We start from the raw sequence: 115,343 nt of genomic DNA on the forward strand, positions 1-115,343 counted from the left end.
AAGGCCTGGTGATCTACGGCTGTGTGCGCGACGTCGACGTGCTGGTGCAGACCGATGTGGGTGTGCAGGCCCTGGCCAGCCATCCTATGAAAACCGACAAACGCGGTATTGGCGACCTCAACGTCGCGGTGACCTTTGCCGGGGTGACCTTCCGCCCGGGCGAGTATGTGTACGCCGACAACAATGGCGTAATCGTCTCGCCAAGCCCGCTGAAGATGCCCGAGTGACGCGCGGCGCGCGCTGATGGAGCTTTGATGTTCGAGGAAGACAACGCGCAGTGGGGGCTGGTGCATGCCCTGGTGCTCGATGGCAAAGGCGGCGCGCGTTCGATAGCCCGTACCGAGCTGGACGATTTGCAGTTGCAGCCGCTGGAGAGCCTGTGGCTGCATTGGGATCGTAGCCATCCGCAGACCCGCACTTGGCTGCTGCACGACAGTGGCCTGAGCGAGTTCGCCTGCGACCTGCTGCTGGAAGAGAACACCCGCCCGCGCCTGCTGCAGCTGGCCAACGAGCAGATGCTGCTGTTCTTGCGCGGGGTCAACCTCAACCCGGGTGCCGAGCCTGAGGACATGGTTTCTGTGCGCATTTTCGCCGAAGCGCGGCGGGTCATCTCGCTGCGCCTGCGGCCGCTGCGCGCCAGCGACGAGGTGCTTCAGCAGTTGGACGAGGGCAGGGGGCCGAAATCGGCGTCCGAGCTGTTGCTGCTGATGGGCGAGTTGCTCACCGAGAAGGTCCAGGCGCTGGTCAGCGACCTGTCCGAGGCGGTCGATCTCGAAGAAGAGAAGGTGGAAGCCGACGAACGGTATGCGCCTGAGCAAGGCAGCCTGCAGCAGATCCGTCGACGCGCCGCCGGCCTGCGCCGTTTCCTTGCACCGCAGCGGGATATCTACGCGCAGTTGTCGCGTAACAAGTGCAGCTGGTTCGCCGACCCCGACAGCGACTACTGGAACGAGCTCAACAACAGCCTGATCCGTTATCTCGAAGAGCTGGAACTGGCCCGCGAGCGCGCTGCCCTGGTGCTGGAAAGCGAAGATCGGCGCCGCAGCGAGCGGATGAACCGGACCATGTACCGCTTCGGCATCATTACCTGCATCTTCCTGCCCATGAGCTTCGTCACCGGTTTGCTGGGCATCAATGTCGGCGGCATACCGGGCTCGAACAGCCCTTATGGTTTCCTGTTCGCCAGCCTGATCGTGCTGGGCCTGGCGGTGGGGCAGTGGCTGTTGTTCCGCAAGCTGCGGTGGGTCTAGATGGCGTGCGGCCTGTTCTGTTCTCATCCTGAAACATTCGTCCCACATCCCTGTGTGACCCATCGCTCGCAGCTCTCGTCTTTGACTGACACTGCGCGAGGTGCCCATGCACGATCCGTTTGAAGAATCCCTGCGCGACCTGCTCAAGGCGTCACCCTCCGGCCAGGAGCGCGACGACGCCGCCTGCCTGGGTCGCGTGCTCAAGACTGCCAACCGCCAGGTCGGCGTGGGCGATCTGTTCAGCCTGCTGGGCCGCTGGAGCCAGGCACTGATGATCGCTGTCAACAATGGCTCGGCGCATGTCGCGCCAGTGCGTCGCAATGCCACCCGCAACCCTGCCTCCGGCAGAAACGTAGATAAGGCCGATTGAATATGGAACTCGATCTCTGGACCCAGAGTCTGGTCACCGCCATGACTGCCCTTTGGACCAAGGTGGCGAACTTCATCCCCAACCTGTTCGGGGCGCTGGTGGTAGTGCTGCTTGGTTTCGTCGTGGCGAAGCTGCTCGACACACTGCTGTCCAAGCTGCTGGCCAAGCTTGGCCTGGATCGCTTGATGAGCGGTACCGGGCTGACCAAGATCCTTGCCCGGGCGGGGATCCAGGTGCCGATTTCGACGCTGGTCGGCAAGATCGTCTACTGGTTCGTGCTGTTGATTTTCCTGGTCTCTGCCGCGGAATCCCTGGGCCTGGAGCGGGTCTCGGCAACGTTGGACATGCTCGCCCTGTACCTGCCGAAGGTGTTTGGTGCGGCGCTGGTGCTGCTGGCCGGCGTGCTGCTGGCACAACTGGTCAACGGCCTGGTGCGCGGGGCTGCCGAAGGCATTGGCCTGGAGTACGCCGCCGGTGTCGGGCGGATTGCCCAGGGCCTGGTGATCATCATCAGCATCTCGGTGGCGATCAGCCAGTTGGAGGTCAAGACCGACCTGCTGAACCATGTGATCGTCATCGGTTTGATAACCGTTGGTCTGGCAATTGCGTTGGCAATGGGCCTCGGCAGCCGTGAAATCGCCGGGCAGATTCTTGCTGGAATCTACGTGCGCGAACTCTATCAGGTCGGCCAGCAGGTGCGGATTGGAGAGGTCGAAGGGCATATCGAAGAGATCGGCACGGTCAAGACCACGCTGCTGACCGATGATGGCGAACTGGTGTCGCTGTCGAATCGCGAGTTGCTCGAGCAGCGCGTAAATAGCCGCTAACCGCACAAAAGCTGTTAATGTATGCCGCCGCGAAAATCGGCCCTTGGGGCTGAGCGGCGACATTGACCCGACTGTCGGCCAGATCCGCATTGAATAAAGTTCATTTGCCGCCCATGCGCTATGACCCCCGGGAGCTCACCGACGAGGAGTTGGTGGCGCGTTCGCATGAGGAGCTGTTTCACGTTACCCGCGCCTATGAGGAGCTCATGAGGCGCTACCAGCGCACGCTGTTCAATGTGTGTGCGCGGTATCTGGGGAACGACCGGGATGCTGACGATGTCTGTCAGGAGGTGATGCTCAAGGTGTTGTACGGGCTGAAGAACTTCGAGGGTAAATCCAAGTTCAAGACCTGGCTCTACAGCATCACCTACAACGAATGCATCACTCAGTACCGCAAGGAGCGCCGCAAGCGCAGGTTGATGGATGCCTTGAGCCTGGACCCTGTCGAAGAGGCGTCCGAGGACAAGGCTCCGAAACCGGAAGAGAAAGGCGGGCTGGATAAATGGCTGGTGCATGTGAACCCGATCGACCGAGAAATCCTGGTGCTGCGATTTGTCGCAGAGCTGGAATTCCAGGAGATCGCCGACATCATGCACATGGGCCTGAGCGCCACGAAAATGCGCTACAAGCGTGCGCTCGACAAGCTTAGAGAGAAATTTGCTGGGCTCACTGAAACTTAGTGGCGTTCAAATATCTCTAACCAACCGGCGAGTTCTGCTAGACTTGCCGTCGAGTTGTCCCCCGGATGTTGGTGGGACTGCTTAACTATCACCAGATGGGGATTTAACGGATGAAATTGAAAAACACCTTGGGCTTGGCCATTGGTTCGCTTGTAGCCGCCACTTCGTTTGGCGCTCTGGCACAAGGTCAAGGCGCCGTTGAGGTTGAAGGCTTCTACAAGAAAGAATTCTTCGACAGCCAGCGCGACTTCAAGAACGACGGCAACCTGTTCGGCGGTTCGGTTGGTTACTTCCTGACCGACGACGTAGAACTGCGTCTGGGCTACGACGAAGTCCACAACGCTCGTGGCGAAGACGGCAAGAACATCAAGGGCTCGAACACCGCCCTGGACGCTCTGTACCACTTCAACAACCCGTACGACGCCATCCGTCCATACGTTTCGGCCGGTTTCTCCCACCAGTCGCTCGGCCAGACCGGCCGTGGTGGTCGTAACCAGTCCACCTTCGCCAACGTTGGCGCTGGCGCCAAGTGGTACATCACTGACATGTTCTACGCCCGTGCCGGCGTTGAAGCTCAGTACAACATCGACCAGGGCGACACCGAGTGGGCCCCGAGCGTTGGTATCGGCCTGAACTTCGGCGGTAGCCCGAAGCACGCCGAAGCCGCTCCAGCTCCAGTTGCTGAAGTCTGCTCCGACAGCGACAACGACGGCGTTTGCGACAACGTCGACAAGTGCCCTGACACCCCAGCCAACGTTACCGTTGACGCTGATGGCTGCCCGGCTGTTGCCGAAGTCGTTCGCGTTGAGCTGGACGTCAAGTTCGACTTCGACAAGTCGGTCGTCAAGCCTAACAGCTACGGCGACATCAAGAACCTGGCTGACTTCATGAAGCAGTACCCACAGACCACCACCACCGTGGAAGGTCACACTGACTCCGTCGGCCCAGACGCTTACAACCAGAAGCTGTCCGAGCGTCGTGCTGGCGCTGTCAAGCAGGTCCTGACCCAGCAGTACGGCATCGAATCGAGCCGTGTTGACTCGGTTGGCTACGGTGAGACCCGTCCGGTCGCCGACAACGCCACCGAAGCTGGCCGCGCCGTTAACCGTCGCGTAGAAGCTCAGGTAGAAGCCCAGGCCAAGTAATTGGTTTGAAGCTTCACGAAAAACCCGGCCTCGGCCGGGTTTTTCTTTGCCTGGGATTTATGTTCCTGCTAAGTGCAACCTTTGTAGGAGCGGCCTTGTGCCGCTAAAGGGCCGCAGAGCGGCCCCGGCAATTGATGCATCACGTTGAGATCCTGGGGCCGCTCTGCGGCCCTTTCGCGGCACAAGGCCGCTCCTACAACCTCACCGATCACCAGAATTGCCGGGCTGCGCAAGCCAAAGGCCAATGCGTCCTCCTCCAGCGCCGACAGGTGGCTACGGCACTCGCGCTGCTGCGGCAATGACGCATTCTCGATCATCGCCACCGGCGTGCCGGGCGCCATCCCGCCTTGCAGCAGGCCACGACGAATCTGCTCCAGCCGCGCCACGCCCATATACAGCACCAGGGTCGTGCCGCCCTGGGCCAGTGCTTGCCAGTTCAGTTCGCTGTCGTCCTGGGTGTGCGCGGTCAACAGCGTCACGCCACGGCTGACGCCGCGCAGCGTCAGCGGAATGTCGCATTGGGTGGCCCCGGCCAGCCCGGCGGTGATGCCGTTGACCACCTCCACTTCGATGCCGTGGCCGCGCAGCCACAGCGCTTCTTCGCCGGCGCGGCCGAAGATGCACGGGTCGCCGCCCTTGAGTCGCACCACGCAGCGCCCCTGGCGGGCATGGCGCAGCATCAGGCGCTGGATGAAGGCCTGTGGGGTGGAGCGGCAACCGCCGCGCTTGCCCACGGCAATCACCCGGGCCTGCGGGCAGTGCGCCAATATGGCCGGGTTGACCAGGTCGTCGATCATCACCACCTGGGCCTGGCCCAGCGCGCGCACAGCCTTGAGGGTGAGCAGTTCGGGGTCGCCAGGGCCGGCGCCAACCAACCAGACTTTCGCATTCATCGGGTGTTCCTCATCGACAGGTGCCATTCAACCCTTGAGCAGGGCGAACAGCAGGATCAGGTTTAACAGCAGGGACAGCAGTGCCAGGCTGCGCCAGACCTTCAGTGGCTCACGCTCCAACAGCGGGCGCGGGCGGTCGGGCAGCACCTGGCGGTCGCCGCGTTCGAGCAGCAACAACCATTGCTCGGCGGTCTCGAAGCGTTGCGCAGGGTCAGCGGCCAGCCCCTGCTCCAGGTTGCGTTGCAACCAATCGGGCAGGTCGGGGCGGTAGCGGCCGGGGTTGACCGGTACGGTGAAGCGCGGGCGTTGGAATGCCTCGACTTCGCCATAGGGGTAGTGGCCCGTCAGCAGGTAGTAGAGCGTCACGCCCACGGCGTAGAGGTCCTGGCGCGGGCTCGGCGGTTGGCCATCGAACGCCTCTGGGGCGATGTAGGACGGAGTGCCAGGCAGGCTGTGCGGCTGGTCCTCGCAAAGGCCCGGGCAGTACGCCAGGCCGAAGTCCAGCAGGCGTAGCTGGCCGTCACTGCCCAGGTGCAGGTTCTCAGGCTTGATATCGCGGTGCAGCAGGTTGCGCCGGTGCAGCACACCGACGGCCTGCAGCAACTGGCGCGCCATCTCCAGCCATTGGGGCAGGGGCAGCGGGCCGTGCTCTGCGAGTACTGCGGCCAGTGTGGTGCCTGGGTATTCGCGCATCAGGTAATACAGATGCTGGCGCTGGCCCGCCGGGTGCACCTCGGGGAAGTGGCGGCCGGCGACCCGTCGCAGGAACCATTCCTCCAGCAGCAGGGCCTGGGCGGCCCCCGCTTCATGATCACGGGTTTGCGGCAGGGTCTTGAGCAGCCAGGCCTGGCCAAGTGCGTCATGTACTCGGTACAGCAATGATTGCCGACTCTGTGCCAGCACCCCCTCGACCCGCCAACCATCGATCATCTGCCCGTCACGCAACGGGCCGGGCAAGGGCCACTGCTGCAATTGCGCCAGGGTGTCGCCAAGATTGGCGGCACCCAGCTCGTCGATACTGATCAGCAGTGCGCTGGCATTGTCCTGGCTGCCGCTGTGGTGGGCGGTGGCCACCAGGGTGTCGACGGCGTCCTGCAGGTCGGGGTGTTCGCGCAGGATGGCCTGGATCCGCTGGTCGCCCAGGCTGGCCCAGACACCATCGCTGAGCAGCAGGAAGCGTTCGCCGTGGTGCAACTCGCCGTCCAGATAGTCGACCAGCAGGTGCTGGTCCAGCCCCAATGCGCGCTTGAGTACGTGCTGCATGCCGGGCTGGTCCCAGACATGGTCCTCGCTCAGGCAGTGCAACTGGCCGTCGTGCCAGCGGTAGACGCGGCAGTCGCCGACGTGGGCGAGGGTGAAGCGTCGCCCGCGCAGTACCAGGGCGCTGAGCGTGGTCAGCAGCGGCTGGCCGTTGCCCTGGGCGCGCAGCCAGCGGTTCTGGGCCAGCAACAGCCGGTCCAGGGCCTGGGCCACGCCCCAGGTGGCAGGCGTGGCGTAGTAATCCAGGGCCAGGGCCTGCAGGCTGGCGCGTGCCGCCAGGCCGCCGTCGGCGCACTGGCTGACACCGTCGGCGAGGGCGAACAGATAGCCTTTGCTGGCGGCCAGTTCCGGTGCCGGCGTGACCAGGCGCAAAGCGTCCTGGTTCTCTGCGCGGGGCCCGGTGGCCGAGGCCTGGGCGAAGCTCAGTTGCAGGTTCATGGCGGCCACTCAGACCCGCGCCGCAGTGACTGCCGCCGAGCCCCAGGTGGTGCGCCAGCGCTGCTTGACGCCGTGCAGGCCGAACCAGGCGAGCAGGCCCAGGCTGGCGAACAGCCACAGGCCCATCTGGTAGTCGCCGGTGTGTTGCTTGACGGTGCCCAGGCCTGCGGCCAGCAGGAAACCACCGATACCGCCGGCCATGCCGATCAGCCCGGTCATCACCCCGATCTCCTGGCGAAAGCGCTGCGGCACCAGCTGGAACACCGCGCCATTGCCGGCGCCCAACCCGAGCATGGCGCTGACGAACAGGGCCAGTGCCGCCGCGGCGCTGGGCAGGTTGAAGCCGACTGCGGCTATGCACACCGCCGCCACGCTGTACATGCCCAGCAGGGTGCGGATGCCACCGAAGCGGTCGGCCAGGGCGCCGCCCAGCGGGCGCATCAGGCTGCCGGCGAACACGCAGGCCGCGGTGTAGTAACCGGCAGTCACCGGGTTCAGGCCGTACTGGTCGTTGAAGTAGCCGGGCAGGGTGCTGGCCAGGCCGATGAAGCCGCCGAAGGTGACGCTGTAGAAGAACATGAACCACCAGCTGTCGCGGTCACCCAGCGCTTTGAGGTAATCGGCCATGGCCTTGGGTTTTGGCCGTTCGGGGGCGTTGCGGGCCAGCAGCGCGAACAGCACCAGGGTCAGCAACAGCGGCAGCAGGGCGAAACCGAACACGTTGTTCCAGCCGTAGGCCGCCGCCAGCACCGGTGCCAGCAGCGCGGCGAACACGGTGCCGGAGTTGCCGGCACCGGCGATGCCCATGGCCTTGCCCTGGTGCTGGGGTGGGTACCACTGCGACGCCAGGGGCAGCGAAACGGCGAACGAGGCGCCGGCAACGCCGAGGAACACGCCCAGCAGCAGCACCTGCTCGAAGCTGTGCACGCCCAGGTGCCAGGCGCAGGCCAGGGCGACGATCACCACCACCTGGCCGATCAGGCCGGCGGTCTTGGGCGACAGGCGATCGACCAGCAGGCCCATGGCGAAGCGCAGCAGCGCACCGGCAAGGATTGGCGTGGCGACCATCAGGCCGCGTTGCTGGGCGCTCAGTTGCAGGTCGGTGGCGATCTGCACCGCCATGGGGCCGAGCAGGTACCAGACCATGAAGCTCAGGTCGAAATACAGGAAGGCGGCGAACAGGGTGGGCACATGCCCGGATTTCCAGAAGCTCGTATTCATCGAACACCTCGTTCGGCGTGCAACACAGGGGCGGAAACGAAAAAGACGCCGCTGCCCGGTCCACTGGCGTGGAGGGGGAGCGACGTCTTTGTCGAGGTATGGGGGCAACCGCCGTTGGCTACCTGGGTTTGACTGAGCAAGAGGCGGGCCAAGGTTGTGGGAGCAGGCAGCGAAAGCTGTAGGAGCGGCCTTGTGTCGCGAACGGGGCGCGCAGCGGCCCCAGCGATTTGTGCAAGAACCCCTGAATTCTGGGGGCGCTACGCACCCCCTTCGCGACACAAGGCCGCTCCTACAGTTGAAACATGGGGGTTCAGCCCAGCATCTCCGACATGGCGATGATCTGTTCGGCCACCTGGATCAGCTTCTGCTGGCGGCTCATGGCCTGGCGCCGCATCAGGGTGTAGGCCTGCTCTTCGTTGCAGTCTTTCATCTTCATCAGCAAGCCCTTGGCCTGCTCGATGCGCTTGCGCTCGGCCAACTGCAGGTCGCGGGCCAGCAGCTGGGCCTTGAGCGCCTGGTCGCTTTCGAAGCGGGCCATGGCCACGTCGAGGATCGGCTGCAGGCGCGCGGCATGGATGCCTTCGACGATGTAGGCGCTGACCCCGGCCTGGATCGCCTGGCGCATCACCCCTGGGTCGTGTTCGTCAGTGAACAGCACGATGGGGCGGGGCCGGTCGCGGCTGACCAGCACCACCTGCTCCATCACATCACGGCCCGGTGACTCGGTATCGATCAGTACCACGTCTGGGTGCACCGTTTCGACGCAGGCCGGCAGGTCGATGGTCAGGCCAGGGGCTTCGATCACATCGAAGCCGGCCTCGACCAATGCGGCCTTGAGGCGGCCGACTTTCTTTTCGGTATCGTCGATCAGCAGGATGCGCAGCATGGTCGGTTCCTCACAGGCCGACGCGGGCGTCGGGCGCCGCGTCCAGGGCGTGCAGCCTGAAGCTGCGCGCGTAGCCGTACGGATCGCTGCCGTCCCAGCGGCTGCCGTCGATCAGCTGGCTGCTGCGCATCGGCAGGTCGGCGCAGGGCACGCCCAGTGCGTCGGCGGCCTCACGGTACAGCGCCAGTTGCTGGACCTGACGGGCCACTGCGAGGTAGTCCGGGTCATCGCGCAGGATGCCCCAGCGGCGGAACTGGGTCATGAACCACATGCCGTCGGACAGGTAGGGCAGGTTGGCCCGGCCCTGGTCGAACAGGCGCAGGGCATGGCGGTCTTGCCAGCGGTTGCCCAGGCCGTCCTGGTAATCGCCCAGCAGGCGTGACTCGATGCTGCTGGCCGGGGTGTCCAGGTAGGCGCTGCCACTGAGCAACTGAGCGGCGCCACGACGGTTCTCGGCGCTGCTTTCGATGAAGCGGCTGGCGGCGAGGATCGCCTTGACCAGGGCGCGAGCGCTGTTTGGGTATTGCTCGGCGAAACTGCGCGCGCAGGCGAGGACCTTTTCCGGGTGGTCCGGCCAGATCGACTGGCTGGTGGCGAGGGTGAAGCCCTGGCCCTGGGCGATGGCCTCGGCTGACCACGGCTCGCCGACGCAAAAGCCATCGATGCGCCCGGCCTGCAAGTGGGCGACCATCTGTGCCGGCGGCACCACCACGCTGTTGACGTCATGCAAGGGGTGGATGCCCTGGCTGGCCAGCCAGTAATACAGCCACATGGCGTGGGTGCCGGTGGGGAAGGTCTGGGCGAAGGTCAGGCGCGCACCGCCCTGGTGCGCCAGCCGCGCCAATGCCTCGGGGTTGGTCACGCCCTTGCGCTGCAAGGCAGCGGACAGGTTGATGGCCTGGGCGTTCTGGTTCAGGCCCATGAGCACCGCCATGTCGCTGGCCGGCCCGCCGCCCACGCCCAACTGCACGGCGTAGGCCAGGCCGTACAGGCAGTGCGCAGCGTCCAGTTCGCCACTGACCAGCCTGTCGCGCAGCCCGGCCCAGGAGGCTTGGCGCTGCAGGTTGAGGGTAAGGCCCTGTTGCTGGGCGAAGCCCTGGGTGGCAGCGACCACCACCGAAGCGCAATCACTCAGGGCCATGAAACCGATGTTCAGGCTGGGCTTTTCCGGTGCGTCGCTGCCGTTGACCCAGGCCAGTGGCGATGTCGGGGGAGCTGTATTCACGTGGATCCTCGGGCGTTCTGCGGGGGCTGCATGGGGTTGTTGAAGCAACCCATGTGCCATGGCCCTGTCGCCCCGGCGATGCGCTGGCTATAATCGCACCCCTCACACACCGCGAGTCCGCCCGCCCATGTATACCCTGGCCCGCCAGCTGCTGTTCAAGCTCTCCCCGGAAACCTCCCACGACCTGTCGCTGGACCTGATCGGTGCTGGTGGCCGCCTTGGCCTCAACGGCCTGCTGTGCAAGCAGCCGGCAGCGTTGCCGGTGAGCGTCATGGGCTTGAACTTCGCCAACCCGGTGGGCCTGGCCGCTGGCCTGGACAAGAATGGCGCGGCCATCGACGGTTTCGCCCAGCTGGGCTTCGGTTTCGTCGAGATCGGCACCATCACCCCGCGCCCGCAGCCGGGCAACCCCAAGCCACGCCTGTTCCGCCTGCCGGAAGCCACCGCGATCATCAACCGCATGGGCTTCAACAACATGGGTGTCGACCACCTGCTGGCGCGGGTGCGGGCCGCACGCTACACCGGCGTGCTGGGTATCAATATCGGCAAGAACTTCGACACCCCGGTCGAACGGGCCCAGGATGACTACCTGATCTGCCTGGAGAAGGTCTACAACGACGCCAGCTACATCACCGTCAACGTCAGCTCACCAAACACCCCGGGCCTGCGCTCGCTGCAGTTCGGTGATTCGCTCAAGCAGTTGCTCGATGCCCTGGCCGAGCGCCGTGAGCAGTTGGCGGTGAGCAACGGCAAGCGCGTGCCACTGGCGATCAAGATCGCCCCGGACATGAGCGATGAAGAAACCGCGCTGGTGGCTGCCGCGCTGATGGAGTCGGGGATGGACGCGGTGATCGCCACCAACACCACCCTGGGCCGTGAGGGTGTCGAAGGGCTGCCGTTCGGTGGCGAGGCGGGCGGCCTGTCGGGCGCGCCGGTGCTGGAAAAGAGCACCCACACAGTGAAAGTGCTGGCGGGTGAGCTGGGTGGCAAGCTGCCGATCATCGCCGCCGGTGGCATCACCGAAGGCCGTCACGCGGCTGAGAAGATCGCCGCCGGTGCAAGCCTGGTGCAGATTTACTCGGGCTTCATCTACAAGGGCCCGGCGCTGATCCGCGAGGCGGTGGATGCCATCGCGGCCATGCCTCGGCAATAAGCGACCATGAAAAAGGGGCCCCGCATGGGGCCCCCTGGGCCGTAGCCCGCCGCCCGGATGGGGCGCGCATGGTAACTCGAATTCAGTGTCCTCGATCAGCCAACGGCGTGATTTTCGTTGAGTCTATGGATGCCAGCGGTGCCGGTCATGCCGTCCCAGTTATCGCCGCGTCCTTCGCGCCAGCCGTTGATCCAGGCTTGGCGTACGGAAGGTAGAGTAAATGGGCAAAGTTCGCGGGATTTGCCGGTGACCCCATACTGGTAGCCACGTGAAAATGCTCTTTCCAACGGATCACGCTTAAGTCTTCTCATAGGGTGTTGCCCTCACTTGTTGACTGTAATGTCCCGTCGGCCTCTACGAGGCCGGGCAGAATCGTTCTGCCGGTGTGCGCCCGCTGCCGGCGTGGCGGGCTGAAGGTGTCGCCCCGTTGCGAGGCGACCTGAGATCAGTTCTAACGAATGCGAGTCACAGTGTGAATGATCGTTTTGTCATAAGGACGTAACCTTTCCGAGGGTGAAAGGATAAGTAAATAAATGCGACTCAACCTTGTTTGCCGTTGGGCCCGCTATGATCAGGGTTTAGTCAGCTTTGACGTCAATTGGCCAGCGTGTCTGGTCGATGGCTTGTAATAATTGGTAATGCGACGAAGGGTCACATCTGGGCCCGCAGTGCGCGAATTTTCATACTGCTCGACGATCAAAGCCTTTTTCGCCACCCGGCGAGGGCAGGTTGCGTCGGGCGGCCAGGCCTGGCGAGACCGCTCGCGGGCCACCTGGGCGCCTGCTGAAAGGGCGTGCGGGAAAACCTCGGCAGGCCGATGCGTCGGCTGCCATCTACTTAGCCAAAGGCTCTGGATTACCCATGTCGGACCGTATCGAACTTTATCTCACCTGCCCCAAGGGCCTCGAAGGCCTGCTCGTCGAAGAGGCCCGGGAGCTGGGCCTGACCGAGGTGCGTGAGCACACCTCGGCCATCCGCGGCGAGGCCGACATGGAAACCGCCTACCGCCTGTGCCTCTGGTCGCGTCTGGCCAACCGCGTGCTGCTGGTGCTCAAGCGCTTCCCGATGAAGAACGCCGATGACCTCTATGACGGGGTCAACGCGGTGGATTGGGCCGACCACCTGGCTGCCGATGGCACCCTGGCGGTGGAGTTCAGCGGCCATGGCTCGGGCATCGACAACACCCACTTCGGCGCGCTGAAGGTCAAGGATGCGATCGTCGACAAGCTGCGCAACCGTGAAGGCTTGCGCCCGTCGGTGGAAAAAATCGACCCGGATGTGCGCGTGCACCTGCGCCTGGACCGTGGCGAGGCGATCCTCTCCCTCGACCTGTCCGGCCACAGCCTGCACCAGCGCGGCTACCGCCTGCAGCAAGGCGCGGCGCCGCTCAAGGAAAACCTGGCGGCGGCGGTGTTGATCCGCGCCGGCTGGCCGCGCATTGCCGCCCAGGGCGGCGCCCTGGCCGACCCGATGTGCGGCGTGGGTACCTTCCTGGTCGAGGCGGCCATGATCGCCGCCGACATGGCCCCTAACCTCAAGCGCGAGCGCTGGGGTTTCAGCGCCTGGCTCGGCCATGTGCCGGCGCTGTGGCGCAAGCTGCACGAAGAGGCCCAGGCCCGTGCCCAGGCCGGCCTGGCCAAGCCGCCGCTGTGGATTCGCGGCTACGAAGCCGACCCGCGGTTGATCCAGCCGGGGCGCAACAACGTCGAGCGCGCAGGCCTGGGTGACTGGGTGAAGATCTACCAGGGCGAGGTGGCCAGTTTCGAGCCGCGCCCGGACCAGAACCAGAAAGGCCTGGTGATCAGCAACCCGCCCTATGGCGAGCGCCTGGGTGATGAAGCCAGCCTGCTGTACCTCTACCAGAACCTTGGCGAGCGCCTGCGCCAGGCCTGCATGGGCTGGGAAGCGGCGGTGTTCACCGGCGCGCCGGAGCTGGGCAAGCGCATGGGTATCCGTAGCCACAAGCAATACGCGTTCTGGAACGGCGCCTTGCCTTGCAAACTGCTGCTGTTCAAGTTGCAGCCCGACCAGTTCGTCACCGGCGAGCGGCGCCAGGCCCAGGTTGAAGAGGGCCAGGAGCGTCGCCCGGCGCCGCAGGCCAGCGAGCCGGCGCGCCTGTCCGAAGGCGCGCAGATGTTCGCCAACCGCCTGCAGAAGAACTTCAAGCAGCTGGGCAAATGGGCCCGCCGTGAAAAAGTCGACTGCTACCGGGTCTACGATGCCGACATGCCTGAGTACGCCGTGGCCGTCGACCTGTACCACGACTGGGTGCATGTGCAGGAATACGCCGCCCCGCGTTCCATCGACCCGGACAAGGCCCAGGCGCGTCTGCTCGATGCCCTGGCGGCCATTCCCCAGGCGCTGGGTGTCGATCAGCAGCGCGTGGTGCTCAAGCGCCGCGAGCGCCAGAGCGGCACGCGCCAGTACGAGCGCCAGGCTACCGAAGGGCGCTTCCAGGAAGTCAGCGAAGGCGGCGTCAAGCTGCTGGTCAACCTCACCGACTACCTGGACACCGGCCTGTTCCTCGACCACCGCCCCATGCGCATGCGCATCCAGCGCGAGGCCGAAGGCAAGCGCTTCCTCAACCTGTTCTGCTACACCGCCACGGCCACCGTGCACGCGGCCAAGGGCGGCGCGCGCAGCACCACCAGCGTCGACCTGTCGAAAACCTACCTGGACTGGGCGCGGCGCAACCTGTCGCTGAACGGCTTCTCCGAGCGCAACCGCCTGGAGCAGGGCGATGTCATGGCCTGGCTGCAGAGCGCCACGGACAGCTACGACCTGATCTTCATCGACCCGCCGACCTTCTCCAACTCCAAGCGCATGGAAGGTGTGTTCGACGTGCAGCGTGACCATGTCGAACTGCTGGACCTGGCCATGGCTCGCCTGGCGCCGGGCGGCGTGCTGTATTTCTCCAACAACTTCCGCAAGTTCCAGCTCGACGAGCACCTGGCCACGCGTTATGCGGTGGAGGAAATCAGCGCCCAGACCCTGGACCCGGACTTCGCCCGCAACAACCGCATCCACCGCGCCTGGCAACTGCGTCTGCGCTGAGACGATGAGGTACATTGCGCGACTGCTGGCCAGTGGCTATAAAGCACTTAAGGGTTAATACATTCGCAGGACGCTGATGTTTTAGAGAGTCCTTTATGGCGAATGCGGGTGTACCTGCGAAGTGGTTTGGCCTGCTCGGTGACGAGCTGTCGGCCTGGGGCGTGGCCCTGGCGGCGTTGGTCGCCGGCGGCCTGCTCACGGCTGCATTGGCCATTGCCACCCAGAGCTTCTACAAGCAGCAGTTGCGCCAACGCTTCGAACTGCTGGCCGGCGAGCGCTACAGCCGCATCGCCGAGCGTTTCCAGGAACAGGAGCAGCGCCTGGGTGGCCTGCGCCGGTTCTTCGACTTCTCCAACGAAATCACCCCCCGCGAGTTCGACGGCTATGCCCGCCCGCTGCTGCACCGCACCCAGGCCTATTCCTGGGCGCCGCGGGTGGAAGCAGGGCAGCGTGAAGCCTTCGAGCAGCGCGCCAGCGATTTGCTCGCGCAGCGCTACCAGATCCGTGACCAGGGCGCGCAAGGCGGCTGGCAGGCGGCCCCCGCGCGCGATCACTACTACCCGGTGCTGTACAACCAGGCTTCCAGCCAGCAGGGGCAGCCCTATGGCCTGGACCTGCTCGGCCAGCCGAAACGCGCGGCGACCCTGGCCAGGGCCATGGCCCCCGGCAGCATGGCGGTGTCCGAGCCGCTGGACATGCTCAGCGTCGATCCGGCCTACAGCCGTGGCCTGCTGATGGTGGCGCCGGTGTTCGCCGAATCGGCGCCGGCCGGTAGCCCGCCCAGCGGCTATGTCATGGCGCTGCTCAGCCTGCGGCAGTTGGTCGTCGAGAGCTTGCCGACGGTGGCGGACGACAACCTGGTGGTGCGGATCCTCGATCTGTCCACCGACGCTGGCCACGAGGTGCTGTTCGACTCTGGCAACCAGATGGCGCGCATGGCCCTGGCCAGTACCCACCTGTTGCACCTGGCCGATCACCACTATCAACTCGACATCCGTCCCAGCGTGGATTTCATGGCCGCCAACCGCTCGGCGGCGGTGCAGGTGGTCGGCCTGCTCGGCGGTTTGCTCAGCCTGTTGCTGGCGACCTTGCTCTACAGCCTGTTCAGCCAGCGCCAGCGTGCCCTTGATCTGGTGGCCCGGCGTACCACTGAGCTGCGCATCAGCGAGCAGTCGTTGCGTGAAACCCACAACCAGCTGCGCAGTGTGCTCGACGCCGCGACTCAGGTGGCGATCATCGCCACCAGCCTCAAGGGCGTGATCGGTACTTTCAATGCCGGTGCCGAACGCCTGCTTGGTTATTCGGCGGAGGAAGCGCTGGGCGTGCTCACCCTCGAGGACCTGGTGCAGCCCGAAGAGCTGCATCGTCGCGCCCATGCCCTGAGCCTGCGTTATGGGCGCGAGGTTGGCGCGGGCCAGGCGATGTTCGCCGAGACCGTGCAGGAGGGCGGCGCGGAGCCCGGCGAGTGGACCCTGGTGCGCAAGGATGGCAGCCACCTGCTGGCCAATATGCTGGTGACTGCGGTGCTCGATGAGCAGGGGTTGTGGGTGGGCTACCTGGCGATCTGCATCGACGTCACCGAGCGGCGTCGAGTGCACGAGGCGCTGGCAGCGCGCGATCGATTGCTGGAGAAGCTCAGTGCCGAGGTGCCCGGCGGCATCTACCAGTACCGCCTGGATGCCGACGGGCGCTCGTGTTTCCCTTATGCAAGCCAAGGCCTGCACGACATCTACGAAGTCGACCTGGCGCTGCTGCAACAGGACGCCACGGTGGTGTTCGAGCGCATCCACCCAGATGATCTGGAGCGGGTGCGGCGTTCGGTGCGGTATTCCGCCGAGCACCTGACACCCTGGCGCGAGGAGTACCGGGTGTGCTTGCCCCGGGCCGGCCTGCGCTGGGTGCGCGGCGAGGCAACGCCGGAAATCGGCGACCACGGTTGCACCCTCTGGCATGGCTACCTGACCGATATCTCCGACCTTAAGCGGGTGGAGGAGGAGCTGCGCGCCTTGTCGATCACCGATTCCCTTACCGGTATCCACAACCGCCGCTATTTCCAGGAGCGCCTGCGCAATGAGCTCGACCGTGCCCAGCGGGACGGGCTGGATCTGGCGGTGATCATGCTCGATATCGACCATTTCAAACGGATCAACGACCAGTTCGGCCACGCGGTGGGCGACCTGGTGCTGCGCAGCCTGTGCCAGCGGATCAGCCAGCGTTTGCGGCGTACCGATGTGTTCTGCCGATTGGGCGGCGAGGAGTTCATGGTGCTGTGCCCGGGCAGCAATGCCGAGCAGGCGCGGTTGCTGGCGCTGGAGTTGTGGCAGGGGGTGCGCAGCGTGCCGGTGGAAGGTGTCGGGCGGGTGACGGCGAGCTTTGGCGTGGCCGGATGGCGCGATGGCGAGGGCGCCGACGCACTGCTGTTGCGAGCGGATGCGGGCGTCTACGCTGCCAAGCAAGGGGGGCGGGACAGGGTGGAGGCGGAGTTGCCATGACGGTTGTTGTTCGGCAGGGCAACAGTCGATCGAAGACGATGTCGATCAGGTGTCCGTGATTGCGTACCACCGTTTGAGCTGCTGTTCGCTCAAGCATCGCGGCATTTCAGTTCTCTCGGCGTAAACTGGCTTGAGTCTCTGATGGCGCAGACTCCCAGGGCCCTTGAATCTCTCTACCGGTTTTCCGCCCCCTATGGTCTTCTGCCCCGCCAAGGAACGCGCCTAAAAAGTTGAAGATAGCCCCTGTCGCTCTGTTGGGCGAGGGGTTTTCCACCGTTCTCTTGCTCCACTGAAAAGAGGACTCGAAGAACTTCGACGAATTGCTCAGCTCAGAGTTGGCAAGAGCGACGTAATGGTCCGCCTTGCGTGGGGATATAGCTTGGTTATCGTGGGTTGCCAAAGATCTGTTCACGGTTATCAATCCCTGATTGAACATGGAATCAGGTACCACCTCGTTGTCAATTCTCTGCCTTGGAGCTGAAGACTCGCTCACAGGTTTGTTGCCCGGGAACATCATCTGCTTGGCAGCTTTATGCATGCCGGCAAGAAAATTCAAGGGTGAGGGTTTGTTCTCACGCACGCGTCCGCTTGGATCGCTATGGTTGATCGGGTCCCGCTGACAGTAGCTGTAAGTATTGACCCCCCCGCCGTCGAACGGGCTGGATCTGTCCGAGCTGAGAAAACACATCAATGACGGGTTATAAGCTCTGTGGCCGTTACCCAGCAGATAGTGTCCGGTCATGGGTTCTGCGTATTGGCCGTTAAAGCCCATCCGACCTCCGGTTGCTTGCAGGGCAGGCGAGAAACCGTAGGGCAAATAAGCCTTTGTTTGTTTACCCGATGTGCTGACGGCCATGAGCGGCGAGTGCAGCTCGTCGATTGACAGAAGATGGACCACCAGTCCAGTTGCAAGTGCTGTGCGATCGGTGCGATAGGTTGGCATGATTTTTCCAGCGGCAGGGCGGCGACCTGTTTATGGTGGGCGGGCTCGGCTCAGACAGCAACTGGCAGAATTGACAGGTGGTCGCGCTCAAGTCGGGGGCGGGTGCAGACCGGCAGCCGTGCCATGGCCTGGCGCTGTCGCCAGGCCATGCACCTGATGCGCTACAGGAACACGAACTTGGCGATGAAGATCACGCTGAGTACCCACAGGCTCGGCGAAACTTCCTTCAACTTGCCGGTACCTGCCTTCAGTGCCACATAGCTGATGAAGCCCAGGGCGATGCCGTCAGCGACCGAGAAGGTCAGCGGCATCATGATCACCGTGACGATCGCCGGGATGCTGTCGGTGGCTTCGTCCCATTCGATATGCGCCATGCTGCCCATCATCAGCATCGCCACATAGATCAGCGCACCGGCGGTGGCATAGGCCGGGATCATGCCCGCCAGCGGTGCGAAGAACATCGCAGCGACGAACAGCAGGCCGACCACCACGGCTGTCAGGCCGGTGCGGCCACCGGCGGCGACGCCTGCGGCGCTCTCCACGTAGCTGGTGACCGGCGGCACGCCCACCGCGGCACCGAACACGCTGGAGGCACTGTCGGCCTTCAGCGCCCGCGACAGGTTCTCAATGCGCCCGTCGGCCGCTACCAGGCCGGCGCGCTGGGCGACGCCCATCAGGGTGCCGGCGGTGTCGAACATGTGCACGAACAGGAAGGCGAAGACCACGCTGATCATGCTGACGTTGAACACGCCCGCCACATCCATCGCCATCCAGGTCGGCGCCAGGCTCGGTGGCATCGACATCACCCCGCCGAACTTGACCAGCCCCAGGCCCCAGCCGGCCAGGGTGACGCTGATGATGCTGATGAGGATCGCCCCGAACACCCGTTTGTAGCTGAGGATCGCGATCATCAGGAAGCACACGGCCGCCAGCAGCGGGCCGGGCTCATGCAGCGAGCCGAGCTTGATCAGGGTGGCCGGGCTGTCGACGACGATGCCTGCGGTTTTCAGGCCGATCAGCCCGAGGAACAATCCGACGCCGGCCCCCATGGCATGGCGCAGGCTCACCGGGATGCTGTTGAGCAGCCACTCGCGCACCCGTGACAGGGTGAGGAACATGAACAGCACGCCCGAGATGAACACCGCACCCAGCGCGGCCTGCCAGGTGTAGCCCATGGTGCCGACCACGGTGTAGGTGAAGAAGGCGTTGAGGCCCATGCCGGGCGCAAGGCCCACCGGCCAGTTGGCGTACAGGCCCATCAGCAGGCAGCCCAGCGCCGCGGCGATGCAGGTGGCGACGAAGGCCGCCCCGTGATCGATGCCGGCGTCGGCCATGATGTTGGGGTTGACGAAGATGATGTAGGCCATGGTGATGAAGGTGGTCACCCCGGCTATCAGTTCGGTGCGGACGGTTGTGCCATGTCGCTTGAGTTTGAAAATCCGCTCCAGCCAACCCGTTTCGGGCGGCGCAGCGATATCCAGCGTAGGGGCTTCGGATTTGCGGCTTTCCACAGCGAGTACTCCTCAAGTCTTTCTTGTTGTTCGAAGCCTGGTCCTGAGCAATGCACTTGGGGGCTCCGCGAGGGGGTGTGGCAGACGTCCGACCATTTTGTTGACTTACGGGTCAGGAAGTTGCTCGCAGGATTATGCTTTTGTGTACAAAGAATGCAAATAATGTTTTATCTTTTGTGCGCACAAACTGCCGTACAACGGCTATATAGGTTAAAGGCCCCCTGCAGAATCGGGTCAGCCTGTGTACAATGGCGCCATACCTTGGTCCACCACCTACTTCCAGGACTTGCCCTCCACCCGCTGACAGGTAGTACAGTCACGGTCCGACTGGCAGATCCCTTGTGCTCGAGAGCCCATGAACGAACAGCTGCAACCTCTGAAAAAACCTGTGCGCACTGGCAAGGCCGGCCGCAGCGGTACCCAGGACGACATCGTCTACGCGCACATCTTCGAGGCGATCCTCGAGCAGCGCCTGGCGCCGGGCACCAAGTTGAGCGAGGAGGCACTGGGCGAGATCTTCGGCGTCAGCCGTACCATCATCCGCCGTGCGCTGTCGCGCCTGGCCCATGAAAGCGTGGTGCTGCTGCGGCCCAACCGCGGCGCGGTAGTGGCAAGCCCCACGGTGGAAGAAGCGCGCCAGGTGTTCTTCTCGCGGCGCATGGTCGAGCGTGCAATCACCGAGCTGGCCGTGCAGCACGCCACCCTCGAGCAGCTCAACGAATTGCGTCAGATGGTGCGCGAAGAGCGTGACAGCTTCTCCCGTGGCGACCGCGGCGCCGGCATCCGCCTTTCCGGCGAATTCCACCTCAAGCTGGCCGAAGCCGCAGGCAATGCCCCGCTGGTGAGCTTCCAGCGCAGCCTGGTGTCGCAGACCTCGCTGATCATCGCCCAGTATGAAAGCGGCAACCGCTCGCACTGCTCCTACGACGAGCACATGCAACTGATCGACGCCATCGAGGCCCGTGATGCCCAGCAGGCGGTAAGCCTGATGATGCATCACATGGACCATATCGACAGCAAGCTCAACCTCGACGAGGAGAGCGCGTCGGACGACCTGCATGCAGTGTTCTCGCATCTGCTGAAAAAGCCCAAGGCCACCGCCAAGGGTTGATCGTTTGCCTGCATAGTCCAAGGCCCTTTCGCGGGTAAACCCACTCCCACAGGAATGTCGTTGCCTTCGAGCAAGTCAGCGTACCTGGGGAGCGGGATTGCCCGCGAATGGGCCTTTTTTCGTGACTGGCCTTCTGCCGGATCCCTGATAGATTTACTAGTTGCAAACCCCTTTTCAATGTGGTTGGGCTTGCGCAAAACGTTGCGTCCAATGGCTTGAGGAGAGGTTCATGACTACGTCCCTCGGTGTACGCATGGGTGCCGAACTGGTCGGCACTTTCTGGCTGGTGCTGGGTGGTTGCGGCAGCGCGGTACTGGCCGCCAGCTCACCTGTCGGCATCGGTGTTCTCGGTGTCGCCTTCGCGTTTGGCCTGACTGTCCTGACCATGGCGTTCGCCATTGGCCATATCTCTGGTTGTCACCTCAACCCGGCGGTGTCATTCGGGTTGGTGGTGGGCGGGCGGTTCCCGGCAAAAGAACTGCTGCCCTATGTGATCGCCCAGGTGATCGGCGCCATCCTGGCCGCAGCGGTGATCTATTTCATCGCCAGTGGCAAGGCTGGCTTCGAACTGGCCAGCGGCCTGGCCTCGAACGGCTATGGCGAGCATTCACCGGGCGGCTACACCCTGGCGGCAGGCTTCACCAGTGAGGTGGTGATGACCGCGATGTTCCTGGTGATCATCATGGGCGCCACCGATGCCCGGGCACCGGCCGGCTTTGCACCGATTGCCATTGGCCTGGCGCTGACCCTGATCCACCTGATCTCGATTCCCGTCACCAATACCTCGGTCAACCCGGCGCGCAGCACCGGGCCGGCCTTGTTCGTCGGCGGCTGGGCGCTGCAGCAGCTGTGGCTGTTCTGGCTGGCGCCGCTGATTGGGGCGGCGATCGGCGGTGCGCTGTACCGGGGGCTGGCAAAACAACCTTAGCGCCAGGCAACGATTCATCGCGGGGCAAGCCCGCTCCCACAGTAATAACGCGTGGGAGAGGGCTTGCCCCGCGATGACGGGCTGCTTGCCTCAGCGCTGGTGCACGCAACGCCCGGCGGCGTAGGTTTCACGCACGGTGCGGTCATCGCCCAGGGTGGTCAGCACGAACAGGGTTTCCTCGATGCTGTTGGACTGCTGGATGCGGTAGTCCAGCAGCGGCGTGGCCTTGTAGTCGAGCACCACGAAGTCGGCATCGTTGCCCGGGCGCAGGCTGCCGATCCGGTCGTCCAGGCGCAGTGCCCGGGCGCCGCCGAGGGTGGCCAGGTACAGCGACTTGAACGGGTGCAGGCGCGCGCCCTGCAGCTGCATCACCTTGTACGCCTCGTTGAGGGTGTTGAGCAGCGAGAAGCTGGTGCCGGCGCCCACGTCGGTGCCCAGGCCCACATTGACCTTGAAACGCTCGGCCTGGGGCAGGTTGAACAGGCCGCTGCCCAGGAACAGGTTGGAGGTCGGGCAGAAGGCGATGGCCGAGCCGGTTTCCGCCAGGCGCTTGCATTCGTCGTCGCACAGGTGCACGCCGTGGGCGAACACCGAGCGCTCGCCGAGCAGCTCGAAGTGGTCGTAGACATCCAGGTAGCCATTCTGCTCGGGGAACAGCGCCTTCACCCACTCGATTTCCTTGAGGTTCTCGGACAGGTGGGTGTGCATGTACACGCCCGGGTGCTCCTTGAGCAACTGGCCGGCCAGGGCCAGTTGTTCAGGGGTGCTGGTGGGGGCGAAGCGCGGCGTGACCGCGTAATGCAGGCGGCCCTTGCCGTGCCAGCGCTCGATCAGCGCCTTGCTCTGCGTATAGCCGGATTCGGCGGTGTCGGTCAGGTAGTCGGGGGCGTTGCGGTCCATCATCACCTTGCCGGCGATCAGGCGCAGGTCCAGGCGCTCGGCTTCTTCGAACAGGGCGTTGACCGACTCGGGGTGCACGCTGCCGAACACCAGGGCGGTGGTGGTGCCGTTGCGCAGCAGCTCCTGGAGGAAGATCTTCGCCACCTTGTCGGCATGGGCCTTGTCGGCGAACTGCTTCTCGCAGGGGAAGGTGTAGGTGTTCAGCCAGTCCAGCAGCTGTTCGCCGTAGGAACCGATCATGCCGGTCTGCGGGAAGTGGATATGGGTGTCGATGAAGCCCGGGGTGATCAGGGCATCCTGGTAGTGCACCACCTCGATGTCGGCCTCAAGCGTCGGCAGCAGCTCGCTGGCGTGGCCGAGGGCCTTGATGCGGCCGTTGTCGATTACCAGCAGGCCATCCTCGTAGTATTCCTGGGAGGCTTCCAGGCCGACCTCGGCGGGGTCGGCGATGCTGTGCAGGATGGCGGCTCGGTAGGCTTTGCGGGTTGCGGTCATGAATACGCTCGTCAAAGGGTCTGGCTGCGCCGGGAAGGCGGCAGCAACTGGGTGATCTGGCCTGCGTTGGCGGCACTGTCGTGCTGGCCGAAACAGGCGTTGTAGGTGGCAATGATTTCGGCGGCGATGGACACGGCGATCTCGATCGGCAGCTTGCCCTTCACTTCGGCCAGGCCCATCGGGCAGCGCATCCGCGCCATCAGTGCGTCTTCGTAGCCGCGTTCGCGCAGGCGGTGCTCGAACTTGGCCCGTTTGGTCTTCGAGCCGATCAGGCCGAACCAGGTGAAATCATTGCGTTTGAGAATGGCGGCGGTCAGTTCCAGATCCAGCTGGTGGTTGTGGGTCATGACGATGCAGTAGCTGCCTGGCGGCAGGTCCGCGACTTCGTCGACCGGCTCCTCGCTGACGATCTTGCTCACCCCGCTGGGGATGTGCTCGGGGAATTCCTGTTCGCGCGAATCGATCCAGCGCACCCGGCAGGGCAGCGCGGCGAGCAAGGGTACCAGAGCCCGGCCGACATGGCCTGCGCCGAACACGGCGATCTGTGCCTGCACGCCGCTCATCGGTTCGAACAACAGCACCGTGGCACCGCCGCAGCACTGGCCGAGGCTGGCACCCAGGCTGAAACGCTCCAGGTGTGGCGTGTAGCGGTGCTCCTCGAGCATTTGTCGGGCGATGTGCAGCGCCTTGAATTCCAGGTGGCCACCGCCAATGGTGTCGTACAGCGCGCTGGCGCTGACGACCATCTTCGAGCCTGCGTTGCGCGGGGTGGAGCCGCGTTCTTCGATGATGGTCACCAGCACGCAGGGTTCGCCGCGGGCTTGGTGGTCGGCGAGGGCGTTGATCCATTGGTGCATGTCTTCAATCCTCCTCGGTTCCCTGTAGGAGCGGCCTTGTGTCGCGAAAGGGCTGCGTAGCGGCCCCAGAAATCTCCATTGCTACACAGATCCTGGGGCCGCTGCGCGACCCTTTCGCGACACAAGGCCGCTCCTACAGAGGGGGCGCGCTGTCAGTGCGTCACGGGTTCCAGTTCCTGCTCCACAGGCTGCTGCGCAGCCACCGCCTTGCGCATCTGCTCGCAGCCCCACAGCACCCGCTCCGGCGTCGACGGCGCGTCGATGTTCGGCTGCACGCGGTAGTCGGCGATGCTCGCCACCGCGTCCTTGATCGCGCACCAGGCGGCGATGCCGAGCATGAAGGGTGGCTCGCCCACGGCCTTGGAATGGAACACCGTGTCCTCGGGGTTCTTGCGGTTTTCCACCAGCTTCACGCGCAAGTCGATCGGCATATCGGCAACCGCCGGGATCTTGTAGCTGGCCGGGCCATTGGTCATCAGCTTGCCCTTGGCGTTCCACACCAGTTCTTCGGTGGTCAGCCAGCCCATACCCTGGACGAAGCCGCCCTCGACCTGGCCGATATCGATGGCCGGGTTCAGCGAGTCGCCCACGTCATGCAGAATGTCGGCGCGCAGCATCTTGTATTCCCCGGTCAGGGTGTCCACCACCACCTCGACGCAGGCGGCGCCAAAGGCGAAGTAGTAGAACGGCCGGCCGCGTGCCTGGCTGCGGTCGTAGAAAATCTTCGGCGTGCGGTAGAACCCGGTGGTCGACAGCGAAACCTGGGCGAAGTAAGCCTGCTGCACCAGTTGCTCGAAGCTGACGATCTGGTCGCGGGCGCGCACATGGCCGTTGCGGAATTCGATGTCTTCCTCGGTGACGTTGTAATGCCGCGCGGCGAACTCGGTCAGGCGCTTCTTGAGGATCTCGGCGGCGTTCTGCGCGGCCTTGCCGTTCAGGTCGGCGCCGCTGGACGCGGCGGTCGGCGAGGTGTTGGGCACCTTGTCGGTGTTGGTGGCGGTGATCTGGATGCGGTTGAAATCCACCTGGAACACTTCTGCCACCACTTGGGCAACCTTGGTGTTCAGGCCCTGGCCCATCTCGGTACCGCCGTGGTTCAGGTGGATACTGCCGTCGGTGTAGATGTGGATCAGCGCGCCGGCCTGGTTGAGGAAGGTGGCGGTGAACGAAATGCCGAACTTGACCGGGGTCAGCGCCAGGCCTTTTTTCAGCACCGGGCTGTTGGCGTTGAAACGGCGGATCGACTCGCGGCGCTCATGGTAGTCGCTGCTGGCCTCGAGCTCTGCGGTCATCTCCTCGAGCATGTTGTGCTCGACGGTCTGGTAGTAGTGGGTGACGTTGCGTTCGGTCTTGCCGTAGTAGTTGGCCTTGCGCACCGCCAGCGGGTCGAGCGCCAGATGGCGAGCGATATGGTCCATCACCTGCTCGATGGCGACCATCCCCTGTGGGCCGCCGAAGCCGCGGTAGGCGGTGTTGGAGGCGGTGTTGGTCTTGCAGCGGTGGCCATGCACCGTGGCATCGCCCAGGTAGTAGGCGTTGTCGGAGTGGAACATGGCGCGGTCGACGATCGAACCGGAAAGGTCCGGCGAGTAGCCGCAGTTGCCGGCCAGGTCGAAGTTGATGCCGTGCAGGCGGCCGCTGTCGTCGAAGCCCACGTCGTACTCGACGTAGAACGGGTGACGCTTGCCAGTCATGGTCATGTCTTCGACCCGTGGCAGGCGCATCTTGGTCGGCTGGCCGGTCAGGCGCGCGATCACCGCGCACAGGCACGCGGGGCTGGCGGCCTGGGTTTCCTTGCCGCCGAAGCCGCCACCCATGCGGCGCATGTCGACGACGATCTTGTGCATCGGCACGTCGAGCACTTCGGCCACCAGCTTCTGCACTTCGGTGGGGTTCTGGGTGGAGCAGAACACGATCATGCCGCCGTCTTCGGCGGGCATCACCGAGCTGATCTGGGTTTCCAGGTAGAAGTGCTCCTGGCCACCGATGTGCAGGGTGCCCTGGATACGGTGCGGGGCGCTGGCCAGGGCGCTGGCCGAGTCGCCGCGCTGGTGGGTGTGGCTGTCGAGCACGAAGTGCTTCTTGCGCAGGGCCTCGACCACGTCGAGCACCGGCTCCAGGTCTTCGTATTCGATGATCGCGGCCATGGCCGCGCGGCGTGCGGTTTCCAGATCGCGGGCGGCGACGGCGAGCACTGGCTGGCCGAAGAACTCGACCTTGTCGATGGCCAGCAGCGGGTCGCCAGCCACCACCGGGCCGATGTCCTTCAGGCCCGGAATGTCTTCATGGGTGATGGCGATGCGCACGCCTTCGAACTGGTAGCACGGCGTGGTATCGATGCTCAGGATCCGCGCATGGGCACGGTCAGCGGTGCGCGCATAGACGTGCAGCTGGTTGGGGAACTCCAGGCGGTCGTCGATATACACCGCTTCGCCCGCCACATGCTTGTCGGCGCTGTCGTGCTTGAGGCTGCGGCCAACCCCGGTGGTCAGGTCCTGGCTGAACAGTGCGGCCATCTCGGCCTGGCTCTTGACGGCGTGATGGTTAGACATAGTCGGTCACCCGGGTTTCGATGTGCGGCGATTGCAGTTCGATGAAGTACTTGCGCAGCAGGTTCTGCGCGGTCAGCAGGCGATACTCGCGGCTGGCGCGGAAGTCGCTGAGCGGGGTGAAGTCTTCGGCCAGGGCCTGGCAGGCGCGCTCGACGGTGGCCTGGTTCCACGGCTTGCCGCGCAGGGCGGCTTCGCAGGCGCGGGCGCGCTTGGGGATCGCGGCCATGCCGCCGAAAGCCACGCGTACGCCACTGACCACACCGTTCTCGATGCTCAGGTTGAACGCCGCGCACACCGCGGAAATGTCGTCATCCAGGCGCTTGGACACCTTGTAGGCGCGGAACGCCCAGTCGCTGGTGGCACGGGGGACGATGATCTTCTCGATGAACTCGCTGTCCTGACGGGCAGTGATGCGGTAGTCGATGAAGTAGTCTTCCAGGGCCAGGGTACGCTGGCGCTCGCCCTGGCGCAGGACGATCTGCGCATCCAGGGCGATCAGCAGGGGCGGCGAGTCGCCGATCGGCGAGGCGTTGCCGATGTTGCCGCCCAGGGTGCCCTGGTTGCGGATCTGCAGCGAAGCGAAGCGGTGCAGCAGCTCGCCGAAGTCGGAGTACTCCTCGTTCAGGGCGGTGTAGCAGTCGGTCAGCGGGGTGGCGGCGCCGATTTCCAGGTGGGTGGCGGTCTTTTCGATACGCTTGAGTTCGGCAACATGGCCGACGTAGATCATCACCGGCAGGGTGCGGTGGAACTGGGTGACCTCCAGTGCCAGGTCGGTACCACCGGCCAGCAGGCGCGCCTCGGGGTGCGAGCTGTAGAGGTCGGCCAGGTCGGCCACGGTCAGAGGGACCAGGCAGCGCTTGTCGCCGCTGTTGAGTTCACCGGTCTGTTGCGGGGCGATGGCCTTGAGGCGGGCGATGGTCTGCGCCTGCTGCGCGTCGAACTGGTCGCGGCAGGGGCGGGCGCAGCTCTGCTCGGCGGCGTCGAGGATCGGCCGGTAACCGGTGCAGCGGCAGAGGTTGCCGGCCAGGGCTTCCTGGGCCTGGTGCAGGTCGTGGCCTTCGCTGTTTTTCTGCAGGGCGAACAGCGACATGACGAAACCGGGGGTGCAGAAACCGCACTGCGAGCCGTGGCAATCGGCCATGGCTTTCTGAACGCTGTGCAGTTCGCCCTGGTGTTTGAGGCCTTCTACGCTGATCAGCTGTTTACCGTGAAGGGAAGAGACAAACGTCAGGCACGAGTTGAGGCTGCGGTAGCGGATGCTGTCACTGCCCAGTTCGTCGGCGACGAGTTCGCCGACGACCACGGTGCAGGCGCCGCAGTCGCCGCTGGCGCAGCCTTCCTTGGTGCCGGGTTTGCCCAGGTGCTCACGCAGGTACTGCAGCACCGTCATGTTCGGGTCCAGGGCGTGCTCGTTGCGCAGCTCCTGGTTGACGAGAAACTGGATCACGGGGAGGGCCTCGCAATGGTTTTATTGTTGTTCGGGCGGACTCTAAGCAAGGGCTGACCTCTTGGTCAATAATTTTCTGACTCAAAGGTCAAGAAATTGCCTGCGCCACGGCCGAACCGCCTCAAGGAACCTTTCTCAAGCATAGTTCGCGCCGGGCAACAGGGTTGACCGGGCAGTCGCACAAAGCACGCGATCCCCCCTGCGCGAGCGCCGGGCAAGTGCGCTACAATCGCGCGCTTGTGCACAGCGATCTGATTTCGAAGGAAAACCATGACGTTCAAGGCGCCGGACAGCCTCTCCGAGCAAATTGCCCACTACCTGGCCGAGCGGATCATCCGCGGCGAACTCGCGCCCGGCGAGCGCATCCAGGAGCAGAAGGTCACCCAGGCCCTCAACGTCAGCCGTGGTTCGGTGCGCGAGGCGCTGCTGATCCTCGAGCGTCGCCACCTGGTGGCGATCCTGCCGCGGCGCGGCGCCCATGTGACAGAGCTCGACGAAAACAGCGTGCGCAGCCTGTGCGCGCTGATGGGCGAGTTCTACATCCTGCTGGGCAATGCCGTTGCCCTGCATTGGCGCACCGAGGCCGACCTGCGCCCGTTCCTGGAAATCCAGCAGCGCCTGACCCAGGCTCACGCCAAGCAGGACATCAAAGCCTTCGTCGCCGACAGTTTTGCGGTAATGCGCGCCGCTTATCCGTTCGCCAACAACCCCTATCTGCAGGAAACCGTCGAGAACCTGCAGCCGGCCATGAGCCGCGCCTACTACCTGGCACTCGACCAGCGCCAGGCCAACATGGTCGATTACCTCAACCTGTTCGCCCGCCTGCTCGAAGCCGTGGTCGCCCGTGACCAGCCACGCATCCGCGAGGTGCTCACCGCCTATTGCCAGCGCAGCTGCGAGCTGGTGCTGGCGGCCTTGGCGCGGATCTGACCGATGCGCCTGAAGTGCATTCGCCTGGCCGGTTTCAAGTCGTTCGTCGACCCGACCACGGTCAACTTCCCCAGCAACATGGCGGCCGTGGTCGGCCCCAACGGCTGCGGCAAGTCCAACATCATCGACGCGGTGCGCTGGGTGATGGGCGAGAGCTCGGCGAAGAACCTGCGCGGCGAGTCGATGACCGACGTCATCTTCAACGGCTCCACCAGCCGTAAGCCGGTCAGCCAGGCCAGCATCGAGCTGGTGTTCGACAACAGCGATAACACCCTGGTGGGTGAGTACGCCGCATACGCCGAGATCTCGATCCGGCGCAAAGTCACCCGCGACGCGCAGAACACTTATTACCTGAACGGTACCAAGTGCCGCCGCCGCGATATCACCGACATTTTCCTCGGTACCGGCCTGGGCCCGCGCAGTTACTCGATCATCGAGCAGGGCATGATCTCCAAGCTGATCGAAGCCAAGCCTGAAGAGCTGCGCAACTTCATCGAAGAAGCGGCCGGCATCTCCAAGTACAAGGAGCGTCGCCGCGAAACCGAGAACCGTATTCGCCGCACCCAGGAAAACCTGGCTCGCCTGACCGACCTGCGCGAAGAGCTGGAGCGCCAGCTCGAACGCCTGCACCGCCAGGCCCAGGCCGCCGAAAAATACCGTGAATACAAGGCCCAGGAGCGCCAGCTCAAGGCGCGCCTGGCGGCCCTGCGCTGGCGCGACCTGGATGATCGCGTGCGTCAGCGCGAAAGCGTCATCGGTGACCAGGAAATCGCCTTCGAGGCCCTGGTGGCCGAGCAGCGCAATGCCGATGCCAGCATCGAGCGCCTGCGCGATGGCCATCACGAATTGTCCGAACGCTTCAACCAGGTGCAGGGCCGCTTCTATTCGGTGGCCGGCGATATCGCCCGGGTCGAGCAGAGTATCCAGCACGGCCAGCAGCGCCTGCGCCAGTTGCAGGACGACCTGAAAGAGGCCGAGCGCACCCGCCTGGAAACCGAATCGCACCTGGGCCATGACCGCACGTTGCTGGCCACCCTCGGTGAAGAGTTGCAGATGCTCGAGCCCGAACAGGAGCTTACCCTGGCCGCCGCCGAAGAAGCCGCTGCGGCGCTGGAGGAGGCCGAGCTGGGCATGCATGGCTGGCAGGAGCAGTGGGACAGCTTCAACGCCCGCTCCGCCGAGCCGCGACGCCAGGCAGAAGTGCAGCAGGCGCGCCTGGCCCAGCTTGAAACCAGCCTGGAGCGCCTGGGCGAGCGTCAGCGCAAGCTGGGCGAGGAAGACGAGCAACTGGTCGCCGACCCGCAAGATGCTGAAATGCTCGACCTGGCTGAGCAGGTGCTCGGCAGCGAACTGTTGCTTGAAGAGCTGCAACTGCAGGAGCAGCAGGTGGTCGAGCGGCTCGAGGTGCTGCGTGAGCAGTTGCAGCAGTCCAGCCAGGCGCAGCAGCAACAGCAAGGCGACCTGCAGCGTCTCGGTGGCCGCCTGGCGTCCCTGGAAGCCTTGCAGCAAGCTGCGCTGGAGCCGGGCGCTGGCGCCGCCGACTGGTTGCGTGGACAGGGCTTGCAGCAGCAGCCGCGCCTGGCCGAGGGCCTGAGGGTCGAGCCCGGCTGGGAACTGGCGGTCGAGACAGTGCTGGGTGCCGATTTGCAGGCCGTGCTGTTGGAAGGCTTCGACAACCTCGAATTTGCCGCGCTGGAGCAGGGCGAGCTGCGCCTGCTCCTGAGCGCGGGCAAGGGAACTAGTATTCCCGGCAGCCTGCTCGACAAGGTCGAAGGGCGCACTGATCTGTCGCCCTGGCTTGGCCTGGTCAAGCCGGTGGAAAGCCTGGAGCAGGCGCTGGCCCTGCGCCCGACCTTGGCCGAAGGCCACAGCCTGGTCAGCCGCGACGGTTACTGGGTTGGGCAGCACTTCCTGCGCATCAGCCGTGGCGGTGACTCCCAGGGTGGTGTGCTGGCCCGTGGCCAGGAAATCGAGCGCCTGGGCCAGGAGCAACTGGAGCAGCAAGCGCAGCTGGAACAGTTGGATGAGCAGTTGCAGCGCCTGCGTGAGCAGCAGCTCGACCTGGAAGAGCAGCGCGAACAGCTGCGCCGCCGCAGCCAGGATGAGAGCCGCCAGCATGGCGAGCTCAAAGCGCGCCTGTCCGCCGGCCGCGCCCGCGCCGAGCAGCTCGAACTGCGCCGTAAGCGTCTGCACGAAGAACTGGCTGAGCTGCAGGAACAGCGCGCCCTGGAACACGAGCAGTTGGGCGAGTCGCGCCTGCTGCTGCAGGACGCCCTCGACCTGATGGCCCAGGACACCGAGCAGCGCGAGCAACTGATGGCCCGGCGCGACAGCCTGCGCGAAGGCCTCGACCGTATCCGCCAGGAAGCCCGCCAGCACAAGGACCATGCTCATCAACTGGCCGTGCGCCTGGGCTCGCTGCGCGCCCAGCACGACTCCACCCGCCAGGCCCTCGAACGGCTGGAACAACAGGCCGCGCGCCTGAGCGAGCGTCAGGAGCAGCTGAGCCTGAACCTGGAGGAGGGTGAGGCGCCCCAGGAAGAACTGCGCCTCAAGCTCGAAGAACTGCTTGAGCGGCGCATGAGCGTCGACGAAGAGATGCGCCAGGCCCGCCTGCACATGGATGAAACCGACCGTGAACTGCGCGATGCCGAGCGCCGCCGCACCCAGGCCGAGCAGCAATCGCAGTTGTTGCGTGGCCAGCTGGAGCAGCAGCGCCTGGAGTCCCAGGGCCTGGATGTACGGCGCAAGACCTTGCAGGAACAATTGCTGGCCGACGGCTACGATCTTCCGGGCGTGCTTGCCACACTCGATGAACACGCCAGCGAGCAGGGCACCGAACAGGAACTGGAGCAGCTCGATGGGCGCATCCAGCGCCTGGGCGCGATCAACCTGGCGGCCATCGAGGAGTACGAGCAGCAGTCCGAGCGCAAGCGTTACCTGGACGCCCAGAATGCCGACCTGGTCGAAGCGCTGGAGACCCTGGAAAACGTCATCCGCAAGATCGACAAGGAAACCCGCAACCGCTTCAAGGATACCTTTGATCAGATAAATGCCGGATTACAGGCACTTTTCCCAAAAGTTTTCGGTGGCGGCAGCGCTTATCTGGAACTGACGGGCGAAGATTTACTCGATACAGGGGTGACGATCATGGCGCGCCCGCCGGGCAAGAAAAACAGCACGATCCATTTGCTGTCCGGCGGCGAGAAGGCGTTGACCGCCCTCGCGCTGGTGTTCGCCATCTTCAAGCTGAACCCGGCGCCGTTCTGCATGCTCGACGAAGTCGATGCACCGCTGGACGACGCCAACGTCGGGCGCTATGCGCGCCTGGTGAAGGAAATGAGCGAGAGCGTGCAGTTCATCTATATCACCCACAACAAGATTGCCATGGAAATGGCCGATCAATTGATGGGGGTGACCATGCACGAGCCGGGCTGTTCACGTCTTGTGGCGGTGGATGTCGAGGAGGCCTTGGCCATGGTCGATGCATGACAAAGGAAGATTGGATGCGATCAAGCAGGTAAAATCCGCAGCAGGTGCGACAGACGGTGTAAAGTTGCCTTTGGTCGTGCTAGCTTTACGTCACTTGTTTTTGCGTGGGTAAAACGCCTGTCAGAACATAGAGTTGGCGCCACGTGTTAAAGGCCTTTGAAGCCTTTGTTTTCAAGCATATTTTTTATAGAGGCACGGGATTACATGGAAATCGGTCTGCGCGAGTGGCTGATCCTCATCGGCGTCATTGTCATTGCCGGGATTCTTTTCGACGGCTGGCGTCGCATGCGCGGCGGCAAAGGCAAGTTGAAATTCCGTCTGGACCGTAGCTACGCCAATGCCCAGGACGATGAGGGCAGTGCCGAAGTGCTCGGCCCTTCACGCGTGCTGGATACGCATAAAGAGCCCGAGCTGGACGAGACCGACCTGCCGTCGCTGAGTGCGCCGGCGCGTGAGCGTGAGCGCGAGCGTGAAGCCAAACCGGCCAAGCAGCCCAAGCGCGGCAAGCGCAACAACAGCGAGCCACAGCAGGGCGACCTCAATCTCGCCGCTGAGCGCGAGCCCGACCTGTTTGCCGAAAGCGACGATGAAGTGGTTGTCGACAACAGCAGCCGCAACAGCGCCCCAGCCAGCAGCGCCAGCACCCCGGCCAGGGAGCTGCCGCCGATGGAAGAGGTGCTGGTGATCAGCGTCATTTCCCGCGATGAAGGCGGCTTCAAGGGCCCGGCCCTGTTGCAGAACATCCTGGAAAGCGGCCTGCGCTTCGGCGAGATGGACATCTTCCATCGCCACGAAAGCATGGCTGGCCACGGCGAGGTGCTGTTCTCCATGGCCAACGCGGTCAAGCCCGGCGTGTTCGACCTGGACGACATCGACCACTTCAGCACCCGTGCCGTGAGCTTCTTCCTTGGCTTGCCTGGCCCGCGCCACCCCAAGCAGGCCTTCGACGTGATGGTCGCCGCCGCGCGCAAGCTGTCCCACGAGCTCAACGGCGAGCTCAAGGACGACCAGCGCAGCGTGCTCACCGCCCAGACCATCGAGCACTACCGCCAGCGTATCGTCGAGTTCGAACGCAGGGCGCTGACGCAGAAACGCTGACACACACCAGCGGGGCGGCCCCTGCCTCGGTCCGCACCGCGATGATTCAAGCAAAAGAGCAGCCTGGGGCTGCTCTTTTGCTTTGCACGAGAAGACGAAAAAATGAACGCCGAAACCCGAATCCATGAACTGCGCGCCGAGCTCGACCAGCACAACCACCGCTACTACGTGCTCGACGAGCCCAGTGTGCCGGACGCCGAGTACGACCGGCTGTTCAATGAACTCAAGGCGCTGGAGGCCGAGCACCCGCACCTGGTGACCCCCGACTCGCCCACTCAGCGGGTGGGCGGTGCGGCACTGGCGGCGTTCAGCCAGGTGCGCCACGAGGTGCCCATGCTCAGTCTGGGCAACGCCTTCGAAGAAGACGACTTGCGTGATTTCGACCGTCGCGTGGTCGAGGGCCTCGACCTGCCCGGCGGCGATCTGTTCGCTGCCCGCGCCGCTGTCGATTACAGCTGCGAACCCAAGCTCGATGGCCTGGCGGTCAGCCTGCTGTACCGCGACGGCCAGCTGGTGCAGGGCGCCACCCGCGGCGACGGCACCACCGGCGAAGACATCAGCGCCAACGTGCGTACCGTGCGCAACATTCCGCTCAAGCTGCAGGGCGAGGGCTGGCCGGCAGTGCTGGAGGTGCGTGGCGAGGTGTACATGAGCAAGGCCGGTTTCGACCGGCTCAACGCCGCCCAGGCCGAAGCCGGTGGCAAGACCTTCGCCAACCCGCGCAACGCTGCCGCCGGCAGCCTGCGCCAACTGGACTCGAAGATCACCGCCAGTCGCCCGCTGGAGTTCTGCTGCTATGGCGTCGGCCAGGTGTCAGAACCTTTCGGTGACAGCCATATCGGCATTCTCGAAAAGCTCAGGGGCTGGGGCCTGCCCATCAGCCGCGAGCTGCGGCACGCGGCTGGCATCGAAGAGTGCCTGGCTTACTACCGGGATATCGGTGAGCGGCGCAATGGCCTGCCCTACGAGATCGACGGGGTGGTGTTCAAGGTCAACAGCCTGGCCGCGCAGCGCGAGCTGGGTTTCCGTGCCCGTGAACCGCGTTGGGCGATCGCCCACAAGTTCCCGGCCATGGAAGAGCTCACCGAGGTGCTCGACGTCGAGTTTCAGGTCGGCCGTACCGGCGCGGTAACGCCCGTGGCGCGGCTGAAGCCGGTCAAGGTGGCCGGGGTTACCGTATCCAATGCCACCCTGCACAACATGGACGAAGTCGCCCGCCTTGGCCTGTGCATCGGTGACACGGTCATCATCCGCCGTGCCGGCGACGTGATCCCGCAGGTGATGCAAGTGGTGACCGAGCGTCGTCCGGCTGATGCCCGGCCGGTGCAGGTGCCCAGCGCCTGCCCGGTGTGCGGCTCGCAGGTCGAGCGCACGCAGCTGGTCAAACGCAGCAAGGGCAAGGCGACCACCAGCGAAGGCGCGGTGTACCGCTGTGTCGGCCGCTTGAGCTGCGCAGCCCAGCTCAAGCAGGCGATCATCCACTATGTGTCGCGCCGGGCCATGGACATCGACGGCCTGGGCGAGAAGAGCGTCGAACAACTGGTCGACGAAGGCTTGATCCGTTCGCCGGCCGACCTTTACAAGCTTGAGTTCGAGCAAGTGGTCGCGCTGGAAGGCTTCGCCGAGGTGTCCAGCCGCAAATTGCTCGAAGCCATCGAGGCCAGCAAGCGTCCGCCCCTGGCGCGCTTCATCTTTGCCCTGGGCATCCCCGATGTCGGCGAGGAGACCGCCAAGGTGTTGGCCCGCTCGCTGGGCAGCCTGGCGCGGGTACAGGTGGCGCTGCCCCAGGTGCTCACCTACCTGCCGGACATTGGCCTGGAAGTGGCCTACGAGATCCACAACTTCTTCGAGGCCGAGCACAACCGTGAAGTGATCGAGCAATTGCTGGCCAGTGGCATGCAGTTGCAGGACGAGGGTGAGCTGGCCGCCGAGTTCGCCGCCTGCACCACCCTGGCCGGGATGCTGGCCAAGCTCGACATCCCGTCGGTTGGCCCGACCGGCGCCGAGAAGCTGGTGGACAAGCTGGGCACGCTGGACAAGATCATCGCCGCCGATGGCATCGACTTGCGTCAGGCGTTGAATACCAAGCAGGCCGAGGGCGTGCGCGAGTTCTTCAAGGTGGAAGCCAACCAGCAGTTGGCCCGGGCCATCGAAGCCCAGTTGCTGGAATTCGGCATGCACTGGTCCTGCGAGAAGAAAACCGCCGCGGGCCTGCCCCTGGCCGGCCAGACCTGGGTGCTGACCGGCACGCTGGAGCGCATGAGCCGGGATGTCGCCAAGGAGAAGCTGGAAAGCCTGGGGGCGAAAGTGTCGGGCTCGGTTTCTGGCAAGACCCACTGTGTGGTCGCCGGCCCCGGTGCCGGCTCGAAGCTGGCCAAGGCCGGTGAGCTGGGGGTCAAGGTGCTGGACGAGGAGCAGTTCGTGGCCTTCATGGCCGGGCAGGGCATTGACCTCTAGCCGCCGCTGGGGGCGGGCCGCCCCGCGATGAAGCCACCACAAGTCCTTGAGAAATGATGGTTTTTTCTCAAGCAAAGGTTGTAACTTCGGCGCAGAACGGTACAATGGCGCGGCTCGTCACTTGGCGAGCCGTCGTGGTGGCCCCATCGGTCCCCCCGCATTGATTACCCGTTAACCTGGTCAGGCCCGGAAGGGAGCAGCCATAGCGGGAACATCGAGTGCCGGGGTGTGGCTGGTGGGGCCGCCTCCATTTTGGGCGCAGGCATTTTCGCTTCGCGCACCTTTCGTACCCCGCCTGTACCCTCTCTTTACGCCCGCGCAAGCCTTTACCCCTGCACAATCGTGCGTGGCGCCTTATCATGCACCCAGCGTGTCAGTCCGTTCGGCCAGGAGATAGCGACCGTGGAACATGTCGACGACCTCACCCGTCACAAGATCCGGGAATGGCAAATGCGCCGCCTGGAAATCAAGGACCAGATGGCCGCCAGCCCCGAGCGGGTGCTTGAGCTGTCGCAGGTGCTCGACCAGATGGAAGAGGAGCACGAGCGCATACTCGCCGAGGCAACGCCGCCAGCGCCTGTTGCCGCGGCCCAGGCCCTGCTCGAACTGCATTTGAACCTATCGGCAGGCAGCGTGCGTGACCTGCGCAAGTTGCTGGAGCTGGCGCTGCACGAACTCGATGGCGTGCTCGATGAGCCTCAGCCGGGTGCCCGTCACCCTGGCGGCATGGCGGGTTCACTGGGTGCTTACCAGTTCGAACTGCTGGTTGGCCAGGCGCCGGATGCCAACACGCCCTGAATCAGCCTTTGCCTGGACATTGAGCGCACATGCAGCCTGAACATTTCAATTTCTCCTGCCCTGTCTTCCTGCCCATCACCCTGGAGCGCTGCCAGGGGTTGCTGCAGGCCGAAGGCCCGCCCGCCCTGGACGCGCTGAGCGACCCTGAGCTGGCGGCCCTGCTGGTGATCCAGAACCTTGCCCAGGCCCAGGGCAAGCTCGATGCACCAGCGGCGGAGAAGGTGCTGGGCAAATTGCTGGCCTGGTCCGTCGATGGCCCCCATTCGCCGGACGTGAGCCTGCTGTCGGAGGCGCGCCGGCTGTTCGATGCGCGCAAACTGTATTTCGGCCTCGAGGTGATCAAAGCGTCGAAGTTGCGCCTGCTCACCGACGAAGAGGTGCAGGGGGGCGATTACCTGCTGGCCGACGGCAAGTGGGATTTCGACTTCAGGCTTCGTCGGCAGCAAGCCGACAACCCCTTCAGCCAGCAGGTGGTGACCGGTTTTGACAACGAGCGCTGGCTGACCGTCGAGCAGGACAAGCTGCTCAAGGTTATCCGTGCCAACCTCGACGAAGACATCCATGTCCAGGGCTACGCCGGCATCGGCAAGAGTTACCTGCTTGGCGCGCTGATGGATTGCCTGCCGCGCGGCCGGGTGCTGGCCCTGGCACGCACACCGGCCAAGCTTGGCACCCTGCGCCAGCGCATGGGCCTGGACCCGCAGGCCAAGGTCGGCATGACCTTCGGCCAGTTTGCCAAGGCCCTGCTCAAGGATGCGCAGCCGGCCAACGGCAGGGCCGCAGCGCGAGGCCCGGGCAAGCTCAAGCTGGCCCAGGAGCTTGGCATCGTCGGGCTGCGCCAGTACGACGCCGAGCATGCCCTGGATATCTGTCTCGAAGTGCTGCACAGCTATTGCGAGTCGCGTGACTACAGCCTGTCGAATCGCCACCTGCCATTCTTCCGGCAGGCGCTCTCGGGCGTCGATGCCCAGGTTCTGCTCGAGTACGCCAGCCGGTTGTGGCGCTATCTGGAGACGCACCCGGCCTGGGGCGCGCAGACCGGCTTCGAAGCGCTGCTGCTGATCAAGCGTGCCAGCCTGGGTGGCTGCAATGTGCCCACTCGCTTCAGCCACGTGATCATCGATGAGAGCCAGGACGTGCCGGGCTCGCTGTTGCAAGTCATCGAGCGCGGGCGGCAGGTGTTGATCACCCTGGGTGACGAATACCAGAAGGCCTCCGGTGCCGTGGTGCGGCGTGAGCGCCAGGTGCGGCAGAAGGATATCGCCTTCGCCGTTCGCTCCGGGCCAAAGGTCGAGCGCCTGATCAACCCCTTGATCGACGTGCATTCACAGAAGTCGAAAGTGGCCTTCGAGGCTGCGCGCAACGTGGATGTCGGTATCGAGCTGTTCCCCCAGGGCTTCATTCCACCCGAAGGCTGCGTGGTGCTGACCGCCTCGCGCTGGGATAGCATGCGCTGGGCCATGGAACTGGCCGAGACCGGTTGCCTGCTGAAATTCCCCGACTGGCCCGATATGCGACGCTTCATGGCCACTGCGGTCGGCCTGTTCCGGGCGGCATTGCATGGCCCGATGCAGGACGCCGAAGGGCCGCACCCGCACTTTTCGCACATGCTCGACTGGCAACAGGTGCGTGATGCCGAGCGCTTCGATGAGTCGTTCCTGTGGGTCGAGGCGCGGTTGCAGGATGGTTACAAGCTTGCCGACCTGACCACCCTGGCGGCGCGGGTCGCCGAGCAGCGTGCCAGCCTCTTGCTGATGATGGCCGAGGAGGCCGGGGGCCTTGAGTTCGACCATGTACTGCTCACGCCCGAACTGATGACCACCAACCGCTTCAAGGATGCCTACGCTTTCGATGCGCGTATCTGCGCCGTGTACATCGCTTTGTCGCGGGCGCGGCGCCAGCTGTATCTGCCCTATGACGTGCAGGAGTGGATCGCTTACCACAAGGGCCAACCGTTCCGCGAACTGCACGGTTACTGAAGGCTCACCTGCGCGGCGCTCGGCCGGGCCTGCCCTGGCTGGCGGACACCTTCATCAAGCGCTGGAAGGTCGGGCACTGCAGGTGATGCTCCTCGGGGCACACCGCCGCATGCCGCAACCCCTTGCTCATCGCCTGCAGGCGCTTGATCCGCTGGTCGATCTGGTCGGCCTTGGCCAGCAGCAATTGCCGGTCGACCTGCTGCTCGGCCAGCATCGCCGCCACCTCATCCAGCGAAAACCCGGCCGCCTGGCCCAGGGCGATCAACGCCAGGCGCTCGGGCGTGTCGGCCGGGAACTGACGGCGCTGGCCCCGGCCGGACAATGCCGTGAGCAGGCCCTTGTTGGCGTAGTAGCGCAAGGTCGAAGCCGGTACACCACTGCGCCTGGCGACATCGGCAATATCCATCTGGGGCCCCTTGACTTGAAGTTGACTTCAACTTGCATGCTGCTTGGCAAAGACCATTTCCGTCAATCTGCCCAGGGCCTTCGCCATGACCGTCTCCTCATTGATTTCCTCCGTCCTGTTCATCGGCATCGGCGCCACGCTGGTGATGGACCTGTGGACGCTGCTGCTCAGGCGCCTGGGCGTCACGACCCTGAACTACGCCATGGTCGGCCGCTGGGCGGGGCATCTGCTGCAAGGGCGCTGGCGGCACTCGGCGATCGGCAAGGCCGAACCAGTTCGCGGTGAGCTGGCGTGGGGTTGGGTGCTGCACTATGTGGCCGGGCTGCTGTTTGCCGGCCTGCTGATCGCGCTGGCCGGGGAGGCGTGGCTGGGTCAGCCATCGCTGCTCCCAGCGTTGTCGTTCGGAGTTGTCTCGGTGCTGGTGCCGCTGTGCGTGATACAGCCGGCACTGGGCGCGGGGTACTTTGCCGCCAATACGCCAGCGCCGCTGAAGAGTTGCTTGCGCAGCCTGGCAACGCATTGTGTGTTTGGCAGCGGTCTGTACCTGGCCGCGCTCGGTGTGCTGTGGCTCGTAGGCTAGAGATCTTTGCTGTCGGCGACAGGTGGCGCGGGCAGCGCTTGGGTGTAACGCTCGATGATTCGCTCGACCTCTCCGGATTGCTTGAGCCTCACAAACGCCCTGAGCACCGCCTGTGTCGGTAGCGCCGGATCGTTGCGCACCATGCAACTCAGTGCCTGTTCTTCCAGCACCGCCAGCCCATGCAGTTGCTTTGCCGGCGGCAGCCCACGGTTGAACCATTGCAGCGACAGCTGGTTGCTCACGGCATGCTGATAGCGCCCGGCCTGCAGCTTTTGCAGGGCCAGCTCCTGATTGCGGCTGTCTTCGCGCTGCAACTGGCCGCGGGCAAACAGTGGGGCGAGGGTGGGGTAGCTGTAGCCCAGCACGGTGCCCAGCGCCTGTGGGGGGAGGGCGTCGGCGGTGGTGGCGCTGTCGCCGGGCCGGCCGACCAGCAGGTCGCGCTGCTCGATGAGCGGGATGCTCCACAGGTAGTCGCCGTTGCGGCTGGTCAGCCATTGCGGGGAAACGTAACAGCGCACGTCGATGTCGCCGCTCTCCATGGCCTCCTGCAGCCGCAGCCGGGCCATCACATGGTACTGCGCCCGCACCCCCGCTTCGCGGGCCGCAGCCTGCATCAGTTCGAACAGAATGCCCTCCACCGGCTGCCCCTGCTCGATGCGCATCAGCGGCATGCTCCAGCTCTCGGCCACGGAAAAGCGCAAAACTGGCGGCTCGGCCAGGCTGTATGCACTGCATAACCACAGGAGGACCAAGGCTCGCCGCACGTCTCATCCTCCCTGATCAGCCCGGAGCTATGCCTGCTGCTGAGCTTAGACGAGATCCGCAGGGTGCAATTTCCCCCTCGCTCCGCTAGCATTAGCGCTCTTTCCGCCCGCTCCGGTCACGATGGTTTTTTGATGAGTTATCAGGTTCTTGCACGTAAATGGCGTCCGCGCTCGTTCCGCGAAATGGTCGGCCAGACCCATGTGCTCAAGGCTTTGATCAACGCCCTGGACAACCAGCGCCTGCACCATGCGTACCTGTTCACCGGCACCCGCGGGGTGGGCAAGACCACCATCGCGCGGATCATCGCCAAGTGCCTGAACTGCGAAACCGGCATCACCTCCACGCCCTGCGGGACCTGCTCGGTGTGCCGCGAGATCGACGAAGGCCGCTTCGTCGACCTGATCGAGATCGACGCCGCCAGCCGCACCAAGGTCGAGGATACCCGCGAGCTGCTCGATAACGTGCAGTACGCCCCCAGCCGCGGGCGCTTCAAGGTCTACCTGATCGACGAAGTGCACATGCTCTCGACCCACTCCTTCAACGCCTTGCTGAAGACGCTGGAAGAGCCGCCGCCCTACGTCAAGTTCATCCTCGCCACCACCGACCCGCAGAAGCTGCCGGCAACCATCCTGTCGCGCTGCCTGCAGTTCTCCCTGAAGAACATGAGCCCGGAGCGGGTGGTCGAGCACCTCAGTCATGTGCTGGGCGCCGAGAACGTGCCGTTCGAAGACGACGCCCTGTGGCTGCTGGGCCGCGCTGCCGACGGCTCGATGCGCGACGCCATGAGCCTGACCGACCAGGCCATCGCCTTTGGCGAAGGCAAGGTGCTGGCGGCTGATGTGCGGGCAATGCTCGGCACGCTTGACCACGGCCAGGTGTACGGTGTGCTGCAGGCACTGCTCGACGGCGATGCCCGGGCATTGCTGGAAGCGGTGCGCCACCTTGCCGAGCAGGGGCCTGACTGGAACGGCGTGCTCTCGGAAATGCTCAACGTGCTTCACCGTGTGGCCATCGCCCAGGCGTTGCCCGAGGCGGTCGACAACGGCCAGGGCGACCGTGATCGGGTGTTGGCGCTGGCCCAGGCACTGCCCGCCGAGGACGTACAGTTCTACTACCAGATGGGCCTGATTGGCCGTCGCGACCTGCCGCTGGCGCCCGACCCGCGTGGCGGCTTTGAAATGGTCCTGCTGCGCATGCTGGCGTTCCGCCCGGCCGACAGCGACGATGCACCGAAACCGGTACTAAAGCCGGTGGGGATCAGCCAGGCCACAGCTGATCCGGCCCCACCGGTGGCAGCTGCGGCAGTTGCCGTCGCAGCGCCCGTTGAACCTGTTGTCGCGCCAGCCGCCGTTCAGGCCCCGGTAGAGGCGCCTGTCGTCGCCGAGGCCGTGGTTGAAGCGCCTGCCGCGCAGCCCGAGCCAGCCCCGGAGCCCGAGCCTGAGCCGGTCGAGGCAGTGATCGACCTGCCTTGGGAAGAGCCCGCCGCACCGCCTGTGCCTGTCGTGGCCGCGCCGCAGCCCGAGCCTGTGGTGGTCGAGGCGCCCGTTGCCGAGACCGCCAGCAGCCAGCCGGACTACGACGAGCCACCCTTCGATCCGTCAGCGTACAACCCAGCGGGCATGGACCGCGACGATGAGCCACCGGCGGACGAAGACTACTATGTCGCGGACAGCGACCCGGCAGGCTTCAGTTACCTCGATGAACTGGCCGAGCATGTGCAGGAAGACCAGCCCGCCAAGGCGCCCGAACCGCTGCCGGCCGCTCAGCCCGCCACGGGTCTGGCCCTGCAATGGCTGGAATTATTCCCACAGTTGCCTGTCTCGGGTATGACAGGCAACATCGCCGCGAACTGTACCTTGATCGCCGCCGATGGCGACGACTGGCTGCTGCACCTGGACCCGGGCCAGGGGGCGTTGTTCAACAGCACGCAACAGCGCCGCCTCAACGATGCGCTCAACCAGCAGCTGGGGCGCGACATCCGGCTCAAGATCGAACTGATTCGCCCGGAGCAGGAAACCCCGGCCCAGGCCGCGTCCCGCAAGCGCGCCGAACGCCAGCATGACGCGGTGCTGTCGATCGAGCAGGATCCGCTGATCCAGCAGATGATCCAGCAGTTCGGCGCGACGGTGCGGCAGGATACTATTGAGCCTGTGGATGCCCTGGCCAGCCAGGGCCAATAACGGATAACCATGCGGCCGGCCCTGTGCGCGGTCGCATTACATGAACCAATCGAGGTATACCCCCATGATGAAAGGTGGCATGGCCGGCCTGATGAAGCAGGCCCAGCAGATGCAGGAAAAGATGCAGAAGATGCAGGAAGAGCTGGCTAACGCCGAAGTCACCGGCCAGTCCGGTGGTGGCCTGGTCAGCGTGGTGATGACCGGTCGCCACGACGTCAAGCGCGTCAGCATCGATGACAGCCTGATGTCGGCTGACGCCGACGACAAGGAAGTGCTCGAAGACCTGATCGCCGCCGCGCTCAACGATGCCGTGCGCAAGATCGAGCAGAGCAGCCAGGAGAAGATGGGCGGCATGACTGCCGGCATGCAGCTGCCGCCTGGCTTCAAGATGCCGTTCTGATCGGCGTCGCGTTACCCCGGGGGAGCAACGGCCAGGCGGTCGTTGCTCCCTTGTTCATTCTGTTTCCTGAACTGGCAGGCCCGCATACATGAGCTTCAGCCCCCTGATCCGCCAACTGATCGACGCCCTGCGCATTCTGCCCGGTGTCGGCCAGAAAACCGCCCAGCGCATGGCCCTGCAACTGCTCGAGCGCGACCGCAGTGGCGGTACGCGCCTGGCCCAGGCCCTGAGCCAGGCCATGGACGGCGTTGGCCATTGCCGCCAGTGCCGGACCCTGACCGAGCAGGAGCTGTGCCCGCAGTGCGCCGACCCGCGCCGTGATGACAGCCAGCTGTGCGTGGTCGAAGGGCCGATGGATATGTTTGCAGTGGAGCAGGCCGGCTATCGCGGCCGTTACTTCGTGCTCAAGGGGCACCTGTCGCCGCTCGATGGCCTGGGGCCGGATGCGATCGGTATTCCGCAGCTCATGGCGCGGATCGAAGAGCAGGGCACCTTCAGTGAAGTGATCCTGGCGACCAACCCCACGGTGGAAGGGGAGGCGACGGCCCACTACATCGCCCAGCTGCTGGCCGAAAAGGGCTTGAGCACCACGCGTATCGCCCATGGCGTGCCGTTGGGTGGGGAGCTGGAGCTGGTGGATGGCGGGACCTTGGCCCATGCGTTTGCCGGGCGCAGGCCGATTTCGCTTTGAAGCTCCAAGCTTCAAGCTTCAAGCGGCAAGCAAAATAGGTTCTGCATCGACTTGCTTTTACTTGCAGCTTGCAGCTTGCAGCTGCTTTCAGTATTCGCTTAGCGAGAACTCGGTCAGGCAGAAAGTCGGCACCCCGGCTGCCTGCAGCCGGCGCGAGCCTTCCAGCTCGGGCAAATCGATGATCGCTGCGGCCTCGAACACCTGTGCCCCGGTGCGGCGCACCAGGTTGGCTGCCGCCAGCAGGGTGCCGCCGGTGGCGATCAGGTCATCGAAGATCAGCACCGAATCCCCTTCGCACAGGCTATCGGCATGCACTTCCAGGAAGGCTTCGCCGTACTCGGTCTGGTAACCCTCCGACAGCACGTCGGCCGGCAGCTTGCCTTGCTTGCGGAACAGGATCAGCGGCTTGTTCAACTGGTGGGCGATGATCGAGCCGATCAGGAAGCCCCGCGCATCCATGGCACCGATATGGCTGAACTCGGCCTCGACATAGCGCTCGATGAACTGGTCAGCGACATAGCGCAGCCCACGCGGCGATTGGAACAACGGGGTGATATCGCGGAAGATGACCCCCGGTTTGGGGAAGTCCACTACCGGGCGAATCAGGGCTTTGAGGTCGAATGTGTCGCTGTGCATGGTGCGGGTATCCTGGAAAAACCAAGGCGCCAGTATACCCGCATCCGGCCTTTGTCAGGCCTCCATTGCACCACCGGCCAGCGCACACAGCTGGATCGGGTCGAGGATATGCACTTCCTTGCCCTCGGCCTTGAGCAGGCCGTTCTGCTGGAAGCGGGTGAACACCCGCGAGACGGTTTCCACGGCCAGGCCCAGGTAGTTGCCGATCTCGTTGCGCGACATGCTCAGGCGGAACTGGTTGGCCGAGTAGCCACGGGCGCGGAAGCGCGCGGACAGGTTGACCAGGAAGGTGGCGATGCGCTCGTCGGCGGTTTTCTTCGACAGCAGCAACATCATCTGCTGGTCGTCGCGGATCTCCCGGCTCATCACCCGCATCAGCTGGCGGCGCAGTTGCGGCAGTTGTACCGAAAGCTCATCCAGGCGTTCGAAGGGGATCTCGCACACCGAGGTGGTTTCCTGGGCCTGGGCCGACACCGGATAGGCTTCGGTGTCCATGCCGGACAGGCCGACCAGCTCGCTGGGCAGGTGGAAGCCGGTGATCTGTTCTTCGCCGGCGTCGCTGAGGCTGAAGGTCTTGAGGGCGCCGGAGCGGACTGCGTAAACCGAGCCGAAATTGTCACCTTGGCGGAACAGGAATTCGCCTTTTTTCAGTGGGCGGCCGCGTTTGACGATTTCATCCAGTGCATCCATGTCCTCGAGGTTGAGGGACAGGGGCAGGCACAGGGGGGCCAGGCTGCAATCCTTGCAGTGGGCCTGGTTGTGTGGGCGCAGTTTTACTGGCTCGGACATTTCTTCGATCCTTGTGGGAAAGCACACATAAGCCGTAAGGGTAACCCACGGCATAGGCTGGAGGCCAGCATGCACTTGTTTGGTGCGTGCTGGCGGCGGCCCGGAGTGGATGTTTCCGGTACCTTTCGACTGTCCATAGTGTGCCCCTGAAGGCGGGCTGTCCATGCGGTGAAACGCCTCAATCGCCTCAGATCACCCGTGAGAAACGCTGGCGATTCTGTTGCGCGAGGTAAGCGTCGAAGACCATGCACACCGAGCGCGCCAGCAGACGGCCGGCAGGCAGGATGCGGATGCCTTTATTGTCGAGGCTGATCAGGCCGTCGCGCTGCATGGCGTGCAACTGCGGCCAGACTTCGTTGAAGTAACCGCGAAAATCAATGGTGAATTGCCGTTCGATCTGCTCGAAGTCCAGCTCGAAATGGCAGATCAGTTGCTGGATCACTGCCCGCCGCAGGCGGTCGTCCTGGTTGCACAGCAGGCCGCGCTGAGTGGCCAGTTGGGCGGTGGACAGGGTGTCCTGGTAGGTGTTGAGGTCGCTGCTGTTCTGGCAGTACAGGTCGCCGATCTGGCTGATGGCCGAGACTCCCAGGCCGATCAGGTCGCAATGGCCATGGGTGGTGTAACCCTGGAAGTTGCGCTGCAGGGTGCCTTCTTCCTGGGCGATGGCCAGTTCGTCGTCGGGCAGGGCGAAATGGTCCATGCCGATGTAGCGGTAGCCGGCGGCGGTCAGTTGGTCGATGGTGGCGTGCAGCATCTCCAGTTTGGCCGCGGGGGCCGGCAGGTCGTTGCTGTCGATGCGCCGCTGCGGCATGAAACGCTCCGGCAGGTGGGCGTAGTTGAACACCGACAGGCGATCGGGTTGCAGGCGGATCACTTCTTCGACAGTGCGGGCGAAACCTTCCGGGGTCTGCTTGGGCAGGCCGTAGATCAGGTCGAGGTTGATCGAGCGGAACTGCAGGGTGCGCGCCGCTTCGATCAGGGTGCGGGTCTGTTCCAGGCTTTGCAGGCGGTTGACCGCGCGCTGCACCGCCGGGTCGAGGTCCTGCACGCCGAGGCTGACGCGGTTGAAGCCCAGCTCGCGCAGCAGCCCCATGGTCGACCAGTCAGCCTCGCGCGGGTCGATCTCGATGCCGTAGTCACCGGAGTCATCGTCCAGCAGGTTGAAGTGCTGGCGCAGGGTCGCCATCAGCTGGCGCAGTTCCACATGGCTGAGGAAGGTCGGGGTGCCGCCGCCGAAGTGCAGTTGTTCGACGCGCTGCTTGGGGTCCAGGTGGCAGGCGACCAGCTGGATTTCCTGTTCCAGGCGCTGCAGGTAGGGCGCGGCGCGGCCGCGGTCCTTGGTGATGACCTTGTTGCATGCGCAGTAGTAGCAGATGTTGGCGCAGAACGGCACGTGCACGTACAGCGACAGCGGGCGCGTGGCCCGACGGCTCTCGCGCAGGGCGTGGAGCAGGTCGAACGAGCCCACTTCGCCATGCAGTTGCACGGCGGTAGGGTAGGAGGTGTAGCGTGGCCCGGCCAGATCGTAACGACGGATCAGGTCGGCGTCCCAGCGTAGGTCGTCGAGCATGTGGGCAGTCCCCGGATAGAGCAGCAGTGTCCAGAGTCTAGGGACGTGGGCAAGAAGTCGTGTTGATTTGTATCAGCAGATCTTGCGGTCACCGCATGGGGCCGCTGCGCGGCCCTTTCGCTGGCAAGCCAGCTCCCACAGGCTTGAGTCGACGCGATCGGTGTGGGAGCCGGCTTGCCGGCGAAAAGGCTGCGCAGCAGCCTCTCAGTGCCCCATGAGCCAGTGCTGATGGGGCCCCGGCAGTGTCCAAAGCCCGAACAGAATCACCAGCAGCCCACCTGCCATGCGCACTCCGCGCTTGCGCAGCACGCTGCCCACACGCTCCGCCGCCAGCCCCGTGGCCAGCAACACCGGCCAGGTGCCCAGCCCGAACGCCAGCATCAATGCCCCGCTGTGCAGCGCATCACCCTGGCTGGCCGCCCACAGCAGGGTGCTGTACACCAGCCCGCACGGCAGCCAGCCCCACAAGGCGCCGAGCAACAGGGCGCGGGGCAGGCTGGACACCGGCAGCAGCCGTGTGGCCAGCGGTTGTATATGGCGCCACAGGCCGCGCCCGAGCGCTTCGATGCGTGTCAGGCCACTCCACCATCCGGCCAGGTACAGGCCCATGGCAATCAGCAGCAGCGCCGCGACCACCCGCAGCCCGAGCGCCAGCGGGCTGCTGGCCAGGGCCACGCCGGCCAGGCCCAGCAGCAGGCCGGCCGCGGCGTAGCTGAGGATGCGCCCGAGGTTGTAGGCCAGCAGCAGGCGCAGGCGCCGGTTGCGCTGCTGCGGCGGGATGGCCAGGGTCAGGGCGCCCATCAGGCCGCCGCACATCCCCAGGCAGTGGCCGCCACCGAGCAGGCCGAGGACCAGGGCCGAGCCGAGCAGGGGGATCAGTTCAGGCACTCGGTTTGGCGTCCTTGTCTTCAGGAGGTTGTTCGTCGTGTTTGACCGCAGCCTGGTGGCGCGGGTCCTGGTCGTCGAACAGGATGCTGTGGGCCGGGCCTTCAAGGTCGTCGTACTGGCCGCTGTCCACCGCCCAGAAGAAGATGTACACGGCCACCCCGACCAGCAGCAGGGCGGCGGGGATCATCACGTAGAGGGCGGGCATAGGGTTTTCCTTCCAAGTGACGGTGGCGCGTTCACCGGTACGCCCACTGCCGTTGGCAGCCGGGTCAGGCGCAAGGCGTTGAGCACGACGATCAGCGAGCTGACCGACATGCCGACCGCCGCCCAGACCGGGGTGATCCAGCCGAGCGCGGCGAACGGCAGCATGAGGCCATTGTACAGGGTCGCCCAGAGCAGGTTCTCGACAATGTTGCGTCGGGTGCGCCGGGCCAGGGCAAAGGCCTGCACCAGTGCGTGCAGGTTGTTGGACAGCAGCACAGCGTCGGCGCTGGTCTTGGCAAGGTCGGTGGCGCTGCCCATGGCGATGCTGATATCGGCGGCGGCCAGGACCGGCACATCGTTCACCCCGTCACCCAGCATCAGCACCTTGCGCCCTTCGGCCTGGAGCTGTTTCAGGCGTGCGAGCTTGTCGTCCGGGCGCAGGCCGCCGACGGCCTGGTCGATGCCAAGCGTCGCGGCCACCTCGGCAACCATAGGCGAGCTGTCGCCGGACAGCAGCAGGGTCTGCCAGCCACGGGCCTTACAGGCGGCCACCAGGTCGGCGGCGTCGTCGCGCAGGCGGTCGTCCAGGCCGAACCAAGCCAGCGGGCCCTGGCGATCGCCCAGCAGCAGCCACTGGCCGCGTGGTTCGGGTACGCCAGGCACTTCGGCGCCACTCAGGGCGCAGACGAAGGTGGCCTGGCCGATGCGCAGGCGCTGGTCGTCCACCTCACCCTCCAGGCCCAGCCCAGGCACTGCGTTGACCGCCTCGGCCGGCCGGGCGGCGCGGCCGAAGGCGCGGGCGATGGGGTGTTCGGAGCGGTTCTCGAGGGCGGCGGCCAGCGCCAGGCAGCGGTCGGCATCCAGGCGCCCCAGCGGGCGGATGCTGCGCAGGGCCAGGCGGCCTTCGGTGAGGGTGCCGGTCTTGTCGAAGATCACCGTGTCGATCTGGTTGAGGCCTTCGAGCACATGGCCACGGGTCACCAGCAGGCCAAGCTTGTGCAGGGTGCCGGTAGCGGCGGTGAGGGCGGTCGGGGTGGCCAGCGACAGGGCGCAGGGGCAGGTGGCGACCAGCATCGCCAGGACGATCCAGAACGCCCGCCCGGCATCGAGCTGCCACCAGACCAGGCCGATGATCGCCGCCGCTACCAGGGTGAACAGCAGGAACCATTGCGAGGCACGGTCGGCGATCTCGGCCAGGCGCGGTTTTTCGGTCTGCGCCCGCTCCAGCAGGCGCACGATGGCCGACAGCCGTGAGTCCTGGCCCAGGGCCTGGACCTCGATGGTGAGGGTGCTTTCGACGTTGAGGGTGCCGCCGGTGACCCGGTCGCCGGTGCGCCGCGCCAAGGGCAGGTATTCACCGGTGAGCAGCGATTCGTCGACGCTGGAGCGGCCTTCGATAATGCAGCCGTCGGCGGGGATCACCGCGCCGGGCAGCACTTGCACGCGGTCGCCGCACTGCAGTTCGCCGAGCAGGATGCGTTCGGCCTGGCCGTCGGCATCCAGGCGCAGGCACGAGGCCGGCAGCAGGTTGACCAGTTGCGCCGTGGCCGCCGCCGTGCGCTCGCGGGCGCGGCGCTCCAGGTAGCGGCCGGTCAGCAGGAACAGGGCGAACATGCCCACGGTGTCGAAATACAGCTCGCCACTGCCGGTGATCGCCGTCCAGATCCCGGCGCAGTAGGCCAGGGCGATGGCCAGCGACACCGAGACGTCCATGGTCAGGTGGCGGGTACGCAGGTCGCGGGCGGCGCCCTTGAAGAACGGCGCGCAGCTGTAGAACACGATCGGAGTGGTGAGGAACAGCGCGACCCAGCGCAGGATGGTGTGCAGCTCGGCGGACAGGTCGATGTTGAATTCCGGCCAGGTGGCCATGGTCGCCATCATTGCCTGGAACCACAGCAGCCCGGCCACGCCCAGGCGGCGCAGGGCGCTGCGGTTTTCCCGGGCCAGTTGCTCGGCGGCCTGGTCCGGCTGGTAGGGGTGGGCGGCGTAGCCGATGCGGCGCAGCTCGGCCAGCAGCCTGGACAGCGGCAACTGGCTGTCGGCCCAGTTGACCAGCAGGCGGTGGTTGGACAGGTTCAGCCGTGCCTCGGCGACCCCAGGCAGGGTGCGCAGGTGTTTCTCGATCAGCCAGCCGCAGGCAGCGCAACTGATGCCTTCGACCAGCAGGGTGGCTTCGGCCAGTTCGCCGGCATGGCGCACGAAGCCCTGCTGCACGTCGTCGCGGTCGTACAGTGCCAGTTCGTCCTGCAACTGGCGGGGCAGGGCTTCGGGGTTGGCGCTGGTGTCGCTGCGGTGCTGGTAATAGTGCTCAAGGCCCCCGGCGACGATGGATTCGGCCACTGCCTGGCAGCCCGGGCAACAGAATGCCCGGGGCTCGCCGAGCACCACGGCAGTGAAGCGGCTGCCGGCGGGGACGGGCAGGGCGCAGTGGTAGCAGGGGGTGGGTTGGGTCATCGACATCTCTTCTTGCTGCAGCGGGTTCGTGGGAGCGGCGGTGCGCCGCTGCGACTTGCCCCGCGACTGGGCCCGTCCAGACAAAGCTGTTGCCAGGGCGGGCCCAGTCGCGGGGCAAGCCCGCTCCCACGAGGGGCGCGGTGTTCGGTCAGTGGTGCTCGGCGCCTTGAATGGCCTCATCCCCCAACTGCAAGGTCACGCCATGCTCCACCTTCTCCTCTTCGAACAGCCGCCACACATGGTCATCCTGGTTGCCGAGCAACTCGACGAAGCGCCGGCCGTCGACCTTGTCATCCAGCTGGCCGACATAGCGGCCCGGCTCGGTGCGTGCCAGTTGTACCTTGCGGTCCTTGTTGGGCTGGGTCGGTGAAATCAGGTTCAGTTCCAGCGCCTGCGGGGCGCTGTTGCCGGTCAGGCGGACGTCCACTTCACCGGTCAGTTCGTCCAGGTGGATGCTGGCCTTGATGTTGAGGGTCTGGGCCAGCAGTTCACGGTCCAGCGAGCGGTTGATGCCCTTGCCGGCTTCGTAATAGTTGTCGTTGACCAGGTTGTCCGGGTTGCGCACGGCAATGCTGACCATGGTCAGGCTCAGGCATACCGAGGTGGCCAGGATGCCGATGATGATCCAGGGCCAGAGGTGCTTGTACCAGGGGCTGGCGGCGGTGGCGGCAGGCATTGTCTGTGTTCTCTCTAGTCAGCGGATCTGTGGGCCGATGAAGCGGCTCTTGGCTTCAACCTGGCTGGCGCTGTCGTCGGCGTCCTTGAGGATGAAGGTGATTTCGTTGGTGGTCGAGGGCAGTTTCTCCGGGGCAACCGACAGTTGCACCGGCAGGCTGACGATATCGCCGGCGGCCACGCGGATCTCGCGGTGGCCTTCCAGGCGCAAGTCTGGCAGGCCGGCGGCATCCAGCACATAGACGTGGTCGCGCTGGTCCTTGTTCATCACCTTCAGGCTGTACACGTTTTCGATCCGCCCCTGGGCGTTCTCGCGGTACAGCACCCGGTCCTTGGCCACGTCGAAGCCGACCAGCGAGCGGGTGGCGAAGGCGGTGGTCAGGGCGCCGATCATCACCAGCAGCACCAACGCGTAGCCGATCAGGCGCGGGCGCAGCATGTGGGTTTTCTGCCCGGACAGGTTGTGCTCGGTGGTGTAGCTGATCAGGCCCTTGGGGTAGTTCATCTTGTCCATGATGCTGTCGCAGGCGTCGATGCAGGCGGCGCAGCCGATGCACTCGATCTGCAGGCCGTCGCGGATGTCGATGCCGGTGGGGCAGACCTGTACGCACATGGTGCAGTCGATGCAGTCGCCCAGGCCCTTGGCCTTGTAGTCGATGTCCTTCTTGCGCGGGCCACGGGTTTCGCCACGGCGCGGGTCGTAGGAGACGATCAGGGTGTCCTTGTCGAACATCACGCTCTGGAAGCGCGCGTAGGGGCACATGTACACGCACACCTGCTCGCGCAGCCAGCCGGCGTTGCCGTAGGTGGCCAGGGTGAAGAAGCCGACCCAGAAGTAGGCCCAGCCGTCGGCCTGCCCGGTGAAGAACTCGATGGCCAGCTCGCGGATCGGCGAGAAGTAGCCGACGAAGGTCATGCCGGTGACAAAACCGATCAGCAACCACAGGCTGTGCTTGGCGAACTTGCGCAGGAACTTGTTGCCGCTCATGGGCGCCTTGTCCAGCTTCATGCGTTGGTTGCGGTCACCCTCGGTGACCTTTTCGCACCACATGAACACCCAGGTCCACACGCTTTGCGGGCAGGTATAGCCGCACCAGACGCGGCCGGCGTAGACGGTGATGAAGAACAGGCCGAAGGCCGCGACGATCAGAAGGCCCGAGAGCAGGATGAAGTCCTGCGGCCAGATCGTGGCGCCGAAGATGTAGAACTTGCGCTCGGGCAGGTTCCACCACACGGCTTGGTGGCCGCCCCAGTTCAACCAGACGGTGCCGAAATACAGCAGGAACAGCACCGCGCCGCCGACCATCCGCAGCCTGCGGAAAATGCCGGTAAAGGCGCGGGTGTAGATTTTTTCGCGTGATGCGTAGAGGTCGACGGAATCCTTCCCTTTGCTGGCAGGCGGGGTGACGTCATGTACCGGAATTTGCTTGCTCATCATCTAGTCCCACGGCAGTGGAGAAACGCCGCGGCCAGTGCTTGCCGGCCGCAGTCGCGCGCGTTCTGCTGGCGCTCTGCGGCCCATGATACGCCTGTGTTGGCGCGCCGGGGCCGTACTGCGACCTTTAGTCGCGTTGGGTGATGGTTTGAATCGTGATATGGCGAGTGTCAATTGATCCAGATCATTCAGGCGGCAGGAAATGCGCCGGCCTCTTCGCGGGTAAACCCGCTCCCACAGGTACTGCACCGCATCAGAAACCGGTGAGAGACCTGTGGGAGCGGGTTTACCCGCGAAGAGGCCAAGCCTGCCTTACTCGGCCTTGGCCGGTGCCTGCTCCTGTTGCGACAGGCTGTACACATACGCCGCCAGCAGGTGCACCTTGTCGTTGCCCTGCAACTGTTCCTGGGCCGGCATCTGGCCCTGGCGACCGTAGCGGATGGTCTGTTGCAGCTGGGCGAAGCTCGAGCCGTAGATGAACGCCTGTGGGTGGGTCAGGTTCGGCGCACCCATGGCTGGGGTGCCCTTGCCCTCGGGCCCATGGCAGGCCACACAGGTGGTGGCGAAGATCTGCTGGCCCTTGACCGGGTCGGCCTTGGCATCTTCGGGCAGTGTGCGTCCGTCGAGTTTGGTCAGCACGAACGCCGCCACATCGGCCACACCCTGTTCGCCGATCACCGTGGTCCAGCCCGGCATCACGCCGTGGCGCCCGCCCATGATGGTGGTCTTGATGGTTTCCGGTTCACCGCCCCAGCGCCAGTCGTTGTCGGTCAGGTTGGGGAAGCCGTAGGCGCCCTTGGCGTCCGAGCCGTGGCACACCGAGCAGTTGGAGGCGAACAGGCGCGCGCCCATCTTCAGCGCCTGTGGGTCCTTGGCCACTTCCTCCAGCGGCATGGCGGCGAACTTGGCGAAGATCGGCCCGAAGCGGGCGTCGGCCTTGGCCATCTCCTTTTCCCACTCGTGCACGCCGGTCCAGCCTGGCTGGCCGTTGCTGAACTCGGTCTTTTTGTCGTTATCGACGTAGGCGTACCCCGGCAGGATGCCTTTCCAGTTGCCCAGGCCCGGGTACAGCACCAGATAGCCGAGGGCGAACACGACGGTGCCGACGAACAGCCAGAACCACCATTTGGGCAGCGGGTTGTCGTACTCCTCGATGCCATCGAAGGCGTGGCCGACGGTTTCGTCGGTGATCTCTTCGCGCTGGCCCTTGCGGGTCGACAGCAACAGCCAGCTCAAGGCGAAGATGGTGCCCAGGGTCAGGACGGTGACGTACAGACTCCAGAAGGTTGTCATTGTTGTTTGCTCCCAGAAGCTTTTTGCGCTTTCGCGTGCTCAACGTGGCGAGTGGCCTCGGGGTCGTCCGCAAATGGCAACTGCGTGGCCTCGTCGAAGTCCTTTTTGCGCCGCGGGCTGAACACCCACAGCGCCAGGCCCACGAAAGCCACCAGCACCACGACGGTGCCCAGGCCGCGAATCATCCCGATATCCATCAGTGTCACCGTTTGCTTTTGATGAGGGTGCCAAGGCCTTGCAGGTACGCCACCAGGGCGTCCATCTCGGTCTTGCCCTTGACCGCGTCGCGGGCACCGGCGATGTCTTCGTCGGTGTACGGCGTGCCGAGGGTGCGCAGGACTTCCAGTTTCTTGGCGGTGTCCTTGCCATCGAGCTTGTTCTCGACCAGCCACGGGTAGGACGGCATCTTCGATTCCGGCACCACGTTGCGCGGGTTGTACAGGTGCGCCCGGTGCCAGTCATCGGAATAGCGGCCACCCACGCGGGCGAGGTCCGGGCCGGTACGCTTGGAGCCCCACAGGAACGGGTGGTCCCACACGCTTTCGCCGGCCACCGAGTAGTGGCCGTAGCGTTCGGTCTCGGCGCGGAACGGGCGGATCATCTGCGAGTGGCAACCCACGCAGCCTTCGCGGATGTAGATATCGCGGCCTTCCACTTCCAGCGCGGTGCGCGGCTTCATGCCCTCGACCGGCTTGTTGGTGACGTCCTGGAAGAACAGCGGGACGATCTGGGTGAGGCCACCGACGCTGACGGCGATGACCATGAAGAAGGCCATCAGGCCAATGTTCTTCTCGACTGCTTCATGCTTCATCAGTGGGCTCCCACGACGACGATCTTGGCGGCTTCCTCAGCCTGTACCGGGTTGGCCGCGCGAACGGTGCGGAACACGTTGTAGGCCATCAGCAGCATGCCCGAGGCGAAGAACGCACCGCCCAGGGCGCGGACGATGTAGCCCGGGTGGCTGGCCTGCAGCGCTTCGACGAACGAATAGGTCAGGGTGCCGTCGTCGTTGATGGCGCGCCACATCAGGCCCTGGGTGATGCCGTTGACCCACATCGAGGCGATGTACAGCACGGTGCCGATGGTCGCCAGCCAGAAGTGCGCGTTGATCAGGCCGACGCTGTGCATCTGCTCGCGGCCGTACAGTTTGGGGATCATGTGGTAGACCGCGCCGATCGAGATCATCGCCACCCAGCCGAGGGCGCCGGCGTGCACGTGGCCGATGGTCCAGTCGGTGTAGTGGGACAGCGAGTTGACCGTCTTGATGGCCATCATCGGGCCTTCGAAGGTGGACATGCCGTAGAACGCCAGCGACACCACCAAGAAGCGCAGGATCGGGTCGGTGCGCAGCTTATGCCAGGCCCCCGACAGGGTCATCATGCCGTTGATCATGCCGCCCCAACTCGGTGCCAGGAGGATGATCGACATCACCATGCCCAGCGACTGCGCCCAGTCCGGCAGGGCGGTGTAGTGCAGGTGGTGCGGGCCGGCCCAGATGTACAGGGTGATCAGTGCCCAGAAGTGCACGATGGACAGGCGATAGGAGTAGATCGGGCGTTCGGCCTGCTTGGGCACGAAGTAGTACATCATCCCGAGGAAGCCGGTGGTTAGGAAGAAGCCCACGGCGTTGTGGCCGTACCACCACTGGATCATCGCGTCGGTGGCGCCGGCGTAGGCCGAGTACGACTTGAACAGGCTGACCGGCAGCGACATGTGGTTGACGATGTGCAGCATCGCGGTGACCACGATGAAGGCGCCGTAGAACCAGTTGCCGACATAGATGTGCTTGGTCTTGCGCTTGACGATGGTGCCGAAGAACACCAGCCCGTAGGTCACCCAGACGATGGCCAGCAGGATCGCCAGCGGCCACTCGAGCTCGGCGTATTCCTTGGTGGTGGTGAAGCCCATGGGCAGCGTGATCAGCGCGCCGACGATCACCGCCTGCCAGCCCCAGAAGGTGAAGGCGGCCATGCTGTCGGAGATCAGGCGGGTCTGGCAGGTACGCTGCACCACGTAGTAGCTGGTGCCGAACAGGGCACAGCCACCGAAGGCGAAGATCACCAGGTTGGTGTGCAGTGGGCGCAGGCGGCCGAAGCTCGTCCATGGCAGGTCCAGGTTGAGCTGGGGCCATACCAGTTGCGAGGCGATGAAGACGCCAAGCCCCATGCCAAGGATCCCCCAGACCACCGTCATGATGGCGAACTGGCGGACGACCTTATAGTTATAAGCAGTCGGACTGATTGCAGTGCTCATTCTAAGGTTCCACGGTTTGGGTATTCTTGTTGGTTGGTAAATCGGCGCCAGTATCAATAACCACCAGGGTTATTACAATGCAAGGCGACTGGTGCCGACCCGTGTCCAGACCCTGTTCGCCACCGTCCCGTGGCGTCGGGGTTCGAACGATTGTACACAAATAAATCTTTGTAATGTGTACCGTTTCCCATGTTTTTCTGATCGATCGGTCAAGCTTTTATTGCCGGGACGGGCACGCAAGGCATCATCCCAAAGCGCGGGCTCGCAAGGCTGGAATCGCTGCGTGGTGTCAGGCTGTGCACCACGTCTGCTCCGGCTGCTGCGAGCGGGGCCACTGTGGCAACAAGCTTAGTTGCGTTCGGAGGGGGTGCAAGGGAGGGGAGCAGAGGGGGCTGCTTTGCAGCCCTTCGCGGGCACGCCCGCTCCCACACGGTGGGCGCTGACCCTGTGGGAGCGGGCTTGCCCGCGAAAAGGGCCGCGATGCGGCCCTAGGGTGTTACTTGGCAGTTACGGTTTCTGGCACTTGATCCTGCGACAGGCTGTACACATACGCCGCCAGCAGATGCACCTTGTCATTGCCCTGGATGTCCTGCTGCGCCGGCATCTGGCCCTGACGGCCGTAACGGATGGTCTGCTGCAGCTGGGCGAAGCTCGAGCCGTAGATGAACGCCTGCGGATGGGTCAGGTCAGGTGCGCCCATCGCCGGGGTACCTTTGCCTTCCGGCCCGTGGCAGGCGACGCAGGTGGTGGCGAAGATCTCCTTGCCCTTGACCGGGTCGGCCTTGGCTTCCGCTGGCAGGCTGCGCCCGTCCAGGCCGGTCAGCACGTAGGCGGCCACATCGGCCACGCCCTGCTCGCCGATCACCGTGGCCCAACCCGGCATCACGCCGTGCCGGCCGTTCATGATCGAGGCCTTGATGGTTTCCGGCTCGCCGCCCCAGCGCCAGTCCTTGTCGGTCAGGTTGGGGAAGCCGTAGGAGCCCTTGGCGTCCGAACCGTGGCACACCGAGCAGTTGGAGGCGAACAGCCGGCTGCCCATCTTCAGCGCTTGCGGGTCCTTGGCCACTTCTTCCACTGGCATGGCGGCGTACTTGGCGAAGATCGGGCCGAACTTGGCGTCGGCCTTTTCCATCTCTCTTTTCCACTCGTCGACGCCGGTCCAGCCGTTCTCGTAGCCGGGCAGGATGCCTTTCCAGTTACCCAGGCCCGGGTACAGGATCAGGTAGCCCACCGAGAACACCAGGGTGCCGACGAACAGCCAGAACCACCACTTGGGCAGCGGGTTGTCGTACTCCTCGATGCCATCGAAGCTGTGGCCCATGGTCTGGTCGGTGGTGTCGCTGCTCTGGCCCTTGCGGGTGCCGAGCAGCAGCCAGGTCAGGCCGATCAGGCTGCCGATGGTCAGTACGCTGATATACGTACTCCAGAAGGTGGTCATTGCCCATTACTCCTCATGGCGGGTTCCTGCCCGGCAGGGGGCAGGCGGTCGTCGACGAAGGGCAGCAGGCGCGCTTCGGCGAAATCACGGTCGCGGCGACGGTTGAACACCCAGAGCGACAGGCCGATGAAGGCGATCATCACCACCAGGGTGCCCAGGCCACGGATCATGCCGATGTCCATTTCCATCGCACTCACCTCTTGTTCTTGATCGAGGTGCCAAGCACCTGCAGGTAGGCGACCAGCGCGTCCATCTCGGTCTTGCCCTTGACTGCGTCGCGGGCCCCGGCGATGTCGTCGTCGGTGTACGGCACGCCGAGGGTGCGCAGGGTGCGCAGCTTGACGTCGGTGTGGCTGTTGTCGACCTGGGTCGCCACCAGCCAGGGGTAGGACGGCATCTTCGACTCCGGTACCACGTTGCGCGGGTTGTACAGGTGCGCGCGGTGCCAGTCATCGGAGTAGCGGCCACCCACGCGGGCGAGGTCCGGGCCGGTACGCTTGGAGCCCCACAGGAACGGGTGGTCCCACACGCTTTCGCCGGCCACCGAGTAGTGGCCGTAGCGCTCGGTCTCGGCGCGGAACGGGCGGATCATCTGCGAGTGGCAACCCACGCAGCCTTCGCGGATATAGATATCGCGGCCTTCGAGCTGCAAGGCGGTGTAAGGCTTCATGCCCTCCACCGGCTTGTTGGTGACGTCCTGGAAAAACAGCGGGACGATCTGGGTCAGGCCACCGATGCTGACGGCGAACACCATCAGCAGCGCCATCAGGCCTATGTTTTTCTCAACGACTTCATGTTTCATCAGGCTCTACTCCTCAAGCCAGCTGGGCGTTGGCAGGGGCTTCCACAACGCTTGGCGAACGCACCGTGCGCCAGGTGTTCCAGGCCATCAGGAACATGCCGCTGAGGAAGATCGCGCCACCGACGAAGCGCACGACGAAGCCTGGGTGGCTGGCCACCAGGGTTTCCACGAACGAGTAGGTGAGCGTGCCGTCGCTGTTGACCGCGCGCCACATCAGGCCCTGGGCGATGCCGTTGACCCACATCGAGGCGATGTACAGCACGGTGCCGATGGTCGCCAGCCAGAAGTGCGCGTTGATCAGCCCGAGGCTGTACATGCGTTCCTTGCCGAACACTTTGGGGATGGTGTGGTACAGCGCGCCGATGGAAATCATCGCCACCCAGCCGAGGGCGCCGGCGTGTACGTGGCCGATGGTCCAGTCGGTGTAGTGGGAGAGGGCGTTGACCGTCTTGATGGCCATCATCGGGCCTTCGAAGGTGGACATGCCGTAGAACGCCAGCGACACCACCAAAAAACGCAGGATCGGGTCGCTGCGCAGCTTATGCCAGGCCCCCGACAGGGTCATCATGCCGTTGATCATCCCGCCCCAGCTCGGCGCCAGCAGGATCAGCGACATGATCATGCCCAGCGACTGCGCCCAGTCCGGCAGCGCGGTGTAGTGCAGGTGGTGCGGGCCGGCCCAGATGTACAGGGTGATCAGCGCCCAGAAGTGCACGATCGACAGGCGATACGAATACACCGGGCGCTCGGCCTGCTTGGGCACGTAGTAGTACATCATCCCGAGGAAGCCGGCGGTGAGGAAGAAGCCCACGGCGTTGTGGCCGTACCACCATTGCACCATGGCGTCGGTGGCCCCGGCGTACACCGAGTACGACTTGGTCAGGCTGACCGGCAGCTCCAGGTTGTTGACGATGTGCAGCAGCGCCACGGTGAGGATGAACGCGCCGAAGAACCAGTTGCCCACGTAGATGTGCTTGGTGTTGCGCTTCATCAGCGTGCCGAAGAACACCACGGCGTAGGCGACCCAGACGATGGTGATCAGGATGTCGATCGGCCATTCCAGTTCGGCGTACTCTTTCGAGCTGGTGTAGCCCAGCGGCAGGCTGATCGCCGCCAGCAGGATCACCAATTGCCAGCCCCAGAACGTGAACGCGGCCAGCCGCGGTGCGAACAGGGTGGTCTGGCAGGTGCGTTGCACCGAATAATACGAGGTGGCGAACAGGGCACAGCCGCCGAAGGCGAAGATCACCGCGTTGGTGTGCAAGGGTCGCAGGCGGCCGAAGCTGGTCCACGGCAGGTCAAGGTTAAGGGCGGGCCAGGCGAGCTGGGCGGCAATGAAGACGCCGAGCCCCATCCCGACGATGCCCCACACCACCGTCATGATGGCGAATTGGCGGACCACCTGATAGTTGTAGGCGGTACTGCTGGTTGTGTTCATGTATGGGTTCCCATCCACGGTTATAGGCAGGCTAGACAGCGAGGCAAGCATGATTAATGGGCAAAGTGCCGGTATTGACGGGGATCAATGGGCGCAGATTGCAAATGCCCCAGGCTTGCGCTGCGATCCTCCGCGAATCACCGGCGAAAGCGGGCAAAACAGCTGGCTGATCCTGGCCCACGGCGCGGGTGCGCCGATGGACAGCGGGTTCATGGACGACATGGCGCAAAGGCTGGCAGGGCTTGGGGTAGGGGTGGTGCGCTTCGAGTTTCCGTACATGGCCCAGCGGCGTGTCGACGGTGGCCGGCGCCCGCCCAATCCGCAGAAAGTTCTGCTCGACTGCTGGCGCGATGTATACAGCCAGGTGCGACCTTTGGTCGCGGGGCCTCTGGCCGTCGGTGGCAAGTCCATGGGCGGGCGCATGGCCAGCCTGCTGGCGGACGAACTCGGTGCCGATGCGCTGGTGTGCCTGGGCTATCCGTTCTATGCCGTGGGCAAGCCGCACAAGCCCCGCGTCGAGCACCTGGCCGGGCTGCGCACGCGCACGCTGATCGTCCAGGGGGAGCGTGATGCCCTGGGCAATCGGGAAGCGGTGCAGGGATATGAACTATCGCCAGCGATTGAAGTGAGCTGGCTGGTGGCGGCGGACCATGATCTTAAGCCGCTGAAGGCTTCGGGGTTCAGCCATGCGCAGCATCTGCAGGCGGCTGCCCAAAAGGTGGCGGGGTTCCTGCGGGATTGAAATCGCGGGGCAAGCCCGCTCCCACGTTGCCTTTGTGGGAGCGGCCTTGTGTCGCGAAGGGGCCGCGTAGCGGCCCCAGTTTTCAGCTGCGCAACAAAAATCGCCGGGGCTGCTGCGCAGCCCTTTCGCGACACAAGGCCGCTCCTACAGAAAGCTGCGCCAGGCAGTTGCTCCCACGTGGGAGCGGGCTTGCCCCGCGATGAGGGCGTCAGCTTAGTCGCGGTACTCGCACAGGTAGGCGGTATCGACCTTCACCTGCAGTTGGAACTTGCTGTCGGCGGCAACATTGAACTTGTCGCCGGCGTTGAAGGTTTCCCAGTTCTCGCTGCCTGGCAGCTTGACGATCAGCGCACCGGAAACCACGTGCATGATTTCGCGCTTGGCGGTGCCGAACTCGTATTCGCCCGGGGCCATCACGCCAACGGTAGCCGGACCTTCGCTGCTTTCGAAGGCGATCGACTTGACGGTGCCATCGAAGTACTCATTGACCTTGAACATGGGCGACTCCTGAAAAAGGGGATGAAAAAAGGGCTGGCCAGTATGCCCAAGGCCCGCCCTTGCGTCATCTGTTTCAGGCACCGCCCAGCGGCAGGCTCAACGGCAGTAGCCGGGCAGTATTGCGCGCGTCTTCCAGCGCGCGATGCTGCTGGCCGCTGAACTGCAGCCCGGCCAGTTGCAAGGCGCTGTTGAGCCCCGCTGGCCGCTGCAGGTGGCGGGCCTTGGCGAAGCGCTGCTTGAGGTTGATGTGCGGCAGTTGTTCGAGCAGGCTGCGCTGGTGATGCAGTTGCCACTCCTGCAGCAATTGCTTGCGGTCGTAGTCGCCCCAGCTGACCCAGGCCTGCAACTGCGCCTGGTGGTCACCCAGCCAGCGCTCGAACGCGCCCCACACCGCGCTGAAGGGCTCGGCGCCGTCGACATCGGCCTGGCTTATATGGGTCAGCTCGCGGCAGAACGGCGTCAGCTGTGGCCGCCGCCGGGGCCGTACGAAGCGCTGGAAATGGTCGACCTCGCGCCCCTCACGGGTGACCAGGCTCGCGCCGATTTCTATGATTTCCATCTCCGTGACCGGCCAGCCGCCGTCGTCGGTGGTGGCTTCCAGGTCGATCACCAACCAGTGGCCCATGCCAGGCTCCCTATCTATACGCGGTAGCCCGCGTCCTCACGCGCGGGCCCCTAGAGGGTAGCCAATGTCCGCGCGCGCGACATCCCCTGGCACTTTGGCATATCCGGCGGTTGTGCCCGCCTGGGAAAACGCCTAGCTTAAGCGCATCCAGGCCACTATCCGTGACGAGTGTCTCGACTTGATCCCTCTGCCCAGCCTCAAGCTCTCCTGCTCTGTGCTGTTGTTCGCCGCACTGTCGCTGACGGCGGCGGCGTGGGCGGGCGAGGCAGTCGAGGTGAAGATCGGCGCGGCGCATTTCCCGCCTTATACCGTGCGCCCCGAGCAGGGCGCTGACACTGGCCTGCTGCCACAACTGGTGGAGGCATTGAACGAGCTGCAGAACGACTACCGCTTCGTGCTCGTGCCCACCTCGATTCCCCGGCGCTTTGGCGATTTCCAGCAAGGCCGCACCGACATGGCGATTTTCGAAAACCCGCAGTGGGGGTGGCAGGGGATCGCGCACAGCACCGTGGACATGGGGCTGGAAGATGCCGAGATCTTCGTCACGCGCCAACAGCCGGGGCGTGACCAGCAGTATTTCGATGATCTGCACGGCAAGCGCCTGGCGTTGTTCAACGGCTACCACTATGCCTTCGCCGACTTCGAGCCCGACCCGGTGCTGCTCAGGCAACGCTATCAGGCGACCCTGACCTACTCCCACGACAGCAACCTGTCCATGGTCGAGCGCGGCCGGGCCGACATCGCCCTGGTCACTCGCTCGTACCTGAGCGACTTCCTCAAGCGCAACCCGTCCAGCGTCAGCCAACTGCTGGCCTCGCAGCGGGTCGACCAGGTCTACCACCACTACGCACTGCTGCGCCCGGATGCGCCGATAAGCCCGGAAAACTTTACCGGGCTGCTGCGCCGGCTGCGCGAAAACGGTGAGCTGTTGCGTATCTTCAAACCCTACAAGATCACGGTCGAAGCGCCTCACGACTAAATTGCCGGGGCATGAGGACGTTTTCAGGAGTGAGCCTTTCTTTCATTTCCTGTGAGCCCTGACATGCCGTTCGATGCCGCTACGCCCCCTTGCGCGCCCCGCTGGCGCAGCCTGCAGGCCGACGAAGGCGATTGTCGCCTGAGCCTGACCCTGGAAGGGCGCCCCTTCATCAGCCTGCGCCTGGTACCGGGCGAGACCCTTGAAGCGCACCTGCAACAGATTTGCCCCGAGCGCCCCGAGCAGGCCCTGTGGGCCGCCTGCTACTGGCTGCTGTCACGCGACCCGGCCTGCCAACGCCTGGCCTGGCACCTGCCGCAACCGATCCCGCAAGCCGTCGCCAGTGGCCTGTTGCTGCCCGACCAGGCGCCGGGGCGTTACCTGTGCGAACGCACATTGTTCTGGCAACTGCCCCAGCCGTGGCTCGGCGAGTCGCTGGCCGGGGTCTATCCGCAGCAGATGCAGTTGAGCAATGGCAAGCGTCACCCGCGCCGGGCGCCCAAGCCACGGGGTGAGGTGTACCGGCGCTTCGATGCGCGTCTGGGGGCCTGGGTTTCGTTGCGCACCCTGGAAATCGGCCAGGACCTGGAACGCTTCAACCGCTGGCAGAACAACCCGCGCGTGGAGCAGTTCTGGCAGGAGGGCGGCTCGCTCGAGCAGCACCGCGAGTACCTGACCAAGCTTGAACAGGACCCGCACACCCTGACCCTGATCGGTTGCTTCGACGACGAGCCGTTCGCCTATTTCGAGGCGTACTGGGCCAAGGAAGATCGCATCGCGCCGTTCTACCCGGCCGACGACTACGACCGTGGCATCCACATGCTGGTGGGCGAAGAGACGCATCGCGGCCCGCACAAGGTCGCCAGCTGGTTGTCGGCGCTGGTGCACTACCTGTTCCTCGACGACCCGCGCACCCAGCGGGTGGTGGCCGAGCCGCGTGCCGACAACGGCAAGATGATCGGCTACATGCACGACCAGTGCTTCCACTGCGAGAAAGAGTTCGATTTCCCGCACAAGCGGGCGGCGTTGATGATCCTGGGGCGGGAGCGGTTCTTCGAGCGCTGCAGGCTCGCCTAGCGGCTCAAGCCACAAGCCGCCTGCGGCTCAAGCTGCAAGCTGCAAGAGAAGAGCGGATCGACGTCCGGCTACTTCTTGCAGCTTGCAGCTCGAAGCTTTCAGCTGCTTTTGAGGCTGCTCTTGCGGCAATGGATCAGGGCATCGCGGATCATGAAGTTGACCAGCGTCGGCGACACTCCCAGTTCCTTGGCGATGTCCTTCTGCGGCACGCCATGCAAGCGGTACATCTCGAAGGCGTAACGGGTGCGCTGGGGCAGTTCGTTGAGCGCTTCGGCAATGTGTTCGAGGGTGGCCAGGTTGATGTGCGTGGCTTCGGGCGAGGCGTTCTGGATGACCACGTTCAGCCCTTCCTCCTCGCTGCCGGAGTACTTCAGCTCCATGGCCTGCTTGCGGTAGTGGTCGATGGCCAGGTTGCGCACGATCTGGAACAGGTAGCTGAGCTGGGCCTTGAACGAAGAGGTGATCTGCGGCGCGGCGCTGAGCCGGAAGAACGCGTCCTGCACCACATCCTCGGCGCGCGAACGGCAGCCAGTGATGCGCGCGGCGATCTTGACCAGGATGCTGCGGTTGTCGACGAACGCCTGGAGCAGCGGTGAATCGCACTTACTTGTGGACAGTTGTTCCGCCATGGAATTTTCACCTTGTCTCAGAGGGAAAGGGAGCACATCCCGTGGGGAGGCTTCCTACGACGTGCGACAAACTATTCATAATGATAATGATTGTCAAATACGAAAGTTAATGATTTAGCATTCGATCTGGTTCTAAGCCGAACACTGTGAACTGCTTCAAACCGTCGCAGGCCCCAACGCCTCTACCCGCTGCCCGGCGGGGCTAATTTCTTCCCCTGTCCATCCGTTCCCCTGTGTACATCCGGCTGCCCAGCGCTGCCCGCCAGCTTGGCGCGGTACAGCATCGGCACGACTCAACCAGACACTGGCAGGAACATTCCATGACGGACGCCTTCGAACTCCCGCACTCGCTGGTCCAGGCCCTGGCGCAACGCGCCGAGCAGACCCCGGAGCGCATCGCCTTGCGCTTTCTGGCCGATGCGCCAGGCGAACAGGCCGTGCTCAGCTACCGGGACCTCGACCAGCGCGCGCGCACCATTGCTGCCGCGTTGCAGGCCCGTGCCGGTTTCGGTGAGCGTGCCGTGCTGCTGTTCCCCAGCGGCCCGGACTACGTCGCGGCGTTCTTCGGCTGCCTGTATGCCGGGGTGATCGCGGTGCCGGCCTACCCGCCGGAGTCTGCCCGCCAGCACCACCAGGAACGGCTGCTGTCGATCATCGATGACGCGCAGCCGCGCCTGTTGCTGACGGTGGGGGCGCTGTGCGAGAGCTTGCAGGGCCTGGAAGCGCTGGTCGGGGAAAATGCCCCGGTGCTGCTGGCCGTGGACAGTCTTGACCCGCAGCTGGCCGAACAATGGCGTGAACCTGCGCTGGCCAATGACGACATCGCCTTCCTGCAGTACACCTCTGGCTCCACCGCGCTGCCCAAAGGCGTGCAGGTCAGCCACGGCAACCTGGTGGCCAACGAACAACTGATCCGCCAGGGCTTCGGCATCGACCTGAACCCCGACGACGTGATCGTCAGCTGGTTGCCGCTGTACCACGACATGGGCCTGATCGGCGGCCTGCTGCAACCGATCTTCAGCGGCGTGCCCTGCGTGCTGATGTCGCCCGGCTATTTCCTCGCCCGGCCACAGCGCTGGCTGCAGGCCATCAGCGAGTACGGCGGCACCATCAGCGGCGGCCCGGACTTCGCCTACCGCCTGTGCAGCGAACGGGTCAGCGAGGCCGCCCTGGCCGGGCTCGACCTCAGCCGCTGGCGCGTGGCCTATTCCGGCTCTGAACCGATCCGCCAGGACAGCCTCGATACCTTCGCCGATAAATTCGCCCGCTGCGGCTTCCAGGCCAGCAGCTTCTTCGCCAGCTACGGCCTGGCCGAGGCCACCCTGTTCGTCAGCGGTAGCCGCCGTGGCCAGGGCATCGGCGCGCTGGAACTGGACGCCGAGGCGTTTGCCGCCAACCGCGCCGAGCCGGGCCAGGGCAGTGTGCTGATGAGCTGCGGCTACCCGCAGCCGGGCCACGCCGTGCGCATCGTCGAACCGCAGCAGTTGCAGGTGCTGGGCGACAACCAGGTGGGCGAGATCTGGGCCGGCGGCCCGAGCATCGCCCTGGGTTACTGGCGCAACCCCGAAGCCAGCGCACGCACCTTCGTCGAAATGGATGGCCAGACCTGGCTGCGCACCGGCGACCTGGGCTTCATGCGTGACGGCGAAGTGTTCGTCACCGGGCGCCTGAAAGACATGCTCATCGTCCGTGGCCAGAACCTCTACCCGCAGGATCTGGAAAAGACCCTGGAGCGTGAAGTTGACGTGCTGCGCAAAGGCCGGGTGGCGGTGTTTGCCGTCGACGACCAGGGCGAGGAGGGCATCGGCGTGGCGGTGGAGATCAGCCGCAACGTCCAGAAGGCGCACACTCCCGAGGTGCTGATCAACACCCTGCGCCGGGTGATCGCCGACGCCTGCCGCCAGGCCCCGGCGGCGGTGCTGCTGCTCAACCCCGGCGCGCTGCCCAAGACCTCCAGCGGCAAGCTGCAGCGCTCGGCCTGCCGCCTGCGCATGCACGACGGCAGCCTGGATTGCTACGCACGCTTCCCGTCCGTCGCCGCGCAGGGCAGCGCAGAAGTTGCCGGCAGTGACCTGCAAGCACGCATCGCCGGTATCTGGCGCGAGCTGCTCAAGGTCGAAGCCGTGGCCGCGGATGATCACTTCCTGCTGCTGGGCGGCAACTCCATCGCCGCCACCCAGGTCACCGCGCGCCTGGGCGACGAGCTGGGCATCCAGCTGAGCCTGCGTACCCTGTTCGAAGCACCGACCCTGGCCGAATACAGTGCCGCGGTGGCGGCCATCCTCGCCGAAGGGGGCAAGGCTGCCGGCGCTATCGACACCCAAGGTCGCGACCAGGCCCTGCCTCAGTCGCTGGCGCAGAACCGTCTGTGGCTGCTGTGGCAGCTGGAGCCTGCGTCCGCCGCCTACAACATCCCCGCTGGCCTGCACCTGCGCGGCGAGCTGGACCAGGCCGCGCTGCAGGCCAGCTTCCAGGCCCTGGTGGCCCGCCACGAATCCCTGCGCACGGTGTTCGACGAGGTCGACGGCCAGGCCGTGCAGCGCATCCTGCCGAGCCTTGCGTTCAACCTCCAGCACTGCGACCTCGAGGGCCTGGAGCCCGCCGAGGTGGCCGCGCGCCGCGAAGACGAAGCGCAGCGACCGTTCGACCTGCGCCAGGGCCCGCTGCTGCGGGTGACCCTGGCCCGCCTGGATGACGAAGAGCACCAGCTGTGGGTGACCCTGCACCACATCGTCGCCGACGGTTGGTCGCTGAACATCCTGCTCGACGAGTTCGCCCGCCTGTACGCCGCGCAAGGGCAGCTCCAGTTGCCCGAGTTGCCACTGGGCTACGCCGACTACGGCAGCTGGCAGCGCCAATGGCTGGCCGACGGCGAAAGCGCCCGCCAGCTCGATTACTGGAAGCACGCCTTGGGCGATGAACTGCCGGTGCTCGACCTGTGCACCGACCAGCCTCGCGCCAGCCAGCAGCACAAGCGCGCAGCGCGTCACAGCCTGAAGGTGCCGACCCGACTCGCCACAGCCCTCAAGGACCTGGCCCGCGACCAGCAGGCCAGCCTGTTCATGGTGCTGCTGGCCGGCTGGCAGGCGCTGCTGCACCGCTATACCGGCCAAGGCGACATTCGCGTTGGCGTGCCCAACGCCAATCGCCCGCGCCTGGAAACCCAGGGCATGGTCGGCTTCTTCATCAACACTCAGGTGCTGCGTGCCGAGCTCGATGGCCGCCTGCCGTTTGCGCAACTGCTCGGCCAGGTGCGCCAGGCCACCCTCCAAGCCCAGGCCCATCAGGACCTGCCGTTCGAACAGTTGGTCGAGGCACTGCCGCAGGCTCGCGAGCAGGGCCTGTTCCAGGTCATGTTCAACCACCAGCAGCGCGACCTTTCGGCGCTGCGCCGTTTGCCCGGCCTGCTCGCCGAAGAGCTGCCATGGCACAGCCGCGAGGCCAAGTTCGACCTGCAGCTGCACAGCGAGGAGGACCACCAGGGCCGCCTGACCCTGGCCTTCGACTACGCCGCCGGGCTGTTCGAGGCGGCCACCGTCAAGCGCCTGGCCAACCATCTGTTGGCGTTCTTCGAACAAGTGTGCGCCCAGCCGCAGCTGGCGTTGGCTGAGGTGCAACTGCTCGATGAGCCGAGCCGTGCGCAACTGCTGCACTGGGGCCAGGCCCCGGTCGCGCAGCCACAACAGCTGCTGGTCGAGCAGCTCAACGAACAAGCCCGCCTGACCCCCGAGCGCACCGCGCTGGTATGGGACGGCGGCCAGCTCACTTATGGCGAGCTGCACCAGCAGGCCAACCGCCTGGCCCACTACCTGCGCGACAAGGGCGTCGGCCCGGACACCTGCGTAGCCATCGCCCTGGAGCGATCGCCGCAGCTGCTGGTGGGCCTGCTGGCCATTCTCAAGGCCGGCGGCGCCTACGTGCCGCTGGACGTGGACTACCCGGCCGAACGCCTGGCCTACATGCTCAAGGATTGCAACGCCGGCCTGCTGCTCAGCCACAGCAGCCAGCTCGAAACCTTGCCGGAGGTTGACGGCGTCAGCGCCATCGCCCTCGACCAGCTGCACCTGGACAGCTGGCCAAGCCAGGCCCCGGGCCTGCACCTGCACGGCGACAACCTCGCCTACGTGATCTACACCTCCGGCTCCACCGGCCAGCCCAAGGGCGTGGGCAACACCCATGGGGCCCTGGCCGAGCGCCTGCAGTGGATGCAGCAGGCCTATGCGCTGGACGACAACGACGTGCTGATGCAGAAAGCGCCGATCAGTTTCGACGTGTCGGTGTGGGAGTGCTTCTGGCCGTTGATCACCGGCTGCAAGCTGGTACTGGCCGGCCCCGGCGAGCACCGCGACCCGCAGCGCATTGCCCAGCTGATCCAGCAGCACGGCGTGACCACGCTGCACTTCGTGCCGCCGCTGCTGCAGGTGTTCGTGCAAGAACCGTTGGCGGCTGGCTGCACCAGCCTGCGCCGGCTGTTCTCCGGGGGCGAGGCGCTGAGCGCGGCCCTGCGCGACCGCGTGCTGCAACTGCTGCCCCAGGTGCAGTTGCACAACCGCTACGGCCCGACCGAAACCGCTATCAACGTCACCCACTGGCACTGCCAGGCCAGCGACGGCGAGCGCTCGCCGATCGGCCGCCCGCTGGGCAACGTGCTGTGCCGGGTGCTGGACGATGAATTCGAATTGACCCCGCCAGGCGTCCCGGGCGAGTTGTGCCTGGGCGGCGCCGGCCTGGCCCGTGGCTACCTTGGCCGCCCTGGCCTCACTGCCGAGCGCTTCGTGCCGCAGCCCGACGGCGAGGGCGCGCGCCTGTACCGCAGTGGCGACCGTGCCCGCTGGCACGCGCGCAGTGAATCCCTGGAGTACCTCGGGCGTCTGGACCAGCAGGTCAAGGTGCGCGGTTTCCGCGTCGAACCTGAAGAAGTCCAGGCGGTATTGCTGGCGCAGCCGGGTGTGCAGCAGGCACTGGTGCTGATCCACAAGGACGCCGTCGGCGCCCAGCTGGTCGGCTACTACAGCGGCGTCGAACAGACCGACGCCGTGCTCGGGGCCCTGGCCGAGCGCCTGCCGGCCTACATGGTGCCGGCGCAACTCATCCATCTGGCGCAGATGCCCCTCGGCCCAAGCGGCAAGGTGGATCGCAAGGCACTGCCGGCGCCGGTTTGGCAGCAGCGTGATCACGTCGAGCCGCAAACCGAACTGCAACAGCAGGTGGCGGCGATCTGGCGCGAGGTGCTCAACCTGCCCCAGGTCGGCCTGCACGACGACTTCTTCGCCCTTGGCGGCCACTCGCTGCTGGCCACCCAGATCGTTTCGCGCAGCCGCCAGGCGCTGGATGTCGAGCTGCCGCTCAAGGCCTTGTTCGAGGCCAGCGAGCTGGGCGCGTTCTGCGCCGAGATCGCCCGCCTGCGCGAGAGTGGCGAGCGCAACCTGCAAGGCGCCATCGCCCGGGTCGACCGCCGTCAGGTGGTGCCGCTGTCGTACTCGCAGCAGCGCATGTGGTTCCTCTGGCAGATGGAGCCGGACAGCCCGGCCTACAACGTCGGCGGCATGGCCCGTTTCAAGGGCGTGCTGCACGTGGACGCCTTCGAGCGCGCCCTGCAGGCGCTGATCGTGCGTCACGAAACCCTGCGCACCACCTTCCCCAGCATCGACGGCAAGGCTTACCAGTGCGTGGACGACGACAGCCACCTGCAACTGCAATGGCATGACTTCAGTGCCTTGCCCGACGAGGCCCGCCAACAACGCCTGCAGCAACTGGCCGACGACCAGGCGCACCAGCCGTTCGACCTGGCGCGCGGCCCGCTGCTGCGCGCCTGCCTGGTCAAGGCCGGTGAGCGCGAGCATTACTTCGTGCTGACCCTGCACCACATCGTCACCGAAGGCTGGGCCATGGACATCTTCGCCCGCGAACTGGGCGAGCTGTACGAAGCCTTCGTCGACGAGCGCGAATCGCCGCTGGCGCCGCTGCCGGTGCAGTACCTCGACTACAGCGTCTGGCAGCGCCAGTGGCTGGAAAGCGGCGAGGGCGCGCGCCAGCTGGCGTACTGGCAAGACCGCCTGGGCGACGAGCACCCGGTGCTGGCATTGCCGGCCGACCGCCCGCGCCCGGCGGTGCAGAGCCACCGCGGCGAGTTGTACCGTTTCGACCTGGACCCTACGCTGGTCAAGCGCGTGCATGCCTTCAATGGCCAGCGCGGGCTGACCCTGTTCATGACCATGACCGCCACCCTGGCCGCCTTGCTGCACCGCTACAGCGGCCAGCGCGACCTGCGTATCGGCGCACCGGTGGCCAACCGCATCCGCCCGGAAAGCGAAGGGTTGATCGGCGCCTTCCTCAACACCCAGGTGCTGCGCTGCGAGGTGGACGGGCAGATGAGCGCCAGCGCGCTGCTCGATCAGGTGCGCAGCGCCATCATCGACGGCCAGTCGCACCAGGACCTGCCGTTCGAGCAGTTGGTCGAAGCGCTGCAGCCGCCGCGTTCGAGCGCCTACAACCCGCTGTTCCAGGTGATGTGCAACGTGCAGCGCTGGGCCTTCCAGCAAAGCCGCGAGCTGGTGGGCATGCAGGTGGACTACCTGGTCAACGACGCCAGCGCCACCAAGTTCGACCTGTACCTGGAGGTCACCGACCTCGATGGCCGCCTGGGCTGCTGTTTCACCTACAGCCGCGACCTGTTCGACGAACCGCGCATCGCGCGCATGGCCGAGCATTGGCAGCAGTTGCTCGAAGCGCTGTTGGACAACCCGGCGCAGCGCCTGTGTGAGTTGCCGATGCTGGCCGAAGCCGAGCAGCAGGTGCTGGTGGGCCAATTGCAGGGGCAGCAGGACTTCGAGCTGAACCAGACGCTCCACGGCCTGTTCGCGGCCCAGGCCGAACGCACCCCCGAGGCGCTGGCGCTGACCTTCGCAGACCAACACCTGAGCTACGCCGAACTCGACCAGCAGGCCAACCGCCTGGCCCGCGCCCTGCGCGAGCGCGGTGTCGGCCCGCAGGTGCGGGTGGGCCTGGCGCTGGAGCGTTCGCTGGAGATGGTGGTCGGCCTGCTGGCCATCCTCAAGGCCGGTGGCGCCTATGTGCCGCTGGACCCGGAATACCCGCTCGACCGCCTGCGCTACATGATCGAAGACAGCCGCCTGGGCCTGCTGATCGGCCAGCGCAGCTTGCTCGAAACCCTGGGCGAGTTGCCCGCAGGGGTGGCCAGCTGGAACCTGGAGGACGATGCCGCACGCTTGTCCGCCTACAGCGACGCGCCGCTGGACAACCTCAACCTGCCGCAGCACCAGGCCTACCTGATCTACACCTCCGGCTCCACCGGCAAGCCCAAGGGCGTGGTGGTCAGCCACGGCGAGATCGCCATGCACTGCCAGGCGGTGATCGCCGAGTTCGGCATGCGCAGCGACGACTGCGAGCTGCACTTCTATTCGATCAACTTCGACGCCGCCAGCGAACGCCTGCTGACGCCGCTGCTGTGCGGTGCCCGCGTGGTGCTGCGCGCCCAGGGCCAATGGGGTGCCGAAGAGATCTGCCAGCTGGTGCGTGAGCAGCAGGTGAGCATCCTTGGCTTCACCCCGAGCTACGGCAGCCAGCTGGCCCAGTACCTGGCCGGGCAGGGCGAGCAGTTGCCGGTACGCCTGGTGATCACCGGCGGCGAGGCACTGACGGGCGAGCACCTGCAACGTATTCGCCAGGCGTTCGCCCCGCAGCAGTTCTTCAACGCCTACGGCCCTACCGAAACCGTGGTCATGCCGCTGGCCTGCCTGGCCCCCGAGCAACTGCCCAGCGACGCTGGCAGCGTGCCGATCGGCCGGGTGATCGGTGCCCGCAGCGCCTACATCCTCGACGACGACCTGGCGCTGCTGCCGCAAGGCGGCATCGGCGAGCTGTACGTCGGCGGCGCCGGCCTGGCCCAGGGTTACCACGACCGCCCGGGCCTGAGCGCCGAGCGCTTCGTCGCCGACCCGTTCAGCCACCACGGCGGGCGCCTGTACCGCACTGGCGACCTGGTGCGCCTGCGCGCCGATGGTCTGGTGGAATACGTCGGCCGTGCCGACCAACAGGTGAAGATCCGCGGCTTCCGCATCGAGCTGGGCGAAATCGAAAGCCGTCTGCAGGAACATGCCGATGTCGACGAGGCCGTGGTCCTGGCCCTCGACCTGCCGGGCGGCAAGCAGCTGGTGGGTTACCTGGTGTGCGCGCAAGCCAAGGCCGACAGCGAGGCCCAGGCCCTGCTGCGCGAAGCGGTCAAGGCCGACGCCCGTCAGCACCTGCCGGACTACATGGTGCCGGCGCACCTGGTGCTGCTCGACAGCCTGCCGCTGATGGGCAACGGCAAGCTCGACCGCCGTGCGCTGCCGGCGCCGGACCTTGAGCAGGCGCGCCAGCACTACCAGGCCCCGGCCAACGAGCTGGAAACGCAACTGGCGCAGATCTGGCGCGACGTGCTCAACGTCTCGCGCATCGGCGTGCAGGACAACTTCTTCGAACTGGGCGGCGACTCGATCCTGTCGATCCAGGTGGTCAGCCGCGCCCGCCAGCTGGGGCTGCAGTTCACCCCGCGCGACCTGTTCCAGCACCAGACCATCCAGACTTTGGCTGCCGTGGTGACCCGCAGCGCGGCACCGAGCGACATCGAGCAGGGCCCGCGCCAGGGGCGCAGCGGCCTGACGCCGATCCAGCACTGGTTCTTCGACAGCGAAGTGCCGCAACCCCAGCACTGGAACCAGGCCGTGCTGCTCGAAGCGCGCCAGCCGCTGCAGGCGGAGCAACTGGAACAGGCCCTGGCCGCTCTGGTCGCCCACCACGACAGCCTGCGCCTGCGCTTCAGCCAGGCCCAGGGCCGCTGGCAGGCCGAGTACACCCAGCCGCACACCCAGCCACTGCTGTGGACTGCCACCGTGGCCGACTTCAACGACTGCCAGGCACTGTACAGCGACGTGCAACGCAGCCTCGACCTTGCGCAGGGCCCGCTGCTGCGCGCCTTGCTGGTCAGCGACGGCCAGGGTGCCCAGCGCCTGCTGCTGGCGATCCATCACCTGGTGGTCGATGGCGTCTCCTGGCGTGTGCTGCTCGAAGACCTGCAAGCGCTGTATCGCGATCAAACCCTGGCCGCCAAGACCCACGCCATGGGCGACTGGGCTGCACGCCTGGCCAGCTACGCGGGTTCCGATTCACTGCGTGACGAGCTGGGCTGGTGGGAACGCCAGCTGGGCAGCGCCCGCCATGAATTGCCGTGCGATCACCCCCAGGGCGGCAACCTGCATCGCCATGCCCAAAGCCTGGCCATCGAACTCGATGTCGAGCAGACCCGTCAGTTGCTGCAACAAGCGCCGGCGGCCTACCACACCCAGGTCAACGACCTGTTGCTGACCGCGCTGGCGCGCACCCTGTGCCGCTGGACCGGCGACGAGCAGGTGCTGGTGCAACTGGAAGGCCATGGCCGCGACGGGCTGTTCGAAGACATGGACCTGACCCGCAGCGTCGGCTGGTTCACCAACGCCTATCCGCTCAGCCTGAGCCCGGACATGGCCGAAGGCGAGGTGGCCCGCGCGGCGTCGATCAAGCGCATCAAGGAGCAACTGCGCCAGGTGCCGCACAAAGGCCAGGGCTACGGCGTGCTGCGCTACCTGGCCGATGACGCCGGCCGTGAGCGCATGGCGGCGCTGCCCCAGGCGCGCATCACCTTCAACTACCTCGGCCAGTTCGACCAGCAGTTCGACCAGGCCGCGCTGTTCCAGCCACTGGATGCGCCGGCGGGCCTGGCCCACGACCTGGATGCGCCGCTGCCGAACTGGCTGAGCGTGGATGGCCAGGTGTACGGCGGCGCCCTGCAACTGCGCTGGAGCTTCAGTGCTGAGCGCTACGACCAGGCCACCATCGCCACCCTGGCCGAAGCCTATCGCCAGGAACTGCTGGCGCTGGTCGGCCATTGCCTGGCCGATGGTAACGGCAGCTTCACCCCGTCGGACTTCCCCCTGGCGCAACTGACCCAGGAGCAGATCGATGCACTGCCGGTGCCCGCCGCGCAGATCGAGGACGTCTACCCGCTGACACCGATGCAGGAAGGCCTGCTGCTGCACACCCTGCTGGAGCCGGGCACCGGCCTGTACTACATGCAGGACCGCTACCGTATCAACAGCGCCCTCGACCCCGAACGCTTCGCCCAGGCCTGGCAGGCCGTGGTCGCCCGCCACGAAGCACTGCGCGCTTCGTTCAGCTGGAACGCCGGCGAGGCGATGCTGCAGATCATCCACAAGGCCGGCAACACGCCAGTGGACTATCAGGACTGGCGCGGCCTCGACGACGACGCCCAGGAACAGCGCCTGCAGGCCCTGCACAAGCAGGAACGCGAGGCCGGTTTCGAGCTGTTGCGCGAGGCGCCGTTCCACCTGCGCCTGGTGCGCGTGGCCGATGAGCGCTACTGGTTCATGATGAGCAACCACCACATCCTCATCGATGCCTGGTGCCGCTCGCTGCTGATGAACGACTTCTTCGAGCTCTACCAGGCCCTCGGCGAGGGCCGTCAGGCGCAGTTGCCGGTGCCGCCGCGCTACCGCGACTACATCGGCTGGCTGCAACGCCAGGACCTGGGCGAGGCGCGCCAGTGGTGGCAGGCCAACCTAGCTGGTTTCGAACGTGCCACGGCAATCCCCAGCGACCGCCCGCTGCGCCATGACCATGCCGGTGACGGCATGGTGGTCGGCGACTGCTACACCCGCCTGGACGTCACTGAAGGTGCCCGCCTGCGCGAACTGGCCCAGGCCCACCAGCTGACGGTCAACACCTTCGCCCAGGCGGCCTGGGCCCTGACCCTGGCCCGCTGCAGCGGCGAGCGCGACGTGGTGTTCGGCGTCACCGTGGCCGGGCGCCCGGTGAGCCTGCCGCAGATGCAGCGCACTGTCGGTCTGTTCATCAACAGCATCGCCCTGCGCGTGCAGTTGCCGCAGCCGGGTGAACGGCGCAGCGTGCGCCAGTGGTTGCAGGGCTTGCTCGACCGCAACATGCAGCTGCGCGAGTACGAATACCTGCCGCTGGTGGCGATCCAGGAATGCAGCGAACTGCCCAAGGGCCAGCCGCTGTTCGACAGCCTGTTCGTGTTCGAGAACGCCCCGGTGGAAACCGCCGTGCTCGACCACGCCCAGCACCTGAACGCCAGCTCCGATTCGGGCCGTACCCATACCAACTTCCCGTTGACCGCGGTGTGCTACCCGGGCGACGACCTTGGCCTGCACCTGTCGTTCGACCAGCGCTACTTCGACTACCCGAGCGTCGAGCGTCTGCTGGGCGAGTTCAAGCGCCTGCTGCTGGCGCTGGTGGACGGCTTCGAAGGCGAGGTGGGCGAACTGCCGCTGCTGGGCGCGGATGAACAGCGCTTCCTGCTGGACGACTGCAACCGCACCGAGCATGCCTACCCGCTGGAACAGAGCTACATCGAACTGTTCGAAGCGCGGGTCGCCGCGCATCCGCAGCGCACCGTCGCCCGCTGCCTGGAGGCATCGTTCGACTACGCCGGGCTTAACCTGGCGGCCAACCGCCTGGGCCATGCCCTGGTCGCGGCCGGGGTGGCCATCGACCAGCCGGTGGCACTGCTGGCCGAGCGTGGCCTGGCGCTGCTGGGCATGATCGTCGGCAGCTTCAAGGCGGGCGCCGGCTACCTGCCGCTGGACCCAGGCCTGCCGTCGGCACGCCTGCAACGCATCGTCGAACTGAGCCGCACCCCGGTGCTGGTGTGCAGCGCGGCCTGTGCCGAACAGGCGCGCCAGTTGCTCGACGAAGTGGCGGGCGCGGTACGGCCGAAACTGCTGGTATGGGAAGAGGTGCAGGCGAGCAACGTGGCCAGCCACAACCCAGGCATCCATAGCGCACCGGACAACCTTGCCTATGTGATCTACACCTCCGGCTCCACCGGCCTGCCCAAGGGCGTGATGGTCGAGCAGCGCGGCATGCTCAATAACCAGTTGAGCAAGGTGCCGTACCTGGTGCTGGACGAGCAGGACGTGATCGCCCAGACCGCTTCGCAGAGCTTCGATATCTCGGTCTGGCAGTTCCTTGCCGCGCCGCTGTTCGGCGCCACGGTAGAGATCGTGCCGAATGCCATCGCCCATGATCCGCAAGGCTTGCTGGCCCATGTGCAGGCCACCGGCATCACCGTGCTGGAAAGCGTGCCGTCGCTGATCCAGGGCATGCTGGCCAACGATCACCAGGCGCTGGACGGCCTGCGCTGGATGTTGCCGACCGGCGAGGCGATGCCGCCGGAGCTGGCCGCGCAGTGGCTGCAGCGTTATCCGGCCATCGGCCTGGTCAACGCCTATGGCCCGGCGGAGTGCTCGGACGACGTGGCGTTCTTCCGCGTCGATCTTGAATCGACCCAGGGCAGCTACCTGCCGATCGGCACGCCGACCGACAACAACCGCCTGTACCTGCTGGGCGAGGATCAGGCACTGGTGCCGCTGGGTGCGGTAGGCGAGCTGTGCGTCGCCGGTACCGGGGTGGGCCGGGGCTATGTCGGCGATCCGGTGCGTACCGCCCAGGCCTTTATTCCGCATCCGTTCGGTGCCCCGGGCGAACGCCTGTACCGCACCGGCGACCTGGCGCGTCGTCGCCCGGACGGGGTACTGGAGTATGTCGGGCGTATCGACCACCAGGTGAAGATCCGCGGTTACCGCATCGAGTTGGGCGAGATCGAGGCGCGCCTGCACGAACAGCCCGAGCTGCGCGATGCCGCCGTGGGTGTGCAGGAAGGCGTCAACGGCAAGCACCTGGTCGGCTACCTGGTGGCCCATCAAGGTGTCGAAGCCGATGCCGCGCTGCTCGACCAGCTCAAGCAACGCCTGCGTGCCGAGCTGCCGGAGTACATGGTGCCGCTGCACTGGGGTTGGTTCGACAGCCTGCCGCACAACGCCAACGGCAAACTCGACCGCAAACTGCTGCCGGCCATCGATATCGGCGGCCAGCACAGCCAGGACTACCTGGCGCCGCGCAGCGAGCTGGAAGAGACCCTGGCCGGCATCTGGGCCGACGTGCTCAAGGCCGAGCGGGTGGGCGTGCGCGACAACTTCTTCGAACTGGGCGGGCACTCGCTGCTGGCCACGCAGATCGCTTCGCGGGTGCAGAAGGCGTTGGCACTCAACGTGCCGCTGCGGGCGATGTTCGAGTGCAGCACGGTGGAGGAACTGGCGGCTTACGTGCAGGGGCTGCAGGGCAGCGCGCTGGATGAAGACAAGGTGGATCGGTTGAGCGATCTGATGGCGGAGCTGGAGGCGCTCTGACTTAATCGGGAAATCCGCGTCGGTTTCTTCGCGGGTAAACCCGCTCCCACAGGTACACCGCAAACTTCAATCCAGCGGTGTATCTGTGGGAGCGGGTTTACCCGCGAAGGGGCCAGCACAGGACTGCGACTAATCAACGTTTGCCGAGTATCTTGCCCAGCAGCTCCGGCCGCGGCGCCCCTTGCTGGCTCTGCAACTGCCCATGCTCATCCTGGAAGAAGATCGCCGGCGTCGCCGCCAGCCCCAGCTCTTCCATCAGCGCCTGGTTGGCGTCGAGCTTCTTCTGCACCGCTTCCGGCACCTTCTCCAGTGGCTTGAGTGTGCTCGCCTTGCCCGCCGACTCATGGGCCAGCAAGGCCTTGCTCGGGTCCTTGGCGGCCAGCAGGGCGGCGGACTTGCCCGGGCTGTCCTCGCGAATGATGCCGACCATGATATGGCGCAGTTGCACCTTGCCCGACTCGACCCACGGCCGGGCCTGCTGCCAGAACATGTTGCAGTACGGGCAGTTGGGGTCGCTGAACAGGTAGACGATGCGCGGTGCGTCGGCCTTGCCGTCGGCGATCCAGGCGGTCTTCTCCATCTTCGCCCAGATGGCCTTGCTCATCGGGGCGTACACCAGTTTCTCCAGGGGCTCGGCGCTGAGGTCCTTGCCTTGCTCGTCGAACAGGCTGCCCACCAGCACGTGCTTGCCGTCGGGGGTGAGGTACAGGGCGATGCCATTGTTCTGGTACTCGGCGGCGTAGCCGCGCAGGCCGTCGGGGGCATTGAAGCTGCCTTTGATCACCGCGCCCTTGGCTTGCAGTTGCTGGATCGCCTTGGGCAGTTCTTCGGCCTGCAGCGCGGGTGCGGCCAGCAAGGCGAGGGTGAGGGGCAGCAGGGCATTCAATCGCATGTCAGTTTCCTTGTGGGGCGGGCGCGTCGGCGCGGTCGAAGGGTTCCAGGGCGTGGCGCAGGCTGGCCCGCGACAACTCGCCCAGGTGGCTGCCGACCAGCCGCCCTTCGGCGTTGTAGAACAGGGTGGTGGGCAGGGCCATGGAGCCGACCTTGCGCGCCAGCTCGCCGCTGCCGTCGAACAACACATGGGACAGCATCAGGCCGGTGGTGGCCATGAAGGTGCTGACGTTCTCCGGGGTTTCGCCCTGGTTGACGAACAGGAAGGTCACGTGGGGGTAGTCGTGCTGGGCTTGCTGCAACACCGGCATTTCCCGGCGGCAAGGTGGACACCAGGTGGCCCAGATGTTGATCACCAGCGGGCGCCCGCGGTAGTCGTGCAGCGCCACCGCCTGGCCGCGGTTATCGCGCAGGGTCAACTGCGGCAGCTCCGTGCCCTTGCTGTACAGGTGGCTGCCTAGGCTGCCGAGCACCCAGAACAGCGCGCCACTGGCCAGCGCCCAGCCCAGTGGGCGGCGCAGGCCGGGGCGACTCCAGCCCTGCCAGAGCGTGCCCAGCACGATGCCGAACAGGCCGCCCCAGAGCAGGAAACCACCGTCGCGGATATCGATGACTTGCAGTGGCTCGTCGCGGTACATCGGCCAGTAGGCCAGAACGAAGCCCAAACGGGCACACAGCAAACCCAGCAGAAACACATTGAACAACGCCGACTCGGGGTTCTCGCCACCGCGCTTGGCCACGCGCCAGCCGACCAGGCAGGCGATGCCCAGCGCCGCGAGCAACAGCAGGTGATTCAGGGCCATGGTCAATGGCCCGAGGGTGACGGTCAGCATCAGCCTTGGCTCCTGGTCTGGGCCCAGTGTTGCAGGAAACCGGCGGCGTCGATTTCGCCGGTGATGCGTCGGGCGCGGCGTTCGTCGCCTTCCGGGCCGACCCAGATCAGGCTGGGCGGGCCTGGCACCTGGTAGCGCTGCAGCAGCTCGCGGCTGGCCGGCGAGTCGGCGGTGACGTCCAGGCGCAGCAGGTGCACGCCAGCTAGGCTGGCCTGTACATCGGCACGGCCAAACACCTGTTTTTCCATGACCTTGCACGACACACACCAGTCGGCATAGTAGTCCACCAGCACCCACTGGCCACGGGCCTTGGCGGCGTCGAGCTCGCGCTGCAGGTCGACGGGGTTGCTGACCGTGACGAAGGCGTCATGCGCGGTGGCCTGGGCGGCACTCTGGGTATTGCCCGCGAAGGGCTGCAACGGCTGCCAAAGGTTGCTGCCACCCGCCGCCGCACCGACCAGCAGCAGGCCGCCCCACAGGGCCCCCAGCAGCGGCACCGCGCGCAGGGCAGGTAAACGATGCAGGGCCGGCCAGGCGGCCCAGCCCAGGGCGATCAGCCAGGCGCCGGCCAGGGCCAGCAGCAAGGGCTCGGTCAGCAGGGTGCGCACGGTGTACAGGGCCATGGCCAGGAACACGAAGCCGAACAGGCCCTTGACCAGGTTCATCCAGGCGCCCGGGCGCGGCAGGTAGCGGTTGCCCAGGGTCACCAGCAACATCAGCGGCACGCCCATACCCAGCCCGAGGCTGAACAGCACCAGCGCCCCGTGCAGCACATCGCCGCTTTGCGCGATGTACAGCAGCGCGCCCGCCAGCGGCGCGGTCATGCACGGGCCCATCAGCAAGCCCGACAACGCGCCGAGCAATGCCGCGCCATACAGGTTGCCGCCGCGGGTGCCTTGCCCGGCGCGGTCCAGGCGATCACGCAGCGCCACTGGCAGCTGCAACTCGAAGGCGCCGAACATCGGCAGGGCCAGCAGCACGAACAGCGCCGCCAGGCTGCCCAGCAGCCACGGCTGCTGCAACCAGGCCTGCAGGCTGGCGCCCAGCAGCGCGGCGACCACCCCCAGCGCGGCATACACCAGCGCCATGCTCAACACATACACGCCGGCCAGCACCCAGCCACGGCGGGCGCTGGCGCCATTGCCCATGACCAGCCCGGCGAGGATCGGCAGCATCGGCAGCGAACAGGGGGTGAAGGCCAGCAGCAGGCCCAGGCCGAAGAATGCCAGCAGGCTCCAGGCCAGGGTGCTCTGCTGCAGCGTGCCGGCCAGGGCCTGGTCGCTGGCCTGCTCAGCGCCCGGCGTCGGCGCCTGCGTGCCGCCCAGGGCGATCGGCGTGGTTTGCGGCGGGTAGCACAGCCCGGCGTCGGCGCAGCCCTGCCAGCCCAGGCGCAGCTCGCCACTGGCGTTGGCCGGCAACAGCAGCTCCAACTCGGTGCGGTACACCGCGCTGTCGCCGAAGAACTCGTCGTGATGGTTTTCGGCCTGGGGCAGTTGCGGGTGCTGCTCAGGCGGCAGACCGTCGAACTTCAGGCGCTTCTGGTAGAGGTAGTAGCCGTCCTGGATCTGGAAATGCAGGCGCACCTGGCCGTCGGCGAGGCGGTCGTGGGTCAGCACGAAGGCCTGGTTCACCGGCAGGAAGTCCGGTTTGGCGGCAAACGGGTTGGCCTGAAGCGGGCCGGCGAGCAGGAAGGTCAGGAAGAGCAGGAGCACACGCATGTCGAGGCCTTGGCAGAGCTTGGAATGCGGCCATGCTGGCCGGGGGGTATTAACTGAAGGTTAAACCGGGATTATGGCGACGACTAACCCCCCACCGCGGGGCATAATCCCCCCTTAATGACCACGCTGTTCAATAACCCGCTTCCCCACCCCAGGAGCCCCCACCATGCACGTTCTGCTCTGCGAGGACGACGACCTGATCGCCAGCGGCATCTGCGCCGGGCTCACGGCCCAGGGCTTCACCGTCGACCGGGTGGGCAATGCGTCGCAGGCGCGGCAGATGCTGCAGGCCGCGCAGTTCGATGTGATGATCCTCGACCTGGGCCTGCCCGACGAGGACGGCCTGAAGCTGCTGCGCCGTCTGCGCCAGCAGGGCGAGGCGCTGCCGGTGCTGGTGCTGACCGCGCGGGACGCGGTCAGCGACCGGGTCGACGGGCTGCAGGCCGGCGCCGACGACTACCTGCTCAAGCCGTTCGACCTGCGCGAGCTGGCGGCGCGCCTGCATACCCTGGTGCGGCGGGTGGCGGGGCGGGCGGTGAACGTGATCGAGCATGGCCCGCTGTGCTATGACCCGAGCAGTTGCATGGCCACCCTGGCCGGGCAGCCGGTCGACCTGTCGCGGCGCGAGCAGGCACTGTTGCAGGCGCTGTTGCAGAACCCCGGGCGGGTGCTGTCCAGCGAACAGCTCAAGGATTGCGTCTACGGCTTCAGCGACGAGGTCGAGAGCAATGCGTTGAACGTGCATATCCATCACCTGCGGCGCAAATTGGGCAACGGCATCGTCGAGACGGTGCGGGGGCTGGGCTACCGGCTGGGACCGGCGCAGGCGCCGGAGGGGGCTTCGTCATGAGCCTGCGGGTACGGCTGTCGCTGATTCTTGGCAGCGTGTTCATCGTCATCTGGGCGTTGGCGGCGGCGTGGATGCTGCGTGACCTGCGCCAGCAGATGATGTTCTCCCTGGACCAACGCCTGGTGGCCTCGGCACGCATGGTCGCCGGGCTCATCGACCAGTTGCCGCAGCCGCTGGCGGCCAAGGGCGAGGAGGCGCATTTTGCCGCCGACCAACTGAGCGTGCCGGACGGCATGGCCTGCCAGGTCAGCTCGCTGCGCGGTGAGGTGTTGGCCAGCAACCACAAGCACGACGGGGCGATGGACGACCAGCGCAGCGGCTTCCGTGACCAGACCATCGAAGGCGCCTCCTGGCGCACATTCACCTACAACCACGGCGATGTACGGATCACCACGGCTGACCGCCACCAGGAGCGCGAGGCGCTGAACCAGTCGATACTGCTGGCCGCCTCGGCGCCGGTGCTGATGGCCTTGCTCGGTAGCCTGGGGTTGCTGTGGATCGGCCTGGGCAAGGGCCTGGAACCGCTCAACCGTATGCGCGACGCGTTGCGCAGGCGGCGCGCCGACAGTGTCGAGCCGTTGCAGGTGGCGGGCCTGCCCAGCGAACTGCAGCCGTTGCTCGACACCCAGAACCAGTTGTTCCTGCGTATCGCTCAGACCCTCGAGCGCGAGCGGCGCCTGACCGACGATGCCGCCCACGAACTGCGCAGCCCGCTGACCGCGATCAAGACCCACCTGCAGGTGGCTCGCATGACCGACGGCGCGGTGCGCGAGCAGGCGCTGGAGCACGCCGAGCAGGGCACCGACCGCATGCACCGCACGCTGGAGCAACTGCTGATGTTGGCCCGGGTCGAGGGCAGCCTGTCGTTCGACGACGGCGTGCAGTGCAGCGCCGAGCAGGTGGCCTTGCAGGCGGTTCAGGACGCAGGCGGTGGTGATAACCGGCGCATCCTGCTGCGCTTGCCGGAAGAAGCGGCCAAGGTCTACCTCGGCATGCCGGCGCCCTTGGCGGTGGCGGCGCTGCGTAACCTGCTGGACAACGCCCTGCGTCACGGTGGCGATGCGGCGGTGGAGCTGGAAGTGCAGACGCGGGATGGGCAGGTGGGTTTCATGGTGCGCGACCATGGCCCGGGCATCGCCCAGGAAGACCTCGAACACCTCACCGAACGCTTCTGGCGTAACAGCCAGAGCGGCGGTTGCGGCCTGGGCCTGGCGATCGTCCAGGCCATTGCCCAGCGTTGCGCGGGCAGCCTGCGTTTCGACAGCCAGGCCGATGGATTGCGGGTGTGGTTGAACGTGCCGGCGCGCTCGGTCAAGTGATCGGCGTTGGCTCCTACACTGCGATCAGCACTGGCACAACAAATCCCGCAGCAACCGCTAAATCCGTACCTCGCCCAAGCGTTTTCCAAGCGATAACAACCCGACACACATCCGGTTACAGGGGCGTGGCGGGCACATTCGCTTGCTTGCGAGGGTTTTTCCGATGTCGACCGCTTCCAGCCTTGCCCAGGTTCTGCCGGCCAACGCGCCGCAGGCCTTGTATGAATTCACGGACTCACCGCTGCTGCTGCGCCAGCAGCAACAGGAGTCCAACGCGCGCAGCTACCCGCGGCGCATCCCGCTGGCGCTCAAACGCGCCCGTGGCCTCTACGTCGAGGACGTCGAGGGCCGCCAGTTCATCGACTGCCTGGCCGGCGCCGGCACCTTGGCGCTAGGGCACAACCACCCGGTGGTGACCGAGGCGATCCAGCGTGTGCTGGCCGATGAGCTGCCGCTGCACACCCTGGACCTGACCACCCCGGTCAAGGACCGTTTCGTCCAGGACCTGTTCGGGGTGCTGCCCGAGGCGCTGCGCAGCGAGGCGAAGATCCAGTTCTGCGGCCCGACCGGTACCGACGCGGTGGAAGCCGCACTGAAGCTGGTGCGTACCGCCACCGGGCGCAGCACGGTGCTGGCGTTCCAGGGGGCCTACCACGGCATGACCCAGGGCGCGCTGAGCCTGATGGGCAGCCTGGGGCCGAAAAAGCCGCTGGGCGCGCTGCTCAACAATGGCGTGCAGTTCCTGCCATACCCTTACGACTACCGTTGCCCGTTCGGCCTGGGCGGTGAGGCGGGCGTGCGTGCCAACCTGCATTACCTGGAAAACCTGCTGAACGATCCCGAGGCCGGCGTTGCGCTGCCTGCGGCAGTGATCGTCGAGGTAGTGCAGGGCGAAGGCGGCGTGATCCCGGCGGACATCGAGTGGCTGCGCGGCCTGCGCCGGATCACCGAGCAGGCCGGGGTGGCGCTGATCGTCGATGAGATCCAGAGCGGCTTTGCCCGTACCGGGCGGATGTTCGCCTTCGAGCATGCCGGCATCGTCCCGGATGTGGTCACGCTATCGAAAGCCATCGGCGGCAGCCTGCCGCTGGCGGTGATGGTCTATCGCGACTGGCTCGACCAGTGGTCGCCGGGTGCCCATGCCGGCACCTTCCGCGGCAACCAGATGGCCATGGCCGCAGGCTCGGCGGTGATCAACTACCTGGTCGAGCACCGTCTGTGCGAGCACGCCGAAGCCATGGGCCAGCGCCTGCGTGGCCACCTGCAACGCCTGCAGCAGGATTATCCGCAGCTGGGCGACATTCGTGGCCGTGGCTTGATGCTGGGGGTCGAGCTGGTGGATCCGGCCGGCAAACTCGACGCCCAAGGCCATCCGCCGGCCTGTCGCACCCTGGCGCCGAAGGTGCAGCGTGAATGCCTGCGCCGTGGTTTGATCCTCGAACTGGGCGGGCGGCATGGCGCGGTGGTGCGCTTCCTGCCGCCGTTGATCATCAGCGCCGAGCAGATCGACGAAGTGGCCGGGCGTTTTGCCGAAGCGGTGCGGGCGGCGGTTGCTGCACGTTGAAGCGAACCGTGACAAGCACTGGGGCCGCGTAATGCGGCCCCAGTGCTTTTCAGTCCAGTACCCGGCCGGCGCGCCAGTAGCCCATCAGGGTCAGGCTTTCGCGTGGCAGGCCGCGCGTCTTGATCAGGTGTCGGCGGATGTCCATCACCGCCCCTGATTCACCAGCGATCCAGGCATGGAAGCCATTGCTCTCGCCGCTGGCCAGTTCCCACAGCAGCTGTGTGTCGATGTCCACGTCTTCAAGCGTGCTCGACGCTGTGCTGCGCGCAGCGGGCAGGCTGGCCAGCTCTTGTACGGCGTGACGCATGGCCTGGCCGTGCTCGCTGCGCAGCAGGTCACGGGGCAGCCAGTGCAGGCGGGTTGCCGGGCTGTGGCGCAGGGGCAGGCAGTCGTCTTCCAGGGGCACTTCGATAAAAGCTTCTACCGCCAGCTCAGGGGCCTGGTCGGCCAGCTGTTCGAGGATGCCGGCGATGGCCGGCAGGGCGGTTTCGTCGCCCACCAGCAGAATATGCCGGGCGTCGTGCGGGGGCTTCCATTCGTAGCCGCCCGGGTCGCCGGCATAGGCCAGGTTGGGGGCGACCATCTGCAGCCGGTCACCCATGCGGGCGCTGGTCGCCCAGGCCGATGCCGGGCCGTTGACCCCATGCAGGACGAAGTCCACATCCACTTCACAGGCTTCGCGGCGCAGGGCGCGAATGGTGTAGGTGCGCATCGGCGGCGTGTCCTGCGGCGCCAGGTGGCGGCGTGCCTGTTGCCACTGGCCGTCCTTGGGCAGGTTGGGCGCAGCGCCCGCAGGGGTGGGGAAGAACAGCTTGATGCGCTGGTCGGGGGCCAGGGTGGTCATCTGGGCCACATCAGGGCCGCTGAAGACGAAGCGGCACAGCGAGGGGCTCAGGGCCACGATGGCCTTGAGCTCGATGTCGAAGATCCGGTAGGCGGTGGCCTTGCTGGGGCGGATCAGGCGGGCAAGCAGGGAGGTCATGGGGGTACCTCTGGCAACGGGAGATACTCAACAGACGAGCGCCTCGGCCGCTAAATTTACCCGGCCGACATCCGTCCTAGCTTGGATAGAAGCCGCGTCACGCGGAGACGGATTGAGGCGCAATGACAATTTCTCGACGAGGATTCATCGCGGGCCTGGCGGTAGCGGGCGCTGCCGGCACGGCGGCCTATTACGCGCACAAGGAACTGACCCACGACCCGCAGGACGATGTGGTCACGCCGGGCGAGGCCAGCGTGGAGCTGGCCGACGCTGCCGGGCAGGTGCTGGCGGACTTGCTGCGCGGGGTCTGGGACATCCGCTTTGCCGGCGCCGATGGTGGCCTTGATGGCCTGCCCAAGGAAGGCGTGGAGATGTTCCTCGATGTCGCCACCAAGGGCCGCGGGCTGCGGGGCTTCGTCGATACCGGCGAACGCCTGCGTGGCGACGGCGAGGCGGCCTACCGTGTGCTTGGCGACCTGGTGGGTGCCAGCAGCGGCCAGGTGCGCTGGCGCTTGGTCGGCCTGCACGGCGGCCCTGGCTATGAGTGCGTGGCCAGCCTCGATGAGGTGTGGGGCACCTTTGCCAATGCCGGCCCAGGCACCCTCAGCGGCCGCATTCAACGCCTGGACCGCCCGCTGACGCTGCCGTTGCAGGACAGCCGCTTTGTCGCGGTCAAGCGGCCATTCCCCGAAGCGCGCGAGCGCCTGCCCTACACCGCGCAGATGCAGGACTGGGTGATCGGCGCCGAGCATCGGCTGTTCCACCAGCTCTGGCACGCGACCCGCGATCAGTGGCACAAGCTGCCCGTGGAGAAGCACAACGCGCTGCGTGGTCTGGGCTGGCAGCCCGGCCCGCGCGACCGCGAGCGCGATGCCCGTGGCCCGCGCAAGCACCGCAATGGTTCAGGCATCGACTTCCTGTTCATGCATCGGCACATGCTGATGCATGCCCGCACCCTGCAGGACCTGCCGTCGTGGCAGCGCTTCCCGTTGCCGCAACCGAGCGTGGAGTTCGACCGCGCAGGCTTCGCTCGCTACCACGACAACCACGACGGCCACCGTGTGCCGCCCAGTTGGCAGGCGCCCGAGGACGAGGCCTACGGCCAGTGGGTGGCGGCGATCAAGGCGGGTGAGACGTTCTGCAGCAACTTCCAGGTGTGGGAGTCGCAGTACCAAGACCCGCAGTACCTGTCGAAGCTGTCGCTGGGGGCCTTCGGCTCCGAGCTTGAGATGAACCTGCACGACTGGTTGCACATGTGCTGGGCGTCGGTGCCGCGTGACCCGATCAACGGCGCGCCGGTGCCCTTTGCCCGTGACCCTGCGGACTTCGCCGCGCGCTGGTTCGAGCGTGAAAACGATTTTCTCGGCGACCCGTTCTCGTCCCACGTCAACCCGGTGTTCTGGGCCTTCCATGGCTGGATCGACGACCGCATCGACGACTGGTTCCGCGCCCACGAGCGCTATCACCCTGGCCAGGTTCGGCGCCAGCAGGTCAATGGTGTGGCCTGGTTCGCCCCTGGCCGCTGGGTGGAGGTCGATGACCCGTGGCTGGGGCCCGATACCCATGGCTGCAGCACCGAGCCGGGCACGCGCCCGGGTAAATCGGTCGAGATGGACGTGGAGGTGATGAAACTGGCCTTGCGCATCACCTTCGGTGAAGACGACAAGATCGACGGGCTGCTGCGCAAGGTGCCGCAACGGCCCTGGTATGCGCGGCATCTGTCGATGAAGAACATTGCGACTTGATGGGCTTCGCCGCGGGCGCACGTTTCCATTCGATGGGCTGGCACGCCCCCTGTAGGAGCGGCCTTGTGTCGCGAAAGGGCCGCGTAGCGGCCCCAGGATTTCAGCAAGGACGTTGAAATTGCCGGGGCCGCTGCGCAGCCCTATCGCGACACAAGGCCGCTCCTACAAGGGGTGGCGGGTTAGGGCCGAGCCTCGGCCAGTGCCTGCGGCGCCTGCCACCCCCCACCCAACGCCTTGTACAACGCCACGCTGCCCTGCAGCCGTGCCAGGTACAGTTGCGCCTGCTCATCCTGGGCCAGGTACAGGGTGCGTTGGGTTTCCAGCACGCTCAGCAAGGTCTCGGCACCGGCGGCATAACGCTGCTGGGCGAGGTCGAAGGCGATGCGCGCCTGCTGCACTTCCTGGTCTTGCCACTGGCGCTGGCGCTCGACGCCACTGATGGCGTTGAGGGCTTTCTCTACATCGGAAAAACCGGCCAGGATGCTGCTGCGGTATGTCTCCAGCAGCTCCTGCTGCTCGGCGCTGGCCAGCTCGCGCTGGGCGCGCAGGCGGCCATTGTTGAAGATGGGCGCGGTAAGGCCGGCGGTGAGGGTGTAGTAGGGGCTGTCGAAAATATTGGCAAAGGTCCTGGAGCCGCTGCCAAGGTTGGCGCCCAGGACCAGGCGCGGCAGCATGGCGGCCCTGGCGACCTGCACGTCGGCGCTGGCGGCGGCCAGGCGGGCTTCGGCGGCGGCGATGTCGGGGCGTCGGCTCAGCAGTTCGCTGGGCACGCCGCTACCGATCACTGGCCAGTGCAGCGCGCCGATCACCTCGTTGCCAGCGGGCAGTGCCTGCACTGGTTCACCCAGCAGGGTGGCCAGGGTGATGCGGTTGTCCTGGCGGCGCTGTTCGAGCAGCGGCAGCTGGCGCTCCTGGGCGGCCACCAGGCTGCGCTGCTGGGCCAGTTCCAGGCGGGTGGCGGAGCCCGCGCGTTCGCGGGTCTCGACCAGGCCGAGCACGTCGCGGGCGTTGTCGAGGTTGAGGCGGGCGATGCGCAATTGCTCCTCCAGGGCCAGGCCCTGCAGGTAACTGTCGGCCACGGCGCTGACCAAGGTCAGTTCGACGGTCTGGCGCTCGAAGCGGCTGGCGTCCAGGCTACGCAGGGCGCTGTCGCGGGCGGCGCGCAGGCCACCCCAGAAGTCGATCTCGTAGCTGGCGCTCAGGCGGGTACCGAACGAGGTGCTGGTGCGTTCGCTGCTGCTGGCGTCGAGCTGGTCGTTGCCGTCACCGCGCAGCAGGCGCTGGCGGCTGGCATCCAGGCCCAGCTGCAGTTCCGGCAGCAAGGGGGCGCCGGCGATCACCGCGCTGGCCTGGGCCTGGCGCACCCGGGCGGTGGCGGCGGCGAGGTCGTAGCTGTTTTGCCGGGCGCGTTCGATCAACTGGTCAAGCACTGGGCTGGCGAAGGCGCGCCACCAATGGCCGTCCGGCCAGGGTTGCGCCGTTTCGGCGGCGCCTTGCCAGGCGGCTGGGGCGTCGATGCCCGACGCCGGTGGCGGCGGGGTGCTGCAGGCGGCCAGGAACAGGCTCAGGGTCAACAGGCTGATGCGGCTGGGGATCGTCATGGATTATTCGCTGGTAAGGGCTTTGACCGGGTCTAGGCGGGCGGCCTTGCGGGCCGGCATGAAGCCGAACACCACGCCGGTGACCACGGCGCAGGCGAAGGCGCCGATGATCGCGGGCAGGGCGAAGGCCACGGCGATATCGGCCAGCAGCAGGCTGCCGCCGATGGCCAGGGCGAGGAGGATGCCGGTGACGCCGCCGACCATCGACAGCATCACCGCTTCGGTGAGGAACTGGCGCAGGATGTCGCGCTGGCGGGCACCGGTGGCCATGCGGATGCCGATCTCGCGGGTGCGTTCGCGCACGGTCATGAGCATGATGTTCATCACACCGATGCCACCGACCAGCAGGGATATCGCAGCGATCGCCCCGAGCATCAGCGACAGGCTGTTCTGGGTGCGCGCCTCGGCCTGGATCAGCGCGGCGTCGTTGGTCAGCTCGAAATCATGCTTGCCCTGGTGACGCTGGCGCAGCAAGTGCTCGATCGCCTGTTCGGTCTGGTGCACCCGGCTGGAGTCCTGGGCGGCGATGGCGATGTATTCGGGGTCGCCGCTGCCGAACAGGCGGATGGCGGCGGCCGAGTAGGGCACCACGATGCGCTCGTCGCTGTCCTCGCTGCCGGAGCTGGCGCCCTTGGCCTGCAGCACGCCGATCACCTGGAACGGCACGTTGCCGATCAGCAGGTATTGGCCGAGCGGGTTGCTCTGCTCGCCGAACATCTTGTTGCGGACCTTCTGGCCGATCACCGCCACGGCTGCGCCGCTGGCTTCGTCGGCCTCGCTGTAGAAGCTGCCTTCGACCACCGGCCAATTGAAGATCTCGGGGAACCAGGTGTTGTTGCCGCCTACATAGAACTGCTGGCTGTTGTTGCCCTGACGCACCATCAGCTTGTCGCCGATCACCGGCATGACGTGTTTCACCTGGGGCAGTTCGGCGATGGCGGCCACATCGTCGAGGGTGACGATGCCTGCGGGTTCGCGCTCGGTCGCGCGTTTGCCGTTGAGGTAGAGAATGTTCGAGCCGAAGGCGGCCATCTGCGCCATCACCTGGCGTTTGCTGCCTTCGCCGACCGCCAGCATGACCACCACCGAGGCCACGCCGATGACGATACCGAGCAGGGTGAGCGCGGTACGAAAACGGTTGACCCACATCACCCTCCAGGCGGCTTGCAGCGACTCGATCATTTCGCCTTTCCAGGCACCTTTATGGCTGGCGCCGCTGTCCAGGCGTTGCCGCAGGTCGTCGGCCTGCAGGTGGCGGGTGGGTACGCTGGCCGCCTGCTCGGCGGCCGAATCGCTGACCACCTGGCCGTCGCGCACCTCGATCACCCGTTGGGCGCGGGCGGCCACTTCGCGGTCGTGGGTGATCAGGATGATCACGTGGCCCTGGCTGGCCAGCTCGTCGAGCAGGGCCATCACTTCGGCGCCGCTGTGGCTGTCGAGGGCGCCGGTGGGTTCGTCGGCGAGGATGATATGGCCGCCGTTCATCAATGCCCGGGCGATCGACACGCGTTGTTGCTGCCCGCCTGAGAGCTGGTGCGGGCGATTGCCGGTGCGGCTGGCCAGGCCCAGGCGTTCGAGCAGGGCATGGGCGCGTGCATGACGTTCGGCCGGTGGCGTGCCGGCATAGATGGCCGGCATCTCGACGTTTTCCTGGGCCGAGCCCGAAGGGATCAGGTGATAGCCCTGGAACACGAAGCCGAACGCCTCGCGGCGCAGCCAGGCCAGTTCGTCGCCGTCCAGCTCGGCCACGTCGCGGCCGGCGAAGCGGTAGCTGCCGGAAGTCGGGCGGTCGAGGCAGCCCAGGATGTTCATCAGGGTCGACTTGCCGGAGCCCGAAGCGCCGACGATGGCGACGAATTCGCCGGGATGGATGCTCAGGCTGATGCCGCGCAGCACCTCGACTTTCGGTGAATCGATGCCTCCGTAGGCCTTGTAGATGTCGCTCAACTCGATCAGGGGCGTGCTCATCTCAACCCCCGCTGGTCGGCGAGCCGATCACCAGGCGTTCACCTTCGTGCAGGCCGTCGAGGATCTGTACGCGCAGGCGGTCGCTCAGGCCGATGCGTACCTGGCGTGCCTCGACCTTGCCGTCGGCCTTGAGTACCTGGGCCAGGCGCAGGCCGTCGTCCGGCGTGTCTTCCAGCGCGGCCAGTGGGGCGCTGAGCACTTGGCTGGCCTGGCCGGCGACGAAGAACACCTGGGTGGTCATCTCGGCCATCAGGGCGCCGTCGGGGTTGTCGACGTCGAGCAGTACGGTGTACTGCACCACTTTGCTGCCGGTGGTGCCGGCCGTGGCGCTGGCCGGGCTGCCGCCGCCCTGGGCGCTTTGATCCAGCGGTTTGGGCGGGATTGGCAGGATCTGGCGCACGGTGCTGGCCCAGCGGCGTTTGCCACCTGCAAGGGTGGTGAAGTAGGCGGTCATGCCGGGTTTGACCTTGCCGATGTCGGCTTCGGATACCTGGGCCCAGACGGTCATCGGCGACAGTTTGGCGATGCGCAGGATCAGCGGGGTCTGTTGCTGGGCATTGAGGGTCTGGCCTTCGCGGGCGTCCACGGCCACCACGGTGCCGCTCATGGGGGCATAGATGCGCGTGTAGCCAAGCTCCGCCTCGTCGCTGCGCAGGCTGGCCTGGGCCTGGAGGATCTGTGCCTGGTACATGTCGATGCGGGCCTGGGTCACTTTCAGCTGGGCCTGGGCGGTTTGCAGGTCTTCCTGGCGGCTGGCGCCAGCGGCGGCCAGGTCGCGCTGACGCTGGTGTTGCTGCTGTGCCAGGAGGTACTGGGCGCGTTGCTCGGCGAGTTGCGCCTTGAGGTTTTCGATGGAGTAGCGGCCGGCGTCGAGCTTGGCCTTTTGCGTGGAGGGGTCGATCTCCACCAGCAACTGGCCTTCGCGGACTTCATCGCCGGCCTCGACATGCAACTTGCGGATCTGCCCGGACGCCTGGGCACCGACGTCGACATAGCGACGCGGTTGCAGAGTGCCCAGGGCGGTGACGCTGCTTTCGATATCGGCGCGGGTCACCGGCACGGTGCTGACCGGCGCACCGCCCAGGGGCAAGGTGGTCCAGGCCAGCAGGCTGCCCAGGCCAAGCAGGCCCAAGGCTGCAATAAGCAGACGGCGACGGGGGGCGGTTGTGCGTGTCATGCGGGCTTCCAGCCGAAGGGAGTGGCCGGGCGCGGCCATGCACGGCGCGCTCGGGGGTGCCAGTTAAACGAACCTGCTGCGTGCCGATTTAACCGGGCGAAAGGCCAGCATCGATGTTGCTGAGAATAATTATAATTTGTAAGATCGTTCGCTTACTCACTCCTATCCGCTGCCCATGCCATGTCAGCGTTTGCGCAGGGAAAGGCCAGGTACCGTCGTGGAACACTACTATCGCGAATTGGTGAGCTTTCTCTCTGCGCGCCTGGGCAATCGCCAGGCGGCGGAAGATGTGGCCCATGACGCTTACCTGCGGGTGCTGGAGCGTACTGAGGGCGAGCAGATCGAGCACCCGCGGGCGTTCCTGTACCGCACCGCGCTGAACCTGGTGGTCGATCGCCACCGGCGCCACCTGGTGCGCCAGGCCGAGCCGCTGGAGGTGCTCGATAGCGACGAGCGTTGGCATAGCCCGGCACTGACCCAAAGCATGCAGCAGGACCAGCGCCTGGCCTTGATGCAGCAAGCCCTGGATGAGTTGAGCGCGGTGTGCCGTGACTGCTTCCTGTTGCGCAAGCTCGATGGCCTGTCGCACCCGCAGATTGCCGAGCGCCTGGGCATTTCCCGCAGCCTGGTGGAGAAGCACATCGTCAATGCCATGAAGCACTGTCGCTTGCGCATGCGTCAGTGGGAGTCGTGAAGACGCCGTGAAGGGCAGGTGAAAATTTCCTGTGCTGGCAACTTGATTTCCAGTTGTTTCAAGACAACTATCAATAAAGACCCGATCAGGCGGCCTGCCTGACGTTTGCCTGTTCTGGCGCAGTACGGTCATGGAGCCCATTCATTACCTTGCGGCCAGGTGCGGACGATGCCCAACAAATCCCTGCGCATCCTCATCGCTGACGAACACCCCGACCAGCGTCTGCAACTGGAGCGGCTGCTCAATGGCCTGGGGTATTACCGCATCGCCCCGGTGGAGAGCTTCGACGATCTGCAGCGTCTGGTGCACAGTGCCCTGCTGCCGTTCAACCTGTTGGTTGGCAACATCGAACTGGCCAGCCATGCGGGCGTCGACCTGGCGCGCTTCTGCCGGGTCAGTACGCAGATCCAGCACGCTTTGTTGTATCACTCGCAGCAACTGAAGGTGCCTGCCGTGCCGCAGAGCGAGCGACAGGCCGTGAGCGTCAGCCTGCCAAGCGTGCCTGATTGCGAAGCGTTAGGGTCGTTCATGGCGATCATCGACCTGCCGGTGGTGGTCGGGCAGGTGCCCTTGCCGGCCAGCCTTTGCGGCGCAGCCGGCTATGGCAAGCGGCGAATGAATTTCGGCCAGACCGTTTTCAGCCGCAGTTCCTGACTCGGCCCCCGTTAACGGCATTTGCTATCCTCTTGGCCTTTTGCCGATCTGCGGACCTGCCATGACTGCCATCGATAACCCCCGCGCGCCCGGCTTCAGCCGCGGCGATCACCGGACCCTGGGCCTGGCGGCGCTGGGCGGCGCCCTGGAAATCTACGATTTCATCATCTTCGTGTTTTTTGCGCTGACCCTCAGCCAGCTGTTCTTCCCGCCCGAGATGCCAGAGTGGCTGCGGTTGCTGCAAAGCTTCGGGATTTTCGTCACCGGGTACCTGGCGCGGCCTTTGGGCGGCATTCTCATGGCCCATTTCGCCGACCACCTGGGGCGCAAGCGGGTGTTCAGCCTGAGCATCCTGATGATGGCATTGCCGTGCCTGTTGATCGGCGTGATGCCGACCTACGCCGACATCGGCTACGCCGCGCCGCTGATCCTGTTGGCCCTGCGCATCCTGCAAGGGGCTGCGGTGGGGGGCGAGGTGCCCAGTGCCTGGACCTTCGTCGCCGAGCATGCGCCGGCCGGGCGGCGAGGCTATGCGCTTGGCTTTCTGCAGGCGGGGCTGACCTTTGGCTATCTGCTGGGCGCGCTGACTGCAACGCTGCTGGCGCAGCTTTATACAGCGCAGGAGATACTCGATTACGCCTGGCGCTACCCGTTCCTGCTGGGCGGCGTGTTCGGCGTGATCGGTGTGTGGCTACGCCGCTGGCTGAGCGAGACACCGGTGTTTCTTGCCCTGCGTGAACAGCGGGAACAGCCGGTGGCCTTCCCGCTGCGCAGTGTGCTTGGCGAGCATCGCCGGGCACTGATTCCGGCGGCGCTGCTGACCTGCGTGCTCACCTCGGCAGTGGTGGTGCTGGTGGTGATCACGCCGACGGTGATGCAGCAGCGTTTCGGCATGACGGCCGGGCACACTTTTGCCTTGAGCAGCGTGGGCATCGTCTTTCTCAACATTGGTTGCGTGCTGGCCGGGTTGCTGGTCGACCGCATCGGCGCCTGGCGTGCATTGATGATCTACAGCCTGGCGCTGCCGCTGGGCATCGGTGCGTTGTACGCCAGCCTGGTCGGGCAGTGGGGCATGACCTGGCTGGCCTACGCGCTGGCTGGGCTGTCCTGTGGGGTGGTGGGGGTGGTGCCGTCGGTGATGGTCGGGCTGTTCCCGGCGCAGATCCGGGTGTCGGGGATTTCGTTCACCTACAACATCGCCTATGCCCTGTGGGCTAGTACCACACCGTTGGCGTTGATTGCGCTCATGCCCTGGAGCCCGTGGGTGTGTGTCGGCTTTTGTCTGATCATGGGCACGGTCGGGGTGTTGACGTCGCTGTATTTCGGGCGTCGTGAGCCGTTGGCATTCGGTGCGGAGCCCATGCCGATCATGTGTGGTGACAAATGAAGTGGTAGGGGCTGTGGGGCGTTGAGGCAGACTTCCGGGCGGGGGTTATTGGAATAACCTATTAGCCAGATTTAACCTTAAAGGTTAATTTCTCATGGAAAAGAGAATGCCTCATTGCCCACTTGATCGGGTAAAAGCGCTGCTTGCTGCGAAGCGGGTCAGTCCGACTAGCGCTGCATTAAGAGGTGCCAGGTCTCTGGGCCTGGATTACCCAGGAATGCTCGATGTGATCAGCAGTCTGGAACGCACTGACTTTTACAAAAGCATGACCTGCTATACGGAACACCGCGTCTGGCAGGACGTATACCGTCCGCTCACGGCAGTCGGCTACGTTTACCTGAAACTGTCAGTGGTCGATGACGTGCTCATCGTGTCCTTCAAGGAGCTGTAATCATGAGATGCCCGATCTGCGGTGGTGCGGAGCTTGCGCCAGATACTCAGGACATGCCCTATCGCTACAAAGGAGAGTCGACTCTGATTCAGGGCGTCAGCGGCGATTACTGCTCTGCCTGTGGTGAGGCGGTCCTGAGCCACGACGAAGCCATGCGTGTCAGTGAGCAGATGACGGCTTTTGAGCGTCGGGTCAATGCGGCTGCGGTCGATCCAGCTTTCATCAGCGCCGTGCGCAAGAAATTCGACCTGGACCAGCGCGAGGCAGGTGAGATTTTCGGTGGTGGGGTCAACGCTTTTTCCCGCTACGAAAATGGGAAAACCACGCCGCCAGTGGCGTTGATCAAGCTGTTCAAGCTGCTCGACCGCCACCCCGAGCTGTTCGAGGAAGTCAGGACCGCCTGATACGAAAAAGCCCCCTGGCCTTGCGGCCAGGGGGCTTTTCATTGCTGCGAGGGCAGGCCTTACATGTTCGGGTAGGTCGGCCCGCCAGCGCCTTCAGGGGTGACCCAGGTGATGTTCTGGGCCGGGTCCTTGATGTCGCAGGTCTTGCAGTGCACGCAGTTCTGCGCGTTGATCTGGAAGCGCTTGCTGCCGTCTTCCTGGGTAATCACCTCATACACGCCGGCCGGGCAGTAACGCTGCGCCGGTTCGTCGTACAGCGGCAGGTTGCTGGCGATCGGGATGTTCGGGTCGGCCAGCTTCAGGTGGCAGGGTTGTTCCTCTTCATGGTTGGTGCTGGAGAGGAATACCGAGCTGAGCTTGTCGAAGCTGAGCTTGCCGTCCGGTTTCGGGTAGTCGATCTTCTGCGAGTCGGCGGCGAGCTTGAGGCAGGCGTAGTCCGGCTTGGTGTCGTGCAGGGTGAACGGCAGCTTGCCGCCGAACCAGTTCTGGTCCACATAGTTGAACGCGCCACCGAGCAGCGGGCCGAACTTGTGCAGCGCCGGGCCGAAGTTGCGGCTGGCGAACAGCTCTTCATGCAGCCAGCTGGCCTTGAACGCGCTGACATAGCCGTTGAGCTGGTCGCCGCCTTCGCTGCCGGCGATCAATGCGTCGGCTACCGCTTCGGCGGCGAGCATGCCGGACTTCATCGCGGTATGGCTGCCCTTGATCTTGGAGAAGTTCAGGGTGCCCAGGTCGCAGCCGATCAGCGCGCCACCGTTGAACACCATCTTCGGCAGCGAGTTCAGGCCGCCTTTGCAGATGGCGCGGGCGCCGTAGCTGATGCGCTTGCCGCCTTCGAGGTACTGGCTGATCACCGGGTGGTGCTTCAGGCGCTGGAACTCGTCGAAGGGCGAGAGGTACGGGTTGGCATACGACAGGTCGACGATCAGGCCGACTACCACCTGGTTGTTTTCCAGGTGATAGAGGAACGAGCCGCCGGTGTTCTCGGCGCTCATCACGTCCAGTGGCCAGCCAGCGGTGTGTACCACCAGGCCTTGCTCGTGCTTGGCCGGATCGACTTCCCAGATTTCCTTCAGGCCGATGCCGTAGTGCTGCACGTCGCATTCGTTGTCCAGGTCGAAGCGCTTGATCAGTTGCTTGCCGATGTGACCACGGCAGCCTTCGGCGAACAGGGTGTACTTGGCACGCAGTTCCATGCCTGGGGTGTAGAGGCCTTCCTTCGGGTTGCCTTCGCGGTCGACACCGAGGTCACCGGTGATGATGCCGCGGACCACGCCGTTCTCGTCGAACAGTGCTTCCTGGGCGGCGAAGCCTGGATAGATCTCGACGCCCAGGTTCTCGGCCTGCTGGGCCAGCCAGCGGCACAGGTTGCCCAGGGAGATGATGTAGTTGCCCTGGTTGTGCATGGTCTTGGGCACGAACAGGTCGGGGACCTTGGTCGAGCTGTCGGCACTTTTCAGCACATAGATGTCGTCGCGCTTCACTTCGGTGTTCAGCGGCGCGCCGAGTTCTTTCCAGTCGGGGAACAGTTCGTTCAGGGCGCGCGGCTCGAATACCGCGCCGGAGAGGATGTGGGCGCCGACTTCGGAGCCTTTCTCGACCACGCAGACGCTGATCTCGCTACCGGCTTCGGCGGCCTTCTGCTTCAGGCGGCAGGCGGCGGACAGGCCCGCCGGGCCGGCGCCGACGATGACCACGTCGAATTCCATGTATTCGCGTTCCACTGGTTCTCTCCTACTCATCAAGGCTCGTGCTGTTGCTTGGTCTTATTGGGTGCTGGGGCGGTCATGGGTAGCGGCTGATGCTGTAGCTGCTGGAATGACGGACTACACCGTTTTGTCTTGGCCGCGCATTATATCTACACCACTTGGCGGGTCCAATACAAACGTTTGTTTGAATTTGCCGGAGCCCAGTAAAATCACTGGTACGCGGCTGAAGGCTGGCCAATTTGGCGTATTGACCGGATGGGGTGTTACGGTCAAGATACGAGCGCTTTTACGCTCGCCGTAGGCTGACCGACGGGCGCAGGTGCACCCCTAAAGACCAGGCGTGGAGCAGGGTTTACGGGCCGAATCAGGTTTTGTAGTGGAGTCTACACGCCACGACAGAAAATGACCCGCGGGTTTTACCCCGAAGGGTCGAAACAGGACTGATCGGTCATCTGAATTCTGCCGGCTCCAGAACGTTTTTAGAGGTGCCCTTGTACCCACGCGCATTCGCCGGGCAGCCCCCAGGCGACATTCTTTTCACCGGAGAGTAACGAGGAATCCATGAAGGTTCTTGTAGCTGTCAAACGAGTGGTCGACTACAACGTCAAGGTTCGCGTCAAGGCGGACAACTCCGGCGTCGACCTTGCAAACGTCAAGATGTCCATGAACCCCTTCTGCGAAATCGCCGTGGAAGAAGCCGTCCGCCTGAAGGAAAAGGGCGTGGCGAGCGAGATCGTCGTCGTCTCCGTCGGCCCGAGCACGGCCCAGGAGCAACTGCGTACCGCCCTGGCCCTGGGTGCCGACCGCGCCATCCTGGTCGAAGTCGCCGATGAGCTGAACTCCCTGGCCGTGGCCAAGGCGCTCAAGGCCGTTGTCGATAAAGAGCAGCCACAGCTGGTCATCCTCGGCAAGCAGGCGATCGACAGCGACAACAACCAGACCGGCCAGATGCTGGCTGCGCTGACCGGCTACGCCCAAGGCACTTTCGCCTCCAAGGTGGAGCTGGCCGGCGACAAGGTCAACGTCACCCGTGAAATCGATGGCGGTCTGCAGACCGTTGCGCTGAACCTGCCAGCGATCGTCACCACCGATCTGCGCCTGAACGAGCCGCGCTACGCGTCGCTGCCGAACATCATGAAGGCCAAGAAGAAGCCGCTGGAGACCGTTACTCCAGACGCGCTGGGCGTGTCCATCGCCTCCACCACCAAAACCCTGAAAGTCGAAGCGCCTGCTGCCCGCAGCGCTGGCATCAAGGTCAAGTCGGTGGCCGAACTGGTCGAGAAGCTGAAGAACGAAGCGAAGGTAATCTAAATGACTATCCTGGTTGTCGCTGAACACGAAAACGGTGCCGTAGCCCCGGCCACCCTGAACACTGTTGCCGCTGCTGCCAAGATCGGTGGTGATATCCACGTGCTGGTCGCTGGCGCAAACGTCGGTGGCGTTGCCGAAGCTGCCGCCAAGATCGCCGGTGTTGCCAAGGTGCTGGTTGCCGACAATGCCGCCTACGCCCACGCCCTGCCGGAAAACGTCGCGCCGCTGATCGTCGATCTGGCGAGCGGTTACAGCCACGTGCTGGCCCCGGCCACCACCAACGGCAAGAACATCCTGCCGCGGGTTGCCGCACTGCTGGACGTCGATCAGATTTCCGAGATCATCTCGGTTGAATCCGCCGACACCTTCAAGCGCCCGATCTACGCCGGTAACGCCATTGCCACCGTGCAATCGAGCGCTGCGGTCAAGGTCATCACCGTGCGTACCACCGGCTTCGACGCCGTGGCCGCTGAAGGTGGTTCGGCCGCTGTCGAAGCTGTTGCTGCCGCGCACGACGCCGGCAAATCGGCCTTCGTCGGCGAAGAGCTGGCCAAGTCCGATCGCCCAGAGCTGACCGCTGCCAAGATCGTCGTTTCCGGCGGCCGCGGCATGGGCAACGGTGACAACTTCAAGCACCTGTACAGCCTGGCCGACAAGCTCGGCGCTGCCGTCGGCGCCTCGCGTGCGGCGGTTGACGCAGGCTTCGTGCCCAACGACATGCAGGTCGGCCAGACCGGCAAGATCGTCGCGCCACAGCTGTACATCGCCGTCGGTATCTCCGGCGCGATCCAGCACCTGGCCGGCATGAAGGACTCGAAAGTGATCGTTGCGATCAACAAGGACGAAGAGGCGCCGATCTTCCAGGTCGCCGACTACGGCCTGGTCGCCGACCTGTTCGAAGCGGTTCCGGAGCTGGAAAAGCTGGTCTGATCCGCCTGCTTCACCTATAAAGAAGCCCGGCCCCCCTTGGGGGTCGGGCTTTTTTTTTGATTTTCAAGGCTGTAGGAGAGTTGGCATGGCGTTTCGCGCAAGCAAAGGGATCTTGGCCGGTGTGCTGGCGCTGTTGTCGGCACCGCTGCTGGCCGCCGGCAAGTGTGAGCGCCTGGTGGTCACCGGTAGCCCGGATGCGCCGCCTTACTCCTGGCAGGACCCAAGCGACCCCAAGCACCTGATCGGCGCCAATGTCGACCTGTTGCGCCAAGTGGCGGGAGAGTTGGGGGTCAAGGTCGAAGTGCTGTACGCCGGTAAGCGCGAACAGGCGCTTGAAGAAGTGCGCAGCGGGCGCATGGACCTGCTGCTCGACACGCCCATGCAGGTTACCCAGCTCACTGTGCTGGATTACATTCATCCCCCTTTGCAGCTCAACGAATACCTGGTGTGGACCCGGCACGACGCGGTGTTGGAGTTCAACGGCCCGGCAGACCTTGCCCGTTACCAGGGCAGCGTGTCGGAGAAGGCGCGCCTGACCCCGGCTTTCGAAGCCTTTACCAAGGCCCAGCTCAAGCTGGTGCCCGCGCAGAACCTCACCCAGGCGTTCCAGAGGCTGGTGCTCGGCCAGGTCGACTATGTGCTTGCAGGGCGCTACGCCGGCATGGCAATGGCCCAGAGCCTGGGGGTGGGCAACGACCTTATCGCCCGCGGCCTGCCAGTAGACCGCCCAGGCCTGTACCTGGCGGTGTCGCACAACTCGGCGTGCAACGACAGCTGGTTGCGCGGACAACTGGCGAAAAAGCTGACAGAATTGCCGATCTCCGGGGCGAGTGAGGCGGTATTGCAGCGCAATGTCGAGCGCTGGAAAGCGCAGATGCAGGCGCCGCTGGACGCCCCTAAACAGTAGGAAGAGTGTGTGAGAAGCCAACCCCTGATTCTTGCCTTGGCCGTGTTTGGCCTGGCCGGGTGTGCCAGTGATCCGGTGCCCCATGAACAACTGCGCCTCACCGAACAGGCGCTGCAGCAGGCCAAGGCGGTCGGCGCCACCGAGCAGGTGCCGGAGTTCAAGCTGGCCGAAGACAAGCTGGCCCGTGCCAAGGCCAACATGGCCAGCGAAAGCTACCGTGATGCACGCATGCGTGCCGAGCAGGCCGAGCTTGATGCGCGCCTGGCCGAGGCCCTGGTGCTGACGCAAAAGAGCGAAGAGCAGCTGCAGCTGTTGCAGACGCGGGTCAAGCGCCTGCGCAAGCAACTGGAGGTGCAGCCATGAGCCGCCTCAAGCCAATGGCTGCGCTGGCCTTGCTGGCGCTGGTCGGATTGCAGGGCTGTGCCAGCCAGCGCAGCGAATCGGCACTGGATGATGCCACCGTTGCGTTCCAGAAGGTCAAGGATGACTCTGCCGTGCTGCGCAGTGCGCCGCGTGACGTGATTCGTGCCGGTGAGTCGCTGGGCCGGGCAGAGCGCCTGGCCGGCTATATCGGTACTGGCAGCGACGTGCGTCATTACGCCTATCTGAGTCAGCGTTACAGTGAAATCGCTGCCGAGCACGCCAAGCTGGCGGTGAATCAGGAGCGCTTGACCAAGCTCGACCTCGAACGCCAGCGTCTGCAGTTGGCCTTGCGTGAGGCCAAGCTGGCCAGCGTTCAGCAGCAGGGCAAGTTCGTCGAGGCGCAGATTGCCGCTTTGGCCTCTGAGCAGACCGACCGGGGCCTGGTGATGACCTTAGGCGATGTGCTGTTCGACACCGGCCAGGCGGAGCTCAAGAGCTCGGCCAGCCGCACCGTGCTCAAGCTGGTGCAGTTCCTCCAGCTCAACCCGCGCCGTGTGGTGCGGATCGAGGGCTATACAGACAGTACCGGCACGCCCGAGGACAACCTCAAGCTGTCGCGCGATCGTGCTCAGTCGGTGGCTGACATGCTGGTTGACCTGGGTATCGACGAGAAGCGCATCGAAGTCGAGGGCTATGGCGACCAGTATCCGGTCGAGGCTAACGCCTCGGAGCGGGGCAGGGCGCAGAATCGCCGGGTCGAGATCGTTTTCTCCGATGACAAGGGCAAGCTCGCGCCAGCGCGCTGAGCCAGCTCCCGCAGGGTCGCGATGCGGCCCTGTGTTCCCTGCGTTCGTCGACGCACGGCCGTTGTTGTTCATCTTGTAGCTGTCACGCAACTGTATTGTTGACTATCCTGCGATCTGTCCCAGTACACTTTGCAACTGTTACGGTATTCTGGCTCAGCTGTGAGTCGCACAAGAACAACGATCCCGTCCGCGCTTCGAGAACACGCCATGACCAACCTGCTGTTGTACCAGCGCATCGCCCAGCAACTGGCCGATGACATCCGCCGTGGTGTCTATCAGCCTGGTGAGCGGGTGCCCTCGGTGCGCAAAATGAGTGCCCAGCTCAACGTCAGTCATGCCACCGTACTGCAGGCCTATGCCAATCTCGAGGACCAGGGCCTCATTCGTGCGCGGCCACAGTCGGGCTACTACGTACACCAGACGCCGGCCCTTACTGCGCAAACGCCAGATATCGCTCGGGTCGAACGCCCCGGCCTGGTTACCCGCGCCAGTATCATTCAGCAGGTGTTGACCGAAGCGCGGCGCGACGGCGTATTTCCCTTCGGTGCAGCGGTGCCTCATGTCGATTACCTGCCGGTGCGTGCCCTGCACCAGCAAATCGCCAAGGTGACCCGCTTCCACAGCCCGCGTGCCTTCAGTTACATGTTCAGCCCTGGCTTCGAGCCGCTGCGCAGGCAGATTGCCATTCGCATGCGCGATGCCGGTGTGTTGGTCGACCCGCGCGAAGTGGTGGTGACCCATGGTTGTGTCGATGCGCTGCAGATGTCGTTGCGGGTGCTGACGCGCCCGGGTGACCTGATCGCCGCCGAGTCGCCAACCTACTACGGTTTGCTGCAGCTGGCCGATCTGCTGGGGTTGAAGGTGATCGAGATTCCCAGCGACCCCTCCACCGGCATCAGCCTCGAAGCGCTGCAGCTGGCCGCCAATCAATGGGGGATCAAGGCGTTGGTGCTGACCGCGCGCTTGAGCAACCCGCTGGGTGGCACCATCCCCGAAGAGCGGCAAAAACAACTGCTGCGCCTGGCCTCGGACTTCGATATTCAGATCGTCGAGGATGATATCTATGGCGAACTGATGTTTGAGCAGGGGCGCACCAAGGCACTCAAGGCCTTCGACCGCCTAGATCGGGTGATCTACTGCTCGAGCTTCTCCAAGACGCTGTCGCCGGGGGTTCGGGTCGGCTGGATGGTCGCCGGCCGTTATCAGGACGAGATCCAGCGCTTGCAGACCTTCACCACGCACTCGGCCTGCAGCGTGACGCAGATGGGGGTGGCGGCGTACCTGGAAAACGGCGGCTACGACCGCCACCTGCGCTATATCCGTCAGGAGTATCGCAAGAACCTCAGTGCCTACCAGTTGGCGGTGCAGCAGCATTTCCCGGAGGGTACGCAGATGACCCGGCCGACAGGCGGTTTTATCCTGTGGGTCAGCCTGCCTGGACGGGTCAACACTCAAGAGTTGCACGTGCGTGCGCTGGAGCAGGGCATCAGCATCGCGCCGGGGCTGATCTTCAGCAATACCGAGCAATTCAACCACTGCATCCGTCTCAACTGCGGTATTCCATGGAACAAGGAAGCCGAACGGGCGGTAATGACCCTGGGCTTGCTGGCCCAGCAACTGTGCCGGGAGTCGGCTGGCTTGCTTATGTAGGCTTGTCAGAAGGGCAGGGAACAGGGAGCATACGCGTTTTCCCAGCCTGCTCCCGGTATTCATGAAAGCGCTTCGCCCTCTGGCACTGATTCTGTCCTTATCGCTACCTTGGTTTTCGGGGGGCTTGGTGCACGCCGCGCAACCGCCGGCCAAGGAGCAGGCGCAGCAGGGCAAGGCTGCCAAGCCTGTGAGCAAGGTGGCGGCGAAACCTGTGTCCAAAGTGCCCGCAAAGCCGGCGGTCAAGCCCAAGCCCAAACAGAAGCCTGTCACTCGCAGCAAGGGCGTGAGCAAGGTGGCCAGTCAGCCTGTACCTGCCGCGAAGCTCGACCTCAGTCTGCCCACCGACATGGTCAAGCACCTCAAGCCGGACGTTGGCAATACGCCGTCGCCCCGTAAGCCATTGCTGCCTTCCATGTTCAGCGAAAAGCCGGTCACTGATGACAGCCCGTTCCAGCTCAATGGTCGGCTGATCAACAATGAAATGCAGCTGCAGCTGCGCAACGACAGCCGTCGCGATGTAGAGGGCGCGGCCATCGAATTCGAATTCCGCAACTGACTGTCGGGTCACTGGCGATTTCATCTGTCCGGCAATTTCAAACGTATGTTTGAGCGGTTAGTATCCAGGGACGTTCGTCCCGCTTTGCTCCTGGGAGTCCTGTTGTCATGAAATGCCGTGAGGGCTGTGGTGCCTGCTGCATCGCCCCGTCCATCAGCTCAGCCATTCCGGGCATGCCGCAAGGCAAGCCGGCCGGCGAGCGCTGCCTGCACCTGTCCATCGACAACCTCTGTGCCCTGTTCGGCAAGCCCGAACGGCCGAAGGTGTGTGGTGGCTTCAAGGCAGAGGTGGATGTCTGCGGCAATGATCGTGACGAGGCCATTCGCATCATTGGTTGGCTGGAGCAAATGACGGCGGCGTGACTGTGCGGATCTTCTACAACAAGGAACAAGATAATGAGATCGTTCAAGCGTGTTGCTGTGTTGTGTGGCCTGAGTGTGCTGTTGGCGCCGGCAGCCTGGGCTGAAAGCTGGCAGGTGGCCAAGGACGAGGACGGCATCAAGGTGTCGCTCAGCGAAGTGCCGGGCTCGAAGTACAAGGCTTACCGTGGTGTAACGCTGATCAAGGCGCCGCTGGCCAAGGTCAGGGCGTTGCAGGAGGACGTAGCCGGGGCCTGTGCCTGGGTGCATGAATGCAAGTCGCAGAAACTGCTGAAGCATGAAGGTGATCAGAGCTGGACCTACACCCAGTTCAATACACCCTGGCCGGTGACTCCGCGTGACTCGGTATTGCATATCACCACAGTCCAGGGCAGCGATGGCAGCTTGACCCGCACGCTCGAGGAGCAGCCCAAGTACCTGCCGGAAGAAAGCGGCTACGTGCGTGTTGCCCAGGTGCAGGGTTTCTGGAAGTTGGTACCCCAGGGTGACAGTACCGAAGTGACCTATCAGGTACACACCGAGCCGGGAGGCAGCGTGCCGTCGTGGCTGGCCAACAAGTTCGTGGTGGATGCGCCGTTCAATACCCTCAAAGGGCTGCGCGAAAAAGCTGAAAGGCCCTGAGCAGCTTTCAGCGCTCAACTGTTTAGCGCTGGATCGCAACGAAAAAGGCCGCCCCGAGGGGCGGCCTTTTTTGCGTTCGGCTCAGAAGGCTTACTTGCGGTCCTTCAGCTCGACGATGTCGCGCTTTTCGTAGCCGGTGTACAGCTGGCGCGGGCGGCCGATCTTGTACGGGCTGGAGAGCATTTCCTTCCAGTGCGAGATCCAGCCCACGGTACGTGCCAGGGCGAAGATCACGGTGAACATGCTGGTCGGGATGCCGATGGCCTTGAGGATGATGCCCGAGTAGAAGTCCACGTTCGGGTACAGCGAGCGCTCGACGAAGTACGGATCGGTCAATGCGATCTCTTCCAGGCGCATGGCCAGTTCGAGTTGCGGATCGTTCTTGATGCCGAGTTCGCTGAGAACTTCGTCGCAGGTCTTCTTCATCACGGTGGCGCGCGGGTCGCGGTTCTTGTACACGCGGTGACCGAAGCCCATGAGCTTGAACGGATCGTTCTTGTCCTTGGCCTTGGCGATGTACTTGTCGATGTTCGAGACATCGCCAATTTCATCGAGCATGGTCAGTACGGCTTCGTTCGCACCGCCGTGGGCCGGGCCCCACAGTGCGGCGATACCGGCAGCGATACAGGCGAACGGGTTGGCACCCGAAGAACCTGCCAGGCGCACGGTGGAGGTGGAGGCATTCTGCTCGTGGTCGGCGTGGAGGATGAAGATCCGGTCCATGGCCTTGGCCAGCGTCGGGCTGATCGGTTTGATCTCGCACGGCGTGTTGAACATCATGTGCAGGAAGTTTTCCGCGTACGACAGGTCGTTGCGCGGGTACATCATGGGCTGGCCCATGGAGTACTTGTAAACCATCGCGGCCAGGGTCGGCATCTTGGCGACCAGGCGCACCGCGGAGATTTCGCGGTGTTGCGGGTTATTGATATCCAGCGAGTCGTGATAGAACGCCGACAGGGCGCCGACCACGCCGCACATCACCGCCATCGGGTGGGCGTCGCGACGGAAACCGTTGAAGAACGACTTCAGCTGTTCGTGAACCATGGTGTGGTTCTTGACGGTGCTGACGAACTGGGCCTTCTGCTCGGCATTCGGCAGTTCGCCGTTGAGCAGCAGGTAGCAGGTTTCGAGGTAGTCCGACTGTTCGGCCAGTTGCTCGATCGGGTAGCCGCGGTGCAGCAGCACGCCCTTGTCACCATCAATGTAGGTGATCTTCGACTCGCACGAAGCGGTCGCCATGAAGCCGGGGTCGAAGGTGAAGTGGCCGGATGCCCCCAACCCGCGGACGTCGATAACATCAGGACCAACGGTGCCGGTTAAAATGGGCAGCTCGACGGGGGCATTGCCCTCGATGACCAACTGCGCTTTTTTGTCAGCCATGTGGCCTCCTATTAATGCTTGAAATCATCAGACAGACCCCCCACGCAGGGCCCGCACCACTATAGAGGGATAAATTCGAATGTCAATTTGCCTAAAGGCTGGTTGAAACGCCCTCTGAGGCCTGATTTTTCACGAAATTCTCGCCCGTTTACGCCTTTTGTTCACTAAAGGCAATGCGCTATTCGGGCGAGTCCCTTGCGTTGTCATAAGCAGCCTAACTGTCTATACTCGGCAGCCGACTCCCAGAGGCTTTCAAGCCTGCCCTGCTGGGTGTCGTGCTCTCCTGGGTGGTGGGTACCTGACCAGTACACTTACCAACAACTTTGCCCTGTTCGCTAGGGGCTCTTCAGTGTGAAAAAAGCCGTGAAAAGCCAACGACCTGTAAACCTAGACCTAAGGACCATCAAACTCCCGATCACCGCATACACGTCCATTCTTCACCGTATTTCCGGCGTCATCCTGTTCCTCGGCATTGCCATCATGCTGTACGCATTGGGCAATTCGCTGGGTTCCGAGGAAGGCTTTGCCGAGGTGAAGGCGTGTCTGACCAGTCCGCTGGCCAAACTGGTGACCTGGGGCCTGCTGTCCGGCCTGCTGTACCACCTCGTCGCAGGTGTGCGCCACCTGATCATGGACATGGGTGTCGGTGAGACGCTGGAAGGCGGCAAGCTGGGCTCGAAAATCGTGATCGTCATCTCCGTGGTGCTGATCGTTCTGGCAGGAGTTTGGGTATGGTAACTAACGTCACGAACCTCTCGCGTTCGGGCCTCTACGACTGGATGGCGCAGCGCGTCTCGGCGGTCGTTCTCGCGGCTTATTTCATCTTCCTGATCGGCTACCTCGCCGTTCACCCAGGGATCGACTATGCCCAGTGGCACGGTCTGTTCACCAACAACGCGATGCGCATCTTCAGTCTGCTGGCACTCGTCGCTCTGGGCGCTCACGCCTGGGTCGGCATGTGGACCATTGCCACCGACTACCTGACGCCGATGGCGTTCGGCAAGTCGGCGACTGCGATCCGTTTCCTGTTCCAGGCTGTATGCGGCGTTGCGATGTTCGCGTACTTCGTCTGGGGTGTGCAGATTCTCTGGGGTATCTGATTCATGGCTAACATTCCAACCATTTCGTTCGACGCCATCATCATCGGTGGCGGCGGCGCAGGCATGCGCGCAGCGCTGCAACTGGCTCAAGGCGGCCACAAGACTGCCGTAGTCACCAAGGTGTTCCCGACCCGTTCGCACACCGTTTCCGCCCAGGGCGGCATCACCTGCGCCATCGCTTCGGCCGACCCGAACGACGACTGGCGCTGGCACATGTACGACACCGTCAAGGGCTCCGACTACATCGGTGACCAGGACGCGATCGAATACATGTGTCAGGAAGGCCCGGCTGCGGTCTTCGAGCTCGACCACATGGGTCTGCCGTTCTCGCGTACCGAAACCGGCCGCATCTACCAGCGTCCGTTCGGTGGCCAGTCCAAGGACTTCGGTAAAGGTGGCCAGGCCGCCCGTACCTGCGCAGCTTCCGACCGTACCGGTCACGCGCTGCTGCACACCCTGTACCAGGGCAACCTGAAAGCAGGCACCACCTTCCTTAATGAGTACTACGCCGTAGACCTGGTGAAGAACCAGGACGGCGCCTTCGTCGGTGTGATCGCGATCTGCATCGAAACCGGCGAAACCATGTACATCAAGTCCAAGGCCACCGTACTGGCCACGGGCGGTGCGGGCCGTATCTACGCCTCCACCACCAACGCCCTGATCAACACCGGTGACGGTATCGGCATGGCCCTGCGTGCCGGTGTGCCGGTGCAGGACATCGAGATGTGGCAGTTCCACCCGACCGGTATCGCCGGCGCCGGTGTACTGGTTACCGAAGGCTGCCGTGGTGAAGGTGGCTACCTGATCAACGCCCACGGCGAGCGCTTCATGGAGCGTTACGCGCCGAACGCGAAGGACCTGGCTGGCCGCGACGTGGTTGCCCGTTCCATGGTCAAAGAGATCATCGCCGGCAACGGCGTGGGCCCGAACAAGGACCACGTACTGCTGAAACTGGACCACCTGGGCGAGGAAGTGCTGCACAGCCGCCTGCCAGGTATCTGCGAACTGTCCAAGACCTTCGCCCACGTCGACCCTGTGGTCGCGCCGGTGCCGGTCATCCCGACCTGCCACTACATGATGGGTGGCGTTGCCACCAACATTCATGGCCAGGCCATCACCATGGACGCCGAAGGCAAGGACCACATCATTCCGGGCCTGTTCGCCGTAGGCGAAGTGGCGTGCGTATCGGTTCACGGTGCCAACCGCCTGGGCGGCAACTCGCTGCTCGACCTGGTGGTGTTCGGCCGTGCTGCCGGCCTGCACCTGGAAAAAGCCCTGAGCGATGGCGTCGAGTACCGCGATGCCAGCGACACTGACGTCGACGTTGCCCTGAACCGTCTGAGCAAGCTCAACGAGCGCACTACCGGTGAAGACGTTGCCAGCCTGAAGCGCGAGCTGCAGAGCTGCATGCAGAACTACTTCGGTGTATTCCGTACCGGCGAATACATGCAGAAGGGTATCGAGCAGTTGGCCGGTCTGCGTGACCGCATCGCCAACGTCAAGATCAACGACAAGTCCCAGGCCTTCAACACCGCGCGTATCGAAGCGCTGGAGCTGCAGAACCTGCTGGAAGTTGCCGAAGCTACCGCCATTGCGGCCGAAGCCCGTAAAGAGTCTCGCGGCGCGCACGCCCGTGAAGACTTCGAAGACCGTGACGACGAGAACTGGCTGTGCCACACCCTGTACTACCCGGGTGAGAAGCGCGTTGCCAAGCGTGGCGTCAACTTTGCGCCGAAGACCGTTCCGGCCTTCGAGCCAAAAATCCGGACTTACTAAGGGTGGCTGCTATGTTGAAAGTCGAAGTTTACCGCTACAACCCCGACACCGACTCGGCGCCCAAGATGGAGTCGTTCGACGTCGATACCGGCGGCAAGGACCTGATGGTTCTGGACGTGCTGGCACTGATCAAGGAAAAGGACGAGGGCTTCTCGTACCGTCGCTCCTGCCGTGAAGGCGTGTGCGGTTCCGATGGCATGAACATGAACGGCAAGAACGGCCTGGCCTGCATCACCCCGCTGTCGGGCGTGGTCAAGGGCAACAAGCTGGTGCTGCGTCCGCTGCCAGGCCTGCCGGTCATTCGTGACCTGGTGGTCGATATGAGCATCTTCTACAAGCAGTACGAGAAGGTGAAGCCATTCCTGCAGAACGACACCCCGGCTCCGGCCATCGAGCGTCTGCAGTCGCCGGAAGAGCGTGACAAGCTGGACGGTCTGTACGAGTGCATTCTGTGCGCCTGCTGCTCGACCTCCTGCCCATCGTTCTGGTGGAACCCGGACAAGTTCCTGGGCCCCGCCGCACTGCTGCAGGCCTACCGTTTCCTGGCCGACAGCCGCGACACCAAGACTCAGGAGCGCCTGGCGTCCCTGGATGACCCGTTCAGCGTATTCCGCTGCCGCGGGATCATGAACTGCGTGAACGTTTGCCCCAAGGGTCTGAACCCGACCAAGGCAATCGGCCACGTACGTAACATGCTGCTGCAAAGCGGCACCTGATTCAAAGCGTTGTACCTGCAGTAAGCCGAGGTGCGGGTGGTGAGCCCGCACTGAGGTAAAACTCGGGCAAGGGCCCACAAAGCCCGCGCCCATTACCTATGAAGATATGAGACCAGCAGGGGCTTTCCGGGCTGGTACCCGGAAAATCAGCAAGATCCAAGTGGCGTGGTTCAGTCGCTGTGTTCGGACTTTTCCAGGTTTGCTGTGGCTCTCGCCGATCAGTCCCCTAACCGAGGGTGACCAAGCATGCAAGAAAGCGTGATGCAGCGCATGTGGGATAGCGCCCACCTTTCAGGTGGTAACGCTGCATATGTGGAAGAGCTTTATGAGCTCTACCTGCACGACCCTAACGCTGTGCCAGAAGAGTGGCGCACTTACTTCCAGAAGTTGCCCGCCGACGGCAGCACCGCTACCGATGTATCGCACTCGACAATCCGCGACCATTTCGTACTGCTGGCAAAGAACCAGCGCCGCGCCCAACCGGTTTCCGCCGGGAGCGTGAGCAGTGAACACGAGAAGAAGCAGGTTGAAGTGCTGCGACTGATCCAGGCCTATCGTATGCGCGGCCATCAGGCTGCCAAGCTCGACCCGTTGGGGTTGTGGCAGCGTCCTGCGCCCGTAGACCTGTCGATCAATCACTACGGCTTGACCAATGCCGATCTTGATACGACCTTCCGTGCCGGCGACCTGTTCTTCGGCAAAGAGGAAGCGAGCCTACGCGAAATCTTCGAAGCGCTGCAGAAGACATATTGTCGCACCATTGGCGCCGAGTTCACCCACATCGTCGATTCCGAGCAGCGCAGCTGGTTCCAGCAGCGTCTGGAAAGCGTGCGTGGCCGTCCTGAATTCTCCGCCGACGTGCAGGCACACCTGCTCGAGCGCGTCACGGCCGGTGAGGGCCTGGAGAAGTACCTGGGCACCAAGTACCCAGGCACCAAGCGCTTCGGTCTGGAAGGCGGCGAAAGCCTGATCCCGATGCTCGACGAGATGATCCAGCGTTCCGGCTCGTACGGCACCAAGGAAGTCGTGATCGGCATGGCCCACCGTGGCCGCCTGAACGTGCTCGTCAACACCTTCGGCAAGAACCCGCGCGAGCTGTTCGACGAGTTTGAAGGCAAGAAGATGAACGAGCTGGGCTCCGGTGACGTGAAGTATCACCAGGGCTTCTCCTCCAACGTGATGACCCCGGGTGGCGAAGTCCACCTGGCCATGGCGTTCAACCCTTCCCACCTGGAAATCGTCTCGCCAGTGGTGGAAGGTTCTGTGCGTGCCCGTCAGGACCGTCGCAACGACACGGTCGGTGACAAGGTACTGCCGATCTCGATCCACGGTGACGCCGCATTCGCCGGCCAAGGCGTGGTGCTGGAAACCTTCCAGATGTCGCAGACCCGCGGTTTCAAGACCGGCGGTACCGTGCACATCGTGATCAACAACCAGGTTGGTTTCACCATCAGCAACCCGCTGGACTCGCGTTCCACCGAGTACTGCACCGACGTCGCCAAGATGATCCAGGCGCCGATCCTGCACGTGAACGGTGATGACCCGGAAGCCGTGCTGTTCGTGACCCAGCTGGCCATCGACTACCGCATGCAGTTCAAGCGTGACGTGGTCATCGACCTGGTCTGCTACCGTCGTCGCGGCCACAACGAGGCTGACGAGCCGAACGGCACCCAGCCGCTGATGTACCAGCAGATCACCAAGCAGCGCACCACCCGCGAGCTGTATGCCGATCAGTTGATCAGCGCCGGCCGTATCGACGCCGAGCGTGCTCAGGCCAAGATCGACGAATACCGCAACGCCCTGGACAACGGCCTGCACGTGGTGAAAAGCCTGGTCAAGGAGCCGAACCGCGAGCTGTTCGTCGACTGGCGTCCTTACCTGGGCCACGCCTGGACCGCGCGTCACGACACCCGTTTCGACCTCAAGACCCTGCAGGACCTGTCGGCCAAGCTGCTCGAGCTGCCGGAAGGTTTCGTTGTTCAGCGTCAGGTGTCGAAGATCTACGAAGACCGTCAGAAGATGCAGGCCGGTGGCTTGCCGATCAACTGGGGTTATGCAGAGACCATGGCCTACGCCACCCTGCAGTTCGAAGGTCACCCGATCCGCATGACCGGCCAGGACATCGGCCGTGGCACCTTCTCGCACCGTCACGCGGTGCTGCACAACCAGAAGGACGCCAGCACCTACGTACCGCTGCAGAACCTGTTCCCGGGCCAGCCGAAGTTCGAGCTGTACGACTCCTTCCTGTCGGAAGAAGCGGTACTGGCCTTCGAATACGGCTACTCGACCACCACGCCGAACGCGCTGGTGATCTGGGAAGCCCAGTTCGGCGACTTCGCCAACGGTGCGCAAGTGGTGATCGACCAGTTCATCACCAGCGGCGAGCACAAGTGGGGCCGCCTGTGCGGTCTGACCATGCTGCTGCCGCACGGTTATGAAGGGCAGGGCCCGGAGCACTCCTCCGCGCGTCTGGAGCGTTACCTGCAGCTGTGCGCCGAGCACAACATCCAGGTCTGCGTACCGACCACCCCGGCACAGATCTATCACCTGCTGCGTCGCCAGGTCATCCGTCCGCTGCGCAAGCCGCTGATCGTCCTGACGCCGAAGTCGCTGCTGCGCCACAAGCTGGCCATCTCGACCTTGGAAGACCTGGCAGAAGGCTCGTTCCAGACCGTGATCCCGGAAATCGACACCCTCGATCCGGCCAAGGTCGAACGCCTGATCCTGTGCAGCGGCAAGGTCTACTACGACCTGCTGGAAAAACGCCGTGCCGAAGGCCGCGAAGACATCGCCATCGTGCGTATCGAGCAGCTGTATCCGTTCCCTGAGGACGACCTGATCGAAATCCTCGCGCCTTACACCAACCTCAAGCATGCAGTGTGGTGTCAGGAAGAGCCGATGAACCAGGGCGCCTGGTACAGCAGCCAGCACCACATGCGCCGTATCCTGGGTCGCCACAACAAGGCACTGGTCCTGGAATACGCCGGCCGCGACGCTTCTGCCGCGCCAGCCTGTGGTTACGCTTCGAAGCACGCCGAACAGCAGGAAAAACTGCTGCAAGACGCCTTCACTGTCTAACGCCTTCGCGCACCTGAAACCGAATTTAAGGAAACACAGATAATGGCTATCGAGATCAAAGCCCCAACCTTCCCGGAATCGGTTGCCGATGGCACCGTTGCCACCTGGCACAAACAGCCGGGCGACGCCGTCAAGCGTGACGAGCTGATCGTCGACATCGAGACCGACAAGGTCGTCCTGGAAGTGCTGGCCACCGCCGACGGCGTGCTGGGCGCCATCGTCAAGGGCGAGGGCGACACCGTCCTGTCCGACGAAGTGCTGGGTTCGATCGTTGAAGGCGGCGCTGCTGCCGCTGCGCCTGCCGCCGCCGCTGCCCCGGCCGCTGCCCCGGCTGCCGCTGCCGCCGACGCTGGCGAAGACGACCCGGTCGCCGCTCCAGCCGCGCGCAAGCTGGCTGAAGAGAACGGCATCGACCTGGCTGCCGTTGCCGGCACCGGCAAAGGCGGTCGCATCACCAAGGAAGACGTGGTTGCAGCCGTTGCCAACAAGAAGTCGGCTCCTGCCGCAGCTCCTGCTGCCAAGCCTGCTGCCGCTGCCGCCGCTGTTGTAGTTGCCGCTGGCGACCGCACCGAGAAGCGCGTGCCGATGACCCGCCTGCGCGCCAAGATCGCCGAGCGTCTGGTCGAAGCCCAGTCGAACATGGCCATGCTGACCACCTTCAACGAAGTCGACATGACCGAAGTCATGGCCCTGCGTTCGAAGTACAAGGACCTGTTCGAGAAGACCCACAACGGCGTACGCCTGGGCTTCATGTCGTTCTTCGTCAAGGCCGCTACCGAAGCGCTGAAGCGCTTCCCGGCAGTCAACGCCTCGATCGACGGCAACGACATCGTCTACCACGGTTTTGCTGACGTCGGCGTTGCCGTCTCCAGCGACCGCGGCCTGGTGGTTCCGGTTCTGCGTAACGCCGAGTCGATGAGCCTGGCAGAAATCGAGAACGGCATCGCCACCTTCGGCAAGAAAGCCCGTGACGGCAAACTGTCGATCGAAGAGATGACCGGCGGTACCTTCACCATCACCAACGGTGGTACCTTCGGCTCGATGATGTCGACCCCGATCGTCAACCCGCCACAGGCTGCCATTCTCGGCATGCACAACATCATCCAGCGTCCGATGGCCATCAACGGCCAGGTGGTAATCCGCCCGATGATGTACCTGGCGCTGTCCTACGATCACCGCCTGATCGACGGCAAGGAAGCGGTAACCTTCCTGGTAACCATCAAGAACCTGCTGGAAGATCCGTCTCGCCTGCTGCTGGACATCTAATCGCGCAGCTGCAAGCCGCAAGCCGCACGCTTCAAGTAGAAGCCTGGCGGTCTTGCAGCTTGCAGCTTGCCGCTTGAAGCTAAAAAGGAATCTTTTATGACCCAGAAATTCGACGTAGTGGTGATTGGTGCAGGTCCTGGCGGCTATGTAGCTGCCATCAAGGCTGCCCAACTCGGTCTGAAGACTGCCTGTATCGAAAAGTACACCGACGCCGAGGGCAAGCTGGCCCTGGGCGGCACCTGCCTGAACGTAGGTTGCATTCCTTCCAAGGCGCTGCTGGACAGCTCCTGGAAGTACAAGGAAGCCAAAGAGAGCTTCAACGTCCACGGTATCTCCACTGGCGAAGTGAAGATGGACGTCGCTGCGATGGTTGGCCGCAAGGCCGGTATCGTCAAGAACCTGACCGGCGGTGTTGCCACCCTGTTCAAGGCCAACGGCGTTACTTCGATCCAGGGCCACGGCAAGCTGCTGGCTGGCAAGAAAGTCGAAGTCACCAAGGCTGACGGCACCACCGAAGTCATCGAAGCCGAGAACGTGATCCTGGCTTCCGGCTCGCGTCCGATCGACATTCCGCCGGCTCCGGTCGACCAGAACGTCATCGTCGACTCCACCGGCGCCCTGGAATTCCAGACCGTTCCGAAACGCCTGGGCGTTATCGGTGCTGGCGTGATCGGCCTGGAGCTGGGTTCGGTCTGGGCTCGCCTGGGTGCTGAAGTCACCGTACTGGAAGCCCTGGACACCTTCCTGATGGCTGCCGACACCGCCGTGTCGAAAGAAGCCCAGAAGACCCTGACCAAGCAAGGCCTGGACATCAAGCTGGGCGCTCGCGTGACCGGCTCGAAAGTCAACGGCAACGAAGTCGAAGTGACCTACACCAACGCCGAAGGCGAGCAGAAGATCACCTTCGACAAGCTGATCGTCGCGGTCGGCCGTCGTCCGGTGACCACCGACCTGCTGGCCGCCGACAGCGGCGTGACCATCGACGAGCGTGGCTACATCTTCGTCGACGATCACTGCGCCACCAGCGTACCGGGCGTATTCGCCATCGGTGACGTGGTTCGCGGCATGATGCTGGCCCACAAGGCCTCGGAAGAGGGCATCATGGTCGTCGAGCGCATCAAGGGCCATAAAGCCCAGATGAACTACGACCTGATCCCGTCGGTTATCTACACCCACCCGGAAATCGCGTGGGTCGGCAAGACCGAACAGGCGTTGAAAGCCGAAGGCGTTGAGGTTAACGTGGGCACCTTCCCGTTCGCGGCCAGCGGCCGTGCGATGGCAGCCAACGACACCGGTGGTTTCGTCAAGGTCATCGCCGATGCCAAGACCGACCGCGTACTGGGTGTGCACGTGATCGGCCCGTCCGCTGCCGAGCTGGTTCAGCAGGGCGCGATCGCAATGGAATTCGGCACCAGTGCCGAGGATCTGGGCATGATGGTCTTCAGCCATCCAACCCTGTCCGAAGCGCTGCATGAAGCAGCGCTGGCAGTGAATGGCGGTGCCATTCACGTCGCC

92 protein-coding genes and 1 other RNA gene (2 of these 93 cut by a window edge) are annotated in these 115,343 nt (G+C 64.8%); 51 read left to right on the plus strand and 42 right to left on the minus strand.

Annotation, left to right across the window (positions count from 1 at the left end; genetic code table 11):
• The 6 genes from rraA to ABE459_RS00550 form a co-directional block, all read left to right on the plus strand.
• Positions 1-227 carry the final stretch of a ribonuclease E activity regulator RraA gene (gene rraA / locus ABE459_RS00525; RefSeq protein WP_125464957.1) on the plus strand. It extends 265 nt beyond the left edge of the window, so the window shows 227 of its 492 coding nt (coding positions 266-492); the start codon falls outside the window, past its left edge; its stop codon occupies positions 225-227.
• 27 nt (positions 228-254) lie between these two features.
• The gene (locus ABE459_RS00530; protein ID WP_125859508.1) at positions 255-1,250 is read left to right on the plus strand and encodes a zinc transporter ZntB; all 996 of its coding nucleotides are present in this window, start codon (positions 255-257) and stop codon (positions 1,248-1,250) included.
• Positions 1,251-1,356: 106 nt separating this feature from the next.
• Positions 1,357-1,620 carry a CrfX protein gene (locus ABE459_RS00535; protein ID WP_110991833.1) on the plus strand — a complete coding sequence of 88 codons (264 nt, stop codon included), beginning with the start codon at positions 1,357-1,359 and terminating at the stop codon, positions 1,618-1,620.
• 2 nt (positions 1,621-1,622) lie between these two features.
• Entirely contained in the window at positions 1,623-2,447 is an 825-nt protein-coding gene (locus ABE459_RS00540) for a mechanosensitive ion channel domain-containing protein (RefSeq protein ID WP_110991832.1), read from the plus strand.
• 113 nt (positions 2,448-2,560) lie between these two features.
• Entirely contained in the window at positions 2,561-3,127 is a 567-nt protein-coding gene (gene sigX / locus ABE459_RS00545) for an RNA polymerase sigma factor SigX (protein WP_110991831.1), read from the plus strand.
• Positions 3,128-3,237: 110 nt separating this feature from the next.
• A complete protein-coding gene (locus ABE459_RS00550) occupies positions 3,238-4,272 on the plus strand; it encodes an OmpA family protein (protein WP_110991830.1) in 1,035 nt (344 codons plus the stop codon).
• A gap of 68 nt (positions 4,273-4,340) precedes the next feature.
• Here the strand turns inward: ABE459_RS00550 and cobA are convergent, their stop codons facing one another.
• From cobA to ABE459_RS00575, 5 genes are all read right to left on the minus strand, one after another.
• The gene (gene cobA / locus ABE459_RS00555; protein ID WP_346647847.1) at positions 4,341-5,165 is read right to left on the minus strand and encodes a uroporphyrinogen-III C-methyltransferase; all 825 of its coding nucleotides are present in this window, start codon (positions 5,163-5,165) and stop codon (positions 4,341-4,343) included.
• 27 nt (positions 5,166-5,192) lie between these two features.
• A complete protein-coding gene (locus ABE459_RS00560; RefSeq protein WP_323828318.1) occupies positions 5,193-6,863 on the minus strand; it encodes a bifunctional protein-serine/threonine kinase/phosphatase in 1,671 nt (556 codons plus the stop codon).
• Positions 6,864-6,872: 9 nt separating this feature from the next.
• Positions 6,873-8,084, minus strand: a complete 1,212-nt coding sequence (locus ABE459_RS00565; RefSeq protein WP_125859505.1) for a nitrate/nitrite transporter — start codon at positions 8,082-8,084, stop codon at positions 6,873-6,875.
• 310 nt (positions 8,085-8,394) lie between these two features.
• On the minus strand, positions 8,395-8,970 hold the full coding sequence (locus ABE459_RS00570; RefSeq protein ID WP_125859503.1) for an ANTAR domain-containing protein: 576 nt from the start codon (positions 8,968-8,970) through the stop codon (positions 8,395-8,397).
• Between the two features lie 10 nt (positions 8,971-8,980).
• The gene (locus tag ABE459_RS00575) at positions 8,981-10,195 is read right to left on the minus strand and encodes a CmpA/NrtA family ABC transporter substrate-binding protein (protein WP_323828315.1); all 1,215 of its coding nucleotides are present in this window, start codon (positions 10,193-10,195) and stop codon (positions 8,981-8,983) included.
• Positions 10,196-10,322: 127 nt separating this feature from the next.
• Here ABE459_RS00575 and ABE459_RS00580 point away from each other — a divergent pair, with 127 nt between their 5' ends.
• On the plus strand, positions 10,323-11,348 hold the full coding sequence (locus ABE459_RS00580; protein WP_110991823.1) for a quinone-dependent dihydroorotate dehydrogenase: 1,026 nt from the start codon (positions 10,323-10,325) through the stop codon (positions 11,346-11,348).
• A 95-nt stretch (positions 11,349-11,443) separates the two neighbouring features.
• Here the strand turns inward: ABE459_RS00580 and rmf are convergent, their stop codons facing one another.
• A complete protein-coding gene (gene rmf, locus ABE459_RS00585) occupies positions 11,444-11,659 on the minus strand; it encodes a ribosome modulation factor (protein WP_023533691.1) in 216 nt (71 codons plus the stop codon).
• A 550-nt stretch (positions 11,660-12,209) separates the two neighbouring features.
• Here rmf and rlmKL point away from each other — a divergent pair.
• Both rlmKL and ABE459_RS00595 read left to right on the plus strand, forming a co-directional pair.
• Positions 12,210-14,402, plus strand: coding sequence for a bifunctional 23S rRNA (guanine(2069)-N(7))-methyltransferase RlmK/23S rRNA (guanine(2445)-N(2))-methyltransferase RlmL (gene rlmKL, locus ABE459_RS00590; RefSeq protein ID WP_125464949.1), 2,193 nt, complete (start codon positions 12,210-12,212; stop codon positions 14,400-14,402).
• 95 nt (positions 14,403-14,497) lie between these two features.
• Positions 14,498-16,894 carry a diguanylate cyclase gene (locus tag ABE459_RS00595; RefSeq protein ID WP_323828297.1) on the plus strand — a complete coding sequence of 799 codons (2,397 nt, stop codon included), beginning with the start codon at positions 14,498-14,500 and terminating at the stop codon, positions 16,892-16,894.
• A 106-nt stretch (positions 16,895-17,000) separates the two neighbouring features.
• On the opposite strand, the gene ABE459_RS00600 is transcribed toward ABE459_RS00595, so the two are convergent.
• Together ABE459_RS00600 and ABE459_RS00605 are read right to left on the minus strand one after the other, a co-directional pair.
• Positions 17,001-17,837 (minus strand): RHS repeat-associated core domain-containing protein, encoded by an 837-nt coding sequence (locus ABE459_RS00600; RefSeq protein WP_323828295.1) that lies wholly within the window; start codon positions 17,835-17,837, stop codon positions 17,001-17,003.
• Positions 17,838-17,998: 161 nt separating this feature from the next.
• Positions 17,999-19,348 (minus strand): NCS2 family permease, encoded by a 1,350-nt coding sequence (locus ABE459_RS00605; protein ID WP_110991819.1) that lies wholly within the window; start codon positions 19,346-19,348, stop codon positions 17,999-18,001.
• A gap of 355 nt (positions 19,349-19,703) precedes the next feature.
• On the opposite strand from ABE459_RS00605, the gene ABE459_RS00610 reads away from it, so the two are divergent.
• Both ABE459_RS00610 and aqpZ read left to right on the plus strand, forming a co-directional pair.
• Complete coding sequence (locus ABE459_RS00610) at positions 19,704-20,459, plus strand: GntR family transcriptional regulator (RefSeq protein WP_110991818.1); 756 nt, start codon at positions 19,704-19,706, stop codon at positions 20,457-20,459.
• A gap of 229 nt (positions 20,460-20,688) precedes the next feature.
• Entirely contained in the window at positions 20,689-21,387 is a 699-nt protein-coding gene (aqpZ, locus tag ABE459_RS00615) for an aquaporin Z (protein WP_125464947.1), read from the plus strand.
• 90 nt (positions 21,388-21,477) lie between these two features.
• Here aqpZ and guaD read toward each other — a convergent pair whose 3' ends face one another.
• From guaD to xdhA, 4 genes are all read right to left on the minus strand, one after another.
• Positions 21,478-22,782: a guanine deaminase gene (guaD, locus tag ABE459_RS00620; RefSeq protein ID WP_125464946.1), complete on the minus strand. Its 1,305-nt coding sequence runs from the start codon at positions 22,780-22,782 to the stop codon at positions 21,478-21,480.
• An 11-nt stretch (positions 22,783-22,793) separates the two neighbouring features.
• Positions 22,794-23,639, minus strand: a complete 846-nt coding sequence (xdhC, locus tag ABE459_RS00625; protein WP_125464945.1) for a xanthine dehydrogenase accessory protein XdhC — start codon at positions 23,637-23,639, stop codon at positions 22,794-22,796.
• 152 nt (positions 23,640-23,791) lie between these two features.
• On the minus strand, positions 23,792-26,191 hold the full coding sequence (xdhB, locus tag ABE459_RS00630; protein ID WP_258704840.1) for a xanthine dehydrogenase molybdopterin binding subunit: 2,400 nt from the start codon (positions 26,189-26,191) through the stop codon (positions 23,792-23,794).
• Entirely contained in the window at positions 26,184-27,638 is a 1,455-nt protein-coding gene (gene xdhA / locus ABE459_RS00635; protein WP_323828291.1) for a xanthine dehydrogenase small subunit, read from the minus strand. Before xdhA ends, xdhB begins: the two co-directional genes overlap by 8 nt.
• Before the next feature lie 270 nt (positions 27,639-27,908).
• On the opposite strand from xdhA, the gene ABE459_RS00640 reads away from it, so the two are divergent.
• From ABE459_RS00640 to ABE459_RS00670, 7 genes are all read left to right on the plus strand, one after another.
• A complete protein-coding gene (locus ABE459_RS00640) occupies positions 27,909-28,568 on the plus strand; it encodes a GntR family transcriptional regulator (protein ID WP_125464942.1) in 660 nt (219 codons plus the stop codon).
• Between the two features lie 3 nt (positions 28,569-28,571).
• Positions 28,572-32,060, plus strand: a complete 3,489-nt coding sequence (smc, locus tag ABE459_RS00645) for a chromosome segregation protein SMC (protein WP_323828289.1) — start codon at positions 28,572-28,574, stop codon at positions 32,058-32,060.
• A 204-nt stretch (positions 32,061-32,264) separates the two neighbouring features.
• Positions 32,265-33,158, plus strand: coding sequence for a cell division protein ZipA (gene zipA / locus ABE459_RS00650; RefSeq protein WP_125464940.1), 894 nt, complete (start codon positions 32,265-32,267; stop codon positions 33,156-33,158).
• 102 nt (positions 33,159-33,260) lie between these two features.
• Positions 33,261-35,615, plus strand: a complete 2,355-nt coding sequence (ligA, locus tag ABE459_RS00655) for an NAD-dependent DNA ligase LigA (protein WP_258704838.1) — start codon at positions 33,261-33,263, stop codon at positions 35,613-35,615.
• A gap of 144 nt (positions 35,616-35,759) precedes the next feature.
• Positions 35,760-35,856, plus strand: an RNA gene (ffs, locus tag ABE459_RS00660) — signal recognition particle sRNA small type.
• Positions 35,857-36,017: 161 nt separating this feature from the next.
• Positions 36,018-36,413 (plus strand): hypothetical protein, encoded by a 396-nt coding sequence (locus tag ABE459_RS00665; protein ID WP_258642617.1) that lies wholly within the window; start codon positions 36,018-36,020, stop codon positions 36,411-36,413.
• Positions 36,414-36,442: 29 nt separating this feature from the next.
• Positions 36,443-38,392 (plus strand): hypothetical protein, encoded by a 1,950-nt coding sequence (locus ABE459_RS00670; RefSeq protein WP_323828261.1) that lies wholly within the window; start codon positions 36,443-36,445, stop codon positions 38,390-38,392.
• 4 nt (positions 38,393-38,396) lie between these two features.
• On the opposite strand, the gene ABE459_RS00675 is transcribed toward ABE459_RS00670, so the two are convergent.
• Entirely contained in the window at positions 38,397-38,798 is a 402-nt protein-coding gene (locus ABE459_RS00675) for a helix-turn-helix domain-containing protein (RefSeq protein WP_323828259.1), read from the minus strand.
• A gap of 85 nt (positions 38,799-38,883) precedes the next feature.
• Between ABE459_RS00675 and ABE459_RS00680 the strand changes: the two genes are divergently transcribed.
• Positions 38,884-39,378 (plus strand): DUF2938 domain-containing protein, encoded by a 495-nt coding sequence (locus tag ABE459_RS00680; RefSeq protein ID WP_323828555.1) that lies wholly within the window; start codon positions 38,884-38,886, stop codon positions 39,376-39,378.
• Here ABE459_RS00680 and ABE459_RS00685 read toward each other — a convergent pair.
• Positions 39,375-40,142 (minus strand): transporter substrate-binding domain-containing protein, encoded by a 768-nt coding sequence (locus ABE459_RS00685; protein WP_323828257.1) that lies wholly within the window; start codon positions 40,140-40,142, stop codon positions 39,375-39,377. The two genes, ABE459_RS00680 and ABE459_RS00685, sit on opposite strands and share 4 nt — an antisense overlap.
• Positions 40,143-40,274: 132 nt before the next feature.
• Between ABE459_RS00685 and dnaX the strand changes: the two genes are divergently transcribed.
• From dnaX to recR, 3 genes are all read left to right on the plus strand, one after another.
• Positions 40,275-42,323, plus strand: coding sequence for a DNA polymerase III subunit gamma/tau (gene dnaX, locus ABE459_RS00690; protein WP_323828255.1), 2,049 nt, complete (start codon positions 40,275-40,277; stop codon positions 42,321-42,323).
• Positions 42,324-42,387: 64 nt separating this feature from the next.
• The gene (locus ABE459_RS00695) at positions 42,388-42,723 is read left to right on the plus strand and encodes a YbaB/EbfC family nucleoid-associated protein (RefSeq protein ID WP_110991796.1); all 336 of its coding nucleotides are present in this window, start codon (positions 42,388-42,390) and stop codon (positions 42,721-42,723) included.
• 88 nt (positions 42,724-42,811) lie between these two features.
• Complete coding sequence (gene recR / locus ABE459_RS00700; RefSeq protein ID WP_125464932.1) at positions 42,812-43,414, plus strand: recombination mediator RecR; 603 nt, start codon at positions 42,812-42,814, stop codon at positions 43,412-43,414.
• 87 nt (positions 43,415-43,501) lie between these two features.
• Here recR and ABE459_RS00705 read toward each other — a convergent pair whose 3' ends face one another.
• The 16 genes from ABE459_RS00705 to ccoN (ABE459_RS00780) form a co-directional block, all read right to left on the minus strand.
• On the minus strand, positions 43,502-44,050 hold the full coding sequence (locus tag ABE459_RS00705) for an adenine phosphoribosyltransferase (protein ID WP_028692867.1): 549 nt from the start codon (positions 44,048-44,050) through the stop codon (positions 43,502-43,504).
• A gap of 54 nt (positions 44,051-44,104) precedes the next feature.
• Positions 44,105-44,839: a Crp/Fnr family transcriptional regulator FnrA gene (gene fnrA / locus ABE459_RS00710; RefSeq protein WP_110991794.1), complete on the minus strand. Its 735-nt coding sequence runs from the start codon at positions 44,837-44,839 to the stop codon at positions 44,105-44,107.
• 187 nt (positions 44,840-45,026) lie between these two features.
• Positions 45,027-46,409, minus strand: a complete 1,383-nt coding sequence (gene hemN, locus ABE459_RS00715) for an oxygen-independent coproporphyrinogen III oxidase (RefSeq protein ID WP_323828251.1) — start codon at positions 46,407-46,409, stop codon at positions 45,027-45,029.
• 204 nt (positions 46,410-46,613) lie between these two features.
• Positions 46,614-47,297 carry a sulfite exporter TauE/SafE family protein gene (locus ABE459_RS00720; protein WP_258704833.1) on the minus strand — a complete coding sequence of 228 codons (684 nt, stop codon included), beginning with the start codon at positions 47,295-47,297 and terminating at the stop codon, positions 46,614-46,616.
• Positions 47,290-47,502, minus strand: a complete 213-nt coding sequence (gene ccoS, locus ABE459_RS00725) for a cbb3-type cytochrome oxidase assembly protein CcoS (protein ID WP_110994038.1) — start codon at positions 47,500-47,502, stop codon at positions 47,290-47,292. Before ccoS ends, ABE459_RS00720 begins: the two co-directional genes overlap by 8 nt.
• Positions 47,484-49,955: a heavy metal translocating P-type ATPase gene (locus ABE459_RS00730; RefSeq protein ID WP_323828249.1), complete on the minus strand. Its 2,472-nt coding sequence runs from the start codon at positions 49,953-49,955 to the stop codon at positions 47,484-47,486. The genes ccoS and ABE459_RS00730 overlap by 19 nt, the downstream gene beginning before the upstream one ends.
• Before the next feature lie 148 nt (positions 49,956-50,103).
• The gene (locus ABE459_RS00735) at positions 50,104-50,631 is read right to left on the minus strand and encodes a FixH family protein (protein ID WP_258704831.1); all 528 of its coding nucleotides are present in this window, start codon (positions 50,629-50,631) and stop codon (positions 50,104-50,106) included.
• Positions 50,632-50,649: 18 nt separating this feature from the next.
• Positions 50,650-52,065 (minus strand): cytochrome c oxidase accessory protein CcoG, encoded by a 1,416-nt coding sequence (gene ccoG / locus ABE459_RS00740; protein ID WP_125464927.1) that lies wholly within the window; start codon positions 52,063-52,065, stop codon positions 50,650-50,652.
• Between the two features lie 312 nt (positions 52,066-52,377).
• Positions 52,378-53,358, minus strand: coding sequence for a cytochrome-c oxidase, cbb3-type subunit III (gene ccoP, locus ABE459_RS00745; RefSeq protein WP_323828247.1), 981 nt, complete (start codon positions 53,356-53,358; stop codon positions 52,378-52,380).
• Entirely contained in the window at positions 53,355-53,555 is a 201-nt protein-coding gene (locus tag ABE459_RS00750) for a cbb3-type cytochrome c oxidase subunit 3 (protein WP_110994041.1), read from the minus strand. Before ABE459_RS00750 ends, ccoP (ABE459_RS00745) begins: the two co-directional genes overlap by 4 nt.
• A gap of 5 nt (positions 53,556-53,560) precedes the next feature.
• Complete coding sequence (gene ccoO / locus ABE459_RS00755; protein ID WP_110994033.1) at positions 53,561-54,169, minus strand: cytochrome-c oxidase, cbb3-type subunit II; 609 nt, start codon at positions 54,167-54,169, stop codon at positions 53,561-53,563.
• On the minus strand, positions 54,169-55,611 hold the full coding sequence (gene ccoN / locus ABE459_RS00760; RefSeq protein ID WP_125464925.1) for a cytochrome-c oxidase, cbb3-type subunit I: 1,443 nt from the start codon (positions 55,609-55,611) through the stop codon (positions 54,169-54,171). The genes ccoO (ABE459_RS00755) and ccoN (ABE459_RS00760) overlap by 1 nt, the downstream gene beginning before the upstream one ends.
• Positions 55,612-56,107: 496 nt before the next feature.
• The gene (ccoP, locus tag ABE459_RS00765) at positions 56,108-57,049 is read right to left on the minus strand and encodes a cytochrome-c oxidase, cbb3-type subunit III (protein WP_125464924.1); all 942 of its coding nucleotides are present in this window, start codon (positions 57,047-57,049) and stop codon (positions 56,108-56,110) included.
• Positions 57,046-57,237, minus strand: coding sequence for a cbb3-type cytochrome c oxidase subunit 3 (locus tag ABE459_RS00770; protein ID WP_110994031.1), 192 nt, complete (start codon positions 57,235-57,237; stop codon positions 57,046-57,048). The genes ccoP (ABE459_RS00765) and ABE459_RS00770 overlap by 4 nt, the downstream gene beginning before the upstream one ends.
• Before the next feature lie 5 nt (positions 57,238-57,242).
• Positions 57,243-57,851, minus strand: coding sequence for a cytochrome-c oxidase, cbb3-type subunit II (gene ccoO, locus ABE459_RS00775; protein ID WP_110994030.1), 609 nt, complete (start codon positions 57,849-57,851; stop codon positions 57,243-57,245).
• A gap of 13 nt (positions 57,852-57,864) precedes the next feature.
• Complete coding sequence (ccoN, locus tag ABE459_RS00780; protein WP_110994029.1) at positions 57,865-59,289, minus strand: cytochrome-c oxidase, cbb3-type subunit I; 1,425 nt, start codon at positions 59,287-59,289, stop codon at positions 57,865-57,867.
• A gap of 49 nt (positions 59,290-59,338) precedes the next feature.
• Between ccoN (ABE459_RS00780) and ABE459_RS00785 the strand changes: the two genes are divergently transcribed.
• Positions 59,339-60,031, plus strand: coding sequence for an alpha/beta family hydrolase (locus ABE459_RS00785; RefSeq protein WP_323828242.1), 693 nt, complete (start codon positions 59,339-59,341; stop codon positions 60,029-60,031).
• Between the two features lie 213 nt (positions 60,032-60,244).
• Here the strand turns inward: ABE459_RS00785 and ABE459_RS00790 are convergent, their stop codons facing one another.
• A complete protein-coding gene (locus tag ABE459_RS00790; protein ID WP_110994027.1) occupies positions 60,245-60,529 on the minus strand; it encodes a pyrimidine/purine nucleoside phosphorylase in 285 nt (94 codons plus the stop codon).
• A 73-nt stretch (positions 60,530-60,602) separates the two neighbouring features.
• Complete coding sequence (locus tag ABE459_RS00795; RefSeq protein ID WP_125464922.1) at positions 60,603-61,154, minus strand: exonuclease domain-containing protein; 552 nt, start codon at positions 61,152-61,154, stop codon at positions 60,603-60,605.
• 217 nt (positions 61,155-61,371) lie between these two features.
• Between ABE459_RS00795 and ABE459_RS00800 the strand changes: the two genes are divergently transcribed.
• Both ABE459_RS00800 and ABE459_RS00805 read left to right on the plus strand, forming a co-directional pair.
• Entirely contained in the window at positions 61,372-62,133 is a 762-nt protein-coding gene (locus ABE459_RS00800) for an ABC transporter substrate-binding protein (RefSeq protein WP_223811940.1), read from the plus strand.
• Positions 62,134-62,196: 63 nt separating this feature from the next.
• Positions 62,197-63,207: a GNAT family N-acetyltransferase gene (locus ABE459_RS00805; protein ID WP_323828239.1), complete on the plus strand. Its 1,011-nt coding sequence runs from the start codon at positions 62,197-62,199 to the stop codon at positions 63,205-63,207.
• A gap of 98 nt (positions 63,208-63,305) precedes the next feature.
• Here the strand turns inward: ABE459_RS00805 and ABE459_RS00810 are convergent, their stop codons facing one another.
• Positions 63,306-63,836, minus strand: a complete 531-nt coding sequence (locus tag ABE459_RS00810) for an RNA polymerase factor sigma-70 (RefSeq protein WP_125464919.1) — start codon at positions 63,834-63,836, stop codon at positions 63,306-63,308.
• 320 nt (positions 63,837-64,156) lie between these two features.
• Here ABE459_RS00810 and ABE459_RS00815 point away from each other — a divergent pair, with 320 nt between their 5' ends.
• Complete coding sequence (locus ABE459_RS00815) at positions 64,157-77,101, plus strand: non-ribosomal peptide synthetase (protein WP_346647848.1); 12,945 nt, start codon at positions 64,157-64,159, stop codon at positions 77,099-77,101.
• 133 nt (positions 77,102-77,234) lie between these two features.
• On the opposite strand, the gene dsbG is transcribed toward ABE459_RS00815, so the two are convergent.
• Genes dsbG through dsbD form a run of 3 tightly spaced genes read right to left on the minus strand, consistent with a single transcriptional unit; the run spans position 77,235 to position 80,543 of the window.
• Complete coding sequence (gene dsbG, locus ABE459_RS00820; protein ID WP_125464917.1) at positions 77,235-77,993, minus strand: thiol:disulfide interchange protein DsbG; 759 nt, start codon at positions 77,991-77,993, stop codon at positions 77,235-77,237.
• A 1-nt stretch (position 77,994) separates the two neighbouring features.
• Positions 77,995-78,825, minus strand: a complete 831-nt coding sequence (locus ABE459_RS00825; protein WP_125859480.1) for a TlpA family protein disulfide reductase — start codon at positions 78,823-78,825, stop codon at positions 77,995-77,997.
• Positions 78,825-80,543 (minus strand): protein-disulfide reductase DsbD, encoded by a 1,719-nt coding sequence (dsbD, locus tag ABE459_RS00830; protein WP_323828235.1) that lies wholly within the window; start codon positions 80,541-80,543, stop codon positions 78,825-78,827. Before dsbD ends, ABE459_RS00825 begins: the two co-directional genes overlap by 1 nt.
• 166 nt (positions 80,544-80,709) lie before the next feature.
• Here dsbD and ABE459_RS00835 point away from each other — a divergent pair, with 166 nt between their 5' ends.
• The 3 genes from ABE459_RS00835 (at position 80,710) to ABE459_RS00845 (ending at position 84,276) form a co-directional block, all read left to right on the plus strand.
• On the plus strand, positions 80,710-81,393 hold the full coding sequence (locus ABE459_RS00835) for a response regulator transcription factor (RefSeq protein WP_110994018.1): 684 nt from the start codon (positions 80,710-80,712) through the stop codon (positions 81,391-81,393).
• A complete protein-coding gene (locus ABE459_RS00840) occupies positions 81,390-82,712 on the plus strand; it encodes an ATP-binding protein (protein WP_323828233.1) in 1,323 nt (440 codons plus the stop codon). The genes ABE459_RS00835 and ABE459_RS00840 overlap by 4 nt, the downstream gene beginning before the upstream one ends.
• Before the next feature lie 163 nt (positions 82,713-82,875).
• Positions 82,876-84,276, plus strand: coding sequence for an aspartate aminotransferase family protein (locus ABE459_RS00845; RefSeq protein WP_323828231.1), 1,401 nt, complete (start codon positions 82,876-82,878; stop codon positions 84,274-84,276).
• Between the two features lie 49 nt (positions 84,277-84,325).
• On the opposite strand, the gene ABE459_RS00850 is transcribed toward ABE459_RS00845, so the two are convergent.
• The gene (locus tag ABE459_RS00850; protein ID WP_323828229.1) at positions 84,326-85,258 is read right to left on the minus strand and encodes a siderophore-interacting protein; all 933 of its coding nucleotides are present in this window, start codon (positions 85,256-85,258) and stop codon (positions 84,326-84,328) included.
• A 122-nt stretch (positions 85,259-85,380) separates the two neighbouring features.
• On the opposite strand from ABE459_RS00850, the gene ABE459_RS00855 reads away from it, so the two are divergent.
• Positions 85,381-87,003, plus strand: a complete 1,623-nt coding sequence (locus ABE459_RS00855; RefSeq protein WP_323828227.1) for a twin-arginine translocation signal domain-containing protein — start codon at positions 85,381-85,383, stop codon at positions 87,001-87,003.
• A gap of 179 nt (positions 87,004-87,182) precedes the next feature.
• Here ABE459_RS00855 and ABE459_RS00860 read toward each other — a convergent pair whose 3' ends face one another.
• The 3 genes from ABE459_RS00860 to ABE459_RS00870 are packed head-to-tail and all read right to left on the minus strand — an operon-like array spanning position 87,183 to position 91,749.
• Positions 87,183-88,604: an efflux transporter outer membrane subunit gene (locus ABE459_RS00860; protein ID WP_323828225.1), complete on the minus strand. Its 1,422-nt coding sequence runs from the start codon at positions 88,602-88,604 to the stop codon at positions 87,183-87,185.
• A gap of 3 nt (positions 88,605-88,607) precedes the next feature.
• A complete protein-coding gene (locus ABE459_RS00865; protein ID WP_125859472.1) occupies positions 88,608-90,572 on the minus strand; it encodes a MacB family efflux pump subunit in 1,965 nt (654 codons plus the stop codon).
• A gap of 1 nt (position 90,573) precedes the next feature.
• Positions 90,574-91,749 carry an efflux RND transporter periplasmic adaptor subunit gene (locus ABE459_RS00870; protein ID WP_125859471.1) on the minus strand — a complete coding sequence of 392 codons (1,176 nt, stop codon included), beginning with the start codon at positions 91,747-91,749 and terminating at the stop codon, positions 90,574-90,576.
• 217 nt (positions 91,750-91,966) lie between these two features.
• Between ABE459_RS00870 and ABE459_RS00875 the strand changes: the two genes are divergently transcribed.
• The 5 genes from ABE459_RS00875 to ABE459_RS00895 all read left to right on the plus strand — a co-directional run bounded on the left by ABE459_RS00875 (position 91,967) and on the right by ABE459_RS00895 (position 95,279).
• The gene (locus ABE459_RS00875) at positions 91,967-92,443 is read left to right on the plus strand and encodes a sigma-70 family RNA polymerase sigma factor (RefSeq protein WP_125464904.1); all 477 of its coding nucleotides are present in this window, start codon (positions 91,967-91,969) and stop codon (positions 92,441-92,443) included.
• A gap of 168 nt (positions 92,444-92,611) precedes the next feature.
• A complete protein-coding gene (locus tag ABE459_RS00880; RefSeq protein ID WP_125464903.1) occupies positions 92,612-93,097 on the plus strand; it encodes a histidine kinase in 486 nt (161 codons plus the stop codon).
• A gap of 61 nt (positions 93,098-93,158) precedes the next feature.
• A complete protein-coding gene (locus ABE459_RS00885; RefSeq protein WP_125464902.1) occupies positions 93,159-94,484 on the plus strand; it encodes an MFS transporter in 1,326 nt (441 codons plus the stop codon).
• 94 nt (positions 94,485-94,578) lie between these two features.
• The gene (locus tag ABE459_RS00890; RefSeq protein WP_125464901.1) at positions 94,579-94,875 is read left to right on the plus strand and encodes a type II toxin-antitoxin system MqsR family toxin; all 297 of its coding nucleotides are present in this window, start codon (positions 94,579-94,581) and stop codon (positions 94,873-94,875) included.
• 2 nt (positions 94,876-94,877) lie between these two features.
• The gene (locus ABE459_RS00895) at positions 94,878-95,279 is read left to right on the plus strand and encodes a type II toxin-antitoxin system MqsA family antitoxin (protein ID WP_323828223.1); all 402 of its coding nucleotides are present in this window, start codon (positions 94,878-94,880) and stop codon (positions 95,277-95,279) included.
• Positions 95,280-95,338: 59 nt separating this feature from the next.
• Here ABE459_RS00895 and ABE459_RS00900 read toward each other — a convergent pair whose 3' ends face one another.
• Complete coding sequence (locus ABE459_RS00900; RefSeq protein ID WP_323828221.1) at positions 95,339-97,021, minus strand: electron transfer flavoprotein-ubiquinone oxidoreductase; 1,683 nt, start codon at positions 97,019-97,021, stop codon at positions 95,339-95,341.
• A gap of 528 nt (positions 97,022-97,549) precedes the next feature.
• Here ABE459_RS00900 and ABE459_RS00905 point away from each other — a divergent pair.
• The 9 genes from ABE459_RS00905 to ABE459_RS00945 all read left to right on the plus strand — a co-directional run bounded on the left by ABE459_RS00905 (position 97,550) and on the right by ABE459_RS00945 (position 104,512).
• Positions 97,550-98,299, plus strand: coding sequence for an electron transfer flavoprotein subunit beta/FixA family protein (locus ABE459_RS00905; protein WP_125464898.1), 750 nt, complete (start codon positions 97,550-97,552; stop codon positions 98,297-98,299).
• On the plus strand, positions 98,300-99,229 hold the full coding sequence (locus ABE459_RS00910; protein WP_125464897.1) for an FAD-binding protein: 930 nt from the start codon (positions 98,300-98,302) through the stop codon (positions 99,227-99,229).
• A gap of 85 nt (positions 99,230-99,314) precedes the next feature.
• Positions 99,315-100,136, plus strand: coding sequence for a transporter substrate-binding domain-containing protein (locus ABE459_RS00915; RefSeq protein WP_323828219.1), 822 nt, complete (start codon positions 99,315-99,317; stop codon positions 100,134-100,136).
• A gap of 9 nt (positions 100,137-100,145) precedes the next feature.
• Entirely contained in the window at positions 100,146-100,499 is a 354-nt protein-coding gene (locus ABE459_RS00920) for a DUF4398 domain-containing protein (protein ID WP_258704817.1), read from the plus strand.
• Positions 100,496-101,305 carry an OmpA family protein gene (locus ABE459_RS00925; protein ID WP_110994000.1) on the plus strand — a complete coding sequence of 270 codons (810 nt, stop codon included), beginning with the start codon at positions 100,496-100,498 and terminating at the stop codon, positions 101,303-101,305. Before ABE459_RS00920 ends, ABE459_RS00925 begins: the two co-directional genes overlap by 4 nt.
• Before the next feature lie 207 nt (positions 101,306-101,512).
• A complete protein-coding gene (locus ABE459_RS00930; protein ID WP_125464893.1) occupies positions 101,513-102,955 on the plus strand; it encodes a PLP-dependent aminotransferase family protein in 1,443 nt (480 codons plus the stop codon).
• Between the two features lie 61 nt (positions 102,956-103,016).
• Positions 103,017-103,511 carry a hypothetical protein gene (locus ABE459_RS00935; RefSeq protein WP_323828217.1) on the plus strand — a complete coding sequence of 165 codons (495 nt, stop codon included), beginning with the start codon at positions 103,017-103,019 and terminating at the stop codon, positions 103,509-103,511.
• Positions 103,512-103,618: 107 nt separating this feature from the next.
• Positions 103,619-103,873: a YkgJ family cysteine cluster protein gene (locus tag ABE459_RS00940; RefSeq protein ID WP_125464891.1), complete on the plus strand. Its 255-nt coding sequence runs from the start codon at positions 103,619-103,621 to the stop codon at positions 103,871-103,873.
• Between the two features lie 33 nt (positions 103,874-103,906).
• The gene (locus tag ABE459_RS00945) at positions 103,907-104,512 is read left to right on the plus strand and encodes an START domain-containing protein (RefSeq protein ID WP_323828215.1); all 606 of its coding nucleotides are present in this window, start codon (positions 103,907-103,909) and stop codon (positions 104,510-104,512) included.
• A gap of 90 nt (positions 104,513-104,602) precedes the next feature.
• On the opposite strand, the gene gltA is transcribed toward ABE459_RS00945, so the two are convergent.
• A complete protein-coding gene (gene gltA, locus ABE459_RS00950; protein ID WP_110993995.1) occupies positions 104,603-105,892 on the minus strand; it encodes a citrate synthase in 1,290 nt (429 codons plus the stop codon).
• A 351-nt stretch (positions 105,893-106,243) separates the two neighbouring features.
• Here gltA and sdhC point away from each other — a divergent pair, with 351 nt between their 5' ends.
• The 7 genes from sdhC to lpdA all read left to right on the plus strand — a co-directional run.
• On the plus strand, positions 106,244-106,630 hold the full coding sequence (gene sdhC / locus ABE459_RS00955) for a succinate dehydrogenase, cytochrome b556 subunit (RefSeq protein WP_110993994.1): 387 nt from the start codon (positions 106,244-106,246) through the stop codon (positions 106,628-106,630).
• Positions 106,624-106,992 carry a succinate dehydrogenase, hydrophobic membrane anchor protein gene (gene sdhD / locus ABE459_RS00960; protein WP_110993993.1) on the plus strand — a complete coding sequence of 123 codons (369 nt, stop codon included), beginning with the start codon at positions 106,624-106,626 and terminating at the stop codon, positions 106,990-106,992. Before sdhC ends, sdhD begins: the two co-directional genes overlap by 7 nt.
• A 3-nt stretch (positions 106,993-106,995) precedes the next feature.
• On the plus strand, positions 106,996-108,768 hold the full coding sequence (gene sdhA / locus ABE459_RS00965; RefSeq protein WP_110993992.1) for a succinate dehydrogenase flavoprotein subunit: 1,773 nt from the start codon (positions 106,996-106,998) through the stop codon (positions 108,766-108,768).
• Positions 108,769-108,779: 11 nt separating this feature from the next.
• Complete coding sequence (locus ABE459_RS00970; protein ID WP_008091906.1) at positions 108,780-109,484, plus strand: succinate dehydrogenase iron-sulfur subunit; 705 nt, start codon at positions 108,780-108,782, stop codon at positions 109,482-109,484.
• 246 nt (positions 109,485-109,730) lie between these two features.
• Positions 109,731-112,562 (plus strand): 2-oxoglutarate dehydrogenase E1 component, encoded by a 2,832-nt coding sequence (locus tag ABE459_RS00975; RefSeq protein ID WP_110993991.1) that lies wholly within the window; start codon positions 109,731-109,733, stop codon positions 112,560-112,562.
• A 42-nt stretch (positions 112,563-112,604) separates the two neighbouring features.
• Positions 112,605-113,828 (plus strand): 2-oxoglutarate dehydrogenase complex dihydrolipoyllysine-residue succinyltransferase, encoded by a 1,224-nt coding sequence (gene odhB, locus ABE459_RS00980; protein WP_125464890.1) that lies wholly within the window; start codon positions 112,605-112,607, stop codon positions 113,826-113,828.
• A 96-nt stretch (positions 113,829-113,924) separates the two neighbouring features.
• Positions 113,925-115,343 carry the 5' portion of a dihydrolipoyl dehydrogenase gene (lpdA, locus tag ABE459_RS00985; protein ID WP_012273351.1) on the plus strand. It continues 18 nt past the right edge of the window, so 1,419 of the gene's 1,437 nt are visible here — the first part of the coding sequence; it begins with the start codon at positions 113,925-113,927; the stop codon falls past the right edge of the window.

The sequence above is a fragment of the Pseudomonas sp. TWI923 genome, assembly GCF_039673365.1.
Taxonomy (GTDB): Bacteria; Pseudomonadota; Gammaproteobacteria; order Pseudomonadales; family Pseudomonadaceae; genus Aquipseudomonas; species Aquipseudomonas sichuanensis.

Excerpts from the sequence above, each read along its gene's own strand:
- xdhB (WP_258704840.1), bottom strand. The coding sequence starts at position 26,191 with ATGTCTAACCATCACGCCGTCAAGAGCCAGGCCGAGATGGCCGCACTG.
- odhB (WP_125464890.1), top strand. The coding sequence starts at position 112,605 with ATGGCTATCGAGATCAAAGCCCCAACCTTCCCGGAATCGGTTGCCGAT.
- xdhC (WP_125464945.1), bottom strand. The coding sequence starts at position 23,639 with ATGCACCAATGGATCAACGCCCTCGCCGACCACCAAGCCCGCGGCGAA.
- gltA (WP_110993995.1), bottom strand. The coding sequence starts at position 105,892 with ATGGCTGACAAAAAAGCGCAGTTGGTCATCGAGGGCAATGCCCCCGTC.
- ABE459_RS00675 (WP_323828259.1), bottom strand. The coding sequence starts at position 38,798 with ATGGATATTGCCGATGTCGCCAGGCGCAGTGGTGTACCGGCTTCGACC.
- ABE459_RS00940 (WP_125464891.1), top strand. The coding sequence starts at position 103,619 with ATGAAATGCCGTGAGGGCTGTGGTGCCTGCTGCATCGCCCCGTCCATC.
- ABE459_RS00695 (WP_110991796.1), top strand. The coding sequence starts at position 42,388 with ATGATGAAAGGTGGCATGGCCGGCCTGATGAAGCAGGCCCAGCAGATG.
- ABE459_RS00835 (WP_110994018.1), top strand. The coding sequence starts at position 80,710 with ATGCACGTTCTGCTCTGCGAGGACGACGACCTGATCGCCAGCGGCATC.
- rmf (WP_023533691.1), bottom strand. The coding sequence starts at position 11,659 with ATGAGAAGACTTAAGCGTGATCCGTTGGAAAGAGCATTTTCACGTGGC.
- ABE459_RS00670 (WP_323828261.1), top strand. The coding sequence starts at position 36,443 with ATGCAGCCTGAACATTTCAATTTCTCCTGCCCTGTCTTCCTGCCCATC.
- ABE459_RS00535 (WP_110991833.1), top strand. The coding sequence starts at position 1,357 with ATGCACGATCCGTTTGAAGAATCCCTGCGCGACCTGCTCAAGGCGTCA.
- ABE459_RS00915 (WP_323828219.1), top strand. The coding sequence starts at position 99,315 with ATGGCGTTTCGCGCAAGCAAAGGGATCTTGGCCGGTGTGCTGGCGCTG.
- ABE459_RS00930 (WP_125464893.1), top strand. The coding sequence starts at position 101,513 with ATGACCAACCTGCTGTTGTACCAGCGCATCGCCCAGCAACTGGCCGAT.
- ABE459_RS00610 (WP_110991818.1), top strand. The coding sequence starts at position 19,704 with ATGAACGAACAGCTGCAACCTCTGAAAAAACCTGTGCGCACTGGCAAG.
- ABE459_RS00975 (WP_110993991.1), top strand. The coding sequence starts at position 109,731 with ATGCAAGAAAGCGTGATGCAGCGCATGTGGGATAGCGCCCACCTTTCA.
- dsbG (WP_125464917.1), bottom strand. The coding sequence starts at position 77,993 with ATGCGATTGAATGCCCTGCTGCCCCTCACCCTCGCCTTGCTGGCCGCA.
- ABE459_RS00870 (WP_125859471.1), bottom strand. The coding sequence starts at position 91,749 with ATGACACGCACAACCGCCCCCCGTCGCCGTCTGCTTATTGCAGCCTTG.
- ABE459_RS00735 (WP_258704831.1), bottom strand. The coding sequence starts at position 50,631 with ATGCCTGCCGCCACCGCCGCCAGCCCCTGGTACAAGCACCTCTGGCCC.
- ABE459_RS00865 (WP_125859472.1), bottom strand. The coding sequence starts at position 90,572 with ATGAGCACGCCCCTGATCGAGTTGAGCGACATCTACAAGGCCTACGGA.
- ABE459_RS00705 (WP_028692867.1), bottom strand. The coding sequence starts at position 44,050 with ATGCACAGCGACACATTCGACCTCAAAGCCCTGATTCGCCCGGTAGTG.
- smc (WP_323828289.1), top strand. The coding sequence starts at position 28,572 with ATGCGCCTGAAGTGCATTCGCCTGGCCGGTTTCAAGTCGTTCGTCGAC.
- ABE459_RS00860 (WP_323828225.1), bottom strand. The coding sequence starts at position 88,604 with ATGACGATCCCCAGCCGCATCAGCCTGTTGACCCTGAGCCTGTTCCTG.
- ABE459_RS00730 (WP_323828249.1), bottom strand. The coding sequence starts at position 49,955 with ATGACCCAACCCACCCCCTGCTACCACTGCGCCCTGCCCGTCCCCGCC.
- recR (WP_125464932.1), top strand. The coding sequence starts at position 42,812 with ATGAGCTTCAGCCCCCTGATCCGCCAACTGATCGACGCCCTGCGCATT.
- ccoG (WP_125464927.1), bottom strand. The coding sequence starts at position 52,065 with ATGAGCAAGCAAATTCCGGTACATGACGTCACCCCGCCTGCCAGCAAA.
- sigX (WP_110991831.1), top strand. The coding sequence starts at position 2,561 with ATGCGCTATGACCCCCGGGAGCTCACCGACGAGGAGTTGGTGGCGCGT.
- ABE459_RS00540 (WP_110991832.1), top strand. The coding sequence starts at position 1,623 with ATGGAACTCGATCTCTGGACCCAGAGTCTGGTCACCGCCATGACTGCC.
- ccoP (WP_125464924.1), bottom strand. The coding sequence starts at position 57,049 with ATGACCACCTTCTGGAGTACGTATATCAGCGTACTGACCATCGGCAGC.
- ccoP (WP_323828247.1), bottom strand. The coding sequence starts at position 53,358 with ATGACAACCTTCTGGAGTCTGTACGTCACCGTCCTGACCCTGGGCACC.
- ABE459_RS00640 (WP_125464942.1), top strand. The coding sequence starts at position 27,909 with ATGACGTTCAAGGCGCCGGACAGCCTCTCCGAGCAAATTGCCCACTAC.
- ABE459_RS00895 (WP_323828223.1), top strand. The coding sequence starts at position 94,878 with ATGAGATGCCCGATCTGCGGTGGTGCGGAGCTTGCGCCAGATACTCAG.
- ABE459_RS00750 (WP_110994041.1), bottom strand. The coding sequence starts at position 53,555 with ATGGATATCGGGATGATTCGCGGCCTGGGCACCGTCGTGGTGCTGGTG.
- ABE459_RS00890 (WP_125464901.1), top strand. The coding sequence starts at position 94,579 with ATGGAAAAGAGAATGCCTCATTGCCCACTTGATCGGGTAAAAGCGCTG.
- ABE459_RS00680 (WP_323828555.1), top strand. The coding sequence starts at position 38,884 with ATGACCGTCTCCTCATTGATTTCCTCCGTCCTGTTCATCGGCATCGGC.
- ABE459_RS00885 (WP_125464902.1), top strand. The coding sequence starts at position 93,159 with ATGACTGCCATCGATAACCCCCGCGCGCCCGGCTTCAGCCGCGGCGAT.
- sdhD (WP_110993993.1), top strand. The coding sequence starts at position 106,624 with ATGGTAACTAACGTCACGAACCTCTCGCGTTCGGGCCTCTACGACTGG.
- ABE459_RS00825 (WP_125859480.1), bottom strand. The coding sequence starts at position 78,825 with ATGCTGACCGTCACCCTCGGGCCATTGACCATGGCCCTGAATCACCTG.
- zipA (WP_125464940.1), top strand. The coding sequence starts at position 32,265 with ATGGAAATCGGTCTGCGCGAGTGGCTGATCCTCATCGGCGTCATTGTC.
- ccoS (WP_110994038.1), bottom strand. The coding sequence starts at position 47,502 with ATGCCCGCCCTCTACGTGATGATCCCCGCCGCCCTGCTGCTGGTCGGG.
- ccoO (WP_110994030.1), bottom strand. The coding sequence starts at position 57,851 with ATGAAACATGAAGTCGTTGAGAAAAACATAGGCCTGATGGCGCTGCTG.
- hemN (WP_323828251.1), bottom strand. The coding sequence starts at position 46,409 with ATGCTCGACGACCTACGCTGGGACGCCGACCTGATCCGTCGTTACGAT.
- ABE459_RS00550 (WP_110991830.1), top strand. The coding sequence starts at position 3,238 with ATGAAATTGAAAAACACCTTGGGCTTGGCCATTGGTTCGCTTGTAGCC.
- ABE459_RS00840 (WP_323828233.1), top strand. The coding sequence starts at position 81,390 with ATGAGCCTGCGGGTACGGCTGTCGCTGATTCTTGGCAGCGTGTTCATC.
- ABE459_RS00970 (WP_008091906.1), top strand. The coding sequence starts at position 108,780 with ATGTTGAAAGTCGAAGTTTACCGCTACAACCCCGACACCGACTCGGCG.
- ABE459_RS00910 (WP_125464897.1), top strand. The coding sequence starts at position 98,300 with ATGACTATCCTGGTTGTCGCTGAACACGAAAACGGTGCCGTAGCCCCG.
- guaD (WP_125464946.1), bottom strand. The coding sequence starts at position 22,782 with ATGACCGCAACCCGCAAAGCCTACCGAGCCGCCATCCTGCACAGCATC.
- ABE459_RS00790 (WP_110994027.1), bottom strand. The coding sequence starts at position 60,529 with ATGTTCAAGGTCAATGAGTACTTCGATGGCACCGTCAAGTCGATCGCC.
- dsbD (WP_323828235.1), bottom strand. The coding sequence starts at position 80,543 with ATGCGTGTGCTCCTGCTCTTCCTGACCTTCCTGCTCGCCGGCCCGCTT.
- fnrA (WP_110991794.1), bottom strand. The coding sequence starts at position 44,839 with ATGTCCGAGCCAGTAAAACTGCGCCCACACAACCAGGCCCACTGCAAG.
- aqpZ (WP_125464947.1), top strand. The coding sequence starts at position 20,689 with ATGACTACGTCCCTCGGTGTACGCATGGGTGCCGAACTGGTCGGCACT.
- ABE459_RS00880 (WP_125464903.1), top strand. The coding sequence starts at position 92,612 with ATGCCCAACAAATCCCTGCGCATCCTCATCGCTGACGAACACCCCGAC.
- ccoN (WP_125464925.1), bottom strand. The coding sequence starts at position 55,611 with ATGAGCACTGCAATCAGTCCGACTGCTTATAACTATAAGGTCGTCCGC.
- ABE459_RS00845 (WP_323828231.1), top strand. The coding sequence starts at position 82,876 with ATGTCGACCGCTTCCAGCCTTGCCCAGGTTCTGCCGGCCAACGCGCCG.
- ABE459_RS00905 (WP_125464898.1), top strand. The coding sequence starts at position 97,550 with ATGAAGGTTCTTGTAGCTGTCAAACGAGTGGTCGACTACAACGTCAAG.
- ABE459_RS00900 (WP_323828221.1), bottom strand. The coding sequence starts at position 97,021 with ATGAGTAGGAGAGAACCAGTGGAACGCGAATACATGGAATTCGACGTG.
- ABE459_RS00595 (WP_323828297.1), top strand. The coding sequence starts at position 14,498 with ATGGCGAATGCGGGTGTACCTGCGAAGTGGTTTGGCCTGCTCGGTGAC.
- ABE459_RS00565 (WP_125859505.1), bottom strand. The coding sequence starts at position 8,084 with ATGAATACGAGCTTCTGGAAATCCGGGCATGTGCCCACCCTGTTCGCC.
- ABE459_RS00935 (WP_323828217.1), top strand. The coding sequence starts at position 103,017 with ATGAAAGCGCTTCGCCCTCTGGCACTGATTCTGTCCTTATCGCTACCT.
- ABE459_RS00795 (WP_125464922.1), bottom strand. The coding sequence starts at position 61,154 with ATGGGCCACTGGTTGGTGATCGACCTGGAAGCCACCACCGACGACGGC.
- ABE459_RS00530 (WP_125859508.1), top strand. The coding sequence starts at position 255 with ATGTTCGAGGAAGACAACGCGCAGTGGGGGCTGGTGCATGCCCTGGTG.
- ccoO (WP_110994033.1), bottom strand. The coding sequence starts at position 54,169 with ATGAAGCATGAAGCAGTCGAGAAGAACATTGGCCTGATGGCCTTCTTC.
- ABE459_RS00580 (WP_110991823.1), top strand. The coding sequence starts at position 10,323 with ATGTATACCCTGGCCCGCCAGCTGCTGTTCAAGCTCTCCCCGGAAACC.
- sdhA (WP_110993992.1), top strand. The coding sequence starts at position 106,996 with ATGGCTAACATTCCAACCATTTCGTTCGACGCCATCATCATCGGTGGC.
- cobA (WP_346647847.1), bottom strand. The coding sequence starts at position 5,165 with ATGAATGCGAAAGTCTGGTTGGTTGGCGCCGGCCCTGGCGACCCCGAA.
- ligA (WP_258704838.1), top strand. The coding sequence starts at position 33,261 with ATGAACGCCGAAACCCGAATCCATGAACTGCGCGCCGAGCTCGACCAG.
- rlmKL (WP_125464949.1), top strand. The coding sequence starts at position 12,210 with ATGTCGGACCGTATCGAACTTTATCTCACCTGCCCCAAGGGCCTCGAA.
- ABE459_RS00850 (WP_323828229.1), bottom strand. The coding sequence starts at position 85,258 with ATGACCTCCCTGCTTGCCCGCCTGATCCGCCCCAGCAAGGCCACCGCC.
- ABE459_RS00770 (WP_110994031.1), bottom strand. The coding sequence starts at position 57,237 with ATGGAAATGGACATCGGCATGATCCGTGGCCTGGGCACCCTGGTGGTG.
- ABE459_RS00810 (WP_125464919.1), bottom strand. The coding sequence starts at position 63,836 with ATGGCGGAACAACTGTCCACAAGTAAGTGCGATTCACCGCTGCTCCAG.
- ccoN (WP_110994029.1), bottom strand. The coding sequence starts at position 59,289 with ATGAACACAACCAGCAGTACCGCCTACAACTATCAGGTGGTCCGCCAA.
- ABE459_RS00945 (WP_323828215.1), top strand. The coding sequence starts at position 103,907 with ATGAGATCGTTCAAGCGTGTTGCTGTGTTGTGTGGCCTGAGTGTGCTG.
- ABE459_RS00785 (WP_323828242.1), top strand. The coding sequence starts at position 59,339 with ATGATTAATGGGCAAAGTGCCGGTATTGACGGGGATCAATGGGCGCAG.
- dnaX (WP_323828255.1), top strand. The coding sequence starts at position 40,275 with ATGAGTTATCAGGTTCTTGCACGTAAATGGCGTCCGCGCTCGTTCCGC.
- ABE459_RS00560 (WP_323828318.1), bottom strand. The coding sequence starts at position 6,863 with ATGAACCTGCAACTGAGCTTCGCCCAGGCCTCGGCCACCGGGCCCCGC.
- ABE459_RS00805 (WP_323828239.1), top strand. The coding sequence starts at position 62,197 with ATGCCGTTCGATGCCGCTACGCCCCCTTGCGCGCCCCGCTGGCGCAGC.
- ABE459_RS00925 (WP_110994000.1), top strand. The coding sequence starts at position 100,496 with ATGAGCCGCCTCAAGCCAATGGCTGCGCTGGCCTTGCTGGCGCTGGTC.
- ABE459_RS00600 (WP_323828295.1), bottom strand. The coding sequence starts at position 17,837 with ATGCCAACCTATCGCACCGATCGCACAGCACTTGCAACTGGACTGGTG.
- ABE459_RS00815 (WP_346647848.1), top strand. The coding sequence starts at position 64,157 with ATGACGGACGCCTTCGAACTCCCGCACTCGCTGGTCCAGGCCCTGGCG.
- ABE459_RS00570 (WP_125859503.1), bottom strand. The coding sequence starts at position 8,970 with ATGCTGCGCATCCTGCTGATCGACGATACCGAAAAGAAAGTCGGCCGC.
- ABE459_RS00855 (WP_323828227.1), top strand. The coding sequence starts at position 85,381 with ATGACAATTTCTCGACGAGGATTCATCGCGGGCCTGGCGGTAGCGGGC.